Annotated in this window: 109 protein-coding genes, 1 tRNA gene and 1 other annotated feature; of the genes, 89 read left to right on the plus strand and 21 right to left on the minus strand. The window is 38.7% G+C overall.

Annotation, left to right across the window (positions count from 1 at the left end):
• Together RV13_RS07930 and RV13_RS07935 are read right to left on the minus strand one after the other, a co-directional pair.
• Positions 1 to 298: EamA family transporter (locus tag RV13_RS07930; protein WP_169794391.1), on the minus strand; the 298-nt coding region annotated here is incomplete at its 3' end.
• A 305-nt stretch (positions 299 to 603) separates the two neighbouring features.
• Entirely contained in the window at positions 604 to 1,494 is an 891-nt protein-coding gene (locus tag RV13_RS07935) for a YitT family protein (RefSeq protein ID WP_010744629.1), read from the minus strand.
• A 167-nt stretch (positions 1,495 to 1,661) separates the two neighbouring features.
• On the opposite strand from RV13_RS07935, the gene RV13_RS07940 reads away from it, so the two are divergent.
• The 24 genes from RV13_RS07940 (at position 1,662) to RV13_RS08055 (ending at position 24,547) form a co-directional block, all read left to right on the plus strand.
• Positions 1,662 to 2,012, plus strand: a complete 351-nt coding sequence (locus RV13_RS07940; RefSeq protein ID WP_010744630.1) for a nucleotide pyrophosphohydrolase — start codon at positions 1,662 to 1,664, stop codon at positions 2,010 to 2,012.
• Positions 2,009 to 3,226, plus strand: a complete 1,218-nt coding sequence (locus RV13_RS07945; RefSeq protein WP_060789587.1) for a CCA tRNA nucleotidyltransferase — start codon at positions 2,009 to 2,011, stop codon at positions 3,224 to 3,226. The genes RV13_RS07940 and RV13_RS07945 overlap by 4 nt, the downstream gene beginning before the upstream one ends.
• On the plus strand, positions 3,223 to 3,585 hold the full coding sequence (locus RV13_RS07950; RefSeq protein ID WP_010744632.1) for a thioesterase family protein: 363 nt from the start codon (positions 3,223 to 3,225) through the stop codon (positions 3,583 to 3,585). The genes RV13_RS07945 and RV13_RS07950 overlap by 4 nt, the downstream gene beginning before the upstream one ends.
• A 72-nt stretch (positions 3,586 to 3,657) precedes the next feature.
• A complete protein-coding gene (locus RV13_RS07955) occupies positions 3,658 to 4,110 on the plus strand; it encodes a hypothetical protein (protein ID WP_010744633.1) in 453 nt (150 codons plus the stop codon).
• Between the two features lie 188 nt (positions 4,111 to 4,298).
• The gene (locus RV13_RS07960; RefSeq protein WP_010744634.1) at positions 4,299 to 4,880 is read left to right on the plus strand and encodes a MarR family winged helix-turn-helix transcriptional regulator; all 582 of its coding nucleotides are present in this window, start codon (positions 4,299 to 4,301) and stop codon (positions 4,878 to 4,880) included.
• Between the two features lie 112 nt (positions 4,881 to 4,992).
• Positions 4,993 to 6,864, plus strand: coding sequence for an ABC-F family ATP-binding cassette domain-containing protein (locus RV13_RS07965; protein ID WP_010744635.1), 1,872 nt, complete (start codon positions 4,993 to 4,995; stop codon positions 6,862 to 6,864).
• Positions 6,865 to 6,898: 34 nt separating this feature from the next.
• A complete protein-coding gene (locus tag RV13_RS07970) occupies positions 6,899 to 7,393 on the plus strand; it encodes a dihydrofolate reductase (RefSeq protein WP_010744636.1) in 495 nt (164 codons plus the stop codon).
• Between the two features lie 110 nt (positions 7,394 to 7,503).
• Positions 7,504 to 8,343, plus strand: a complete 840-nt coding sequence (locus RV13_RS07975) for a DegV family protein (protein WP_010744637.1) — start codon at positions 7,504 to 7,506, stop codon at positions 8,341 to 8,343.
• Between the two features lie 50 nt (positions 8,344 to 8,393).
• Positions 8,394 to 9,245: an SGNH/GDSL hydrolase family protein gene (locus tag RV13_RS07980; RefSeq protein ID WP_010744638.1), complete on the plus strand. Its 852-nt coding sequence runs from the start codon at positions 8,394 to 8,396 to the stop codon at positions 9,243 to 9,245.
• Complete coding sequence (locus RV13_RS07985; protein ID WP_010744639.1) at positions 9,245 to 9,859, plus strand: YpmS family protein; 615 nt, start codon at positions 9,245 to 9,247, stop codon at positions 9,857 to 9,859. Before RV13_RS07980 ends, RV13_RS07985 begins: the two co-directional genes overlap by 1 nt.
• 27 nt (positions 9,860 to 9,886) lie before the next feature.
• Entirely contained in the window at positions 9,887 to 10,108 is a 222-nt protein-coding gene (locus tag RV13_RS07990; RefSeq protein ID WP_010744640.1) for a YozE family protein, read from the plus strand.
• An 82-nt stretch (positions 10,109 to 10,190) separates the two neighbouring features.
• Positions 10,191 to 11,609, plus strand: a complete 1,419-nt coding sequence (locus tag RV13_RS07995; protein WP_010744641.1) for a S41 family peptidase — start codon at positions 10,191 to 10,193, stop codon at positions 11,607 to 11,609.
• Between the two features lie 43 nt (positions 11,610 to 11,652).
• Positions 11,653 to 12,201, plus strand: a complete 549-nt coding sequence (gene lepB, locus RV13_RS08000) for a signal peptidase I (protein WP_010744642.1) — start codon at positions 11,653 to 11,655, stop codon at positions 12,199 to 12,201.
• Between the two features lie 150 nt (positions 12,202 to 12,351).
• Positions 12,352 to 13,368: a C45 family autoproteolytic acyltransferase/hydrolase gene (locus tag RV13_RS08005; protein ID WP_010744643.1), complete on the plus strand. Its 1,017-nt coding sequence runs from the start codon at positions 12,352 to 12,354 to the stop codon at positions 13,366 to 13,368.
• 246 nt (positions 13,369 to 13,614) lie between these two features.
• On the plus strand, positions 13,615 to 14,463 hold the full coding sequence (gene ylqF, locus RV13_RS08010; RefSeq protein ID WP_010744644.1) for a ribosome biogenesis GTPase YlqF: 849 nt from the start codon (positions 13,615 to 13,617) through the stop codon (positions 14,461 to 14,463).
• Positions 14,463 to 15,227 (plus strand): ribonuclease HII, encoded by a 765-nt coding sequence (locus RV13_RS08015; RefSeq protein WP_010744645.1) that lies wholly within the window; start codon positions 14,463 to 14,465, stop codon positions 15,225 to 15,227. Before ylqF ends, RV13_RS08015 begins: the two co-directional genes overlap by 1 nt.
• A 58-nt stretch (positions 15,228 to 15,285) precedes the next feature.
• Positions 15,286 to 16,140: a DNA-processing protein DprA gene (gene dprA, locus RV13_RS08020; protein ID WP_010744646.1), complete on the plus strand. Its 855-nt coding sequence runs from the start codon at positions 15,286 to 15,288 to the stop codon at positions 16,138 to 16,140.
• Positions 16,141 to 16,241: 101 nt separating this feature from the next.
• Complete coding sequence (gene topA, locus RV13_RS08025) at positions 16,242 to 18,320, plus strand: type I DNA topoisomerase (protein WP_010744647.1); 2,079 nt, start codon at positions 16,242 to 16,244, stop codon at positions 18,318 to 18,320.
• A 20-nt stretch (positions 18,321 to 18,340) separates the two neighbouring features.
• The gene (gene trmFO / locus RV13_RS08030) at positions 18,341 to 19,639 is read left to right on the plus strand and encodes an FADH(2)-oxidizing methylenetetrahydrofolate--tRNA-(uracil(54)-C(5))-methyltransferase TrmFO (protein ID WP_010744648.1); all 1,299 of its coding nucleotides are present in this window, start codon (positions 18,341 to 18,343) and stop codon (positions 19,637 to 19,639) included.
• A 217-nt stretch (positions 19,640 to 19,856) separates the two neighbouring features.
• Positions 19,857 to 20,738, plus strand: a complete 882-nt coding sequence (xerC, locus tag RV13_RS08035) for a tyrosine recombinase XerC (RefSeq protein WP_035016516.1) — start codon at positions 19,857 to 19,859, stop codon at positions 20,736 to 20,738.
• A 29-nt stretch (positions 20,739 to 20,767) separates the two neighbouring features.
• A complete protein-coding gene (gene hslV / locus RV13_RS08040) occupies positions 20,768 to 21,313 on the plus strand; it encodes an ATP-dependent protease subunit HslV (RefSeq protein WP_010744650.1) in 546 nt (181 codons plus the stop codon).
• Between the two features lie 40 nt (positions 21,314 to 21,353).
• On the plus strand, positions 21,354 to 22,745 hold the full coding sequence (gene hslU, locus RV13_RS08045; protein ID WP_010744651.1) for an ATP-dependent protease ATPase subunit HslU: 1,392 nt from the start codon (positions 21,354 to 21,356) through the stop codon (positions 22,743 to 22,745).
• Between the two features lie 17 nt (positions 22,746 to 22,762).
• Positions 22,763 to 23,551 (plus strand): GTP-sensing pleiotropic transcriptional regulator CodY, encoded by a 789-nt coding sequence (gene codY / locus RV13_RS08050; RefSeq protein ID WP_010744652.1) that lies wholly within the window; start codon positions 22,763 to 22,765, stop codon positions 23,549 to 23,551.
• Positions 23,552 to 23,677: 126 nt separating this feature from the next.
• Complete coding sequence (locus tag RV13_RS08055) at positions 23,678 to 24,547, plus strand: aldose 1-epimerase family protein (protein ID WP_010744653.1); 870 nt, start codon at positions 23,678 to 23,680, stop codon at positions 24,545 to 24,547.
• Between the two features lie 59 nt (positions 24,548 to 24,606).
• Here RV13_RS08055 and RV13_RS08060 read toward each other — a convergent pair whose 3' ends face one another.
• Together RV13_RS08060 and plsY are read right to left on the minus strand one after the other, a co-directional pair.
• On the minus strand, positions 24,607 to 25,221 hold the full coding sequence (locus tag RV13_RS08060; protein WP_010744654.1) for an NUDIX hydrolase N-terminal domain-containing protein: 615 nt from the start codon (positions 25,219 to 25,221) through the stop codon (positions 24,607 to 24,609).
• On the minus strand, positions 25,222 to 25,851 hold the full coding sequence (plsY, locus tag RV13_RS08065; protein ID WP_010744655.1) for a glycerol-3-phosphate 1-O-acyltransferase PlsY: 630 nt from the start codon (positions 25,849 to 25,851) through the stop codon (positions 25,222 to 25,224).
• 123 nt (positions 25,852 to 25,974) lie between these two features.
• On the opposite strand from plsY, the gene RV13_RS08070 reads away from it, so the two are divergent.
• The 8 genes from RV13_RS08070 (at position 25,975) to RV13_RS08105 (ending at position 37,691) form a co-directional block, all read left to right on the plus strand.
• Positions 25,975 to 26,397, plus strand: coding sequence for a CoA-binding protein (locus RV13_RS08070; protein WP_010744656.1), 423 nt, complete (start codon positions 25,975 to 25,977; stop codon positions 26,395 to 26,397).
• 266 nt (positions 26,398 to 26,663) lie between these two features.
• The gene (gene parE / locus RV13_RS08075; protein WP_035016517.1) at positions 26,664 to 28,691 is read left to right on the plus strand and encodes a DNA topoisomerase IV subunit B; all 2,028 of its coding nucleotides are present in this window, start codon (positions 26,664 to 26,666) and stop codon (positions 28,689 to 28,691) included.
• Between the two features lie 13 nt (positions 28,692 to 28,704).
• Complete coding sequence (parC, locus tag RV13_RS08080; protein WP_010744658.1) at positions 28,705 to 31,152, plus strand: DNA topoisomerase IV subunit A; 2,448 nt, start codon at positions 28,705 to 28,707, stop codon at positions 31,150 to 31,152.
• A 288-nt stretch (positions 31,153 to 31,440) separates the two neighbouring features.
• On the plus strand, positions 31,441 to 33,732 hold the full coding sequence (gene pflB, locus RV13_RS08085) for a formate C-acetyltransferase (RefSeq protein WP_010744659.1): 2,292 nt from the start codon (positions 31,441 to 31,443) through the stop codon (positions 33,730 to 33,732).
• A gap of 255 nt (positions 33,733 to 33,987) precedes the next feature.
• Positions 33,988 to 34,773, plus strand: a complete 786-nt coding sequence (gene pflA / locus RV13_RS08090; RefSeq protein WP_082718858.1) for a pyruvate formate-lyase-activating protein — start codon at positions 33,988 to 33,990, stop codon at positions 34,771 to 34,773.
• Between the two features lie 145 nt (positions 34,774 to 34,918).
• Positions 34,919 to 35,848: a manganese-dependent inorganic pyrophosphatase gene (locus RV13_RS08095; RefSeq protein WP_010744661.1), complete on the plus strand. Its 930-nt coding sequence runs from the start codon at positions 34,919 to 34,921 to the stop codon at positions 35,846 to 35,848.
• Between the two features lie 174 nt (positions 35,849 to 36,022).
• On the plus strand, positions 36,023 to 36,823 hold the full coding sequence (locus tag RV13_RS08100) for a DUF1803 domain-containing protein (RefSeq protein WP_060789290.1): 801 nt from the start codon (positions 36,023 to 36,025) through the stop codon (positions 36,821 to 36,823).
• Positions 36,824 to 36,827: 4 nt separating this feature from the next.
• Positions 36,828 to 37,691, plus strand: coding sequence for an alpha/beta hydrolase (locus RV13_RS08105; protein ID WP_010744663.1), 864 nt, complete (start codon positions 36,828 to 36,830; stop codon positions 37,689 to 37,691).
• A 2-nt stretch (positions 37,692 to 37,693) separates the two neighbouring features.
• Here RV13_RS08105 and RV13_RS08110 read toward each other — a convergent pair whose 3' ends face one another.
• Positions 37,694 to 38,248, minus strand: coding sequence for a DUF2179 domain-containing protein (locus RV13_RS08110; RefSeq protein WP_010744664.1), 555 nt, complete (start codon positions 38,246 to 38,248; stop codon positions 37,694 to 37,696).
• Between the two features lie 424 nt (positions 38,249 to 38,672).
• Between RV13_RS08110 and glgB the strand changes: the two genes are divergently transcribed.
• The 13 genes from glgB (at position 38,673) to RV13_RS08175 (ending at position 53,396) form a co-directional block, all read left to right on the plus strand.
• A complete protein-coding gene (gene glgB / locus RV13_RS08115) occupies positions 38,673 to 40,574 on the plus strand; it encodes a 1,4-alpha-glucan branching protein GlgB (RefSeq protein WP_010744665.1) in 1,902 nt (633 codons plus the stop codon).
• Between the two features lie 38 nt (positions 40,575 to 40,612).
• A complete protein-coding gene (locus tag RV13_RS08120; RefSeq protein WP_035016523.1) occupies positions 40,613 to 41,758 on the plus strand; it encodes a glucose-1-phosphate adenylyltransferase in 1,146 nt (381 codons plus the stop codon).
• On the plus strand, positions 41,745 to 42,893 hold the full coding sequence (glgD, locus tag RV13_RS08125; RefSeq protein ID WP_010744667.1) for a glucose-1-phosphate adenylyltransferase subunit GlgD: 1,149 nt from the start codon (positions 41,745 to 41,747) through the stop codon (positions 42,891 to 42,893). The genes RV13_RS08120 and glgD overlap by 14 nt, the downstream gene beginning before the upstream one ends.
• Positions 42,894 to 42,895: 2 nt before the next feature.
• Complete coding sequence (gene glgA, locus RV13_RS08130) at positions 42,896 to 44,323, plus strand: glycogen synthase GlgA (RefSeq protein WP_010744668.1); 1,428 nt, start codon at positions 42,896 to 42,898, stop codon at positions 44,321 to 44,323.
• A 132-nt stretch (positions 44,324 to 44,455) separates the two neighbouring features.
• Positions 44,456 to 46,894, plus strand: a complete 2,439-nt coding sequence (locus RV13_RS08135; protein WP_010744669.1) for a glycogen/starch/alpha-glucan phosphorylase — start codon at positions 44,456 to 44,458, stop codon at positions 46,892 to 46,894.
• Positions 46,875 to 48,707, plus strand: coding sequence for a glycoside hydrolase family 13 protein (locus tag RV13_RS08140; protein ID WP_010744670.1), 1,833 nt, complete (start codon positions 46,875 to 46,877; stop codon positions 48,705 to 48,707). The genes RV13_RS08135 and RV13_RS08140 overlap by 20 nt, the downstream gene beginning before the upstream one ends.
• 98 nt (positions 48,708 to 48,805) lie before the next feature.
• Entirely contained in the window at positions 48,806 to 49,411 is a 606-nt protein-coding gene (locus tag RV13_RS08145) for a hypothetical protein (RefSeq protein ID WP_010744671.1), read from the plus strand.
• Positions 49,412 to 49,473: 62 nt separating this feature from the next.
• The gene (locus RV13_RS08150) at positions 49,474 to 49,659 is read left to right on the plus strand and encodes a hypothetical protein (protein ID WP_010744672.1); all 186 of its coding nucleotides are present in this window, start codon (positions 49,474 to 49,476) and stop codon (positions 49,657 to 49,659) included.
• A gap of 45 nt (positions 49,660 to 49,704) precedes the next feature.
• Positions 49,705 to 49,788 (plus strand) — tRNA-Leu (locus RV13_RS08155).
• Between the two features lie 181 nt (positions 49,789 to 49,969).
• Positions 49,970 to 50,794 (plus strand): helix-turn-helix domain-containing protein, encoded by an 825-nt coding sequence (locus RV13_RS08160; protein ID WP_010744673.1) that lies wholly within the window; start codon positions 49,970 to 49,972, stop codon positions 50,792 to 50,794.
• Positions 50,795 to 50,872: 78 nt separating this feature from the next.
• Positions 50,873 to 52,018: an N-acetylglucosamine-6-phosphate deacetylase gene (nagA, locus tag RV13_RS08165; protein WP_010744674.1), complete on the plus strand. Its 1,146-nt coding sequence runs from the start codon at positions 50,873 to 50,875 to the stop codon at positions 52,016 to 52,018.
• A 129-nt stretch (positions 52,019 to 52,147) separates the two neighbouring features.
• A complete protein-coding gene (locus RV13_RS08170) occupies positions 52,148 to 52,846 on the plus strand; it encodes a gamma-glutamyl-gamma-aminobutyrate hydrolase family protein (protein WP_010744675.1) in 699 nt (232 codons plus the stop codon).
• A 31-nt stretch (positions 52,847 to 52,877) separates the two neighbouring features.
• Positions 52,878 to 53,396, plus strand: coding sequence for a nucleotidyltransferase domain-containing protein (locus RV13_RS08175; protein ID WP_010744676.1), 519 nt, complete (start codon positions 52,878 to 52,880; stop codon positions 53,394 to 53,396).
• Between the two features lie 67 nt (positions 53,397 to 53,463).
• On the opposite strand, the gene RV13_RS08180 is transcribed toward RV13_RS08175, so the two are convergent.
• The gene (locus tag RV13_RS08180) at positions 53,464 to 53,907 is read right to left on the minus strand and encodes a hypothetical protein (RefSeq protein ID WP_010744677.1); all 444 of its coding nucleotides are present in this window, start codon (positions 53,905 to 53,907) and stop codon (positions 53,464 to 53,466) included.
• Positions 53,908 to 54,068: 161 nt separating this feature from the next.
• Here RV13_RS08180 and RV13_RS08185 point away from each other — a divergent pair, with 161 nt between their 5' ends.
• Positions 54,069 to 54,770 (plus strand): ABC transporter ATP-binding protein, encoded by a 702-nt coding sequence (locus tag RV13_RS08185; protein ID WP_010744678.1) that lies wholly within the window; start codon positions 54,069 to 54,071, stop codon positions 54,768 to 54,770.
• Positions 54,771 to 54,782: 12 nt separating this feature from the next.
• On the plus strand, positions 54,783 to 57,398 hold the full coding sequence (locus RV13_RS08190; protein WP_010744679.1) for an ABC transporter permease: 2,616 nt from the start codon (positions 54,783 to 54,785) through the stop codon (positions 57,396 to 57,398).
• 18 nt (positions 57,399 to 57,416) lie between these two features.
• Here RV13_RS08190 and RV13_RS08195 read toward each other — a convergent pair whose 3' ends face one another.
• Positions 57,417 to 58,013 carry an FUSC family protein gene (locus tag RV13_RS08195; protein ID WP_010744680.1) on the minus strand — a complete coding sequence of 199 codons (597 nt, stop codon included), beginning with the start codon at positions 58,011 to 58,013 and terminating at the stop codon, positions 57,417 to 57,419.
• A gap of 100 nt (positions 58,014 to 58,113) precedes the next feature.
• On the minus strand, positions 58,114 to 59,070 hold the full coding sequence (locus RV13_RS08200) for a Gfo/Idh/MocA family protein (RefSeq protein WP_010744681.1): 957 nt from the start codon (positions 59,068 to 59,070) through the stop codon (positions 58,114 to 58,116).
• A 183-nt stretch (positions 59,071 to 59,253) separates the two neighbouring features.
• On the opposite strand from RV13_RS08200, the gene RV13_RS08205 reads away from it, so the two are divergent.
• The 5 genes from RV13_RS08205 to RV13_RS08225 all read left to right on the plus strand — a co-directional run bounded on the left by RV13_RS08205 (position 59,254) and on the right by RV13_RS08225 (position 62,799).
• Positions 59,254 to 59,787, plus strand: a complete 534-nt coding sequence (locus RV13_RS08205; protein ID WP_010744682.1) for a hypothetical protein — start codon at positions 59,254 to 59,256, stop codon at positions 59,785 to 59,787.
• 16 nt (positions 59,788 to 59,803) lie between these two features.
• Complete coding sequence (locus tag RV13_RS08210; protein WP_010744683.1) at positions 59,804 to 60,589, plus strand: M15 family metallopeptidase; 786 nt, start codon at positions 59,804 to 59,806, stop codon at positions 60,587 to 60,589.
• A gap of 9 nt (positions 60,590 to 60,598) precedes the next feature.
• Positions 60,599 to 61,213 carry a glycoside hydrolase family 73 protein gene (locus tag RV13_RS08215; protein WP_010744684.1) on the plus strand — a complete coding sequence of 205 codons (615 nt, stop codon included), beginning with the start codon at positions 60,599 to 60,601 and terminating at the stop codon, positions 61,211 to 61,213.
• A gap of 39 nt (positions 61,214 to 61,252) precedes the next feature.
• Positions 61,253 to 61,939 (plus strand): beta/alpha barrel domain-containing protein, encoded by a 687-nt coding sequence (locus RV13_RS08220; RefSeq protein WP_010744685.1) that lies wholly within the window; start codon positions 61,253 to 61,255, stop codon positions 61,937 to 61,939.
• Between the two features lie 89 nt (positions 61,940 to 62,028).
• A complete protein-coding gene (locus tag RV13_RS08225) occupies positions 62,029 to 62,799 on the plus strand; it encodes a C39 family peptidase (RefSeq protein WP_010744686.1) in 771 nt (256 codons plus the stop codon).
• 32 nt (positions 62,800 to 62,831) lie between these two features.
• Here RV13_RS08225 and RV13_RS08230 read toward each other — a convergent pair whose 3' ends face one another.
• On the minus strand, positions 62,832 to 63,563 hold the full coding sequence (locus RV13_RS08230; RefSeq protein WP_010744687.1) for an HAD family hydrolase: 732 nt from the start codon (positions 63,561 to 63,563) through the stop codon (positions 62,832 to 62,834).
• A gap of 215 nt (positions 63,564 to 63,778) precedes the next feature.
• On the opposite strand from RV13_RS08230, the gene RV13_RS08235 reads away from it, so the two are divergent.
• Positions 63,779 to 64,270 carry a pyridoxamine 5'-phosphate oxidase family protein gene (locus tag RV13_RS08235; protein ID WP_010744688.1) on the plus strand — a complete coding sequence of 164 codons (492 nt, stop codon included), beginning with the start codon at positions 63,779 to 63,781 and terminating at the stop codon, positions 64,268 to 64,270.
• A gap of 40 nt (positions 64,271 to 64,310) precedes the next feature.
• On the opposite strand, the gene RV13_RS08240 is transcribed toward RV13_RS08235, so the two are convergent.
• The 3 genes from RV13_RS08240 to RV13_RS08250 are packed head-to-tail and all read right to left on the minus strand — an operon-like array spanning position 64,311 to position 66,676.
• Positions 64,311 to 64,973 (minus strand): DUF2238 domain-containing protein, encoded by a 663-nt coding sequence (locus tag RV13_RS08240; protein WP_010744689.1) that lies wholly within the window; start codon positions 64,971 to 64,973, stop codon positions 64,311 to 64,313.
• Positions 64,963 to 65,472 carry a nucleoside 2-deoxyribosyltransferase gene (locus RV13_RS08245; protein ID WP_010744690.1) on the minus strand — a complete coding sequence of 170 codons (510 nt, stop codon included), beginning with the start codon at positions 65,470 to 65,472 and terminating at the stop codon, positions 64,963 to 64,965. The genes RV13_RS08240 and RV13_RS08245 overlap by 11 nt, the downstream gene beginning before the upstream one ends.
• Positions 65,459 to 66,676 carry a GNAT family N-acetyltransferase gene (locus RV13_RS08250; RefSeq protein WP_010744691.1) on the minus strand — a complete coding sequence of 406 codons (1,218 nt, stop codon included), beginning with the start codon at positions 66,674 to 66,676 and terminating at the stop codon, positions 65,459 to 65,461. The genes RV13_RS08245 and RV13_RS08250 overlap by 14 nt, the downstream gene beginning before the upstream one ends.
• Positions 66,677 to 67,037: 361 nt before the next feature.
• Here RV13_RS08250 and lepA point away from each other — a divergent pair, with 361 nt between their 5' ends.
• Together lepA and recQ are read left to right on the plus strand one after the other, a co-directional pair.
• Positions 67,038 to 68,876 carry a translation elongation factor 4 gene (lepA, locus tag RV13_RS08255; RefSeq protein ID WP_010744692.1) on the plus strand — a complete coding sequence of 613 codons (1,839 nt, stop codon included), beginning with the start codon at positions 67,038 to 67,040 and terminating at the stop codon, positions 68,874 to 68,876.
• A gap of 122 nt (positions 68,877 to 68,998) precedes the next feature.
• Positions 68,999 to 70,750, plus strand: coding sequence for a DNA helicase RecQ (recQ, locus tag RV13_RS08260; protein ID WP_010744693.1), 1,752 nt, complete (start codon positions 68,999 to 69,001; stop codon positions 70,748 to 70,750).
• A gap of 122 nt (positions 70,751 to 70,872) precedes the next feature.
• Here the strand turns inward: recQ and RV13_RS08265 are convergent, their stop codons facing one another.
• Entirely contained in the window at positions 70,873 to 71,145 is a 273-nt protein-coding gene (locus RV13_RS08265; protein ID WP_010744694.1) for a hypothetical protein, read from the minus strand.
• A 422-nt stretch (positions 71,146 to 71,567) separates the two neighbouring features.
• Between RV13_RS08265 and RV13_RS08270 the strand changes: the two genes are divergently transcribed.
• Positions 71,568 to 71,951: a hypothetical protein gene (locus RV13_RS08270; RefSeq protein ID WP_010744695.1), complete on the plus strand. Its 384-nt coding sequence runs from the start codon at positions 71,568 to 71,570 to the stop codon at positions 71,949 to 71,951.
• A 40-nt stretch (positions 71,952 to 71,991) separates the two neighbouring features.
• A complete protein-coding gene (locus RV13_RS08275; RefSeq protein WP_010744696.1) occupies positions 71,992 to 72,633 on the plus strand; it encodes a DUF2922 family protein in 642 nt (213 codons plus the stop codon).
• Between the two features lie 150 nt (positions 72,634 to 72,783).
• On the opposite strand, the gene RV13_RS08280 is transcribed toward RV13_RS08275, so the two are convergent.
• The gene (locus tag RV13_RS08280; RefSeq protein ID WP_010744697.1) at positions 72,784 to 74,127 is read right to left on the minus strand and encodes a DUF1576 domain-containing protein; all 1,344 of its coding nucleotides are present in this window, start codon (positions 74,125 to 74,127) and stop codon (positions 72,784 to 72,786) included.
• A gap of 14 nt (positions 74,128 to 74,141) precedes the next feature.
• A complete protein-coding gene (locus RV13_RS08285; RefSeq protein WP_010744698.1) occupies positions 74,142 to 74,906 on the minus strand; it encodes a DeoR/GlpR family DNA-binding transcription regulator in 765 nt (254 codons plus the stop codon).
• A 255-nt stretch (positions 74,907 to 75,161) separates the two neighbouring features.
• On the opposite strand from RV13_RS08285, the gene RV13_RS08290 reads away from it, so the two are divergent.
• The 3 genes from RV13_RS08290 to RV13_RS08300 are packed head-to-tail and all read left to right on the plus strand — an operon-like array spanning position 75,162 to position 76,571.
• The gene (locus tag RV13_RS08290) at positions 75,162 to 75,671 is read left to right on the plus strand and encodes a MarR family winged helix-turn-helix transcriptional regulator (RefSeq protein ID WP_010744699.1); all 510 of its coding nucleotides are present in this window, start codon (positions 75,162 to 75,164) and stop codon (positions 75,669 to 75,671) included.
• On the plus strand, positions 75,668 to 76,174 hold the full coding sequence (locus RV13_RS08295; RefSeq protein WP_010744700.1) for a flavodoxin domain-containing protein: 507 nt from the start codon (positions 75,668 to 75,670) through the stop codon (positions 76,172 to 76,174). The genes RV13_RS08290 and RV13_RS08295 overlap by 4 nt, the downstream gene beginning before the upstream one ends.
• 16 nt (positions 76,175 to 76,190) lie before the next feature.
• The gene (locus RV13_RS08300) at positions 76,191 to 76,571 is read left to right on the plus strand and encodes an FMN-binding protein (protein ID WP_010744701.1); all 381 of its coding nucleotides are present in this window, start codon (positions 76,191 to 76,193) and stop codon (positions 76,569 to 76,571) included.
• A gap of 73 nt (positions 76,572 to 76,644) precedes the next feature.
• Here the strand turns inward: RV13_RS08300 and RV13_RS08305 are convergent, their stop codons facing one another.
• Positions 76,645 to 77,352 carry a GntR family transcriptional regulator gene (locus RV13_RS08305; RefSeq protein WP_010744702.1) on the minus strand — a complete coding sequence of 236 codons (708 nt, stop codon included), beginning with the start codon at positions 77,350 to 77,352 and terminating at the stop codon, positions 76,645 to 76,647.
• Between the two features lie 166 nt (positions 77,353 to 77,518).
• Between RV13_RS08305 and RV13_RS08310 the strand changes: the two genes are divergently transcribed.
• The 10 genes from RV13_RS08310 to msrA all read left to right on the plus strand — a co-directional run bounded on the left by RV13_RS08310 (position 77,519) and on the right by msrA (position 87,634).
• The gene (locus tag RV13_RS08310) at positions 77,519 to 78,502 is read left to right on the plus strand and encodes a hypothetical protein (RefSeq protein WP_010744703.1); all 984 of its coding nucleotides are present in this window, start codon (positions 77,519 to 77,521) and stop codon (positions 78,500 to 78,502) included.
• Between the two features lie 296 nt (positions 78,503 to 78,798).
• The gene (locus tag RV13_RS08315) at positions 78,799 to 79,218 is read left to right on the plus strand and encodes a PTS sugar transporter subunit IIA (RefSeq protein WP_010744704.1); all 420 of its coding nucleotides are present in this window, start codon (positions 78,799 to 78,801) and stop codon (positions 79,216 to 79,218) included.
• Positions 79,215 to 79,685, plus strand: a complete 471-nt coding sequence (locus RV13_RS08320; protein WP_010744705.1) for a PTS sugar transporter subunit IIB — start codon at positions 79,215 to 79,217, stop codon at positions 79,683 to 79,685. Before RV13_RS08315 ends, RV13_RS08320 begins: the two co-directional genes overlap by 4 nt.
• A gap of 14 nt (positions 79,686 to 79,699) precedes the next feature.
• A complete protein-coding gene (locus RV13_RS08325; protein ID WP_010744706.1) occupies positions 79,700 to 80,488 on the plus strand; it encodes a PTS mannose/fructose/sorbose/N-acetylgalactosamine transporter subunit IIC in 789 nt (262 codons plus the stop codon).
• A 15-nt stretch (positions 80,489 to 80,503) separates the two neighbouring features.
• The gene (locus tag RV13_RS08330; RefSeq protein ID WP_010744707.1) at positions 80,504 to 81,319 is read left to right on the plus strand and encodes a PTS system mannose/fructose/sorbose family transporter subunit IID; all 816 of its coding nucleotides are present in this window, start codon (positions 80,504 to 80,506) and stop codon (positions 81,317 to 81,319) included.
• Between the two features lie 88 nt (positions 81,320 to 81,407).
• Complete coding sequence (locus tag RV13_RS08335) at positions 81,408 to 82,385, plus strand: SIS domain-containing protein (RefSeq protein WP_010744708.1); 978 nt, start codon at positions 81,408 to 81,410, stop codon at positions 82,383 to 82,385.
• Between the two features lie 138 nt (positions 82,386 to 82,523).
• The gene (locus RV13_RS08340) at positions 82,524 to 85,253 is read left to right on the plus strand and encodes a sigma 54-interacting transcriptional regulator (RefSeq protein WP_010744709.1); all 2,730 of its coding nucleotides are present in this window, start codon (positions 82,524 to 82,526) and stop codon (positions 85,251 to 85,253) included.
• A gap of 8 nt (positions 85,254 to 85,261) precedes the next feature.
• Positions 85,262 to 85,894, plus strand: coding sequence for an HAD family hydrolase (locus RV13_RS08345; protein ID WP_010744710.1), 633 nt, complete (start codon positions 85,262 to 85,264; stop codon positions 85,892 to 85,894).
• A gap of 91 nt (positions 85,895 to 85,985) precedes the next feature.
• Positions 85,986 to 86,217, plus strand: a binding site (T-box leader).
• A 72-nt stretch (positions 86,218 to 86,289) separates the two neighbouring features.
• Positions 86,290 to 87,105: a MetQ/NlpA family ABC transporter substrate-binding protein gene (locus RV13_RS08350; RefSeq protein ID WP_060789291.1), complete on the plus strand. Its 816-nt coding sequence runs from the start codon at positions 86,290 to 86,292 to the stop codon at positions 87,103 to 87,105.
• 22 nt (positions 87,106 to 87,127) lie between these two features.
• Positions 87,128 to 87,634 carry a peptide-methionine (S)-S-oxide reductase MsrA gene (msrA, locus tag RV13_RS08355; RefSeq protein WP_010744712.1) on the plus strand — a complete coding sequence of 169 codons (507 nt, stop codon included), beginning with the start codon at positions 87,128 to 87,130 and terminating at the stop codon, positions 87,632 to 87,634.
• A 131-nt stretch (positions 87,635 to 87,765) separates the two neighbouring features.
• Here the strand turns inward: msrA and RV13_RS08360 are convergent, their stop codons facing one another.
• Complete coding sequence (locus RV13_RS08360) at positions 87,766 to 88,437, minus strand: Crp/Fnr family transcriptional regulator (protein WP_010744713.1); 672 nt, start codon at positions 88,435 to 88,437, stop codon at positions 87,766 to 87,768.
• A 212-nt stretch (positions 88,438 to 88,649) separates the two neighbouring features.
• Between RV13_RS08360 and nox the strand changes: the two genes are divergently transcribed.
• Positions 88,650 to 89,981, plus strand: a complete 1,332-nt coding sequence (gene nox, locus RV13_RS08365; protein WP_028021091.1) for a H2O-forming NADH oxidase — start codon at positions 88,650 to 88,652, stop codon at positions 89,979 to 89,981.
• Positions 89,982 to 90,040: 59 nt separating this feature from the next.
• On the opposite strand, the gene RV13_RS08370 is transcribed toward nox, so the two are convergent.
• Entirely contained in the window at positions 90,041 to 90,595 is a 555-nt protein-coding gene (locus RV13_RS08370; RefSeq protein WP_010744715.1) for a GNAT family N-acetyltransferase, read from the minus strand.
• A 254-nt stretch (positions 90,596 to 90,849) separates the two neighbouring features.
• On the opposite strand from RV13_RS08370, the gene RV13_RS08375 reads away from it, so the two are divergent.
• Positions 90,850 to 91,338, plus strand: coding sequence for a TIR domain-containing protein (locus RV13_RS08375; RefSeq protein ID WP_010744716.1), 489 nt, complete (start codon positions 90,850 to 90,852; stop codon positions 91,336 to 91,338).
• A 154-nt stretch (positions 91,339 to 91,492) separates the two neighbouring features.
• Here RV13_RS08375 and RV13_RS08380 read toward each other — a convergent pair whose 3' ends face one another.
• On the minus strand, positions 91,493 to 91,873 hold the full coding sequence (locus RV13_RS08380; protein WP_010744717.1) for a PH domain-containing protein: 381 nt from the start codon (positions 91,871 to 91,873) through the stop codon (positions 91,493 to 91,495).
• A 483-nt stretch (positions 91,874 to 92,356) separates the two neighbouring features.
• Between RV13_RS08380 and RV13_RS08385 the strand changes: the two genes are divergently transcribed.
• The 16 genes from RV13_RS08385 (at position 92,357) to RV13_RS08465 (ending at position 105,816) form a co-directional block, all read left to right on the plus strand.
• On the plus strand, positions 92,357 to 93,388 hold the full coding sequence (locus RV13_RS08385) for a sulfurtransferase (protein WP_010744718.1): 1,032 nt from the start codon (positions 92,357 to 92,359) through the stop codon (positions 93,386 to 93,388).
• A gap of 375 nt (positions 93,389 to 93,763) precedes the next feature.
• Positions 93,764 to 94,123 (plus strand): 4Fe-4S dicluster domain-containing protein, encoded by a 360-nt coding sequence (locus RV13_RS08395; protein WP_010744720.1) that lies wholly within the window; start codon positions 93,764 to 93,766, stop codon positions 94,121 to 94,123.
• Complete coding sequence (locus RV13_RS08400) at positions 94,120 to 94,875, plus strand: heterodisulfide reductase-related iron-sulfur binding cluster (RefSeq protein ID WP_010744721.1); 756 nt, start codon at positions 94,120 to 94,122, stop codon at positions 94,873 to 94,875. Before RV13_RS08395 ends, RV13_RS08400 begins: the two co-directional genes overlap by 4 nt.
• Before the next feature lie 9 nt (positions 94,876 to 94,884).
• Positions 94,885 to 96,123, plus strand: coding sequence for an ABC transporter substrate-binding protein (locus tag RV13_RS08405; protein ID WP_010744722.1), 1,239 nt, complete (start codon positions 94,885 to 94,887; stop codon positions 96,121 to 96,123).
• Complete coding sequence (locus RV13_RS08410) at positions 96,116 to 96,973, plus strand: ABC transporter permease (protein ID WP_010744723.1); 858 nt, start codon at positions 96,116 to 96,118, stop codon at positions 96,971 to 96,973. Before RV13_RS08405 ends, RV13_RS08410 begins: the two co-directional genes overlap by 8 nt.
• Positions 96,967 to 97,761, plus strand: a complete 795-nt coding sequence (locus tag RV13_RS08415) for an ABC transporter permease (protein WP_010744724.1) — start codon at positions 96,967 to 96,969, stop codon at positions 97,759 to 97,761. The genes RV13_RS08410 and RV13_RS08415 overlap by 7 nt, the downstream gene beginning before the upstream one ends.
• Positions 97,745 to 98,740, plus strand: coding sequence for an ABC transporter ATP-binding protein (locus RV13_RS08420; RefSeq protein ID WP_010744725.1), 996 nt, complete (start codon positions 97,745 to 97,747; stop codon positions 98,738 to 98,740). The genes RV13_RS08415 and RV13_RS08420 overlap by 17 nt, the downstream gene beginning before the upstream one ends.
• The gene (locus RV13_RS08425) at positions 98,737 to 99,417 is read left to right on the plus strand and encodes a TIGR04283 family arsenosugar biosynthesis glycosyltransferase (RefSeq protein WP_010744726.1); all 681 of its coding nucleotides are present in this window, start codon (positions 98,737 to 98,739) and stop codon (positions 99,415 to 99,417) included. The genes RV13_RS08420 and RV13_RS08425 overlap by 4 nt, the downstream gene beginning before the upstream one ends.
• 13 nt (positions 99,418 to 99,430) lie before the next feature.
• Positions 99,431 to 100,426, plus strand: a complete 996-nt coding sequence (locus RV13_RS08430) for an aminoglycoside phosphotransferase family protein (RefSeq protein WP_028021088.1) — start codon at positions 99,431 to 99,433, stop codon at positions 100,424 to 100,426.
• Positions 100,419 to 101,084 carry a TIGR04282 family arsenosugar biosynthesis glycosyltransferase gene (locus tag RV13_RS08435; RefSeq protein WP_010744728.1) on the plus strand — a complete coding sequence of 222 codons (666 nt, stop codon included), beginning with the start codon at positions 100,419 to 100,421 and terminating at the stop codon, positions 101,082 to 101,084. Before RV13_RS08430 ends, RV13_RS08435 begins: the two co-directional genes overlap by 8 nt.
• Positions 101,081 to 101,953 (plus strand): nucleoside hydrolase, encoded by an 873-nt coding sequence (locus RV13_RS08440; RefSeq protein ID WP_010744729.1) that lies wholly within the window; start codon positions 101,081 to 101,083, stop codon positions 101,951 to 101,953. The genes RV13_RS08435 and RV13_RS08440 overlap by 4 nt, the downstream gene beginning before the upstream one ends.
• Before the next feature lie 26 nt (positions 101,954 to 101,979).
• Entirely contained in the window at positions 101,980 to 102,654 is a 675-nt protein-coding gene (locus tag RV13_RS08445; RefSeq protein WP_010744730.1) for a TVP38/TMEM64 family protein, read from the plus strand.
• Positions 102,655 to 102,790: 136 nt separating this feature from the next.
• The gene (locus RV13_RS08450; RefSeq protein ID WP_010744731.1) at positions 102,791 to 103,918 is read left to right on the plus strand and encodes a helix-turn-helix domain-containing protein; all 1,128 of its coding nucleotides are present in this window, start codon (positions 102,791 to 102,793) and stop codon (positions 103,916 to 103,918) included.
• A complete protein-coding gene (locus tag RV13_RS08455) occupies positions 103,911 to 104,123 on the plus strand; it encodes a PLD nuclease N-terminal domain-containing protein (RefSeq protein ID WP_010744732.1) in 213 nt (70 codons plus the stop codon). Before RV13_RS08450 ends, RV13_RS08455 begins: the two co-directional genes overlap by 8 nt.
• Positions 104,120 to 105,055, plus strand: a complete 936-nt coding sequence (locus RV13_RS08460) for an ABC transporter ATP-binding protein (protein ID WP_028021087.1) — start codon at positions 104,120 to 104,122, stop codon at positions 105,053 to 105,055. Before RV13_RS08455 ends, RV13_RS08460 begins: the two co-directional genes overlap by 4 nt.
• Positions 105,052 to 105,816, plus strand: coding sequence for an ABC transporter permease (locus RV13_RS08465; protein WP_010744735.1), 765 nt, complete (start codon positions 105,052 to 105,054; stop codon positions 105,814 to 105,816). Before RV13_RS08460 ends, RV13_RS08465 begins: the two co-directional genes overlap by 4 nt.
• A gap of 259 nt (positions 105,817 to 106,075) precedes the next feature.
• Here the strand turns inward: RV13_RS08465 and RV13_RS08470 are convergent, their stop codons facing one another.
• Complete coding sequence (locus RV13_RS08470; RefSeq protein WP_010744736.1) at positions 106,076 to 106,393, minus strand: hypothetical protein; 318 nt, start codon at positions 106,391 to 106,393, stop codon at positions 106,076 to 106,078.
• 100 nt (positions 106,394 to 106,493) lie between these two features.
• Positions 106,494 to 106,763: a hypothetical protein gene (locus tag RV13_RS08475; RefSeq protein ID WP_010744737.1), complete on the minus strand. Its 270-nt coding sequence runs from the start codon at positions 106,761 to 106,763 to the stop codon at positions 106,494 to 106,496.
• A 339-nt stretch (positions 106,764 to 107,102) separates the two neighbouring features.
• Between RV13_RS08475 and RV13_RS08480 the strand changes: the two genes are divergently transcribed.
• On the plus strand, positions 107,103 to 108,404 hold the full coding sequence (locus tag RV13_RS08480) for a glycoside hydrolase family 73 protein (RefSeq protein WP_010744738.1): 1,302 nt from the start codon (positions 107,103 to 107,105) through the stop codon (positions 108,402 to 108,404).
• Positions 108,405 to 108,431: the final 27 nt, after the last annotated feature.

Below are 108,431 nucleotides of genomic sequence, written 5' to 3' on the forward strand. Positions count from 1 at the left end.
TGCTTTGAATCGCGGAGTATTTTTTAAGCAATTTCTTTTGCAATAAATTATAGAATGCCAGTAATATTGCCGCTAAAAAAAGCCAATTGAGTCCATTACTGATGGTGAAGCCTTTACTAAAAACCGTAATAATCACTACTCCTATAAAGGAAACCCCGGTCGCAAACCACTGCATCATAGTTATTTTTTCTTTATAGATAAATCGAGACAATAGTGCTGTAATCATTGGAACGGTGGCAATGATTACACTGCTAGTCGCTGCATTTACCTCCTTAACCCCTTTATTAAAAGCAAGCATGTAAAGAAAAAACGGTTGCTCCAGTTAAGAAGATCAGTCCTAAATCTTTACAATCCACCTTACGTAAGTGTAAAAAGGGAATTAAACAAAGTAACACAAGCGATGCAATCAAATAGCGTAAAAATCCTAAAGACTCTGAGAATATCTATCGCATCACTAATCACGACAATACAAAAGCCAAAGACCAGCACGCAATCGTAATCATGGCATATAAATGGAAACTAAAGTTCTTTTTCATTTTTTCCCCCTTGTATATTAGAGTTAGGGTTTTAACCTTCCNCAAACCAACTGTCTGCGGTATCTTTTTAATTGCTTCGCTTCAGAGTGAATCTTCGACGTTGAGGTTTTAAATAGGTGAAGCCCTCTCCTTCGACGTCGTGAACATTGCTAATTAAAATAAAGGCCTTCTCATCGACAGAGTGCACGATTTTTTTCACTTCATTGATTTCTTGCTGTGATACGACAATGTAGACGATACGTTTCAATTCTGATGAAAAACCACCTTCACCGTGTAAGTAAGTCACCCCACGCTCTAAATGAGCCATCAGTAACTCAGCGATTACATTACTTTCGTTAGAGATAATCATCACACCTTTAGCCGCATATCCACCAGATGAAAGCATATCTACTACTTTACTAAATACAAATGAGACGATCAAAGTGTACATCATTCGTTTCAAATCTAAATAAGTCAGTGAACAAATCAAAACAATAATATCAAAAACCAATAGAGATTTTCCCATTGTAAACCCGATTTTTTGTTCTAAAATCCGTGCGATAACATCCGCACCGCCAGTGGTCCCACCATTTCGATAAACCAGTCCGCTACCGAATCCGGCAAATAGCCCAGCTAAGATGGAAACAATAAAAAGATCATGGTCCAAATTAATCTGAAGCGGTATTCTTTGCCAAATCCATAAGAAAACGGAAAGGCAAACGGTACCCAAGATGGTGTAATAGAACGACCGTTTTCCCAAAATTTTCCCACCAATTAAAATCAATGGGATATTAATAAGCAAGGTAGTATAAGCAGGATCGATGCCAAAAAGGGCTCGAATAATCAAAGTAATACCAGTGACGCCGCCTTCTGCCAAGTGATTTGCAATATTCAAATACACTAGACCAAAGGCATATATGGCTGTTCCCACCACAATAAATAGAATTTCTTTGATTCGTGTAGACATAGTCGTTTCCATACGACACCTCCTGATTTTGAATGTATAAATCGATTTTAAACAAATGCTGTGTACTCATCCGGCACACAATTTCAGTCCTCAATCAACATAGCATGAATTTCAGATAGTTACAACAACATGATAGGAAACAAATCTGTTTTTTGATAAGATAGGTTTGAGGTGGTTTGATGAATGAAAAGACAATGAGAATCATGCAACAAGAAGTTGATGATTATATACAACAATTTAAAACAGGTTATTTTTCCCCACTGGGTCAATTGGCTCGTTTAACAGAAGAAGTGGGTGAACTAGCTCGCGAAGTGAATCATCATTATGGAGAAAAAACGAAAAAGGATTCTGAGAGACCAAATACAGTTGAAGAAGAGCTAGGGGATGTATTATTTGTCACAATTATTATGGCGAATTCTCTAGGAATTGATCTAACAGAAGCTTTCGATCAGAATATGAAGAAGTTCAATCGGCGGGATCGCTTTAGATTCGAACGTAAAGATGGATTGACAGAAGGTGAGTCAAAATGAGATTAGAAGCATTTCCTTTAGAATTTCAAGGAGCAATGCCCATTTTACGTAAATTACAGAATGCTGGATACGAGGCCTATTATGTCGGGGGAAGCGTTAGAGATATCTTATTGAATAAGCCAATTCATGATGTGGATATTGCAACAAGTGCCTTTCCAGCTGAAGTGAAGGAGCTTTTTCATCGAACCATTGATGTCGGCATTGATCATGGGACCGTCATGGTGATTACTAAAGAAGCGACCTATGAGGTAACCACGTTTCGAACAGAATCCACGTATCAAGACTATCGTCGACCAGACCATGTAGAATTCGTCCGTTCATTAAAGGAAGATTTAAAACGAAGAGACTTTACGATCAATGCATTAGCAGTTGGTATTGATGGCACTGTGATTGACCTTTTTGATGGGTTGGACGATCTGCGCAATAAGATATTGCGGGCAGTAGGCAATCCTTACGAGCGTTTTCATGAGGATGCTTTACGAATGATGCGTGCATTACGTTTTGTTAGTCATTTGGGTTTTACTTTAGAACCTGAAACATTTCAAGCGATTCAAGAATACCACTCTTTGTTGGCGAAAATATCGGTGGAGCGTATCAATGTAGAATTTGTAAAATTAATGATGGGTTCGTTTCGTGAAGCCGGGTTACGTTCTTTTGTGGAGTCAGAATGCTACATTTACTGTCCAGGTCTAAGAAACTATGGAGAAGCCCTATTAAACTTCTCAGAACTAAGAGGGCCGGCAATTCCGACTGAACGGCAGGCATGGACTTTGCTAATGACAATGATGGACATGAACATTACCGATATTCGCCATTTCATGAAAGAATGGAAATGTTCCAATCAATTAATTCGTGAAGTGACACAGATGGTACCAGCACTTCAATTTCGTTTAAAATATGAGTGGGACAATTGGACCTTGTATCAATTGGGACGAGAATTGGCTCTTTCAGTGGAATATTTGCTTTATTATTTTGATCGCGAACCCAATTTGGCTAAAATACGCTTACTTTATCAATATTTGCCCCTTTATTCATTGAAGGATCTAGCGGTGAAGGGAAATGAAATAATGGACCACTTTGATTATCCTAAGGGGCCATGGATTAGTATGACGTTAAATACATTAGAGCGTGAGGTAGTCGAAGGAAATTTAAAGAATGAAAAAGAGCGATTATTGAATTTTGCAGAAGAATTTTTGAAAAAGGAGATGCCATGAAAAAATTAACAGAATACTATCAGGTCACAAAGGATCAAACGGCGCTATCAATGGGGTCAGGCGATTTGGAGGTTTTAGCAACTCCAGCTTTAGTAGCGATGATGGAGAATTGTGCGAAACGACTATTGGCACCAGAGCTTTCATCTAATTATACAAGTGTTGGTTTTACAATGAACCTTAAGCATATAGCACCAACAGCAATTGGAGCAGATGTAAAGGTAGAAGCAGAGACAGAAAGGATCGATACGAATAAAGTTTCTTTTTTGATCAAGGCCTTTGTTGATGAGCAGCTAGTTGGCGAAGCAACGCATCAACGAGTGATTGTCGAAACGGCAGCTTTCCTTAAAAAAGTGAAGTAGAAGCACAACATGTGACCGTTTACTCAAGGTATGCTAAACTTAATTTTAGATCATTAGTGAGGAGAATGCAGAATGGCAAGAGAAATGACAGCGTTAAAATTCTATTTTCGTAATGGTGAAACATGGACGATCGATCGCCGTTACATTGGCGATTTGTGGATCAAACAAATTACGACAAGTTTCGGAAGAATTCATGGCAGCGAGTTTGTAGAAATTCATCCTTGTGCAGGTTTTAAGATTGAGATTTATCAAGAAGGCGATCATGTTCAAACAACAGATATTAATTTAGGCGGTTTAGAATTAGGCATGTTTGAGCGAGCTCGTAAGTTTGAGGACATCGAACGAATGGAAATCATTTATCGAGCTGGACATCCTGATTCAGTCTATTTCCCATACAAGGACAAAGACAATGAAGGTCTGGACAATGTTTATCAATCGACAAAAGTTTCAGAGAAAACAAAAAGCTTATACATTGTCATTGATCCAACCAAAAATGTGGATGATGTCTATGGAGATAACTTCTAATCAATGAATGGACAAGTGCCCAATAACCGGGTACTTGTTTTTTTATGGATAAAATTTTCGATTCGAGAAATCTATAGTCAAAGAAATTATTAAGGTACCAGATTATTTTTAATAATAGCCTTGCTTATTTGTTCAGGTACCTGTATTATATAAATATAAGGTACCTGAACAAAAAGGAGAGAATAATTATGGAAAACCAAATGAATGAACAATTCATGAAATTGCAACATGATTTGAGACGTTACTATCATCGCCAAATGGCTAAAAATCCTGGACTTGGCGTTCATCGTGGTCAAGGAAGAGTTCTTGCATTATTAAAGATGAATCCAGAAATCAGTCAAAAAGATCTAACTTTTGTTTTAGGCATGCGGCCGCAATCCGTTGGTGAATTATTACAAAAATTAGAAGATAAAGAATTGATTACACGAGAACCCTCGGAAGAGGATCGTCGCGTTATGATTATTCGATTAACGACGCTTGGTCAAGAAGAAGCGGAAAAAATTTCAAAGGCACCTGATTTTGGCGAAGAATTATTTGCAGATTTCAGTGAAGAAGAAAAAGCTGAATGGACACGTTTAGTAGAGAAATTAAGCGAGACATTGAAAAATCAATTAGGTGAAGAGGATTCAGAAGACTATTTTGGTGGAGGAAGAGAATTTGATGGGCCTCGGCCTCCTCATGAGCATGGTCCACATGGTTTTGGCGGCCCCCACGGCAAAGGTCCTATTAGACACCATCACTTTTGTCAATTTGAAGATTTTGACTGGTAATCAGTAAAAAGTAGACGTATATATGTATAATCGTGAAAAGTCGTATGGGAAAAATTTCCTTTACGGCTTTTTTTTGATACAATAACGAAGAGAAATTTGAGGATGGTTCAAGATGAAAGAATTGAAAGTTACAGAGTTGTATAAAACATTTGGTGACAAAACATTGTTTGATCGTATTTCATTTTTGATACATGAGAAGGATCGTATAGGACTGATTGGCGTTAACGGAACCGGTAAATCTAGTTTGCTAACCATTTTGGCAGGAAAAGATAGCGGAGACGGAGACATTTCAGCGATAGAAAAAGCAAGTGATTATCGAATTGGTTATTTAGCACAGGAGCAGAATTTTTCTGCAGATACCCTTGTTTTAGATGCAGTCTTTCAAGGGGATAATCCTTTAATGCAAACAGTTCGCTCATACGAGAAAGCATTGTTGGCTTTATCAAATGAAAATAGTGAATCAGCACAGCGATCATTTACTTTGGCTGAAGAAGCAATGAACAAGCAAGACGCTTGGACTGCGGATAGCGAAGCAAAAGCGATATTAAACAAACTTGGTATAGAGACATTAGACAAAAAAATCAGTGAACTTTCAGGGGGACAAATTAAACGTGTGGCATTAGCCCAAGTGTTAATCGATGCCCCAGATCTGTTATTGCTGGATGAGCCTACGAACCATTTGGACTATGATGCGATTCAATGGTTGGAAGGTTATTTGAAGAGCTATCCTGGTTCACTCTTAATGGTTACACATGATCGCTATTTTTTAGATCGTGTGACAAACCGTATTTTTGAACTTTCTTTCGGTCAACTGTATGAGTATCAAGGAAATTACGAATCTTATTTAGTTGCAAAGGCGGAACGAGATCGAGTAGCTGTGGAACAAGAAGGTAAGAGAAAGCAGTTATACAAACAGGAACTAGCTTGGATGAGAGCTGGTGCAAAGGCGCGTACGACAAAACAGCAAGCCCGAATCAATCGTTTTGAAGATTTAAAGGAAAATTTACATCAAGTAAAAAATGATGGTCAGCTTGAGATGAATATCGCAACAACTCGGCTTGGAAAAAAAGTTCTAGAGTTGAAACAAGCTTCTTTCACAATAGAAAATAAGACGATCCTAGACCATTTCGATCTTTTGATTCAAACAAAGGAAAGACTGGGTATTACTGGAAAAAATGGCGCCGGAAAATCCACGCTCTTAAATATTTTAGCTGGAAGAATCCCACTTGATGATGGAATCGTCGAGGTTGGTGAAACTGTCCGCTTAGCCTATTATACACAGCAGAATGAGACGTTAGATCCTAATATGCGAATGATTGCTTATCTACAGGAAGCAGCAGAAGAAGTGAAGCAGAGAGATGGTTCACAAATCAGTGTTGCAGAGATTTTAGAGCGTTTTCTATTTCCACGATTTATGCACGGTACATTGATAGGCAAACTTTCAGGGGGCGAAAAAAGACGCCTCTATTTGCTAAAACTATTGATTCAGCAACCTAATGTACTGCTGTTAGATGAACCAACCAATGATTTGGACATTGCAACGTTAACTGTTTTAGAGGATTATCTTGAGGAGTTTCCTGGAGCAGTAATCACGGTTTCGCATGACCGCTATTTCTTGGATAAAGTTGCTGAACGATTGCTGATTTTTGAAGGGGAAGGTGAAATCACCTCTTACTTTGGCTCTATTATGGATTATTTAGCACAGCAAGCCCCAGTTAAGGAAGAAAGAACCGTTAAAGCCAAGCCGCAAATCAAAGAACGGAAAAAGAAACTTTCTTATAACGAGCAGAAAGAATGGGAAACGATCGAAGACGATATCGCGTTACTTGAAACTAAGATAGATCAATTGACGGAAGAAATGAATCATCAAGGAGATGATTTTACCAAATTGCAAGAGCTGCAAAAAGAAATAGAGCAGACTGAACAGGCACTAGAAGAAAAGATGACTCGCTGGGAATATTTAAGTGAGATCATTGAGGGATAATAAAGAAAAAATGGTATAAATTAGGGGGAACACTATGCTGATTGCAATTTGGGCACAGGATAAAAATGGCTTAATCGGTAAGGAAAATCATTTGCCGTGGCATCTGCCGAATGATTTGCGCTTTTTTAAGGAGACCACGATCAACCACACATTAGTGATGGGACGGAAAACCTTTGAAGGGATGGGTGGTCGGCCATTACCGAACCGACAAACAATCGTATTAACGCGGGATAAGGAGTATCGAGCTGAAAATGTCATCGTCATGCATTCGTTAGAAGAAGTGATTACCTATGATCAGAATCATGAGGGCGAAACATTTATTGCTGGAGGATCCGCTATTTATACAGAATTTTTACCTTATTGTAAGAAGATTTATCGGACCTTTATTGAGGCTAGTTTTGAAGGGGATGCTTATTTTCCAATGATGCTTTGGAATAAATGGCAATTAACAGAACGAAAACAAGGTGTGAGAGATGAAAAAAATCCTTACCTTTATTATTTTGAAACCTACGAAAGAGCCGGGTCTTAGTGACACGGTTCTTTCAAGATTTATAAAGAAATAGCCTCAACGATGATTTATTTCATAAGGTTTGATATACTAAAATTAATTTGAAACTAGGTATGGAAAGAAGGATCAGAATGCCAAATGTTAAAATTGTAACGGACTCCTCTTGTACGATTGAAAAATCAGTTCGAGATGAATTAAATATTACAGTTATCCCATTATCAGTGATGATTGATGATGTGGTTTATCCAGATGACGATAAGTTAACTGGAGAGAAATTTATGGAGATGATGGCTCAGGCTAAAAATCTTCCTAAAACGAGTCAACCCCCGATTGGTTATTTTGCAGAGCTGTATGATGAATTAGGAAAAGATGGAAGCCCCATCGTGTCTATTCATATGTCCCACACATTGAGCGGGACTGCTGAGGCAGCACGACAAGCGACCTTTTTAAGCAGCAGCAACGTAACGGTAATTGATTGTGGATTTATCGATCAATCTCAAGCATTCCAAGTGATTGAAGCGGCTAAATTGGCGGAATCAGGTGCTAGTCTAGAAGAAGTTTTAGCCGGCGTTGAGCGAGTAAAGAACCACAGTAAATTGTTTATCGGAATTTCTTCATTAGATAATTTGGTGAAGGGCGGACGTATCAGTCGAGTAGCAGGCGTCATTTCCAGTGTACTGAACATGCGTGTGGTCATGGAACTCGAAAATGGTGAGTTATTACCAATCACAAAAGGCCGAGGCAAGAAGACATTCAGTAAATGGTTCGCAGCGTTTATGGATGAATTAGCGAAAGTCAATGTCAAACAAATAGGAATTTCATACGCTGGAAAGTTAGATTTTATCGATGAAGCCAAACAGGCACTACAGGAAATGTTCCCTGATATGCATATTCCCGTTCTGCATACCAATCCGATTGTTGCTACACATACGGGTCCTGGAGCTTTTGCGATCATGTATTACACAGATTAGTTGAACCTGCCTCTAGCAATAGAGGCGTTTTTTTACAGAGGAGTAGATAAATGAAACGATTTTCAACAATATTGATCCCATTAGCGGCAGCCGTAGTTACATTGTTGGTTCTTTTTTTGACAATTCCTAAGGCTCAGCCGAGGCTCCATGTCGTCAGGGACGAAAATCAGAATTATAAAAAATCTGTTCACTTTGTAGCAGTGGGAGATTCTTTAACTGAAGGAGTCGGGGATGAGACGAAACGTGGAGGCTATGTCCCATTAGTCGCAGACGCTTTGCAGCAAAAATATGAATTGACCTCTATCGAAAAGGATAATTATGGTGTCTCTGGAGAACGGAGTGACCAAATCCTGAAGCGTGTGAAGAAGGATTCTGATTTGCGAAATAGTTTGGCCAGTGCAGATATTATCACGATGACCGTTGGAGGAAACGATCTCTTTCAAGCGTTTCAAAAAAATCTAACGGCCAAAACGGCCAAACAATTTGATCGCTCCATTAAAAAGTATGGCAAACAAGTGGACGAAATTTTAGTAGAGATGCGGGAACTAAACCCAAAAGCACCAATTTATATTGTCGGAATTTACAATCCTTATTACTTGAATTTCCCAGATATCAAGGCGATGCAGACAGTAGTAGATAACTGGAATGACGAAACACAACGATTAACAAAAGAAACTTCAAATTGCTTTTTCGTGCCAGTAAACGATCTGCTCTATAAAGGAATCGCAACAAAAGATACTGAAGAAACCAGTGCAAGCTCAAGTTCTGAAGTTAAAAATAATGCACTTTATGATGAGGATAATTTTCATCCGAACAATTTAGGCTATCAACTAATGGCAACGGCGATTAAGGATAAAATAGTAGATACGAAAGATTTGTGGTTATTAAAGGAGAGCAATTAATGGAAGAATCGAAGAAAAAAATCAATGGTTGGAAAATTGCTTTTCTTGTTTTAATCGGCATCATTTTAGGAGGCATTCTTTTCTCTACGGTGAGAGTGTTTACCGCCAGAGAAACAAATTTGCCACCGAGCAGCGAAACAACGGTACCTAAAGGGTCACCTGTTTTATCGATGAACACAAACAAGAAAAAGTTAAATACCGTTATGGAATACTTTTTGAATGATTTGCAAAAAGGTTCAGATGTGAAATATGAATTTTATTTAGAAAATCAAGCTATGTTAAAGGGCGAATTTAAAATATTGGGAGCCAGTGTCGATTTTTATCTTTACTTTGATCCATATGTTATGGATAATGGTAATGTTCAATTAAAAGCGAGAGATTTATCCATCGGCTCATTGAACCTGCCTGTCAGTCAAGTAATGGCTACAGTAAAGCGTGGGTATAAGTTCCCTAAATGGGTCGCAATCGATCCAGATGAACAAACAATCGTTTTGAAATTGAATGAATTCAAACTGAATAATGGCATGTTCATCAAAGCAAACCATATCGATCTTGTAGGTGATGATATTCAGTTTAGCTTGTATTTACCAAAAGAAAAGAAAGCCAATGATTGATCAAGAACAGTCATCGAGGTGAAACAAATGAGAAGAAGTTTTTATCATTATATCTTGACCCAGAGAGGCCATAATCCAAATGATCCTGTTGAAACATTTGCTGGCGCTGTCGCAAAAGACATCATGTTTCCAAAACAATCAGAAGATTATCATGAGGTGACAGATTATTTAGAACTTAACGTCGATTACTTAGACTCGATGGATCTTTTTGATCAGGTTTGGGACAAATATTTAGAAAACAATAAATAATTATGAAGGAAAAGTTGTGGAAGGCTTTTCCTTTTTTTTCTAGCATGCTATCATGAAAAAAAGGGTGAAAGGAAAATGCGCCTTGCAGAAAAAAACATTACCAGTATCGATTTTTTTAATATCAATCATCTGTACTATCGTAATTACTGCGGTAGTTACACATTTTATTGACCAAAAACAAGCAATGGACAATGATTCCGTTGTAAAGATTACACGAAATGATTTAGACGATGTTCAAGATTTGTATGATTTGATCAGCACGAATTATGTTGATAAGGTTGACAAAGAACAGCTTATTCAAGGGGCCTTAAAGGGAATGACAGATTCTCTGCAAGATCCAGAGTCTGAATTTTTAACAGCAAAAGAAACAAAAGAATTGAACGCGAAAGTAGCTGGCAGCTTTGAAGGAATTGGTGCAAATCTACAACTTGAAAATCGATTACCAGTGATTGATCGAGTGCCAGTGAAAAACTCCCCCGCTGAGAAAGCAAAGCTGAAAGCTCAAGATATTATTCTGGAAGTCGATGGCAAAAAAACGCAGGATAAATCATTAGACCAATTATCTAGTATGATTCGTGGAAAAAAAGGAACGCAGGTCAAATTACTGATTCAACGAGGGGAAGAGAAATTTGAGGTGGTCCTTGAACGAGATGTTATCCCGGAGGATACAGTTAAAGGGACAATCGATAAAAATGACAAATCAATTGGTTCCATTCAAATAGATAATTTTCGAGAAACGACAGCGCTGGAATTTCGTACGATTATTGAGGAACTACGAAAAGAAGGGGCTAAATCCTTCATTATTGATTTACGGCAAAATTCTGGTGGTTTAATCGCCGAGGCTGAACGTGTCGCGAGCTATTTTCTAGAAAATGGCGACACCATTGCACAGTTTTCGAATAATAAGAAGGTTATTTCTATTGATAAAGCGGGCAAGAAAATTGATCAAGGCTTCAAGGTCAAAGAACCTACAGTGTTTTTAGTCGATCAAGAGAGTTCTTATGGTGCTGAATTATTAGCGGCAGCTGTAAAAAATAAAAACTACCCCATTATTGGTGTGAATACTTTTGGCAAAGGGAGTGTTCAAAGTCTTAGTCCGATTGGAAAGGACAACTATGTTCAATTAACGATTATGAAATGGTTTGCTCCTGATGGTTCCTCTGTAGAAGGTAAAGGAGTGTCCCCAACCATCGAAGCGGATTATCCTGAATATGCTAAACTGCCACCGATTTCGAAGCAGTCCAATTGGCGAATCGGTGATTCTGGTGATGCAATCAAAAATATTAATACGATGCTTAAGGCACTAGGCTATCCAACAGAAGGTAATTTGTTTAATGAAGCTACTAAAAATGCTGTAGCTGAAATTCAAACAGAAAATAATTTATCAGCAACAGGAGCCTTAGATGATAAAACAGTGGATGTCTTACAGGAAAAAGTGTTTAAACTTGTCAAAGCAAATGATGTTGCTTATTCTAAAGCTATAGAAACGTTAAAAAAATAAATAACGAGTAGTAACTATTTTTTGTTACGAGGGAGGGGAGCAAGTGAAAAATTTATTGACAAAAAACCACCTGTGGTTAGGCGTTAAATACTTCTTGATCTCCCTTTTTATTGGCGTAATTGTCCGTGGCTTTCTATTAATTCCTGTTCCTGTTACTGGGAACTCAATGGACCAAACCTTGTCTCAAGGGGATATGGTGTTAATGGAAAAATTCAGTAAAGTAAAACGTTTCGACGTCATTGTTTTTCAACAAACAGATGGAACGATTTATATCAAGCGCGTAATTGGTCTGCCTGGAGATGAAATTCGATATGAGAAAGATCAACTTTATGTCAATGGTCATAAAATGTCGGAGTCATTCTTAACGAATAATCGAAGTCACGATCATCAAGTTTCTCCTTACACCACAGATTTTCAATTAAATGAATTAATCGGTGAAAAAAAGTTGCCGAATAATGAATATTTTGTTCTGGGGGATAACCGACGAATTTCAAAAGACAGTCGATCTTTCGGGACAGTTCAAGGCAAAGATATATTGGGGAAAGCACAAGCAGTTTATTACCCATTGACACACATTAAAATCATTTCGTAAAAAGATGGCTGAACGCCATCTTTTTTTGTCTACAAATCAATTAAAATTGAAAAAAGTTCTCATTTTATTTCATTGAAGTTAAATTTTTATTCAGTTATCCTTGAGGTAGGAAGTCGACTCCTAATTTGAATATAAAGGAGACAAAATCACATGTATCATGGGAGGTTCAAAGGTACTCACTTTGAGATAGGGAAAAAATGGGGGCAATTATTGAAGAAGAACCATAAAAGTTTAGCAGATAATATCCCCTTTGAAATAACTGATGAAATGAGGGAGTTTTCTAAACAATGCTTGCCATATTACAAAAAATATTTCCCAGAAATTGTTGCCGAGATAGATGGGATAGCTGATGGTCAAGTAATGGATCCCAACTTTTTATATACGGTACTATTTTCAATGTATGCACTTGTCCGGGTGACAAACTGTTCAAGCTTTATTGTAAAAAATGATCAAAACTTTTTACTTGGAAGGAATAGTGATTTTTTAACTGAAATCGAAAAATTATATATGAACTGCCTGTACGATTTTAACGAATCAGATTCCTACTCTTTTTCTGCAAATACAACTGCTTTTGTTGAGATGGAGGATGGAGTTAATCAATGGGGACTAGCAATTGCTCTAACTTCAGTATTTCCTGAGACTATAAAGCCAGGGATGAATGTCGGAATGATTTTACGCCTTTTATTAGAAAAATGTCGTAGCGTAAAAGAGGCATTGAAGCTGTTAGAAACTCTCCCTCGATGCACTTCTGGAACGTTGGTTTTAGCCGATCCCTCTGGAGAGGCCTGCTTAGTCGAGTACACGAATGATACCTTGTCCTATCGGTTTCTAAAGAATAATGGATACCTCTGTGCAACAAATAGTTTCCATTTACCAGAAATGCTTTCTCGGAAACTGTTAGTAGAGGATGATTGGTTTGCGGAGGAAAGGTACGAAACTTTGGAAAATTATTTGTCTGAAAACTTTCAAAGCCTAGGATTGTTAGAAGCTAAACAGTTATTAGGCGGGAAATATGGTTTCGTCTGTCAATATGATCGTAAAACAGGAAAAGATACAGTGTGGTCTTCAATTTATGACTTGAAAAATAATCAAGTGTACCGCTGCGAAGGAAATCCTGCACGAAAAAAGTTTAAAGAGGATACACGTTTTAAGCTTAACACTAAATAACTTAAGGGGCGTAAAAGTGTTTTTAGAAGCTTTTGCGTCTTTTTTTGTCCAATGAAAAAATTTTCTAAATGTCTGTTACTTAAAATAAATGCAAAAAAAAATAGTTATGATACAATAGCCTGTGGACATAAAAGCCTAGGCAATGAATGTAGATGAAATGAAAGATAGTGCCTCTTCATCCATATAAAAGATAAATATAATAGAAGTATAAAGCGAATGAACATTATTTTTAAGGAGGAATTACATATGACGATTCAATGGTTTCCTGGGCATATGGCTAAGGCTCGCCGGGAAGTATCTGAAAAACTAAAGTTTGTTGATATTGTGTTTGAATTGATCGATGCTCGGTTACCGCTATCCTCACGTAATCCGATGTTAGATCAGATTGTTCAACAAAAGCCGCGATTGATTTTATTAAATAAATCGGATTTGGCTGATCCAAACCAAACTAATTTATGGGTAAACTATTTTCGTGAGCAGGGGCATCATGTTCTGGCTTTGACGGCTAAGGACGATAAGAGTGTGAAACAAATCGTTCCTGCCAGCAAGAAAGTTTTGGCTGATAAAATTGCACGTGACAAAGAAAGAGGATTGAAGCCGCGGGCCATTCGAGCAATGGTTTTAGGGATTCCTAATGTAGGAAAATCTACTTTGTTGAATCATTTAGCTGGGAAGAAAATTGCTAGTACGGGGAATCGTCCTGGCGTTACTAAAGGGCAGCAATGGCTCCGCTTTGGTTCGCAATTAGAGCTGTTGGATACGCCTGGAATTTTGTGGCCTAAGTTTGAAGATCCAAGCGTAGGTAAAAAATTAGCATTAACTGGAGCGATCAAGGATGATCTTCTACACCTAGACGATCTAGCACTTTATCTGCTAGAAGTTTTTTGCCGTTTTTATCCAGAACAATTAAAAGAGCGTTATAAATTAACAGAAGATAATTTATTTATGGAACTGCCTGAGTTATTATTACTGATTTCAGAAAAACGAGGATTCAAAGATGATTATGAACGTGCCAGTGAAATGTTGATTCTTGAGCTTCGTCAAGGAAAATTGGGTCGATTCACGCTGGATCGTTTTGAGGAGCTAAGTGTTTAATGGAAAAATTATCAATCAGCGCCATCAAAGAAGAGCTAAAAGTTATTACATCGGCTGACGATCCTCGTTTAGCAGGGTTTCGTCTGGATACGCGTAAAGGCGTTCAATTGGCATTAACTCAATGGCAAAAGCAGCAGGATAAGCAAGCAGCCTTAGTAGAAAAATACCAAGAAATGTCGATTTTTGAACGCGAGAAGAAAGCTCAAGGGTTTCGAGCAATCTGTGGGATTGATGAAGTCGGTCGCGGTCCGTTAGCTGGCCCCGTGGTTGCTGCAGCGGTGATTCTGAATGATGAGCATGAAATCTTAGGCTTGAATGATTCAAAACAGCTTTCGGCACATAAACGAGAAGAGCTGGTAACGGAAATAAAACGAAATGCGCGAGCAATCGGCATTGGCGAAGCGACTGCTGAAGAGATCGATCAGTTGAACATCTATCAGGCAACAAAGGTCGCAATGCAACGAGCGATTGAACAACTGTCTATCGCACCAGATTGCCTATTAATTGATGCAATGGTATTGGATAATGGCTTACCACAGGAGAAAATCATCAAGGGTGATGCCCGATCTGTTTCAATCGCGGCGGCTAGTATTATTGCGAAGGTGTATCGGGATGAGTGGATGGCAAAGTATGGCGAACAGTATCCGGCATATGGCTTTGCTAAAAACGCTGGCTATGGAACAAAAGAACATCTAAAAGCTATTGATGAACAGGGAATTTTACCAATTCATCGAAAAACTTTTGCACCAATTAAAAATATATAAAATGAAATCCTTCTTTTTTAAGTATCTTTTTGATAAAGAGCTGAAAAGAGGGATTTTTTTGAAAAATGACTTTCTATTACGTTTAAGTTTAACTAAAGGCATTGGAGCTTTCGGGAAACATCGCATTTATCAATTTGCGAAGCGGCATCAGTGGTGGCAATTTGATGGATTAGAAATCCGACTATTAGCACAATCAACCAAGCCAAACAACTGGAATGAATGGTCCGGAGAACGATTGAAGCAAGTAGAAAGAACGCACCAGTTTATCACGATTGAAGATGAAGTTTATCCAGAGACTTTGAGGCATGTACCGACTCCACCACTTGTATTATTTTATAAAGGTGATTTAGCATTATTGAAACGAAAGATGCTGGCAGTTGTAGGTGCACGCGAGGCAACAAATTATGGGTATCATGTGTTACAGGAGTTGATGCCTGAGATTACGAAACGCGGATTTACGATCGTTAGTGGACTAGCAAAGGGAATTGATAGCTTCGCCCATCAATTCGCCATCAGCAATCAAGGAAAAACAATCGGAGTGGTTGGAACAGGGTTAGATATTTGTTATCCTAAAAATAGTGGAAACTTGCAAATTGAAATGAGCCAGAATCATTTAGTATTAAGTGAATATCCTAATGGTACGACGCCAGCGAAATTTCACTTTCCCATGCGTAATCGGATCATCGCTGGATTAAGTAGCGGCGTATTGGTGGTAGAGGCGAAAAAGCGCAGCGGGTCACTCATTACAGCACAACAAGCATTAGATTATGGAAAAGATGTATTTGTGGTTCCAGGGTCAATATTAGATGGACGATCTAGTGGGTGTCATCAGTTGATTCAGGACGGTGCTATCTGTGTAGAAAAAGCACAAGATATTTTTGATTCGTATGATTTGTGGAACAAAATTCGTTAGACCTGACTTGACAAACAAAATTTGAATAGCGTATTATAGGCTACGATTTGTCAGTAGTTACCGATATATAATAGAAGAAAAAATTGAGGAGGCAAAAACATTTGGCCTATAAATACCTAGTTATTGTGGAATCACCAGCAAAAGCAAAGACCATTGAAAAATATTTGGGAAGAAACTATAAGGTGGTAGCAAGCGTTGGACACGTTCGTGACTTGCCAAAAAGCAAGATGGGAATTGACGTTGAAAATAATTATGAGCCACACTATATTTCAATTCGCGGCAAGGGCGACGTAATTAAAAGCTTGAAACAAGCGGCTAAAAAAGCGCAAAAAGTTTATCTCGCAAGTGACCCGGATAGAGAAGGAGAAGCCATTGCCTGGCATCTCGCTTATTTATTGGGACTAGATTTGAAGGATAAGAACCGCGTAGTATTTAATGAAATTACAAAAGATGCTGTAAAGGCAGCATTTAAAGAGCCTCGTTCAATTGATGTTTCTTTGGTGGATGCCCAACAAGCCCGTCGAGCATTGGATCGCTTAGTTGGCTATTCCATTTCACCTATTCTTTGGAAAAAAATCAAGAAGGGCTTAAGTGCCGGGCGTGTTCAATCCATTGCTCTAAAGATGATTATTGATCGTGAACAAGAAATTCGTGAGTTTGTACCAGAAGAATACTGGAGTATTGATGGAAACTTCAAGAAGAAAACCAAAAAATTCAAAGCTAATTTCTGGGGTGTAGACGGTAAAAAGAAAAAATTACCAAACGCCGAAGCAGTCAAAGAGATCACTTCTCGAATCGATGGTAAGGATTATGAAGTTACAAAGGTTGAGAAGAAGGAACGAAAAAGAAATCCAGCGTTGCCGTTTACGACAAGTAATATGCAACAGGAATCTGCTCGTAAATTAAATTTCCGTACTAGAAAAACGATGATGGTTGCTCAGCAATTGTATGAAGGGATTGCCTTGGGGAAACAAGGAACAGTTGGGCTGATAACCTATATGCGTACGGATTCCACTCGTATCTCGGATACAGCCAAAACGGAAGCGGCTGAGTTTATCGAGAAAACTTACGGGAAAGAATATTCTCAGCATCATGCGCGTAAAGCAAAAAATCCTCAGGGTTCTCAAGATGCCCATGAAGCAATTCGCCCTACTAGTGTTCAGCGGACACCAGATGAAATGAAGCAGTATTTGGATAAGGATCAATTAAAGCTTTATACATTAATCTGGTCACGTTTTGTCGCAAGTCAAATGACTGCGGCAATCCTGGATACCATGAAAGTGACACTAAACCAAAATGGCGTCATTTTCATAGCTAACGGTTCAAAGATCAAATTCAAAGGGTTCATGCAGGTATATATTGAGGGTCGTGATGATGGCAAAGAGGATAAGGAAAATATCTTACCAGAGCTTGAGACTGGGGATGTTGTTCAATCTGTGAATATTGAGCCCAAACAACATTTCACTCAACCGCCAGCTCGTTTTAGTGAAGCAACACTAATCAAAACACTGGAAGAAAATGGTGTGGGTCGTCCATCAACCTATGCGCCGACGTTAGATACGATTCAACGTCGTTATTATGTGAAATTGACCCAACGACGTTTTGAACCTACAGAATTGGGTGAAATTGTTAATACTTTGATTGTCGATTTCTTCCCACAAATAGTGGATGTCAACTTCACAGCAGAGATGGAAAATGATCTGGATAAGGTTGAAGAAGGCAAGGAAGAATGGACAAAGGTAGTCGATCGCTTCTACAAACCGTTTGCTGTTGAGCTGGAAAAAGCGGAAGAGGGTATTGAGAAAATCCAAATCAAGGATGAACCCGCTGGCTTTGATTGCGATGTCTGCGGGCATCCAATGGTCATTAAGCTTGGGCGATACGGAAAATTCTACGCATGTAGTAATTTCCCAGACTGTCGTAATACCAAACCGATCATCAAGGAAATTGGTGTTGAATGTCCGGTTTGTCATAAGGGACAAGTTGTGGAGCGCAAATCGAAGAAGAACCGTTTATTCTATGGGTGTTCACGCTATCCAGACTGCGACTTTACTTCTTGGGATAAACCAATTGGCCGGACTTGTCCGAAAGATGGTGGTTATTTAGTTGAGAAGAAAGTCAAAGGCGGCAAACAAGTTGTCTGTGTAAATGGTGACTACGAAGAAGCAGTACAAAAATAAATTATTTAAGTGAGGAATAGATGGTAAAGACAGTAAATGTTATCGGGGCTGGATTAGCCGGCAGTGAGGCTGCTTGGCAATTAGCAGAAGCGGGAGTCCCTGTGAATTTATATGAGATGCGACCGATTAAATCAACTCCAGCACATCATACCGGGAATTTTGCGGAATTAGTTTGTAGCAATTCATTGCGGGGAAATGGTTTAACGAATGCCGTTGGCGTTCTAAAGGAAGAAATGCGGCGCCTACATTCAGTGGTGATTTCTTCTGCTGATGAGACGGCGGTACCAGCGGGAGGCGCACTTGCAGTGGACCGCAATAATTTTTCGGAGCTGATCACTCAAAAAGTGAAAAATCATCCAATGGTCACTGTTATCTCCGAGGAAATTACTAAGATTCCAGAGGGGATAACAATTATCGCTACAGGTCCATTAACCTCGGAAGCATTGGCTGAAGAAATTGCTGAATATAATGGCTCTCATGGGTTTTATTTCTATGACGCCGCGGCACCGATTCTAGATGGCGCTACCATTGATCGTGAGAAAGTCTATTTAAAATCTCGATATGACAAGGGTGAAGCAGCCTATCTGAATTGTCCGATGACCGAAGAAGAATTCATGCGCTTTTATGAAGCTTTGATTGAAGCTGAAGTAGCTCCCCAGAAGGAGTTTGAGAAAGAAAAATTCTTTGAAGGATGTATGCCAATTGAAGTCATGGCTAAACGTGGCATTAAAACGATGCTGTTTGGTCCAATGAAACCAGTTGGTCTTGAAGATCCTAAAACAGGTAAACGACCTTATGCGGTTATTCAATTGCGACAAGACAACGCGGCAGCTTCTATGTACAATATTGTTGGCTTTCAAACGCATTTAAAGTGGGGAGAACAGAAACGTGTCTTTCGCTTAATTCCTGGTTTAGAGAATGCAGAGTTTTTACGTTATGGAGTTATGCATCGCAACAGTTTTATGAATTCACCTGAGTTACTTAAGCCAACCTATCAAAGCAAGAAACGAGAAGACTTATTTTTTGCTGGTCAAATGACCGGCGTTGAAGGATATGTTGAAAGTGCTGGTAGTGGGTTAGTAGCGGGGCTGAATGCTGCTAGATTGGCAAAAGGGGAAGAATTTATTGAATTTCCTCGTGAAACAGCGATTGGCTCAATGGCCTATTACATCACCCATGCTGAAGGAAAGCATTTCCAACCGATGAATGCTAATTTTGGTTTGTTTCCTAGTTTGCCAGAACGAATTCGTGATAAGAAACTTCGCTATGAAACGTTAGCTGAGAGAGCATTAGCGGCTTTATCAGAAATGAATCTTTAAAGAAATTCCGTTGCTTCGGCAATGGTTTTTTTTATTTAGACAAAATAAATCGGATTCCTGTCTGATTCGACAGGAATTATGAAATATCTGTAAAGAATTGTTAGTATATTCGTGAAAAGTCAATAAATTCTGACAATTCAATTGTATTTAAAAAGGTCTTATGCTACATTTGTGTTATGTTTGTGAGGTGAGATGAAATTTGGAAAATGAAGCAGCAATGCGTGAGTTCATGGGCTATTTAATAACAGAACGTGGTTATTCAGAGAAAACGAAGGATGCGTATGAACGTGATTTAAACGATTTTTGTCAGTTTCTAGAAAATTCAGGAGACCCCTCATTGACTGCGGTAGATCATTTAGATGTTCGTGTTTATTTGGCGTTTTTAAATGATCAAAAATACAGTCGCAATACTATCAGTCGAAAGATTGCTAGTTTACGTTCTTTTTATCAATATCTCCTTAAACACGAAAAAATTAAAGAGAACCCTTTTTCTTATGTTCACCTCAAAAAGAAGCATGCGAGGTTGCCACGTTTCTTTTACGAAAAGGAGATAGAAGTCCTTTTTGATAGTGTTGAGGGGACGAAACCTTTGGAACAACGAAATCGAGCATTGTTAGAGGTGCTATATGGTTCAGGACTTCGTGTCAGTGAATGTGCAAACCTCACATTATCTGTCATCGATTTTGACAATAGTGTTATGCTGATCCATGGTAAGGGCAATAAGGATCGGTATGTTCCGTTAGGTTCCTATGCGTCGGATGCTATTCAAGCGTATGTTGATGACGGTCGTAAAAGTTTGATGGAACGTTTCGGTAAAGATCACGACTATCTTTTTATTAATCATCGTGGAGATCAGATTACGTCTACTGGGATTGAATACGTGCTAAATCAAATAATCAAAAAAAGCAGTTTAACTAGTGACATTCATCCTCATATGTTGCGCCATACGTTTGCCACACATTTATTGAATAATGGGGCGGACCTAAGAACGGTGCAGGAATTATTAGGACACGCGAATTTATCCACTACGCAAATTTATACACATGTTACAAAAGAAAGCTTACAGAAAAGTTATCGCTCGTTTCATCCAAGAGCTTAAAAGTTATTTTCAACGAAGGAGAGAATAAGATGTCAGAATCACAATTTCATTCAACAACGATTTGTGCGATCGAAAAAGATGGGAAATTAGCCATGGCTGGTGACGGTCAGGTAACAATGGGAGAACAAGTTATCATGAAAGGCACGGCGCGTAAAGTTCGTCGGATCTACAATGGAAAAGTCGTTGTGGGCTTTGCTGGTAGTGTAGCCGATGCTTTTACTCTAGAAGAAAAGTTCGAAGGAAAGCTAAATGAATACAACGGAAATCTTCAAAGGGCTGCTGTGGAATTGGCCCAAGAATGGCGTACACAACAGGCTATGAAGAATTTGGAAGCGTTGTTGATTGTCATGAACGAAGAGGAAATGCTGTTGGTTTCAGGAAACGGTGAAGTAATCGCTCCTGATGATGGGATATTGGCGATCGGTTCAGGAGGAAACTATGCTTTGGCAGCTGCTCGTGCTATGAAAAAACATAACTCTGAAATGAGCGCGAAGGAAATGGCAGAAAGTGCCTTAAATATTGCCGCAGATATTTGTGTCTTCACAAACCATAATATTATCGTTGAAGAGATGTAAGTAAAAAAATCAGTAGATGATATGAGTAAGGAGAATCAGGATGACTGAAATCAATAAAACACCAAAGGAAATTGTTAGTGACTTAGATGAATACATTATTGGACAAGATGAAGCGAAACGATCAGTAGCCATTGCATTGCGTAATCGTTACCGTCGAATGCAATTAGAAGAATCGATGCAGCAGGAGGTCACACCGAAAAATATTTTAATGATCGGACCTACTGGGGTCGGTAAAACGGAAATCGCTCGTCGTTTAGCACGGATCGTCAAGGCACCCTTTGTCAAAGTTGAAGCGACTAAATTCACGGAAGTTGGATATGTCGGACGGGATGTAGAATCAATGGTACGTGATCTAGTTGAGAACGCGATTACTATTGTAGAGAAAGAGCAATATTCAAGGGTATATTCTCAAGCGCTAAAAAGAGCGAATAAGCGTCTGGTAAAGGTATTGGTTCCGGGTATTAAAAAAGAGCAAAAACAAAGTAACAATCCCTATGAACAAATGATGAATATTTTTAATCAAGCGCAAACTGAACCGAAAGAAGAAGTTACCGAAGATATAAAAGTAAATCGTCAAACCGTCCTTGAGCAGCTTGAAAAAGGGTTGCTGGATCAAAGAGAAGTAACGATCGAGGTCGCTGAACCGAAAAAGGCAATGCCAATGAACAATGGTTTAGAACAAATGGGCATTGACTTGTCTGATACATTAGGCGCATTGACACCTGAGAAAAAAGTTCAACGTACAGTAACAGTTAAAGAAGCACAAGAGCTTTTGGTAAAAGAAGAACAAGCCAAATTAGTGAATGAAGGAGATATTTCTACTGCCGCGATCAAGTTGGCTGAAAGTTCCGGTATTATCTTTATCGATGAAATCGATAAAATCACTTCTAAATCACAACAAAATTCAGGTGAAGTTTCTCGTGAAGGCGTTCAAAGAGATATTTTGCCAATTGTAGAAGGATCACAGGTGAATACCAAATATGGTGCGATCCAAACCGACCATATTCTATTTATCGCTAGTGGGGCATTTAGTTTTTCAAAACCAAGCGATTTGATCCCTGAATTGCAAGGACGTTTTCCAATTCGGGTCGAATTAAGTGATTTGTCTGCTGAAGATTTTGTCAGAATACTGACTGAACCAAACAATGCGTTGATAAAACAATATGTCGCTCTTGTTGGGACTGAAAATGTCAAAATTATTTTTACGCAGGAGGCTATTGAACGAATTGCTCAAATTGCTTTTGATGTCAATCGAGAAACGGATAATATCGGGGCCCGTCGATTACACACCATCTTAGAAAAATTATTAGAAGACTTGCTATTTGAAGCACCAGATATGCAAATGGGTGAAATTAAAATTACAGAAGCATATGTGGATGAGAAGTTAGCATCCATTGCTCAAAATAAAGATTTAAGTCGTTATATTCTTTAAAAAATGGAGGGGAAAAAGTGGAAACATTATTAGAGAAAACACGCCAAATCAATAAGTTAATGCAGCAGAAGAACGCCTTTGAGCCAACTGCTGAATTACCTTATAACAACATGGCGCGAATTTTAGGGGATATTTTGGGATCATTGACGTATATCATTGGTGCAGAAGGAAAATTGTTGGGACTTAATGAAAAGATTGATATTAACACTGATCGTGTTCGGTCGTTTTTAGTGGATCGTCAATTTCCAGATAGTTATGTCTCGGAAATGAAGGAAGTTTTTAAAACGGAAGCAAATATTCCCGTGGCTAATAGCCTAACAGCCTTTCCGACTGAGCGCGCGGAGTTGTATCCAAATGGATTGACGACGGTCATTCCAATCTTTGGCTCAGGGGAACGATTAGGGACCATTATATTAGCTAGAACAGAAGGAGCATTCAATGATGATGATCTAGTCTTAGCTGAATACGGTGCGACAGTTATTGGAATGGAAATTTTGTATCAACAGTTTTTAAATGTTGAAGAAAAAATTCGTAGCCAAACAGCTGTACAAATGGCAATCAGTACACTTTCTTACAGTGAATTAAAGGCTGTAAAAGCAATTTTCGATGCTTTAGAAGGCGATGAAGGACGATTAACTGCCTCAAATATAGCCGATAAAATTGGTATCACGCGTTCAGTGATTGTTAATGCTTTGCGGAAGTTAGAATCTGCAGGTATCATTGAATCACGCTCTCTTGGTATGAAAGGTACCTATTTGAAAGTTTTAAATCCATTGTTCAAGGATGAATTAGTCCGCCATAAGTAAAATGTCAGTCTAATCATTCTGTTTGAGAATAAGGTTTTCAATACAGTAAGCGGATAATGTAATGTATCGTTGGATGATATCGAAGGAAACAATTACAATTAACGAAAAGCGAGGAGTGGGGTATTTATGTCAGTGTCAATCAGCAATGATTTTTTGCAGGCAACGATTAATGAAAAAGGGGCAGAACTTACCAGTTTACGTGCCAATGATATCGAGTATATTTGGCAAGCAGATCCAAAATACTGGAATCGCCATGCACCGTTTTTATTTCCATTTGTAGGACGCTTAAAAGATAATCAATACACATACAAAGGCCAAACATATCCGATGGGACAACACGGATTTGCTCGTGATAAAGAGTTTAAAGTCATTGAACAAAAAAAGGATAAGGCAACGTTTCTTTTAGAAAGTGATGAAGAAACAAAAAAAGTTTATCCTTTTGATTTTAGTTTGACGATTAGCTATGAGATATGGGGCGAAGGCGTTCGAATTCGTTTCAATGTTGAAAATACGGGAACGGAAGAAATGATTTTTGCTTTAGGAGGTCATCCTGCCTTTAATATTCCACTGACTGATGATTTAAGTTTTGAAGATTACTTCATTGCTTTCTCTCCACAAAAGTCGCGTGTAAAAATACCTCTAGAAGGTCCTTTTGCAAATTTGGATCAAAAAACGATTGGACAGACCAATACCAATATTCAATTGAGTCGCGATCTATTTAAAGAGGATGCTTTGATTTATGAAACTCGTGGTCTAAATGCCTACACTTTAGGAAGTGAAGAATCTCCCCACAGTGTAACTCTAGCTTATAACAACATCCCTTATGTCGGACTGTGGTCGCCATATCCGAATGAGGCACCTTTTGTTTGTATTGAACCTTGGTGGGGTTTTGCGGACACGGTAGATAGTACTGGGCGATTAGAAGACAAAGAGGGAATGAATCGCTTAGCGCCTAAGGGGAATTTTAAAACAGAGTTTTCAATTACTGTGAGTTAACGTATAAAAAATGCTTCGCCTGACAATCAAAATTGTCAGGCGAAGCATTTTTTTCTCTCTTAATCAAAAGGCACACGCCAATGTTCCTCATTGTGTGCTTTAAAGCAAAGTTCAATTTGTTCTTTAGTATTTTTCTCTTCCGCCAATTGAGGCAGAGAGTCTTTTTCAAACCAATCCGTTTTTAACGTCTCTATATTTTCAACAAAACTGCCGCCGGTTACGTGGCACTCAATAAAAATTTTACAAACACTGTAAGCATAGCGTGGTAAATTATGCTTGTTGCGGTCCTGAATGGCAATTACTTTTTGCGGTATAACTGTTAAACCAGTTTCCTCTAATGTTTCCTTTACCGCATTTTCTTTAATCGATTGGTTGAAATCGACCCAGCCGCCGGGCAGTGCCCATTGCTTATCTTTTTCTTGAACTAATAAAATCTTATTATTCTTAAAAATGGCGGCACGAGTATCTAATTTTGGTGTTGGATACCCAACTTCTTCGGCGAATAGTTTTCGTAATTTTGGCATTGGAATCGGTGTTTGAACAGCTAACATTTCAGTTGCAATGGTACGAATACGTTCAAAACGTTCTTGATCAAAAGGGTCTTTCGTATAAGTTAAACCAGCCTGTGACAAAGCCTGTAATTCAATTGCCCAATCTAAAAACTGCTCTTCCATCTACTTCTCCTTTTTATTCAGTCCAAAAGAAACTTTGTTTTCAGTTCCTGACTTGATTCGTTGGATATTTTCTCTGTGACGATAAATGATGTAGCAGGTTAAAGCAAAACAGACCAACGTCAATAACCAGTTAAAAGAAGGTAAAATGGCGGGCCAAATAAAGGGCAACGCAATGGAGGAAAGCGTGACAAAAATAGCTGAAGCAATACTCGCTGCACTGACCATGCTAGTTATATAAAGAATGATCAAAAAGAAAACCAATGAATAGAAAAAGAATAAAGGAGCAAATGCTAGAAGCATTCCTGCGCTTGTGGCAACCGCCTTTCCACCTTTGAACCCGGCAAAAATAGGTAGTGTATGTCCTATTACAGCTACTAAACCAAACCATAGAGGATTAATATCCAAATGAAAAAGGATCGGCAGATAGGTGGCTAAAGAGCCTTTTAATAAATCCATAGCAAAAACAACAAATCCAGCGGTTCTTCCCAATACACGAAAGGTATTGGTGGTTCCTGAATTGCCGCTACCAAATTCTCGAATGTCTTTCTTGAAAAAAAGTTTTCCAATCCATATACCGGATGGAATAGATCCTAAAAGGTAAGCTAGGACAAAAAGTATAGCGGTTTTCATATGAATCCTCATTTCTCTGTTAGTAAGGCTATTTTATCAGATTTCAAAAGAGTGAACAAATTCTAATCACATGCTATACTGACTATTGTGAGTAAATAAATTGAACTAAGCGAGGGAAATCAAATGAGTTTTCAAAATCCTAGTCAAGAAAAGATCTTTCAATACTTAGACGAAGCGCAAGTGATCGCCGTTGTCGGCTTTAGCGACAAACCAGAAAAGACGAGTTATCAAATTGCGGAAGTTCTAAAAACACATGGCTATAAATTATATGGAGTAAATCCGAAATTAGCTGGTCAGACAATCAACGATATTCCAGTCGTCGAAAGCTTAACTGCTGTACCGGAAACGATTGATATCGTGGATATTTTTAGACGAAGCGAATTTTTGCCTGCTGTTGCGGAAGAATTTTTGAAGACCGACGCGAAAGTTTTTTGGGCGCAATTGGGTCTAAGCAATGAAGAAGCAGCTAAAATGCTGCAGGATCAAGGACGCATGGATATCGTTATGGATCAGTGTGTGAAGATCGAATTAAACAAAAAAGCGTAATGCTTGAGTTGATTTTATTAAAAAAAAAGCTTAAAATGCCTTTTCAGAAACAGGATAGGCTTTTTTTTTGAGCTTTTTTAGCGTATCATACAAATGATGTACTTTTAGAAACGGATCCATTGAACTTAGTAGGGCTCATCTATAGGTAAAAAATAATTTTTAGAGGAGCTTTGTTTTTGTGGTATCCGGTACGAACAAGCAATCTATTTTTCTTCTTGAAAAATAATTATGTTAAATAGGAATGAGGAGTTGTAGGCTTGGCTAAGATGAACAATGAATACAATGACGCTTCGATTCAAGTACTAGAGGGATTAGAAGCGGTTAGAAAACGACCGGGAATGTATATCGGCTCGACAGATAGTCGCGGTCTGCATCACTTGGTTTATGAAATCGTCGACAATGCAGTTGATGAGGCATTGTCCGGCTATGGTAATGAAATCGAAGTGACCCTGCATCCAGACAACAGTGTGGAAGTAAGTGATAAAGGTCGAGGAATGCCAGTTGGTATGCATGCATCAGGCATCCCAACAGTCGAAGTCATCTTCACCATTCTTCATGCTGGCGGAAAGTTTGGTCAAGGTGGCTATAAAACTTCTGGCGGATTGCATGGCGTTGGTGCGAGCGTGGTAAATGCCTTGTCAGAATGGTTGACTGTAACGATCGTCCGTGAAGGGGTGGAATACCGTGAAGTGTTCAAAGATGGTGGAAAACCTCAAGGGACTTTAGAGAAAATCGGCAAGACTCGTAAACCAAACGGAACGACCGTACACTTCTTGCCTGATGCGCAAATCTTCTCAACACTTAATTTTTCTTATGAAACGTTATCAGAACGTTTACGGGAATCAGCCTTCTTGTTAAGAGGCGTTAAAATTACTTTAACGGATCTGCGTGGAGAAGAAAAAGAAACAGAAGTCTTTCATTTTGAAGAAGGAATCAAAGAATTTGTTGAGTATTTAAATGAAGATAAAGACACGTTAACGCCGGTTGTTTATTTTTCTGGTGAGCGTGAAGGGATCGAAGTTGAATTTTCCTATCAATACAATGATGGTTATTCAGAGAACCTTCTCTCATTCGTTAATAATGTACGAACTAAAGATGGCGGTACTCATGAATCTGGAATGAAGACTTCCATGACGAAAGCATTCAATGAATATGCGCGCAAATCAGGTTTGTTAAAAGAAAAAGATAAAAACTTGGAAGGTTCAGATTTCCGTGAAGGGTTATCTGCGGTTTTATCTGTTCGAATTCCAGAAAATCTTCTGCAATTTGAAGGGCAGACGAAAGAGAAGTTAGGAACGCCTGCTGCTCGTGGAGCAGTCGATAGTGTCATTGGTGAACAGATGGGCTTCTATTTACAAGAAAATAGTGAAAATAGCCAAATGCTGGTTCGTAAAGCCATTAAAGCTCGCGAAGCTCGTGAAGCTGCACGCAAAGCCCGTGAAGAAAGCCGTAACGGTAAGAAACGGAAAAAAGGGGAGTCTCTCCTTTCTGGAAAACTGACTCCAGCACAATCGCGAAATGCGGCGAAAAATGAATTGTTTTTAGTCGAAGGAGATTCTGCCGGTGGCTCAGCGAAGCAAGGCCGTGATCGGAAGTTCCAAGCAATTCTGCCATTACGAGGAAAAGTCATCAATACCGAAAAGGCTAAAATGCAGGATATTTTGAAAAATGAAGAGATTAATACCATGATTTATACAATTGGCGCAGGTGTTGGACCTGAATTCTCAATTGAGGACTGCAATTACGACAAGGTAATTATTATGACCGATGCGGATACCGACGGTGCACACATTCAGGTGTTGCTATTAACCTTCTTCTATCGCTATATGAAACCCCTGATCGAAGCAGGGAAAGTTTATATTGCTCTGCCACCACTATATAAAGTTTCCAAAGGTGCAGGACGCAAGCAGGTGATCGAGTATGCATGGACCGACGACGAGCTGCAGGATGTGACTAAAAAAGTTGGGAAAGGCTATATGCTGCAACGTTACAAAGGGCTCGGCGAAATGAATGCTGAGCAATTATGGGAAACCACGATGGATCCTGAGTATCGTACGTTAGTTCGAGTTCGAATTGACGATGCTGCACAAGCTGAACGTCGAGTGACGACTCTAATGGGTGATAAAGTGGAACCACGTCGTAAATGGATCGAAAACCATGTACAATTCACTTTGGAAGAAGATGGCAGCTTATTGGACAATAAGGAAGAAACGTCTACTGTGCCAGTATCTGAACAACACGAGAAAGAAGAGACAGCTGATCAAGTGAAAATAATCAGTTTGTTCGACGAGTAGGAGGTGGTCAAAGATGGATGCAAAACATTCGATTCAAGAATTAACATTAGAAGAAGTAATGGGTGACCGTTTTGGCCGCTATTCGAAGTATATTATTCAAGAACGGGCGCTGCCTGACATCAGAGATGGATTAAAACCCGTTCAACGGCGTATTCTATTCTCTATGAATAAAGATGGGAATACCTATGATAAGGGATTTCGTAAATCTGCGAAATCTGTAGGGAATATCATGGGGAACTATCATCCCCATGGAGATAGTTCAATCTATGAAGCAATGGTTCGCCTAAGTCAGGATTGGAAATTACGGCAGGTTCTGATTGAGATGCACGGAAATAATGGGTCAATGGATGGAGACCCTCCTGCGGCGATGCGTTATACAGAAGCCCGTTTGTCACAACTGAGCGGCGAGATGCTACAAGACATTGAGAAAGAAACGGTTGATTTCGTCTGGAACTTTGATGATACAGAAAAAGAACCGACTGTTCTTCCAGCTGCTTATCCTAATTTACTGGTTAACGGGTCAACTGGGATCTCTGCAGGTTATGCGACTGAAATTCCTACCCATAATTTATCGGAAGTAATTGATGGAACGATATATTTAATTGACCATCCAAACGCTTCATTAGAAAAGATTATGGAGTATATTCCCGGGCCAGATTTTCCGACTGGAGGAATTCTGCAAGGGAAGGCTGAAATCAAGAAGGCTTACGAAACGGGAAAAGGCAAAGTAATTCTTCGTTCTAAAACGTCAATCGAACCATTAAAAGGCGGAAAACAGCAGATTGTTATTCATGAGATCCCTTATGAAGTGAACAAAGCGGTTTTAGTTAAAAAAATGGATGAAATCCGATTAAATAAAAAAATCGACGGCATCGCCGAAGTTCGTGATGAATCTGACCGGACAGGTTTGCAGGTGGTTGTTGAGTTGAAAAAAGACGCAAATGCAGAAGGAATTTTGAATTACTTATTCAAAAATACTGATTTGCAGATCAATTATAATTTCAACATGGTTGCTATTGATAACATGACGCCGCAGCAAGTTGGATTGAAGCATATTTTAGTAAGCTACATCGGCCACCGTAAAGAAGTGATCACCAAACGTAGCCAATATGAACTCGCTAAGGCACAGAAACGGCAACACATTGTTGAAGGATTGATGAAGGCTTTATCAATCCTTGATGAAGTAATCTCTACGATTCGCGGTAGTAAAGACAAAAAGGATGCTAAAAATAATTTAGTCGAACGTTTTGAATTCAGTGAAGAACAGGCAGAGGCAATTGTGACTTTACAATTGTATCGCTTAACGAATACAGATATCACTCAGCTAGAAAAAGAAGCTTCTGAATTAGCCAAGGAAATCAAAGAATTGCATTTGATTTTAAACAGCGAAAAAGAATTGCATAAAGTGATGAAACAAGAACTACGTCAAATCAAAAAGAGTTACGGAAATGATCGTTTGACGAAAATTGAAGACGAAATCACCGAAATCAAGATTGAGACGGAAGTTCTAATCGCTCAAGAAGAAGTTATTGTTACCCTAACAAAAGAAGGGTATTTAAAGCGCAGCAGTTTGCGTTCATACAATGCGTCTCGACCAGATGAACATGGTATGAAAGATGGCGACTCTATTATCTTCATTGATAAACTGAATACCCTTGATCATCTATTGATTTTAACCAATCATGGAAATATGATTTATCGTCCGGTTCACGAAATTACTGAGCTGAAATGGAAAGATGTTGGTGAACACATTTCACAGACTATCACTAATTTATCTATGACCGAAGAGATTATTGCTGCTTTCCCATATAAAGAGATTGATGCAAACAAACTCTTTATCTTCATGAGTAAAGAGGGAATGATCAAGCAAACTCGAATGACCGAATTTTCTCCTTGGCGGACCTATCGCAGCCGACCAACGACAGCCATGAAAATGAAAAACGATACAGATCAAATCGTCTCCGTCTTTTTGACCGACGAAGTTCGCAATGTGGATGTATTTATTGCTTCTCATCGTGCCTTTGGATTACGTTATCCATTAGATGAAGTGCCAGTAGTCGGATCGAAAGCTGCTGGTGTAAAAGCAATTAACCTGAAAGACGGTGACTATGTAGTTTCTGGTGCTCTGGTACCATCTGAGGGCGATTCACCTATACTATTATTGAGCCAACGAGGTGCGGCTAAACGGATGCTTGCACAAGAGTTGCCGCAATTAGGACGTGCGAAGCGCGGTCTGATGATTTTCCGTGAGTTAAAGAAAAATCCGCATCGCTTGAGTTATATGACGACGGATACTGAAGGAAAGCTTCTTCTTACGACGAGCAAAGGAATCGAAAAAGAATTAGAGATTTCAAATGTAGCTATCAGTGATCGCATTTCCAATGGTACCTTCACGATTGATGAGAAAAAGGAAGGCGAACTTTATTCTGTTGTTCACCCTCAAGAATTGATAGAAGATTAGTTCTTCTGTGCTACAAAAAAATAAAACAGTTGGGTATCTGTATTAAAACAGATGCCCGTTTTTTTTATCACAAAATACGTCTTATTCACAATGAATAATGAATTTTATTTAAAGCTTAGTAATGCAAAATTGCTTTTAAATCAAGGGTTTGCGAACGATTACAAAAATATCTTATTTTCTAATTAATCTTTCACAAGGAAAGGCTTGCATAAAAGATTTTATGTGTTATACTTTGTTCGTAAACCTGTAGTAATTACGTTTTTAATATTCTAAGGAGGTCCTTTTGAAATGGGAACTGCAACAAATGAACTAGAAAAAATGAAAAACACAGAAAAAACTGCATGGCAAGGTTTTAAGGGTCATCTGTGGAAAAATGAAATCAATACTCGGGATTTCATTCAAGCAAACTACACACCTTATGAAGGTACTGCTGATTTCTTGGCTGAACCTACTGAGGCAACAAATGAATTATGGACTAAACTACAGCAGCTTCAAAAACAAGAACGTGAAAATGGCGGTGTATTAGACATGGAAGCAGATGTCGTATCTGCAGCTAATGCTTATGGTGCTGGATATATCGACGAAAACTTGAAGGACAAAGAAGCAATCGTTGGTATCCAAACAGACAAGCCTTTAAAACGTGCGTTTATGCCTTATGGTGGGATCCGCATGGCCGAAGAATCACTTGAACGTTACGGTTATACTCCAAATCCTAAATTTACTGAAATTTTTAATGATTACCATAAAACACACAACCAAGCTGTTTTCGATGTATACACACCAGAGATTCGTGCCGCTCGTCGTGCGAAGATCATTACTGGTCTTCCTGACACTTACGGTCGTGGACGTATCGTGGGCGACTACCGTCGTATTGCTTTATATGGTATTGACTACTTGATGCAAGAAAAATTAAAAGATCATGCAAACTGCGGTCACGGTCAATTTACAGAAGAGGATATCCGTCTTCGTGAAGAGATCAGCGATCAATATAAAGCTTTAAAACGTATCAAAGAAATGGCTGAAGCCTATGGGTTTGATATTTCACGTCCAGCAGAAAATGCGAAAGAAGCAGTACAATGGACGTACTTTGGTTATCTTGCAGCGATTAAAGAACAAAATGGTGCGGCAATGTCTATCGGACGTGTCTCTACTTTCTTAGATATCTATATTCAACGCGATATTGAAAATGGCACATTGACAGAAGAAGAAGCACAAGAATTGATTGACCACTTAGTAATGAAATTACGTATGGTTAAATTTGCACGTATCCCTTCATACAACGAATTGTTCTCAGGAGACCCAGTTTGGGCTACTTTGTCTATTGCAGGTATGGGTATGGATGGACGTACTTTAGTAACAAAAAATGATTTCCGCTTCTTACACACATTAGAAAATATGGGACCATCTCCAGAACCAAACTTGACGGTGTTGTATTCTTCTCGTTTGCCAGAAGGATTCAAAGATTATGCTGCAAAAATTTCAATTGATACATCTTCTATCCAATACGAAAACGATGATGTGATGCGTCCAGTATGGTTAGATGACTATGCGATTTGCTGCTGTGTATCTGCTACACAAACTGGTAAAGAAATGCAATTCTTCGGTGCTCGTGCCAACCTAGCGAAAGCATTGTTATATGCGATCAACGGTGGGGTTGATGAAAAATCAAAAGCACAAGTTGGACCTGATTTCCGCCCAATTGATTCAGATGATGCTTTAGACTTTGATGTCGTTATGGCGAAATATGATGATATGCTGGAATGGTTAGCAGGAATGTATGTAAATACTTTGAACGCGATTCACTTCATGCATGATAAGTATTATTACGAAGCAGCTGAACTAGCGTTGATGGATACAGACTTGAAACGTACATTTGCAACAGGAATCGCAGGATTCTCACACGTGGTCGATTCATTGGCGGCTATTAAATACGCAAAAGTTTATCCAATTCGCGATGAAGACGGAATCGTTACAGACTTCAAGATTGATGGCGAATTCCCTAAATACGGAAACGACGATGAACGCGCAGATGATATCGCTGTATGGTTGTTGAAGACATTTATGGAAAAACTTGAGCATTATCATACTTACCGTAATTCAGAACCAACAACGTCTATCTTAACAATTACTTCTAACGTTGTTTATGGTAAAGCAACAGGTACATTACCTGATGGACGTAAAGCAGGTGAGCCGCTAGCTCCAGGGGCTAACCCATCTTATGGTGCTGAACAAAATGGTCTGTTGGCTTCACTTAACTCATTGACTAAATTGCCTTACGAATATGCATTAGATGGTATTTCAAATACTCAAAGTATTAACCCAGATGCATTAGGTCATGATGAAGATGAACGGATTGAAAACTTAACAAACGTTTTAGATGGCTACTTTGATCAAGGAGCACATCACTTGAACGTAAATGTTTTTGGTAAAGAAAAATTACTCGATGCTATGGAACATCCAGAAAAAGAAGAATACGCAAACTTTACGATTCGTGTTTCTGGTTATGCGGTTAAATTTATCGACTTGACTCGTGAACAACAAGAGGATGTTATCAGCCGTACATTCCACGCAAAAATGTAGGTTGCTGACTTTAGTAATTGAATGTATAGTAAGGGCGGATGGACGGAAGTCTATTCGCCTTACTTTTCATCATTTTAATTAAGAATGACGTGAGTTTTAAAAATTTGAATGGTACAATGCATCAGATTCAAAATAGATAAAAGGTGTAACTAGTATAAGTTATTTTCTCTTACACATTTAATGAGCTACAAGGTATAGAAACATAGTGAAAAACAACACTTAAAAAAATTACATATATTGAGGGAGGGACTGTTTATGTCTACTATGACTGAACAACCTATTGTCGGAAATGTCCATTCAATCGAAAGTTTTGGATCGGTGGATGGTCCTGGTGTACGTTTTATCGTCTTTATGCAGGGCTGTCGAATGCGTTGTCAATTTTGCCACAATCCAGACACCTGGAAAATCAATGATCCGAAAGCAAAAAAAAGAACAGCTGATGATATTTTAAAAGAAGCTTTGAATTATCGGAGCTATTGGGGGAAAAAAGGGGGAATCACTGTAAGTGGTGGAGAACCTTTATTGCAAATTGATTTTTTGATTGACTTGTTCAAAAAAGCCAAAGAAATGGGAATCAATACAACGCTAGATAGTTGCGGCAAACCCTTTACATTTGAAGAACCATTTTTCTCAAAATTTGAAGAATTGATGCAATATACGGACCTAGTACTATTTGATATCAAACAAATCGATAATCAAAAGCACAAAGAATTGACTGGTCAAAGCAACGATAATATTTTAGAGATGGCGAAATATCTATCATATATCAACAAGCCTGTCTGGATTCGCCATGTATTAGTACCTTTTAGAAGCGACTATGACGAATTTTTAATTCGATTAGATAAATTTATTAAAACGTTGAACAACGTAGATAAAGTTGAGATTTTACCTTATCACACAATGGGTAAGTACAAATGGGAAGAAATGGGCCTGAAGTATCCATTAGAAGGAATTGAACCACCGACAGATGATCGAGTGGAGAATGCGAAAAAATTGTTGCATACGGAAGATTATAAAGGCTATTTAAAAACTAAAGTCTAAAAATGAAAATCGGGCAGATGGTGTCCGATTTTTTTGAAAATGATAGAAGTTTAAATATTTATAAAAGGAAAAGGCGGTATGTTGTTGCTCTTTTCCTTTTTTTTGATATGATAAAGAAGAACTTATTTAAAGGAGCGAATCAACTATGGGAAAAGTTTTAATTTTTGGACATCAAAATCCTGATACAGATGCGATTGGAGCAGCGATTGCATACGCAAACCTACAAAAGGAGTTAGGTGTGGATGCTGAAGCAGTTGCATTGGGGACACCAAATGAAGAAACACAGTTTGCTCTAGATCATTTTGGTTTGACAGCTCCGCGTGTAGTAGAAAAGGTCGCGGCTGAGACGAATGACGTAATGCTAGTTGATCACAATGAATTCCAACAAAGCGTGGCAGATATTGAAGAATTAAACATTCTTTCAGTGGTTGACCATCACCGAGTAGCAAACTTCCAAACAGCGAACCCACTTTATTATCGTGCAGAACCTGTTGGATGTACTTCAACAATCGTATTGAAGTTATACAAGGAAAATAATATTGCCGTTCCTGCAAAAATTGCTGGTATGATGTTATCAGCGATCGTTTCGGATACGTTACTATTTAAATCACCTACTTGTACACAAGAGGATATTGATGCAGCTAAAGAATTAGCGAAAATTGCAGGAGTTGACTTAGATAGCTATGGGTTAGATTTATTGAAAGCTGGAACCAATTTGGGTAATAAGTCTGAAGCAGAATTGTTAGACTTAGATGCCAAATCATTCCCTATGGCTGACAAAACGGTTCGAATCGCTCAAGTTAATACCGTTGATTTGAACGAAGTTTTTGCTCGTCAAGATGCGTTGCGTGATGCTATGCTATCTGAGAATGTAAAAAATGGCTATGACTTGTTCTTGTTGCTTGTTACGAATGTGCTAGATTCTGATTCTGAATTATTAGTTGCTGGCGAACCAAGAGAAAAGGTTACAGAAGCATTTAACGTAAAACTTGAAAACGATCGAGCATTTCTACCAGGAGTTGTTTCCCGCAAGAAACAAATTGTTCCTCAATTGACAGAAGCATTTGATAAATAATATGAATGATTAAAAAGTGGACTTTTGAAGGTCCACTTTTTTGTGGGATTTTTTAAGAAGGATTATAATACGAAGGGACATGAACTGTTTTCCTTTAATTCGGTCTAAAACAATCGCAATAGGCAGTCCATTTGTTGAAATCTTAAAAATTCTCTAACTAGAAAGGACAGTGCGATGAACATCTATACACGGGATAAAAAAATTCAACAAGAATTAAAACGTCAGGATATTCAAAACCTCTTAAACTATTTCCAACAATTGCAAGAGCCTGTAATCTTACGTGACATTCGAAAAGAATTCTCTGGCGCAAAGCGTTTAGATAAGGACTTAGATTTTTTGATTGCTAATAGTATTATCTCTCGCGAAGATCGACGGTATCAATTGTCATTAGCTCCACTAAAAGAATATCCAACCACTGAAAAGGTCGAAAGGGTCATAGAAAAGATGGCTGGTAGATACTCTATTGAAGAATTACTGGTTTGGCTAGAGGAGGTGCTTTGGCTTGACGACATCAATGAGATAATCGCCATTGACTATGATTTGCCGACACTGAATCGATTAGAAACCGATAGCTTTCAGCTGGTGACAATCAATCATCGAGAAAAGTTATCGGAAACGTTACCGAACTATTTTAGCAACGTGGATCAACCGGATAAGTTTCCCAAACTAGCGCCGTTACTTGGTGATGTGAATACTGAATTTTTTAGTAATCAAATTGAGTTGGTTCTTGAACGAGTGCTGTTAAGGAAAAAGCCTAAGAGAACATCGATTTTTTTAGATAGCTTGGTTGAGACGAAAGTAGTTGTCGCTGAGCCAGAATGGCAAGTAGCAATTCCATGCGTTGATCGAACACAGCTGGCAGATATTGAAATAGAGATGAATAAGAAAGAACAATTCTTTTTCGGGCGACAACTGGCGGAACAACTATTAAAAGGAAAAGAAAGTTTTACGTATATGATAAAAAAGAAGGCATAATAGCATGCAGCGAATAATCAAAGGGATCATATTGGTGGTTAGTTTTTTATTAGTTTTTGGAGGGGTTTATTATGCAAAAGTGCGCTACTTCAGTCCTGGGACACTAGTGAAACAAAAGGCTATTCATTATTCTAATGTTCCTACTGTTTTTATCCACGGGTATGAAGGAAATTCATTTTCCTTTGGCCCGCTACTGCGACGGATTGAACGTGAGAATGTTGCAAAACGTGAAATGACGATCGTAGTTCAAGCAGATGGTAAATTGTCTGTTGAAGGTGAACTAAAAAGCCGAAATGACAATCCAACTATTATGGTGCTTTTTGCCAAAGATGTTACGGATGAAATCACTCAAAGTGAATGGATCAGCAAAGTAATGCATTATTTGTATGAACAAGGCGTCACGCGGGTTAATTTAGTCAGCCATTCTATGGGCGGTGTTTCTTCGTTACGTTATTTGCTGGAATACACAGGGAATAAAACACCAACAACTGAAAAGTTTGTCGCAGTTGCTGCGCCCTTTAATGATTTAGAAATTGCTGAGGACACGGAAGAGATTTTTGCTTATGAGTTAACAGAAGAGGGGCCAAGCGGTGAAACACCGATCTATCAGTATTTTGATAGAGCAATGAATCAATTGCCCTCGAATATTCGTGTTTTGGCTGTTGCCGGGGATTTAAACGACGGGACAGAAAGTGATGGGTCCGTATCGACTCATAGCGCTTTTGCCTTACGCACATTGTTTCAAAAGCACGCTAAGGGCTATCAGGAGCTTACCGTTAAAGGAAAAAGCGGTGGACACTCTTCAATCACTAAAAGTGCAAAATTAGAAGAAAAATTAATCCAATTTCTTTGGAAAGAAACAGCTTGACGCTAAGGCTTCAAGCTGTTTTTTTGACGTTTTCGTACTTTTTTAGTCCAAAACCCTCCAGAGATATATTTGGGTTCATAAGAAATAATGAAGGCTCGACTTTCGATTTCCTTGATAAGGGTGTAAAGTGTGCGCTCAGTTTTACGTGGAGATAAAATTTCTAACACCATTCGTCCACCCTCTAAACCTTCGCCATATGATTGGGTGACTCCATAGCCATTTTGTCTCAGAATGCGAGGAAGACTGGCTTCTTGATCTGTATTTGTTGGTAATATCACGGTTACCATCATATATCCAAGAGCCAATTTGTCTTCAATTTTTATCCCAACACTAATCCCAATCGCGTAACCTAAAGCATAAGTCAGGAGATTGATCGGATTATCTAAACGATCCAATACCATTGAAAGTCCAAGTATATAGATTGTAATCTCAACCATGCTCATTAAGGGCGCTAAAATGCGATAGCCTTTCATTGTAAGCATAAAACGGAGAGTATTCAGTGTAACGTAACAAAAATTGATAAGAAAGATCATCGCAAGCATTTTTATATCAATCATTATGTAATCGCCTTCTTTCTGTGATTTTTACCCATATAGGTGTTTTTAGTGTGCGTTTTGTCCTATTCTCATCAGCCTAACGATTATTTTGTCAAAAGGCAAATAAAAGGAAAAAAGGATAAAAAGATTTCATGTTTATTTGTCAAAAAAACAGATTAAACAAATAATAATTGTTATTTATTGACGAAAAACTGATTTATTTTAAAGAAATGAAATTTTTACCTTCTATTTTAATTCTTATTATAATATAATGTTAGGTAGGGGCATTTAATAATGTAAAGGAAAATATGTAAAACGCTTGATACGTTATTTTAAAAAGGTTTGTGTTATTATAATAGAACAAGCTGTGTTTTTATTATTAAACTTTGCACATTAAAATGTAATATAGGGACGCGTTGTCGTTCATTCGAAAAAGGTGGTTCTCATGGAAAATACTAAACAAGTGGCAAAGCAACAAGTTGAAGATGCGAAGAGAACATTTTTGTCTGGAGAAAATTTTTATGCACAACATTTATTGGGTGCACATCAAGTAAAGGAAGGATTCGTTTTCCGAGTTTGGGCTCCCAATGCGCTTGCTGTGTCTCTCGTTGGCGATTTCAATGATTGGCAGGATTCGCCAATGGAGAAGGATGAAGTTAGCGGGATTTGGCAAGTACAATCGGATACTGCAAAAGAAGGAGACCTTTATAAATTTAAGGTTAAGCAAGCCAATGGTCGGGAAATCTTGAAAATAGATCCTTTCGCTGTCCGATTTGAAAAAAGACCTGGCGATGCCGCAGAATTATATAGCTTTCCTGAAAAAAAATGGAAAGATGGCTTATGGCGCGGACGCAATAAACGAACTAATGCGTTTAAGCGACCATTAAATATCTATGAAATGCATGCTAGCTCATGGAAACATCATGAAGATGGAACGCCCTACAGTTTTGCTGAGTTAAAAGAAGAATTAGTCCCTTATCTGGTAGAAATGAATTATACCCATGTTGAATTTATGCCGTTGATGGAGCATCCATTAGGTCGTTCGTGGGGCTATCAATTAATCGGTTATTTTGCACTGAGCTCTTATTATGGGACGCCGGCGGAGTTTCAGGATTTTGTTGAAGCTTGTCATTTGAATAATATCGGAGTTTTTGTGGATTGGGTTCCGGGTCATTATTGTATTAATGATGATACATTGCCTTATTATGATGGGACACCGCAGTTTGAGTACGAAGATCCTGATCGGGCGAAGAACAATCGTTGGGGATCTATTAATTTTGATTTGGGAAAACCACAAGTTCAAAGCTTTTTGATTTCTAGTGCGATGTTTTGGATTGAAATGTTCCATATTGATGGTATCCGAGTCGATGCCGTTTCTAGTATGATTTATCGCGACTATGATGATGGACCGTGGACGCCAAATCATGAGGGAGGCAATCGAAACTTTGAAGGGTATTATTTCTTACAAAAACTGAATGCTGTCATCAAATTGGCTCACCCGAATGTCTTAATGATCGCAGAGGAGAGCTCATCCGAAACACCTGTGACCGGTATGATCGAAAGTGGCTCATTAGGTTTTGATTTTAAATGGAACATGGGATGGATGAACGATGTCTTACGTTTTTATGAGATGGATCCTGTTTTTCGGAAAGACAATTTCAATTTGGTCACTTTTTCGTTTATGTATATGATGCAGGAGAATTTTATTTTGCCACTGTCACATGATGAAGTTGTTCACGGGAAAAAGAGTCTTATGCATAAAATGTGGGGAGATCGGTACAAACAGTTCGCGCAGTTGAGAAACCTGTACACTTATTTTATGACTCATCCAGGAAAAAAATTATTGTTTATGGGTAGTGAATGGGGTCAGTTTCTAGAGTGGAAGTTTGATGAGGGACTTGAATGGAGGGATTTGAATGATTCAATGAACCATTCGATGCAGCATTTTACTGCAGAATTGAATGATTTCTATAAAAATCAAACAGCCTTGTGGGAGCTAGAGGATTCCTATGACACGATCGAAATTATTGATGCGGATAATACGGGAGAATCAATTTTGTCCTTTATGCGAAAAGGAAAACGTAAAAAAGATTTCTTAATTGTCATTTTAAATATGACTCCAGTAGAACGCCGAGATTTTCATATAGGTGTGCCTTATCCGGGAACTTATAAAGAGGTTTGGAACACGGAGATGAAAGAATTTGGCGGAACATGGACAAAGCATAATGAGGATTGTCAAAGCGAACCAATTGAATTTAAGGAGTACGGCCAGTTGATCAGAACAACTGTCCCTGCTTTAGGTGCCATCATATTGAAACCAGAAAAAATCAACACACGCAAGAAATAGAGGGGAGGTCGATGGAGGAAAGTCCTTCATCAAATAAAATGAAAACAGAAATTTTAGCAATGATTTTAGCCGGCGGGAAAGGTTCTCGTCTAGGTAAACTAACACAAAAAATTGCAAAACCTGCTGTCCCTTTTGGCGGTCGCTATCGAATTATTGATTTTACGTTGAGTAATTGCATTAATTCAGGTATCAACAATGTAGGAGTAGTAACGCAGTATCAGCCTTTAGCGTTAAATAATCATATTGGGAATGGTTCTAGCTGGGGCTTTGATGGTCTAAACTCAGGAGTAACAATTCTACAGCCATATTCTAGCAATGATGGGAGTAAATGGTTTGAAGGAACGGCTCATGCAATCTACCAAAATATGGACTACATCGATCAAATGGATCCTCAGTATGTTTTAGTCCTATCTGGTGATCATATCTATAAGATGGACTATGAAGCGATGCTTGAAGACCATAAAGCGAACAATGCTTCACTAACAGTTGCCGTAATTGAGGTCCCTATTGAAGAAGCTTCTCGTTTCGGAATCATGAATACTGATGAAAATGATCGAATTATTGAGTTTGAAGAAAAACCAGAAGAACCAAAGAGCAACTTAGCTTCAATGGGTATTTACATCTTTAACTGGAGTCGCTTGCGCAGTGTATTGCTAAACAGTTATAAAAAGGATGATCAAATGCTAGACTTCGGTAAGCATGTAATTCCTGCCTACTTAGAAAGTGGAGAGAATGTCTTTGCGTATCGCTTTGACGGTTACTGGAAAGATGTTGGTACAATCGATTCTCTTTGGGAAGCTAGTATGGAGTTTATTGATCCTGAGCATAGCTTGAATATCCGTGATAAAAACTGGCGGATTTTAGCGAAAAATACCATTTCACCGCCACATTTTTTAACTGAAAATGCTGATGTAAAAAATTCATTAGTGGTGGATGGCTGTTATGTCGCTGGTCACGTAGAACATAGTATTTTATCTGATGATGTTCAGGTAAAAGAAGGTGCAAAGGTAGTCGATAGTGTCGTCATGCCAGGTGCAACGATTGGTAAAAATGTGCAAATCACTAAAGCGATTATTGGAGAGAACGCCATCATTGGTGACGATGCGGTCGTTGATGGATCAGAAGAGATTGCTGTAGTAGGCTATTCAGAAGTGATTGGAGTGTTGACAAGTGAGAGCGAATAAAATGTGCGCCATTTTGGGGAACGTATATGAGTGCCCAGAATTATTACCTTTAACTGAAAAGAGACCGTTGGCAACATTGCCTTTTGATTGCAAGTACCGTCTGATTGACTTTAATCTGTCAAATGCAATCAATGCGAATATCAAATCTGTATACATGGTCTTTAACCAAGGGACGACCAAATCTGTTTTTGACCATATTGGCGGAGGACGCGAGTGGCATCTTGATAGTGTAGACAGCCGTTACTTTATCCATTTTTATCAAGATTTCTTGAAAAAGAAAGCAGAAGGCCGGCCCTATTTTGAGTCAGTCATTGACTATTTGAATAAATCAAAATCTGAATATACAGTCTTTATGGGAAATCGTATGCTATGTAATATTGATTTAGAGGCTGTTTTAAAAATTCATCAACAAAGTGACAGTGTAATGACTGTTGTTTATAAAAAAATGCCGAAGGAACAAATTTATCGGCAGGATGAAATTTTAGAAGTGGATGAACACGGCATAATTGCAGGCCATCATAACTTTTTAGAAGAAAAAACCAACGAGGAAGTGCTGAACCTGGGCATGAAAATATTTATTTGTCGTACAGATTGGTTAATCAATGCCTTGCAGGAAGGGCAAAATCTAGGCGGTCCAGTAGCATTGGTGGATTTCTTAACTTTAGCGATGAATCAAGTGAAGACAAATGCGTATGAATATACTGGCTTCTTAAGTAACATTTTTGATATTAAGTCATATTATGATGCGAATATGGCTATGTTAGATCCTAAAAAGTTTACTTCTCTATTGTATTCTAAACAAAAGATCTATACGAAATTGAAGAATGAAGTGGCCACCTATTATTCTCCAACTTCTGAAGTAAAGAATAGTCAATTCGCTACAGGCTGTCTGGTTGATGGGAAAGCTCATGGTTCCCTTTTCTCAAGAAGTGTCATAATTGAAAAAGGTGCTGAAGTTGAGGATTCGATTATCATGGCAAGCTGTAGTATACGTGAAAACGCATATATTAAGCATGCGATTCTAGATAAAAATGTTGTAGTGGAACCAGGAATTAAAATTATCGGCTCTGCTGAACAACCAGTTGTCATCAAGAAAAATACACATGTGATCAGTGATGTTTATGGAGGCGAATAAAGGTGAAGACATTATTTGTAGCAGCAGAATGTGCACCCTTTTTTAAAACTGGAGGATTGGGTGACGTTGCGGGCGCTTTACCTAAAGCCTTAAAGGAAAAGGGAACAGATATAAGAGTGGTCCTACCATTTTTCACAAAGATGCCAGAACGTTTTAAGGAGCAATTAGAGGATCTATTTTCTTTCGATGTCTATGTTGGTTGGCGCAAACAGTATTGCGGAGTAAAGCATCTCCGAATGAATGAGATTGATTACTACTTTTTAGACAATCTCTATTACTTCAATCGGCCAGAATTGTATGGTTATTATGATGATGGGGAACGTTTCGCTTTTTATCAGCAAGCGGTCATTGAACTAATGGAAAAAATCGATTTTATTCCTGATGTCATGCACTTGAATGATTATCATACCTCCTTCATCCCCTTTTTGTTAAAGGAAAAATATCGTTGGATTAAAAATTTTGATCAAATTCGTACTGTTTTGACTATTCATAATATTGAATTTCAGGGACAATATGACCGTGAAGTTTTATATGATTTATTTGGCATGGGGTGTGAACGTTACGACGATGGAACGATACGTTTCAATGACTGCGTAAACTTTATGAAGGCCGGGATTCTATACGCAGATCGCGTGACTACAGTCAGCCCTTCTTATGCTGAAGAAATAAAAACGGCTGAGTTTGGTGCTGGTTTGGATATCATTTTGCGAATGGAAAGCGGCAAGTTGCATGGAATATTGAATGGGATCGATTATGATGCCTTTAATCCAAAAACTGATCCTGCAATTTTCGCAAATTACGATGCAGCACATCTTGATAGAAAAATAGAAAACAAAGTACAGTTACAAAAAGCCTTGGATTTACCTGTTCGACCGGATGTTCCTGTCATTGGGATTGTCAGTCGTTTAACTTACCAAAAGGGGTTTCATTTACTTCTAGAAGAGATGGAAAACTTAATGCAATTTGATGTACAGTTGGTTTTGATTGGAACAGGGGATCCGAATTTTGAAAATCAGTTCCATTATTATGGCGGAAAATATCCGAATAAAGCAAGCATCCATATTGACTTTGATGTAACATTGGCTCAGAAAGTGTATGCCGGTGTCGATATGTTCTTGATGCCATCAGCCTTTGAACCTTGCGGGCTTTCACAAATGATTTCCATGCGTTATGGTACATTGCCGATTGTCCACGAGATTGGCGGCCTGAAAGACACCGTTCAACCGTACAATCCGATTACAGGTGAAGGGACAGGCTTTGGTTTTAACATTTTTGAACCGTTCTATTTAATGAATGCGTTGAAACAGGCCATTGAACTTTATCAGGATTATCCAGCGGTTTGGCAAGGAATGATGACTGAGGCAATGTCTCGGGACTTCAGTTGGGATGAATCTAGTCAGCAATATTTAGAGTTGTATGAAGGAATATAAGATTCGAAAAGCCAGAATCTAAGCCTTGTGGCGATTGATTTTGGCTTTTTTATCATTAAATTTTCATTTATGATGTATTATATGTAGTATATATAATACATAGCTTAAAAAGTGTAGGTTGGAGATGAGAATATGAACAAAACAGAATTTAAAGAATCATTCAGTCGCCGTCTAGCTGAAAAATTTGCGATGGGTGTTGCGGACGCTTCCCCAGACGAACTTTACCAAACATTGGGTTCATTAATGACTTCGGCATATTCACAAAATTGGCAGCAAACATGGAAAGATTATCGAGAAGCAGATCAAAAACAAGCGTATTATTTTTCTATTGAATTTTTACCAGGAAAAATGTTAAAAAGTAATCTTTTAAACATGGGTTGGTTAGACATGGTCACGGAGGGGCTCGCTGAGTTAAATATTGATTTAGAGGATCTGGCGGAAGTTGAACCAGACATGGCGTTAGGAAATGGCGGGTTAGGTCGTTTGGCTTCTTGCTTTATGGATTCGATTGCTTCCATGGGGCTTCCTGGCAATGGGAATGGAATCCGTTATGAGTATGGTCTTTTTAAACAACGCTTTGTTGACAATTATCAAGTGGAGTTGCCAGATGAATGGCTGCACAAAGGTAATTTGTGGGAAGTTCGAAAAGAGAGTAAAGCGGTAGATGTGCGTATCGGTGGCGATGTATACATGAGTCACGATGAATACGGCAATCTAGTTCCGAATTATCAGGGTGGTATGATGCTTCGAGCGGTCCCTTATGATACCGGGATGCTTGGGTATCAGAATGGTATTGTCAATACCATGCGTTTATGGTCTGTAGAAATATCGCCGGAAGAGGAGGATCGATACCGTAGTATAAAGGATCGTCGTGCTGTGGAGGATCTGACTTCAGTATTGTATCCAGATGATTCTAGTGAAGCCGGAAGAAGACTGCGATTGTCACAGGAGTACTTCTTTGTCTCAGCTGGTGTTCAAAGTATTTTGCGTTACTACAAACAATTGAAGAAACCGATGGACGAAATTAATCAATACATTGCGATTCATATCAATGATACACATCCTGCTATGTGTGTGGCGGAATTTATGCGCCTGCTAGTTGATGAAGAAAAAATGGGCTGGGAACGTGCTTGGAACTTAACTCAAGAGGTGATGAGCTACACGAATCATACGATCATGGCTGAAGCTTTAGAAAAATGGTCGATTGATATGATGAAAAGCGTGTGCCCAAGAATCTATCAGATCATTGAAGAGATCGACCGTCGTTTCGTTGAGGAAATGACCGGCGTGCATGATTTTGATTTGATACAACGAACAAGAATCATTCAATGCGGCCAGGTTCATATGGCCCATCTTGCAATCATAGGCTCGCATTCAACAAATGGTGTGGCGAAATTACACTCCGATCTTCTAAAATCCGTCGTTTTACATGATTTTTATCGATTATATCCAGCTCGATTTAATAACAAGACAAATGGTATCGCTATGCGAAGATGGACGCAATTAGCAAATCCTTCGTTAAGTAAAGTATTGGACGAAACGATTGGTAATACTTGGAGAAAGCAGCCAAGTGACCTGCGTTTACTATTAAATTATGAGGAAGATGACCAGGTGCTTGATAAACTTGCGGCAGCGAAATTGGAAAACAAGCAACGTCTAGCAGACTATATTCAAAAACATTGTGGCGTTGAAGTCAATCCTCATGCGATTTTTGATGTTCAAATCAAACGACTGCATGCTTATAAACGTCAATTACTAAACTTACTTCATATCATTAAGTTGTACTTAGAGTTGAAAGAAAATCCTGAATTACCGATTGAACCTCGCGTGTTTATTTTTGGTGCAAAGGCAGCTCCAAGTTACCATTATGCAAAATCTATTATTAAGGTAATCAATGAAACAGCGAGCTTAATCAACCAAGATACAACAATCAAGGATAAATTAAAGGTCATCTTTTTGGAAAACTATAACGTAAGCTTGGCGGAAAGAATTATTCCAGCAGCAGATGTCAGTGAGCAAATTTCTTTGGCGTCTAAAGAAGCTTCCGGAACTTCAAATATGAAGCTTATGCTGAATGGCGCTGTGACAATCGCGACATTGGATGGCGCAAATGTTGAAATTCGAGATGCTGTTGGAGATGAGAATATTGCTATTTTTGGTTTGACTGAGTCTGAGGTTTATCAATATTACGAGAATAAAAATTATTCATCCGCAGACATTTACCGAGAAAACGCACAGGTACACAAAGTGGTAAAAACTCTAATAGATGGTACGATTCCGAATATTTTTGCAGAGGGACAAGAAATCTTTGATTCCTTGATCAAGTACAATGATGAGTTCTTTGTTTTACGTGACTTTGAAGATTATTGTTTGGCACAAGAAACTGTAAATCAGGCTTATCAAGACAAACGGCGTTGGCGACAAATAAGCTTACGAAATATAGCCAATGCAGGACGCTTTTCTTCAGATAATACCGTTCAGCGTTATGCAGATGACATTTGGCAAATAGAACCCGTTTTTGCTTATGAAGATGATCGAGGTGTGACACAACATGACTCATATTTACTTTAATCCATGGCTGGAACGATACAAACAACCTTTTGGTGCTGTTCAGGAAGGGACGACGGTCAAAATTTGGCTGTCGGTTCCGGAGCAGCAAAATACGAAGGTCTTTTTGATTGTGCGTAAAGAAGGAAGCTCAGTGGGACAAAAAATTTTTCCAATGGAGCCGGCTTCTGAGGATCGATTTCATTTTCAAACGACAATGGATCAGGGCTGGGGTCTGTATTTCTACTATTTTAAAGTCATTCATGAATCAGAAGGTTACGAAACGATTCAATATTATGGATTTAAAGGACATGGCGGCGAAGGAAGAATCTATGGCTCTGAACGAGAAGTCGTGCCTTATCAATTGACGTGCTATCAGAAGCCAGAGGTTGCTCCAAAATGGTATCGAAATGCCGTTTTTTATCAAATTTTTCCTGATCGATTTGCCAATGGAAATCCTGATCGTAAAATCAATCAGCCAAAAAAAAATTCATTTATCTATGCAACTGAAGAAGATGAACCTTTTTATATTAAGAATCAGAAAAATGAGATTGCTCGATGGGATTTTTTTGGTGGGAACTTTAAAGGAATTCAAGAAAAAATTCCTTACTTACAAGAACTTGGGATCACCGCTTTATATTTAAATCCAATCTTTGAGGCGACCTCTAATCACCGCTATGATACGAACGACTATTTCAAGGTGGATAGTGTTTTAGGAACTGAGGAAGATTTTCGTAGTCTGATAGCTGCTTTACACACGGCGGGTATCGCGGTTGTTTTAGATGGAGTATTTTCTCACGTAGGAAAAGACAGTCGGTACTTCAATATTTCTGGTTTATATGGCGATGACACTGGGGCAGCTCGCGATCCTAAGAGTCGCTACTTTGATTGGTTCACATTTAACCACTATCCGGATGATTATAAATCTTGGTGGGGAGTATCCGATCTGCCAGAGGTACGTAAGGATAATCCAAGTTATCAGGAATTCATTTATGGCGATTTAGACAGTGTTCTATCTAAATGGACCTCGATGGGCGTTGACGGCTGGCGGTTGGATGTTGCAGATGAGTTGACTGATGATTTTATTGCTGGTATCCGTAAAAATCTTTTGGCGTATCAAGAAAAGATTCTAATCGGTGAGGTTTGGGAGGATGCATCGAACAAAATTGCCTATGACACTCGACGAAAGTATGTGTTTGGTGATCATTTACAAGGCGTAATGAATTATCCACTCAGACAACAAATTTTAGATTTACTAAATCAATCACGATCATTGCAGGATATTTGCGAAGAGATGATTCGTTACCAAGAGAATTATCCGGCTGATTTTTACTACAATCAGTTGAATAATATTGGCACACACGATACGGAACGAATCTTGACCATGTTAGATGGTTCGGTCGAAGCGATGGATCAGGCTTGGGGATTAATGTTCATGATGCCAGGCATTCCTTGTGTTTATTACGGCGACGAAGCCGGGCTGACCGGCGGGAAGGATCCGGATAATCGTAAGTTTTTCCCGTGGAACAGCATTGATCCTAGATTGTTTAAAAATTGTCAAAAATGGATTGAGCGTAGAAAGAAATATGATGTGCTGAAGCAGGGGCAATTTTTCCCATTCTATTCGCAAACACAGCAAATATTCGGGATCATTCGATACACGGAACAGGCCTATGTCATTTACGCACTCAATTTATCTGATGAGGAACAAAGCCTAAATGTTGGAGAGTTATCAAGTCCACGTGCCTATCAAGGGGATTATGAGGTGTTGGATCGTATCTTAGAGGGCGAGGTACTGGCTCCAAATGGCAGTCTATTTGTGTATGAGGGAAATTAATTTTGGAATGGGAGATTTTCTTATAGGTTAGGAATTTAAAAGCATTTTTTCAGCATTTATGCTAAACTATGCTATATCAGAACGATGAGGATGATTGTATGCAAACGTATAGCAGAAAAAAGAGCCGCTTTCCTGCCTTTGACGATGAAGCAGGTGTGAAATTAGTACAGACGAATCAACGTGTCTTGTTTGATGGACAAGATGACTTAATTACAAGTTATCGCTTAGAGGCAAAGGATATCTTTGACCGACAATTACCAAAGAACAAACGGACGCGACGTGTAAATTTAGATGAAGAGCCACGCAGAGAGCTGGATCATCACAAAGCTCACTTACCGATGTATCAAGGGGATCGAAAAGAATCCAAAAAAGTTAATTTGTTTGAAGAGCGAAAGCCAAAAGAGACGACCAAGCCTAAGTCAACGTTTAATACAAGAAATGGCCGTAGCGCAACACCGTTTTCGCCTAAATTTGTTCCTTCTTCCTTGATTCCTGATGAGCCTGCTGATGCAATCTCACCGAGAGAATTGATGCAGCGGATGGAAAAATCGCGTCAGTCGTATATTCTGTTTGCGCCAGATAATGAAGAAAAGCAACCGGCAATAGACAGAAAGAATTCACGGCAACGTTTGGATCGCTCGTTACGAGGGATTATGCAAGAGGACAATTTTAATATCGAAAATAGCAAGTATTTTCACGATTAGTGCAGAAGGTGCCAATGGGCGTCCTTCTGTTGTTTTTATGAAGATAGGAGAGAACAAGAAACATGAACCCATTCGAGGAAAAAATTCGCCAATTAAGAGCTGGAGAGATTGACAAAATCGAGGTAACACGTGATGAATTTTTCTTATTTCGTGAAGCGTGGATTAAGCAAGAGGATAAAAAATTTTTTAGAGGGATTGCGGGATTGAAGGGAAATATTACTTACGTTTACGACACAACGATTGTATAGGTATTGACTTTTTCATTTTGTATCGCTATCATAAAAAAGAATTCTGCGGTGGTGTTGGAATTGGCAGACAAGCATGACTAAGGATCATGTGAGAGCAATCTCGTGTGGGTTCGAGTCCCATTCGCCGCACTTGGGTGTACCAATGATGGTACATCCTTTTTTTAATGTTAATTTTAAAAAATCCGTTTACATCTGTTCGTTTTAGAGGAAACCTTTGGCGTTTTTCGATCGCAAGAGTTGCTTGTCAATTCGTCATCAGATAAAATAAACTTATTAAAATGTGAATATGCATATTTTGGAGGAAACAGTAATGGAAGCGATTGGTCAAGTCTTAAAAGAGTTCAGAAAAGAACATGGCATGACACAAAAAGATCTTTCTGAAGGAATTTGTTCGCAAAGTGTTTTGAGTCGAATTGAAAACAATGAAGAGATTCCGAATATTTTTGTGATTCAACAATTATGTCATCGACTAGGAATCACGATTGATCAATTGATGCTAGATTTCTTACCGGAAGAATTATTTCTGCGCAAGTATTTTAATAAAATGTTTATGTATTTGCGAACCGGAAAATATTTAGAAATTCGAACGACACTAGAGTATTTGGATGAACGTCAAATCACTCATTTAGATAAAGATAGACAGCTAGCATGCTTTTTTAAAGGCGTTTGTGCGTATTTTATTGATAAAGAACCGGAAGCGGCTTTAGAACAGATTATACAAGGACTTTCGATTTGCGTCTCAAAAAAATATGACGGTTATTTTGATAGTCGAATCTTACTCTTGAGTTTTGCTGGTAAAATGAATTCTGTTTTAGGCAGAGTAAACGAAGCGCAAAATTATTACAATCAAAGCTTTGAGTTATTCCAGACGATGATGGCTGATTATTCTGAACGTAGCGAGCTCAGTAATCTTTTTGTGAACTATGGCACTTTCTTAGTGAAACACGAACGCTTGGACCTTGCTGAAAAAGTCGTTGATATGGGGTTGAAGTGGAATCGGCAGCAATGTAGCTATTACAAGTTGAGAGAACTCTTAGAATTAAAAATTTTGATGCTAGAGGCCCGAGATGAGTTTCACACAGTGATTAATTATAGAAAGATGCTGAGAGCTATCGAAAAGCTAAAAGATTTATAGAATGGTCTACACCATTCTTGACTTATTGGCCATTCAGGAGTAACTTTAAGGTACTAAGACAAAAAGGGAGAGCTCACAATGAAAATATTTATTTATGCTGACAAATTCTTTTTAAACTCTGGTGTTAAAGGCGCAGGTTATTTAGATGTCACTGATGGCATTTTTGGAACATATACGAAAGAAAAACCTGAAGGAGCAGAAATTATTGACCAATCAGGAAAATGGATTGCTCCTGGATTAGTGGATACCCACATTCACGGATATAAAAATCATGATGTAATGGATAATGATGCCGAAGGAATTAAGGTAATGTCTGAAGGTTTACTATCATGTGGTGTAACCAGCTTCTTACCAACTACCTTAACTTCTTCAAAAGAACGACTGAAAGATGTCGCAGAAACCATTGGTAAAGTATACCAAGAGGTTGATGGTGCGAAGATTCAAGGGATTTACTTTGAAGGTCCATTCTTTACTGAAGAACATAAGGGAGCACAAAACCCTAGCTACTTCGGTGATCCAGATTTGGACACATTCCATGAATGGCAAGAAGCGTCAGGCGGGTTGATCAAGAAAATCGCATTAGCACCTGAACGCAAAGGTGTTAGAGAATTCGTTAAAACAGTGACTGATGAAGGCGTTGTCGTATCTCTAGGCCATTCAAACGCTACTTTAGAAGAAGCGCAAGAAGCCGTAGAAGCAGGAGCCAGTGTCTTTGTCCATGCCTACAACGGGATGCGTGGTCTAAACCATCGCGAACCTGGTATGGTTGGGGCTTTACTAACCTTGCAACATGTCTTTTCAGAGTTGATTTGTGATGGTCATCATGTGCATCCTCAAGCGGCTGAAGTATTAATGGAAAAAGCTGGTCATGATCATGTTGCCTTGATTACTGATTGTATGATGGCAGGCGGAATGCCTGATGGCAACTACAATCTAGGGGAATTTCCAGTAGTCGTAAAAGAAGGTACCGCTCGTCTTGAATCTGGTAATTTAGCCGGAAGTATTTTAAAACTTAAAGAAGCGATTAAAAACGTGGTTGATTGGGACATCGCAACACCAGAACAAGCGATTATGATGGCAAGTTATGTTCCAGCAGTTAGCTGTAAGATTGACGATAAATGCGGGATGATCGCTGAAGGACGCGCAGCTGACTTCATCGTATTAGAACCTACTATGGACTTAGTCGCTACGTACCTTGATGGTGTTGAACGCTATCACGCTTAATTCATTCATTTAAACTTGGTCACTTTACTCGGTCATTTTGGCCGAGTTTTTTTGTTCTTTCATTGTTAATCTGGTAAAATTTTCATCAAAAGCTATTGGTTAGAGTGAAGAACTTAGTAGGAGGAGCCTATGAGACCAACGATTGGTGTAATGCCTTTATATGATAATGAAAGAAAAAGTATTTGGATGCTGCCAGGTTATTTGGAACTAGTCGAAAAAAATGGTGGCATTCCGTTGATTTTACCGCTGACAACAGATAAAGAAATTTTAGCTTCTTTTTTTACTATCTGCGACGGCTTTCTTTTTACAGGTGGGCAGGATATAGACCCAAGTCTTTATAGAGAGAAAAAACAAGCTGTCTGTGGGGAACAATCTTTTTGTCGTGATGAAATGGAGTGTTTCCTTATGAAAGAAGCAATAGCTAAAAAGAAGCCAATTCTAGCAATTTGTCGAGGCGCTCAGTTGTTAAATGTTTTATTCGGAGGGACGCTTTATCAGGACTTGAGGAATGACCATCCGACAGCTGTTAATCATCAGATGGTTGCTCCTTATGCCAGGAAGCAACACGAAGTATCTCTAATTGAGGGCGGGATGCTTCACCGCATCTGGCAACGGTCAAAGTTGGGCGTAAACAGCTATCATCATCAAGCAATCAAAGATTTAGGCGAAGGCCTTGAAGTCACAGCCGTTTCGACAGATGGGGTGATTGAAGGAATTTCGTTAAAAGAGTCAGCATTTGTTAACGGGGTGCAATGGCATCCAGAATTTTTCAATGCGTCTACACCGGAAAATCAAGCTTTAATGGCAGCATTCTATTCAGCATGTTAAAATTGCTTGAGAAAAAAGTAGGAGGGAAAAAATGGCATCGGATAAAGAAGAGCTTTCTATCGCAGACAAAGACAGTTTTCTTATGATTGTTGATTTGTTAAACGAGATGGGTATTCGTTATTGGATTGAAGGGGGATGGGGCATTGATGTACTTATTGGTAAACAAACAAGGCCCCATAGAGACATAGATGTTGATTTTGATGCTGACCAAGAAGAGCTGCTAATGCAAAAGTTGATTGATTTAGGATATGAACGAATAATGGATCAACGACCAGTGCGTGCAGAGCTTTATCATCCAAACTATGGCTATATTGATATTCACCCATTTATTATCAGCAAATCGGGAACAATGAAGCAAGCAAATCCAGAGGGTGGTTTCTTTGAATTAGCCTCAGAGTGGTTCTCACAAGGGACTTTCGAAGATCGTTTGATTCCATGTGTCTCAGTTGAAGGGCAGAGACTTTTTCACACCGGCTATGAGCTTAGAGACGTGGATCATGCGGATTTAAAACAGCTAAACGCTGCTTTTCCTCCAGCCGAAGAAGAATGATAAATAAATCTAGCTTCTTAGTCAATCAAGATATTAGGATTTTTCAAGGAAAGCTTACAAAAAAAAATTATTCTTCCGCTAAATACCTATCGATTTCTTGTTGGGTCAGTCTTCTTATTTCAGTACCGGCAAATGCTTTAAAGTGAGTTTGGCGATAGAGCGCCTGCTTATTCTCGGTATATTTTTTCTTATGGTTGGCTAGATAGGTGGTGTAGCTCTCATCATCCAAAAAGATTTTATAGGATTTTCGCTTGGATTCACTAATCACTTCGTAAATTCCACAAGGAGCTTGCTGCAAATAATCAGCCGCTCGTAAATACAATTTTGCAATCTCTAGACTTTTAAATGGAAAATCTATTCTGCGTAATTGACGCTTCGGATCTTTTTGCAGACAAATACACCTGCCGCAAGTACCACAAATATACTGTTCATGTTTTTCTAAGCATTCTCTTTTTCCGAGTATCGGTGTTGCACGATTATTCGCTGAATAGCATTCGATACATTCCTTCATATTGACGCCTCCTTTTCTCTATTATCTATTCAAAAACTGTCATTTTCAATCACTAAAAAATTTAAGAGGCTGACGATATCTATCGTTGGCTTTTTTTCTCGCTATGTTAAACTAAAAAGAAAAAAGTTTTTCAATCAGCTTTGTAAGTAAGGGGAGATAGAATGGCTTATATAGATGTAATTGATGAGAGCAAGCATTATAAAATGGGCGAAACAGTTATTAAAGCAAATGAGAAAATCAATTTTTCTATTGAAAAAGGCGAAGTAGCGGTGATTCTCGGACCAAGTGGTGCAGGGAAGTCTACGGTGTTAAATATTTTAGGCGGCATGGATAGCTGTGATGAGGGAAAAGTGGTGGTAGATGGCACAAATATTGCGGCTTTCAGTGATAAGGAATTAACCACTTACCGCCGAAATGATGTTGGTTTTGTTTTTCAATTTTATAATTTGGTTCCCAATTTAACAGCAAAAGAAAACGTTGAACTAGCTTCTCAAATCGTAGCCGACGCGATGGAGCCTGAAGCTGTGCTACGATCTGTGGGCTTGGGAGAACGGATGGATAACTTTCCTGCCCAATTATCTGGCGGGGAACAACAACGGGTTACAATTGCTCGAGCGCTAGCCAAAAGGCCAAAACTACTTTTATGTGATGAACCAACCGGCGCATTGGATTTTGAAACTGGAAAGCAAATTTTGAAAATATTGCAGGATACTGCACGTGAAAACGGTACAACGGTCGTAATCATCACACATAATTCGGCAATCGCACCAATGGCTGATCGAGTGATTCGAATCAATGACGCTAGGGTTCGAAGCGAAGAACTGAATGAACAGCCTCAGTCGATTGAAGATATTCAGTGGTAAGAGGTGATGATCATGGGGAAAGCGATACGACGTTCCAATTGGCGTGAGATCGGACAATCTAAAACGCGTTTTTTTTCAATTTTAGGGATTATTTTCTTAGGTGTCGCTTTTTATGTCGGACTGCGTGCTACAGGACCAGACATGCTGAAGACAGCCGCTAACTATTATAAAAAGCAGAACTTGGCCGATACACGTATCGTCTCTTCAATGGGATTGACAGATAAGGATATTGATTTATTACAAGGAATAAAAGGCACGACCATAGAGGGGCGTTATTTTCAAGATATTAATCTCAGCCAAGAAAACCAGGTTTTTCGAATTTTTAGCTATGACTCTAAGCAAACGTTGAATCGTTTAGTTGTAACAGAAGGCCGTTTACCTAGAAAAGCAAATGAAATTGTACTAGATGATTTTGCGAAAGAAAAAGGTTACGAGCTTAATAAGACATTCAATTTTGCTGCAGATGATCCATCTAACGCCTTTAAGCGACAGGAATATACTGTCGTGGGTTTTGTTAAAAGTCCAGAGTTTATTGAGAATATCTCACGTGGAAACACAACAGTCGGAAAAGGGTCGATCGATTGTTTTGCCTTTATTTTGCCAGAAAACTTTACTCAACCAGTATTCTCAGAAGCGCTAGTCGCCTTTACGGATCTAAAAAATCAATCGGCTTACTCAAAGCAGTATGAGAAGCGATTCAAATCAGATCAAAAGAGATTAAAAGAGCAGCTGAAACCAATTGCCACATCTAGTTTGAAGGAGAGAAAGAACCAGCAGCAAAAGCTATTAGATCAAGAAAAGGAAAACTTTCAAACACAAACAGGCATAAACATAGAGGAGCTATCACCGGAACAAGTCTTGGGATTGACCAGAATAAATCCTGAGCTGCCAAAGCAGTTGGACACACTGGAGAAACAACAGCAAAGAATCGACTCCTTACCTGCACCTGAGTACCATCTATTTGCTCGTTCTGATAATCCGGGATATAGCGAATATGAAGACAATGCCCAGCGCATTTCATCGTTAGCTTCGGTATTTCCTTGGATCTTCTTTTTAATTGCTGCTTTGGTCACACTGACGACAATGACTAGAATGGTAGAGGAAAAGCGAAATGAATTGGGGACATTTAAGGCGTTAGGGTACCGAAACGGAGAAATCGCAGAAAAATATCTGCTTTATGCTTTGTTGGCTGGGGGATTGGGCACACTGTTAGGACTGGGGATCGGTTTTTATGTATTGCCGAAAATTATCTTTAATGCCTATGGGCAGCTGTACAATTTGGAAAATGTAGTAACCCCCTGGTACTTAGAGTATACATTGATTGCTTTTGCCGTCGCTTTAGCTTGTTCAGTAGGATCGGCATGGATCGTTTTACGATATGATTTGAAGGCCACTCCTGCAATTTTAATGCAGCCCAAAGCGCCTAAAAAGGGGAAAAGAATCTTTTTAGAGCGTGTAAAATTCATTTGGCGTCGACTCTCCTTTAGTCAAAAGGTTACTTTACGTAATTTATTTCGTTATAAGCAGCGAATGCTCATGACCGTAATAGGAATTGCTGGCTGTATGTCGATGATTATTACGGGATTTGGTTTACGGGATTCAATCGGCGATATTGTTACACTGCAATTTGACAAGCTGTGGCATTATCAAGGGACCACGGTCTTTAAAGAGGAACCATCAGCATCAGAAGAACAGAGTTATGTCAAACAGCTAGAAACTTTTTCTGATTTTCAGCATCATCTATTTGTTTCATTAGAGACGTTTACTGCGCAAAAAGAGGGTGTCTCAAAACAAGAAATCAGTTTATCCGTCCCTAAAGAAAAGCAGCAGCTTTCAAATTTTGTGTCTTTTAGGGAACGAAAAACAGGAAAGAACGAGACTCTTACAGATAAAGGAGTCATTATTAATGAGAAGCTTGCCAAACTGTTTGAGATAAAAAAGGGGAATACTTTAACGATTCAATCTATCGAGGGAAAAGAATACACAGTGAAAGTAGCTGCGATAGCCGAAAACTATGTGGGACACTTTATTTATATGACACCAACGTATTATGAAAAAGTTTTTGACAAGCAGCCGACGTATAATACAGATCTTTTACTATTTAGCAAAGCTCCAAGCCAGCATAGAGAAGACCAGATGGCGAAGAAGTTAATGGAGCGTTCAGAGATCGCTAATGTAAGCTTTATGTCTAAATCTCGAGATGCGTTGAAGGATACAGTGAAAAGTCTAAATATCATCATGTGGGTATTGATTGTATCGGCCGGGTTATTGGCATTTATTGTTCTCTATAATTTAACGAATATCAATGTTTCAGAGCGTATTCGTGAATTATCGACGATCAAGGTCTTGGGATTTTACGATAATGAAGTTGTTCGGTATGTTTATCGTGAAAATATTTTGCTGACGTTCATGGGGATTGTTTTTGGCTTACTGCTGGGAAAAATCGAACATGGCTATATTTTGCAGACAGTTGAATTGGACATGACGATGTTTTCGCCGAACATTCAACCGTTGAGTTACATTTACGCGAGTTTGATTACACTGTTTTTCACATTAGTGGTAGGCGTAATCATGTACTTTCGCTTAAAGAAAATCGATATGATCGAAGCATTGAAGGCAAATGACTAGTATAATAAAAGATCAGTCTCATTTTTGGTGAGACTGATCTTTTATTTGTTTGCGAACGTCATAGAGCATCTTATTTAAATCGGCTTCTTTCTTTCGCAGCTCCACGAGGTCTTCTTTGATTTGTTTTTCCTTTTCATCTGTTTGGGGTGTGATCGCTCCGTTTAGAGAGATCCCAATGATCGTCCCGATAAAAGTATCTAATACACGATTCAACGCATAGATAAACGATTCTCCTTGAGGAATGCTCAAAGCAATCAAAAGCATCGTAGCGATCGCAGAAATAATTCCTGAATTATTATTGAGCCCATCCGAGATTACGATGACTAAAATTACCAGCAGGGGGAGTAAAAATAATTCAACATAAAAATCATTTTTAAAAAAAGCTTGGACATAATAAAAAATCAATGCTAATAAACCGCCGAGCGAATTTCCTAGTACTCGCGAACGACCGAAGGAAATGCTTGTAGTCAAATCCTGTCGCAAGGAGAAAACCGCGGCCAAAGCAGCGATCAATGGTGATCCGCGGTCGGTCACATGGAACAAAAGAATACACAGCATAACCGCTAAAGCAGTTTTTATCGTTCGCATACCTAAACGAAAGCGACCAATTTGCACGTTTTATCCCTCTTTCTTCTCTTTATATAGAATAGTTTAGCGGAACTTTGACAAAAAAACAAAAGGCATCGTCTAAGCAATGCCTTTTGTTGGAAGAAAATTATTTTTGCAGCCACTTTTGCTGCATCTGATCTAAAATATCGATAACATCCTTCGTAAAGAAGAGGGATTTATTCGGAAGATCACCGTTGATCATGTTTACCATGTTTTCAATTTCGTAGTTCATGGCATTTCCTGTAAAGCCAGATTCAATCAATTCTTTTGTTCCGTCATTAAAAACAAGCTCTGCCTTATCCGCTCGTGGATATTCATCCACGGTTAAATAGGCATTTTCAAAAGCAACAATCCCTTTTTTAGGCATTTTCGCTTGGAAGGTCAGGCTAATCGTCGCTAACTCATTTTTTTGGTTTTGCAGGATCGTCACGGATTGTTCGTCCACTCCTGTTGAAAAGGGAATCATCGTTGAAGCGATAACCTCTGGTTGTTCTGATAAGAACCAGCGAGCAAAGGACACAGCGTAGGTGCCGATGTCCAGCAACGCGCCACCAGCCAAATCGGGATTGAAGAAACGATTGGTGGGGTCTGGTTCTTTGTAGCTGCCAAAGGGAGCTTGGATCATTTTTAGTTTCCCTAGTCGTCCACTATCCATCAATGTGTGAAGCTCATGATATAAGGGCATGTTAAAGATGGTCATCGCTTCCGCTAAGATCACGTGCTGTTGTTCAGCCAATTCGATGGCTTCTTGTAATTCCTTTGCATTCATGGTGATCGCTTTCTCACAAAGGACATGCTTCTTTGCTTTCAGAGCTTGTATAATGTGTTGATAATGTTGGCGATTTGGTACCGCGATATATATAATAGAAATATCATCATCTGCTAACAATTCTTCGTAGCTGCCATAAGCCTTAGGCAAATCGTATTGTTTCGCAAATTCTTCGGCTTTTTCTAAAGTACGTGAGGCACAAGCAGTTAATTTACTGGTCGTTTGGTTAAAGTTTTCAGCGAAATCATGAGCGATGCCGCCAAGTCCAATGATTCCCCATTGTAAGTCAGTCATAATGCTCCTCCTAGTGTTCGTTTGAGCTTTTAATTTCGGTTTTACTGAAAGTTAAAAAAAAATCGAAATAAGCGTCAAGCTTTGTTCAAAGTATAGCAGTAAATATTAAAATATTTCAATCCATTTGCCAAAGGACTGTATTTTTTCTAAAAATTCAGTAGAATAAGAGAGGAGGGATTTTTCGTGAATCAAATTTATTTGGATTTAGTGATGAGTGCAATTTTTGAACAATTTCATACCGAACAAGATTTTTATCAGGATTATTTAGGCGTCAATGAGGTTCAATGGCAGCAATGGAAAGCGGGACAGAATAATCTATCTCCCGAGGCGAATCAAAAGATTAAAAATCTTTTTAGTGATTACGAATGGATGTTAAGTCAAAAGGTCATTCGACAAACCTTTTTGTTCCCCGAAAAACGTCCAACTGCAGTTGCAGAATATCGTGAAATGAAAACGATCGTTGCACAGAAATGGATCGCCAGCGGATTAGCTCAAGTGGAGATGATTCCGTTTAAAAATAAAAATGAAGAAGAGAACCATGATTTTATCGACTTGCGCGTAACGATTGATTATGATAATTGGGGTTATAGTGATATACTAAGCTTTCGTTTACCCGCTCATATTCAAAATCAAATTGCCAGTGCGCATAAGAAAACCGCACTGCTGGATTGGGTCAATGAGAACTTAACGGAAACCTATACGTCATTGGACGATTAACGAGAGGATTTTTACATTGAAAAAAACAGTAGGACTACTTTCAGTCATTATTATGTTTGGAATGACCGCCTATTCGCTTTTTTATAGTGCACCTGCAGAAACGGATGCGAAAAAAGCGACAGCCACGACTTACTCATTCGAAAAAAAGACGACATCGTCAAAAAAGAAAAATGCTGTGCAAAAAGCATTGCCTGATTCGAATGCAAAGGACTGGAATCTTGTCTTGGTAGGTCCTAAAAACAAAATTGAAAATGAAGTCGCTGAAAGTCAGTTAGCTACACTGTCAGATAATAGTCATCAAGTAGACAGTCGGATCGCCGCAGATTACGAAGACTTTTCCGAAGCTGCAACGAAAGCTGGTTTTCCCTTGGTCATTATTTCTGCTTTCCGATCGGTAGAATCTCAAAAAGAAGTATTTGATACGAACGTGAATGGCTTAGTGAGTGGAAATGGAATGACCGAAGAAGAGGCAATTGCTAAAACTAAGGAAACCATCACAGAACCTGGCTATAGTGAGCATCATACAGGACTGGCTGTCGATATCGTTGATCAAGATTGGTACAATACCTATCAAACACAGGTACTGGATGCTTCCTATGGGGATCAGCCAGGAGCTAAATGGATCGCTGAAAATGCACCAAAATATGGTTTTATCATTCGTTATCCAAAGGATCGGCAAGATATTACCGGCATTACTTATGAACCTTGGCATATTCGCTATGTTGGTAAGGAAAATGCAGAGTATATCACTAAGCACGACCTAACTTTGGAAGAGTTTTTGAAACAGTTGTCAGCCAAGTAAGGAGCTACTATGCCTAAAAAAATCTACAAAAAACGAAAGACCAAAACTTCGATCCCGCTAATTTTTGCGGGAGTCTTAGTTATTGGGTTAGCTTTCGTTTTTTCTTTACATACATTATCTGATTTTGGGGTTGAGAAAGAGCAACAGGAAGAAACTTTGTCCCGTCAGGATTTCATTGATCAGTTGGTCCCACATGCGAAAGAGCTGCAGCAGGGATATGGTGTTTTACCTAGTATTATTTTAGGTCAAGCCATTCTAGAGTCCAATTGGGGGCAATCTCAGCTTGCCAGTCAATATAAAAATCTTTTTGGGATCAAAGCATCAGGGAATCAACCAAAAGTCAGTTTAGAAACAAAAGAATATGTGAATGAGCAATGGATCACCATTCAAGGAGAATTCAAGGTGTATAATTCTTGGAATGAATCCTTAGATGATCATACGATGCTTTTTGTTAACGGAACGAATTGGGATCCCAAACTTTATGCCGGTGTACTGACGGCTACGGATTATCGCCAGGCCGCTCAGGCGCTTCAATCTGCTGGCTATGCGACCGATCCAGATTACGCGAGTAAGATTATCAGTGTCATCGAAACATATAACTTGGAGCAGTACGATCATTCATAGTAAAATTAACTTATGAAGTTGATTGGGAGATGAGTTTGAATGGCAGATAAATATGTACCTGAAATTATGACTGAATTACGTCAAGATATCGTTCGTGTACCGAAAGTAATTAAAAATGCGTCAGGGATCAGCATCTTTGGCAAATTGATTCGTTCGATCATTTTTACGACAGATATCGCGATTATTCGAAACACGGATGCGGATGCAGTAATTGCTGTTTATCCTTTTACGCCGCATCCAGCAATCACGAAAAGTATTATTGAAGCAGCGGATATCCCAGTGTTTTCTGGTGTTGCGGGTGGACTGACTCACGGAGCACGCTCCGCCTACATGGGAATGTTTGCGGAATCACAAGGAAGCTTAGGTGTGGTAGTCAATGGACCGACGCCTGTAGAGACGATTCAAGCAATTTATGACGTTGTGGATGTTCCGGTAATCGCTACGGTCACTTCAAAGTATTCTAAAATTGAAGAAAAGCTTGCTGCTGGGGTGGAGATTATTAATATCAGCGCTGGTAAAGATACTGTAGAAGCTGTTAAGCATTTCAGAAAAACTTATCCAGAACTGCCAATTATTGCGACTGGTGGTCCAGATGAGGAAACGATCGAAGCAACGATTGAAGCGGGGGCCAATGCTATCACTTACACGCCACCTTCAAACGGTGTGTTGTTCAGTAAAAAGATGGAAAAATACCGTAAGATGGAATACGATGAAGATCATCAATAGAACAGTTGTCAAAAACTAGTAATGGTTTTTGACAGCTGTTTTTAGTTTCATTTAAGTTAGCTTTGAGATACTCATTCTAAGAGAAATGAATGATTGGGGTGAGGAAGATCAAACGCTTATTTAACTGGATATGCCTTCTTTGTATTCTTCTGTCTGGATGCTTGTTCTTCTATCAGGACAAGCAATCACAAGCAGACAGTAGCGACGTACAAAAGACAGCGCCGTCAGAAATTTTACTTGCTGATAATCAAAGTACGAGCACATCATTGATCGACGTTCCTTTAGAAAACCAAAATACAGGCAGTATTCCTTTGGAAAATGGCTGTGAAGTCACAGCATTATCCATGTTGTTGAATTTTTACGATTACGGTACGGATAAGAACGAACTGGCAGACTTGTTGAACTATGTCCCTGTCTATGAAAATGAAGCAGAAGACATTCGAGGCAATCCTCACGAAGGGTTTGTGGGAAATATCTATGAAGGCTACGACGCAATGGGTGTAGCGGTGGAACCAATTGCTCAAGTAGCAGAGGAAATCGTTGGAACGAATCAGGAAGTTGTTGCTAGCAGTGACACGTCTTTTTCTGAATTAGTAAACCTTATTCAAGCGGGCACTCCTGTTTGGGTAGTCACAACAGTTGACTTTGAGGTACCAACAGCCAGTGATTTTATGACATGGCAGACGACTAGCGGTGAGGTGCGTGTTTCCCCTTTATGTCATGCGGTTGTTGTTACCGGAGTAGATGAAGATCATGTGTACGTGAATGATCCCTATGGTTATAAAAATCGAATTGTTGACCGACAGGACTTTGAAAAAATTTATCAAAGAATGGGTAGTCAATCGCTTTACTTAAGCTAAAATGAAGGCACGGAAATCATCCGTGCCTTTTTCTATGCAAAAATGTGTTGGAATGTTGGTAACAATTGATCGAAAGAAGTTAATTCAATATCGTGAATTTGCGATGTTCCCTTTGGTAATTGGCGGTTGCGATGGTTTAGCCAAAGAGATTGCCAACCCGCACGCTTTGATCCAATGACATCGTTATTAAAATTATCCCCCACATATAAAGAGCATTCAGGGTTTAAGTCAAATTGTTTTTTCCCTAGATCAAATATTTCCACGTCAGGTTTTTCGTAACCCGTCGCTTGAGAAATAATGATATTGTCTTCGTTTACCCAATTTAATAGTCCTAGCTGTAAAATCTTTTTGTATTGATGATCCGTTGGGCCATTCGTGATGATGCTGATGGGGACTTTTCTCTTTTTCAAAAAATCGAGAGTTTTTTCCACTTCTTGATGCATGGTAATCGCGTCAAGTTCAACTTCATAGACTTCTTGGAACGCTAGTGCTTCTTCATCAGTAATGTGAGGATAATCCAAATCTTTCAGAGACTGGCTAATACGATGAGACCGCATATATTCCAGTGACCATTCTTGTGTGATAACCTTGTTAAAGTTTGCGTCACTGTGTACACGGAAACGAGTGTAAAGGGGGAGCATATCCTCATCACTTACTAAAGGAAATAATTTTTGGACCGCCTTGCGAAATGGTTCTTGTTGATCGTAAATAGTATCATCGATATCAAATACGACAGTTTCAATCAAAATCGACACGCCTTTCATTTTCAGCAAATTTTCAAATAATTACAGTAGCTATTTTAGTACAAAAAATCACACAAAAAAAGAGGAAAATCGTTGATTAGAAAAGGTTTTTCCTACTAAAAAAGACAAACCCCAGTCTATCAATTTTCAGTTTTTTTAACTAAAAAAAAGATTTCTTTTTAATTTCTAATCTATTATGATTAGACTAAAGAAATGGAAAAGGTGGAGGGCTGATTATGCGCAGAAAAAAAAGACAAGTAACCGATAGGAAATCAATCCAAAATTTAGTTGAAGAAGCACAAGTCGTACGAATTGCGTTGAACGGAGAGGACTATCCATATGTTGTACCGGTTAACTATGGTTATGAGTGGGAGAACGATCAGCTAACACTTTTTGTTCATGGTGCTACTGAAGGAAAAAAGGTGTCGATGATTAAGAATGACCCTAGAGTAGCTGTTGAGCTTGAGGGGAATCATAAGCTTGTGGAAGGAACCATGAATGCAGCGACCTATTCCTATGCTTATCAAAGCTTGATAGGTTTTGGTAAAGCAGAAATAGTGGAGGATTTGGAAGAGAAAAGAAAAGCATTGCATGTTTTAATGGATCATGCCGCAAAGGGAGCAGCTTTCGACGAGATTCCAGAGAGCATGCTCAAACGAACTGGAATTATCAAAATAGTGCTAGATTCCTATACGATGAAAGAGAACGTTCATCCAGATGAAAAGTAGAAAAAGGTTCAAAACCGATAGTGCTCGGTTTTGAACCTTTTTATTTACTAATTTTCTTTAAGCGATATTCTTCAAAATATGCCGCCTTGCCGCGACTTTGAATCCTCGCATAGATACCCATGAGAACCGCACCAATCGTATTGGTTAAAAGATCTCCCATCGTATCCATCAAAGCAGCTCGGCCAACCAATAGTTCGCCTGCAGAAGTTGCATATCGCTGAAGATTCATATCCGCAACAGTATCGCAGAGAAATTCCCAAAACTCCCAGAAGACGCCACAAACACCGGCAAAGGCAAAACCAAACAGCAAGAACAACCAAGGAGAAGTTTTACTGATGTCCGCATCCTTCATAAAGAAACCAAGCAGTCCATAGCCCATCGCCGTTAAGACCATTGGGCTAACCGTATGCAAAATTTTATCCCAGAAAGAAATGATGGAAATCATGTGCAGCGATGTTCCTAGAAAGACCGAGATCACTAAAAAGAACCAATAGAAATAAATGATTTTCTCAGGTAAAACAATTTTAAAAAGCTTTTCTATTATTTCTGGTAAGAAGATCAGTGCAATCCCTGCTAAACATTCAATGACAAAAATGACTCCTTGTTTCGTGGAGTATTTACCAATAACAAATTCAAAAATATTATAAATAAGACAAAGAGCACCGAATATCAATAAAGCTAGCCGATATTTTTTATAAGTCACGGAAATCACTACCTTCTAAATAAGATTTGATTGCTTCTAATAGAGCTTCTTCGTTGCTAACGATTGTACCGTTTAATTTAATCAGGCCCACTGTGTAGAGATTTAAATAATGAAATTGATTCTCTGCTGGCGTTTGTAGCGCGTCAATCTTTTGCTGATTGTCCGCGCCTTGCTGCCGAGAATCCGTATATAAAGCAATCACAGGAATTCCTTTTGCATAAGCGACACCAATTTCTGAAGCGACACCCGCATCAATTGTTAAGCCATCTAATAACGCCACCATCAGATCACTTTTTAATACTTCATCAGTATCAGCTAGAGCGATCATTTTGCTGTCCGCATAAGCCGATTTATCATTGATTCCTTCGTTTTCTTGTGGCAAATAAATGGTCAGGTTGTCATCAAGTTCTCTAATTTTTTTTACTAAATATTGATTATAAAATAGGTCACTTTGCGCAAATAAAGGTGCAGCAAAATAAATATGTTTAGAAGTAGTCACTAAAATAAGCCTCCATATCTGGTATTGTTGATTCTAATAATTCAATCGCCTTTTTGTCGGCATCCAGCCGTTCGATCCGTGCAAGGTAAGCAGCACGACGGTAATTCATCAGCATGCAGGTTAATGTTTGAATGTTCAAACGAATTCGCTTGCCTTTCGGTTCATCTGAAAGATGCAATTTGCCATCCTCATCCCAGCTAAGTGCGAATATCCCATTGTTCCATTCCGCAATCGGATCATCGACGACAAAATAGAAGGGCTCTACTGGTTTTTCAAAAGGATATTCCAACAAGAATTCCTTCACATCAACAATTCGCGCCATGAAGAAAGGTGCGATCGTTTCTGTTATTTCGCTATCATCGAGCAGGAAGGAGAGAGGTTCATTTTTAAAAATATCTCCCTTTACCCAGTAGACCATTGAGAAGTGAGCGCTGATAAAATTCCACAGACCGTTTCGTGCTTCTTGATTCAAATAAAACATTTCTTTAATATGGAAAACTTCATCTGAGATCCAGTAAAAAAGTACACCTGTCGGTTTTTTATCCGCATCATAATAAATCGCAGCGATCCGTTCTTCCTCATTTTCGAAACGCCAATATTCTTCCCAGTTAAGCTCTTTGCGAATCATTGCCCCGTGGTTGTTTAAAGCAAACTCGTGGTACACCTGATAAACATCTGGATCATCGACTTCCTTGCGTTCAACGATGCCTGGCAGATCAACTTGTTTCGGTAACTGAGTATCCTTGATTTTGAAGCTGAGTTTGTCCGACATAATTTCCCAGCCCTTGCGACGGTAATAGGGAATATTGTATGGATATAAATAGGAGATCCATTGGCGGTCTTTCCGCATTTGGATCAAGGCTTTTTCGATCAAATCCTTCATCAATCCATGATTGGCATATTCAGGATACGTCCCGACCCCAGTCACGCCGCCCATTTGAAACAATTTTCCGTGAATATTAACTTCACAGGGATAAATAGCGATCTGAGAAATCAAGTTTTCATCGTGGAACCAGCCAAAAACTTTGGATTGTTCCAATACAGGCTTCTTTGCCCGAACCATTTCCCGCTTATTCTCATATCCGCTGTTTTCAATATCACTTTCTGTAACTTGAAAAACATAGCTGAGTAATTCATCGTACTGCGCTAAATGTTCTTCTCCAACTGGCTTCAAGACTAAGTTTTTCTTAAAGTCACTATCCATTCTTTCATCTCCTAGTTCCTATTAATGTAATTATTTTTCTGAGGAAAAATAAATCTGATATTCACCACGTATGTCATTCTACTAGCATGCTAAAGCATGAAGTAGAACTGAAATCCTAGTTCCTATTAATGTGATTATTTTTCTCAGGAAAAATAATTCTGATGTTCATCACGTATGTCATTCTACTAACATGCTAAAGCATGAAGTAGAATTGAATGCTGATTTTGGATTACATTCTAAGTATAGCAAAAGCATGATTATTTTTCTCTTACCGACTTTGAGAAATAGGGGAAAAGACTTTTTTTCTACTAGAAACGTTGGTATAATTGACAGTGCTGATTAAAAGAAATGAGGAACTTTGATGAATATAGAAGAAATGAAGAAACGCCAAGAAATGATTCGAAACTTTTCGATCATTGCCCATATCGATCACGGCAAATCTACGCTGGCTGACCGAATCTTAGAACAAACCAATACTGTAAGTTCCCGTGAAATGCAAGAGCAGTTGTTAGACTCAATGGATCTTGAACGTGAGCGGGGAATTACGATTAAGTTAAATGCTGTTGAGTTGCATTATACAGCTAATGATGGACAAACCTATATTTTCCATTTGATCGACACACCAGGACATGTCGATTTTACTTATGAAGTATCGCGAAGCTTAGCTGCCTGTGAAGGAGCCGTTTTAGTTGTTGATGCTGCGCAAGGAATCGAAGCACAAACACTAGCAAATGTTTATTTAGCTTTAGATAATGATCTGGAGATTTTGCCTGTTATCAACAAAATCGACCTGCCAGCTGCAGACCCAGAACGCGTGCGCAAAGAAATCGAGGACGTAATTGGGATTGATGCCGAAGACGCTGTTTTAGCCAGCGCGAAAACGGGAATTGGTATCAGCGAAATTTTAGAACAAATTGTAACAAATGTTCCTGCACCAAGCGGTGATTTAGAAGCACCACTTAAAGCCTTGATCTTTGACTCGGTCTACGACAGCTACCGTGGTGTCGTTTTGAATGTTCGGATCACTGACGGTATTGTTCGACCGGGTGACAAAATTCAATTGATGAGTAACGGAAAAACCTTCGATGTAACCGAAGTAGGTGTTTTCTCACCAAAAGCAGTCCAGCGTGATTACTTAATGGTGGGGGATGTTGGCTATATTACTGCCAGCATCAAATCTGTTCAAGATACTCGTGTCGGGGATACAGTGACTCTTGCCAATAATCCAGCGGAAAAAGCCCTTGATGGTTATCGCAAAATGAACCCGATGGTATTCTGCGGATTGTACCCAATCGATACGTCTCGCTACAATGATTTACGGGAGGCGCTGGAAAAATTACAATTAAATGATGCGGCGCTGCAGTTTGAACCAGAGACTTCTCAAGCTTTAGGCTTCGGCTTCCGTTGTGGCTTCTTAGGATTGCTGCATATGGACGTTGTACAGGAGCGTTTGGAACGTGAATTCAATTTGGAATTGATCACAACTGCTCCATCAGTTATTTATCATGTAAACCTAACAGATGGCACACAATTAGTGGTAGATAACCCGTCTGACTTTCCAGATCCATCTAAAATTCAAAATGTTGAGGAACCCTTTGTAAAGGCAAATATCATGGTTCCAAATGACTACGTGGGTGCGGTAATGGAGCTTTCACAGCGTAAACGCGGAGAGTTTATCACGATGGATTACTTGGATGATTACCGGGTAAACGTAGTCTACAATATTCCGCTGTCAGAAATTGTTTTTGATTTCTTTGATAAATTAAAATCAAGCACTAAAGGATATGCTTCATTGGATTACGAAATGGCGGACTACCGCGAGAGCCGCTTAGTGAAAATGGATATCCTGTTAAATGCTGAAAAAGTCGATGCATTGAGCTTTATCGTTCACCGAGAATTTGCTCAAGAACGCGGACGTGCAATCGTTGATAAGTTAAAAACTTTAATTCCGCGTCAACAATTCGAAGTGCCGATCCAAGCAACAATCGGAACCAAAATTGTTGCTCGTACCGATATCAAGGCACTGCGTAAAAACGTATTGGCGAAATGCTACGGTGGGGATGTTTCCCGTAAGCGTAAATTGCTAGAGAAACAAAAAGAAGGTAAAAAACGAATGAAACAAATCGGCTCAGTCGAAGTTCCTCAGGAAGCCTTCATGGCCGTTCTGAAAATGGACGAGGATGAACCGAAGAAGAAATAAAAAGATTTTTCACATTCGATAGTGCATATTTTTTGAGGCGGCGGAAGAGACTCTCCGTCGCCTCATTTTTCAGTACATATTATTTTTTAAGTAGAACCAACAGTTAGAGAGAGGATATCAGCATGGATCGAATGAAGGAACTATTAGCAGAAAAATTTGGCTATACGCAATTTAGGAGCGGTCAGGAAGAAATTATTCAAAAAGTTTTGCAAAAGGAAAATGTCTTAGGCATCATGCCGACTGGTGGTGGGAAGTCCATTTGCTATCAGCTGCCGGCATTGGTTTTGGAAGGGTTGACCTTAGTCATTTCTCCCTTGATTTCTTTGATGAAGGACCAAGTAGACAGTTTGAATGAGATAGGAATTCCAGCGGCTTTTATCAATAGTACGTTATCCACTTTGGAGATGAATGATCGCTTGCGGCAAGCGGCTCGTGGTGAGATCAAGTTGCTATATGTCGCACCTGAACGTTTAGAATCAGCAGATTTTCGTGAATTGTTACGTTACGTTCCCATCGAGCTGTTAGCGGTGGATGAAGCTCATTGTATTTCACAGTGGGGACACGACTTTCGGCCGAGCTATTTAAAGTTGGCAGAGACGATCGAAAATTTTGACCAGCAGCCAACTATCATTGCTTTGACTGCCACGGCAACACCACAGGTAGCAGAGGACATTTCTAGTTTGCTGCACATTGCAAAAGAAAATGAAGTGAAAACAGGATTTGCTCGTGAAAATCTGGCCTTTCAAGTCGTAAAGGAACAAAAGGATCTCTATTTGCTAGAGTATTTGAAATTAAACAAAGGACAATCTGGGATCATTTATGCCTCAACTCGTAAGGAAGTTGATCGCTTATATCATTTATTGAAGCATCAAGAATTCGCTGTAGGAAAATATCATGGCGGATTGACTCCAGATGAGCGGTTGAAGAATCAGGAGGATTTTCTATTTGATCGGATCGAAGTAATGATCGCGACAAATGCTTTTGGCATGGGAATAAATAAAAGCAATGTACGATTCGTTATTCATGCACAAATCCCTGGTAATTTGGAGTCTTATTATCAAGAGGCTGGTCGTGCCGGAAGGGATGGCTTACCCAGTGAGGCTGTCTTACTGTATGCGCCTCAAGATATTCAGATTCAGCACTATTTTATTGAGCAATCTCAATCAGAAATTACGTATCAGCAAAATGAATATACTAAGCTACGCGAGATGAATCAGTATGCCCACACGCAGATGTGTTTGCAGCGTTATATTTTAAAGTATTTTGGAGAAGATCAGCCGGATTGCGGCAGATGCAGTAATTGTCTGGATGAGCGGGAGCAGGTCGATATTACCATCGAAGCACAGAAGGTGTTGTCCTGTGTGAAGCGAATGGGTGAGAAATTCGGCAAAGCGCTAGTTGCCAAAGTTTTGACTGGGTCAAATGATCAAAAAATAAATCAGTGGAAGTTTCATGAGTTGCCCACATATGGATTGATGAAGGAGCATTCTCAAAAGGAAGTAGCCAATCTGATTGATTACCTCACTGCAGAACAGTATCTGATCCCATCAAAAGGACAATACCCATTGCTCTCTGTGTCTGAACAAGGAATCTCAGTGCTGCTAGGAAAAAAAGAAGTCTATCGTAAGCAGGCACCAGTGAAGCAATTAGTGGCGGATGATGAGCTTTTTGAAAAATTACGAAGCCTGCGTTCACAACTGGCACAAGAAAAAAATCTACCGCCATACGTTATTTTCTCAGACAAAACGCTAACAGAATTGGCTGAGAAACAGCCCCAAACGTCATTAGAATTTTTGCAGATCAAAGGGGTCGGCAAGAGTAAGCTTGACAACTATGGCGAACAGTTTTTGATGCTATTGAAAAAGGAAAATTAATTGGCAGCGCCTGATCCTCTTCAAGATGAGGTATCGGGCTTTTTTGTTGATCAAAAAAGCACACGCATGAGGATACACTTCACGCATATGCTTTTTAAGAGTCTATTATTTTAAAGTCAATATTAATGTGTTTCAAAGATTTGAGGCACGATGGTATCGATTTTTAGCAACTCTTCTTCAGAAAGAGTTTTGCCATCCTTCCGCCAAATGCTGATTCGACGATGATCCTTTTCAAGGGCATAGTTCTCAGTGACGTATTTTGCTCGCGGATTATTTAATAGATTTTTGATGAAGAGCGCTCGCAGCTGACTAATCGTTAAGCCATTTTCTCCCTGCAGAAAGAAGGGGGACTCGAAGTGATAAACACGCCGATCAGAGGAAATAGTTCCACGCATAATTTTCTCCTTTCCAATAGTCCTTTCATTTATTCTATCAATAAATAGTTAATATAAAAATAGAAATTTAGAAATTATAATTAATCTACAAATTTTGGATATTTCATACAGAAAATGGTTAGGATACAAGCGGAGATTATAGTAAAAATTACAAGGATAAGGCAATAGCTTATTAAGAGAAATCTTGTGCTTATTTTTTTATCTGATGATAAAAAGAATAAATAACACACTTGAACGCTTTATGCTTTTTTCGTTTATTTCAAATTAAAAAAAGAGTTTTTTTGGTATCGAATGTTTAGTATCCCAAGTTTCTCCGCTTGTGAAAAACCATATTTTAGAAAAATGGCATTTGACAAGGCTGTTTTCTTAGGATTATAGTCATTGCGTGATCACTGAAAAAGAGAAAAAAGGAGCTATCGATAATGAAAAAACCGCTATTTACCCCGGAACAACTCTTTAGTCTTAAACCAAAGACGATTGAAAAACGTATGAATCATTATTATCAAGATACTCGTGACGCCAAGTCGACGATCCAATTTTTGGTAGCGCTTCAAGTTCGAGATGAGATTGGTGGAGAGGACTTCTCCTTCTTTATGAAAGAACTTGTACGCAGAATATTTCTAAAGAGCAAAACTTCTCGTACTTTGCGTCGCTATTATGTTTATTTCAAAGAATATTTTTCTTCAAAAGAATGGAAACTGGTCTACTTGCACTTATTCGCAGCAAAATCATTTATCAAAGAAAAGGTTGAAAAAGTAATGAACCAAGTGATTATGACACCGTTAAGAGGACTAGTAGGTTCTTGAGCGAATATCACAAAAATCTAACGAGAAGGGAAGGAAAGATTTGGTAGAATTGGCCGCAACATTTGAAAATAGTTTTGGTAAAGAACATATCGTACGAGTGAATGATGCAAATACTGAGCTTCCGCCAGAGCAAATCAAAGCCTCTTTAGAGAAATTGACGACCATTAAACTTTTCAGAAAAAAAGGTGCTCGTCTTTTTGATAAATTAGTCACAGCAAGCTTTTTCGAAGAGATAGAAACCATTATTTTTGATACTACGAGTGAAGAAGCCCCGTATGAAAGTATGGAACAACTTTCCAGTGACGAAGAAGAGGATGAAATCGAAGCACAAGTGTACAATCAAGGATTAGAAGATACTGGCGTTAGCTCTTTGACTGAGCCTAAATTGACTATGGTTGAAGAAAAAATGATTGAACCAAGTGTAATAAAACGAGTAGTGAGTCTGCCAACAGGCACGACGATTCGTGATTTTTCACAAGAACAGCTGCATTCTTTTGTTTTAACAGTTATACCTGAGAAGGGACATCTCTTAGATGCCCAACTCAATCAGGAAACAGATCCAAAGTGTATTGAACTATTCATAAAGTTTGAGGAAAAGGCAAATCAGAAGAATAAAGCCTCACCCTTTGGCGCTATTAGGAAGTGTTGGCAACGATTGGGCCGATTCAAAAAGCGCTGGTGAAGACGAATATTTAGTGTGAATCAAGGATGATAAGAGTCGATTTCATTTCCGCGGGTGATTTTTGATTCTTCCATTTCCCTGATACTTCACTCTATTAAAAGCAGCTAACTAAGCTACTTTTAATAGAGTTTTATAGAATGGGTTCAATCGTTAAGATTGATCGTCTCTTGTAATCTTGGACTTGAAAAAGAGCATTCCTACCTTTTCCATCCATTTGGTTGCCAACTGTTTTTCGACATGGATGATTCTCAAATGCAGAGACTGAAAATACACTTTTAATTTACTGTTTTTATAAAATTGAACACGAACAAAATCCATTAATAAAACAGTAATCCCACCGGCAAATCCACAATTGTATAGGTTGATGCCTGCAGTCAAGTACTGAGTGTTTCTAGTAATCAAGGAAAATATTCCGCCGGAAAGTGTACCTGTCAGCAGCCCGTATTTCCGTGTCATTGGTGAAAGTGTGCTGGCGAAAAGAATAATCACGATGTTGTTGGTCGTGGCCGCGTCTTGGTATAGAAATAAAGCGGTAAGAAAAACACCTAGCGCAGGAAAAAAGAAATAACGAAATTTGAAGTTGTACATGCTGAAGCCCGCAAAGGTCAAAATAGCCCCCACCAAGATTCCGCTTAATGGCACTCTTAGCATAAGAGTAAAAATAATGGCCAAATAGCCATAGAGTGAAAAGCGCGCGATTTTTTTTAGATCCAGAAGCAGATGCTTCGAATGTGCGGCATTTTTTCTGTAGAAGGAAAGAAAAATGAGCAGTGGAAACGTGAATAAGGCGATCAAAAACCAAAGAAGGGGCTGATGATGTTCGAAAGATAACGTATGCGGGACAATTTTAATCGCTAAAACATTTCTTGTCATCAAGTTTCCAAGGACACCGATAAAACCAGCAGAGAACCCCATATTATAAAGGTTTAGCTCTTTAGTGTGGACTTTCAAAAATTCAAAAATCGGAAGAATTGTGTAACCAATCAGCAGGCCAGTAATCAATGCGATGACTATATTTAAAAGCAATGAATGATTTGGTGCGCTATAAATCGTACTGACAATAGGTGAAAGACATGTACTTAACAGGCCCATTACTAGTAAATCCTGTCTTCCTGAATGATGAATCTTCAAATAAATCAGGCAGCCTAGAATGATTGGGGCTGAATTGACAATGTTTTTTCCAAAAAAGGAAAAGCCGGATAGCATCATGATGACAGAAACAGTTAATGAACAAAAATGGTGCTTATGCTTCCGTAAAAGAAAAAGGCTACTTAATGTCAATAAGCCGCTATTTAAAAATGCGGAACCCACACCAGCGATGTGGACATAATCTGTAATCAAATTACTAGGTGAGCGAACAATATGCTGCATGCCCACTAACAAATCCTGCGGACTAGCTAGAAAAAAAGCGGCAAGAGTAATTGAACAGCCATAAGTGAATAAGAAAATGAAAATAAGATCAGTGGAAAGCAAAACTTGTTTTGTTTTTCCCAAAGAATGACACTCCTTTAAGTGACTTGAACGACAGTGACCCCCATATGTTGAATCTTAGTTAAAACCTCTTCTGAACTGAATTGATCTGTAATCAAATAGTCAAAGGCAGAAATATCTGCCATTTTAAATTTTGATGTTTGTCCTACTTTGCGATGATCCGCAACCAAAATCTTGCATCTAGTTGTTCTTTGAACCATCATTTCATTGATGGTTGCCTCATTCATGAATTTCGTCGTTACCCCATTTTCAATATCGATTCCACTACAGCCCACCACACAGACATCGGCATTGATGGAAGATAAAAGATTGATAACCACATCCCCAACTAAAGCCTCTTTAGGAAACCGCATTTCCCCTCCAGTTAAGACAAAATTGTACTCGGGATTTTGAGTAGCATAATTGATTTTTAAGTTATTCGTAATGATTGTTAAGTGCTCAGAATGTAAATAGTCCACGGTTTTAATCGCGGTGGAGCTAGAATTGATGAAGACTGTGTCATAATCATGTATGTATTTGCTGGCTTCTTGAGCGAGGGCTTGTTTGATGCGAACCGGACCGGATTGCTCTGTGTCCGGTTTATTTTCGTAATTAAAGATACAATAGCCAAACTTGCGAATGATATCATTTTTTTCTTCCAATAAATGCAGATCTCGACGAATGGTACTAAGGGAGACATCCAGAGCTTCAGATAGTTCTAATGTAGTCATATGCTCCTTTTTTTCTAGTATGTCTAAAATATCTTTATGACGTTTATCGATATTGATGATTGAATTTTTCAATTAACTTCCCCCTAAAGGAAAAAATTTCAGGCGCTCCTAAGAAGTAAAACGCTTTATATGAGTTTATTATACATTTTTATTAAGCGAAATTACATATAAAATCTTAAAAAAGTCAAAAAATCATATAAAAGGGCTTTCTTATGATTGTTTTCTTTTATTCTTAAAATAAGACCTAAGGACTATAGATTCTCATTTCAACTCAAGGTAGAATATAGGTAACAAGTTACTTAATTATGAGAAGTGGGAGGAAGGGTAATGTCTATTGAACGTTTAACCGAAGCCTTTAATGAGGGACGTGATAACCAGCAACGAGCAATTTTTGCAAGTATGTTTATTCTTGGCAATCGCCTGCAAACCTCTTTTGATAAGGTAGATCCATTTGTGACAATTAAACAATTTATGGTCCTGATCATGATCAAGCAGGCACCCGGTCGAACCTTGGATCTGACAAGTTGCGGTGAGCTTTTAGGCTGTTCAAGGCAAAATGTAAAAAAATTAGCAGTTGCTCTAGAAAAAAAAGAGCTGCTAATACTATCCCGCAGTGAACGTGATAAACGACGAATGGATTTATTTTTGACGGATAAAGGTGAGGATTATTTTCAATCAGTTAGTCGTCTGCATGAAAGCGCATTAACCGCTATTTTTGCCGAATATTCAGATGAAGAGTTGGAACTTTTCTTCTCTATCTTTATGAAAATGTACGCAGGAGTAGAGAAACTAGAAGCGTTAGAGTCGATAGAAGGCAAAAAGGAGGAATTACGATGAAAAATATAGTCGTTTATGGAACAAAAAAGGGGAGTTCAGAAATCTATGCAAAAGCTTTTGCCAAAGAAAATGACTACCCAATCCTAGAATATACTGATCTCACATCGATGGAACTTGCATCTGTAGATAGGGTTTATTATTTTGGCAGCGTTTATGCTGGAAATGTTTTAGGTTTGGAGGAAGTGAAAAAGAAAGTAACAGAAAACCAATCCCTCGTAATTATCTCAGTTGGGCTTACTTCAATTTATGATCAAGAAAAGCTGGAGGAAATTCAACAAGGAATAATCGAACTTTTTCCAGACGCGGAGCATGTTCATTTAAGAGGAAGACTAGTAAAAGAACAATTGAAACTACCGGAAAAGCTAATCATAAAAATGATTAGTAAAAGCAGCGCAAAGAAGGAAGAGGAGGAAAAATTGGATATTGAAAAAGCGATCGAAGCAGTAGTTAGTGAAGGAAAAGCAGATTATATTGATTTAGCAGAGTTGGTACGGATACCTTAAAGGAGTGAGTCAGAAAATGGGAAAGAAATTAATTATTGTATTACTTATTCTTGTGATCGTTGTTTTATGTGTGAAACTAGGCGCTTCGTATTTAACAAAACAAACATTAAAGAAAGTAACCATTCAGAACGTAGATATTGCGCGACTAGCAAATGGAGAATATGAAGGAACAGCTAAGATCAGCCCAGTTTCAGCGAAAGTGAATGTGCTTGTCAATGAAGGGAAGATAGCATCGATAAAAATTGAAGATCATATGACCGGATTAGGCAAAGATGGTGAACAAATCGTTAACAAAATTATTGACGAACAGAGTTTGAAAGTGGCCGCTATTAGCGGCGCTACCCAAAGTAGTGTGACGATCATTAAAGCGGTCGAAGATGCTTTATCCAAAGAATAGTATCGATTCAGAAGGAACAAAAGTTGATTTAAAAAAGTGGTGCGCTTCTGATAAAAAGAAGTGCACCACTTTTTTATAGATAATATTTAAATAAATCAGGAAGATCTACGCGAACGAGCTCTTCTGAAGCGAGAACTAACTGGTTCTTTGAATCGTAAACGGTCCCTTTGTGGTGAATAACAGAAAGCCCACTTTGTACATTAAATAATTTGGCTTCTTGATCGGTCAGTTGACTGATTGCTACTTGATTTAGCCCTTTGTATTGCGGATCAATACTGAAAGAAGCAAGTACTTGGTATAGTGATCCGGACAAATCAGTGTCCAATAAAAAAGTAAAAGCTAACGGGAGGTAATTTTTTTCCAACATAATCGGCACCCCATCAATTTTTCGAAGACGCTCAACTAAAATAGCTTCTTTTGAGTTGAATAAATCAGCGAAATCTGTGGGTACAGGACATTCGATAACTGAAATCACTTCAGAAGTCAGCTTTTTCCTTTGTTCTAGACAAACTTGCGTTAGTGATAAGGATTTTTGTTGAGTTTCAGCCTGTTCTTTAACAAATGTGCCCTTACCTTGAAGGCGCATCAAATAGTTTTCTTCTACTAACTCGTCAATCGCCTTTCGTACAGTAATTCTGCTGACAGAGAAGCTTTTCTGAAATTGTGCTTCTGAAAGTAATTTATCTCCGGGCTTCAATTCGCCATCATTGATTTGTCTGAGGATGGTCTCTTTTATCTGTAAATAAAGAGGCTTATTTTCATTAATAATCTTTTGAGCCATTTCTACACCCCCTTTTCTTCTATTATACGCAAATGCGATCTATATATCAACTTCAATACAAGTTTGAATAAACATTATAAACATGTATTGACAAATTTCGAAACACGTATTAAACTTGTCTTATCGATAAGACGCATAGGATTAATAATGAAAGCGAGGAGATAGTATGGAACTAAGAAAAATGATTGAGGAAATCCAAGAAAATAAACAAGCAACGGGTGGCATCAAAAATGTTATTTGGTTGGCAGCAGGTGGAAGCTATGGAGGGTTCTATCCAGGACACTATTTTTTGGATCAAGAGGCCACGACGCTTCGCTCGAAAAATATTACTAGTAATGAATTTGTTAAAGCCCCTCCAGCTTTTGTTGGAGAAAATACTTTAGCTGTTGTTTGTTCAATGCGGGGCACGCCGGAGACGATCGAAGCGGCAAAACTTGCGAAAGAACTTGGAGCTGCTACCTTGGCATTATATGTCGATGAGTCAGAATTAACAGAGGTTTGTGATTACAAAGTTGCTTATGATTCTGTCGCGGTAGACAGCAGCGATTTTTCGAAGACGAATGCTGCGTATGGGTTAAAAATAGCGATGCTGGCGATGGATGTCGTTGAAGGATATGAGCATGTGAGTTTGGCATTGGAGAGTTTTGAAGCGGTGGATAAAATCTATAAACAAGCGGCAGCAGACATTCGCACGAAAGCCATCAAGTGGGCGATGAAAAATCGCAACTCAAAATCTATCCATGTCATGGGTAGCGGCGCAACCTTTGGCGCCGCGTATATTTTCTCTATTTGCAACATTATGGAGATGCTGCAAATCGACTCGCCGACAGTCAATTCCTGTGATTTCTTCCATGGACCGTTTGAAGTGATTGATGAAGAAACATCTGTTTTCTTGCTTATCGGTGAAGGAGGCAGTCGATCAAATGATGAAAGAGCCGCACGTTTCTTAAAAGAATTTGGCGGAAGCAAAGTATTCCAATTGGATGCTCGCGACATTGGTCTGAATCAATTTGACCCGAAGGTAAGTGAGCATTTTAATCATTTGCTTTTCTCTCCAATCTTAAACAATGTATTTATGAGGGAATTGGCTTACCAGATCAAAAAGGACTATATGACACGTACTTATATGTGGAAAGCACAATACAACTAATCAAAAAGGCGCTCAGCAGATCAAATTCGATTTGCTGAGCGCCTTTTTTTATCCTATATATTATAGAAGAAATAAAACACATTCCTTTATATTTGCAATGAAGAGTATTGTAGAAGTTTTCTGATCCTACCGATAAATGTCCTTCCAACACTCTTGCCCACATTATTTGTCGTGTCAAACAATGTGTTGAAAGCGTTTGATTAAGTGTTGATAATAAAGGGTTTGTGGCTTCTATCAAAAATTGGCACGCTACTTGCTATATATAAAAGTGAGAACAGTTATAAGGAGGATAGGGAATGAACAAGATTATTTTAGCAAGCCACGGAGAGTTTTCACAAGGATTGAAGCAGACTGCATCAATGATTATCGGTGATGAAGGCAATATTTTTGCTCTTTCAGCGTTTCGAGATGAGGATGAGCCGATCAAAAATCAAGTAGAGCGTCTACTCCAAACAATTGGTTATGAAGATGTGTATATTTTAACGGATATTTTCGGTGGAAGTGTCAATAATGATTTATTAACGATTCAACAGGAGCATCCGGAGCTTCATTTATTTGCAGGGATGAATTTACCCTTGGTAATTTCCATTGCGACGCAAGCTGGTAAGATTGAGTCAAATCAGCTAGCAGCGATTCTTGAGGAAAGCCGACAAGGAATGATTGATTGCAAACAGCTATTAACAACAAAAATTAATATTGGAGGGGACGATTTATGATTAAGCTTGTACGAATTGATTATCGTTTATTACATGGTCAAGTAGTATTTTCTTGGACCAAGTCACAGGGAATCAACCGCATTATCGTAATCAATAAAGAAGCTGCGACGGATGAATTCAAGAAAATGTCACTAAATCTGGCAAAACCAACTGGTGTAAAATTAAACATTTTTACTGTTGAAGAGGCTTTGTCAAAAATGCCTAAAGTAGAAACATTGAACGAAAATATTATGCTGATTTTCGGAAATACGAAGGAGACACTAGCCTTTTGCGAGGCCTATCCTAAGATCAAGGAAATCAATTATGGCGGGATACCAAAAACCAATGATGGAAAGCAATTTGGCAGTGCGATTTTCTTGAATGAAGAGGAGCAGCAGGAAGCTAGAAAATTGAAGGAGATGGGTGTGAAGCAATATATGCAGCAGATACCAACCTCTAAATCAGAGGATTTAAATAAATTAATTTAAAAGGAGGGCTTTAAATGTTGGTTCAATCAATAGTTTTAGGATTGATTGGTGTGTTTGTCATGTTAGACTCCCGCTTGTTGGGGCGACTGAACTTCGAACGGCCGTTAATTGTTGGGACCTTAGTTGGTCTAGCGTTAGGGGATTTGGAGAAAGGGTTGCTAGTAGGGGCATCCATTGAATTGATTTCATTAGGTGTCGTTCAGGTCGGAGCTGCCGTCCCTGCAGATATGACATTGGGTGCAGTTATCGCAACGGCTTTTGCAATTTTATCTGGTTCAAATGCAGAGACAGCTTTGACCATTGCGATTCCGATCGCAATTTTAGGGCAATTATTGGGAATTTTGATGCGAACGGTTTTGGCTAGTTTGACCCACCGAGCCGATTCGTTAATTGAGGAAGGAAAGTTCAAAAGGGTGCAGCATATCCATATTGTATGGGGAACCATCCTATATTCCTTAATGTATTTTGTCCCGATATTCCTAGCCATTTATTTTGGAACGGACTTAGTTAAGTCGATTGTGGATGCGATTCCTCAGTGGATCACTGATGGCTTAAGCTTAGCAAGTAAACTATTGCCAGCCTACGGGTTTGCTCTACTGTTGCAAACGATGCTGTCTAAAAAAATGATGCCGTTTTTGGTTTTAGGATTCCTGATTACTGCTTATTCGGGCTTAGGAATTACCGGCGTGGCACTATTTGCTGGAATTGTCGCATTTGTGATGTACCAAATTGAAGCGAATAAATCTGGTGGCAGTGGCGGCGGTGGTGCCGCTGAGGAACCTGACGCACTGGATGATCTATAAAAGGAGGTTAAGAAAATGGCAAAAGAAAAGGATCAAAATGGTCGTAAATATTGGCAATTTTTCTGGCGCTCATGGGCCATTCAAGACTCTTGGAACTATGAACGTGCGATGAATATGGGTTTCTTATACGGGATTGCACCAACATTGGACCGTATCTACAAGGATCCAAAGGATGAAAACTTGAAGAAGGAAGCTTACCAACGTCATATGCTGTATTACAACTGTACACCGCAGACAAGTGCCTTTGTCTTAGGATTAGCAGCTTCAATGGAAGAGCAATACTATGAGGATCAAGAAGGATTTAATCCGGATACGATCAACTCGGTTAAAACGTCATTAATGGGTCCATTATCTGGTATCGGGGATTCCTTCTTCCAAGGAACCGTTCGTGTCTTGGCCTTTGGCTTGGGAATTAATTTGGCGCAGCAAGGCAGTATTTTAGGACCAATCTTAGCGATGATCATTTCATTTGTTCCTTCTTTTCTCGTGACTTATTATGGTGGGAAATTTGGGTACAATATGGGGAATAAATATTTAACAAGATTATATGAAGGTGGTTTGATGGACCGCGTGATGTATGTGTGTTCCATTATCGGTTTGATGGTTATTGGTGCAATGATCGCCAGCATGATCGGAATCACTACGCCAATTAAATTTGGGAAGACATTTGTATTGCAAGATGTCCTAGACAATATTATGCCGCAGATGCTGCCATTTGCTTTGACGATGTTCATGTATTGGCTGCTGCAAAAGAAGGTCAACACAAGTGTGATGTTGCTGATTTGTATTGTCGGCGGATTAATTTTAAGCGCTTTAGGGATTTTCGTTTAAATCAGATAGTTGGAGCGAAGCTATGGAAAGGAAAAACATAGTGATGCTTCTCTAAATAAAAAAAGAAAACTGAGGAGGAATTCAGAAAATGAATTCAACGATGGAAGCAAAAGAAATTATCAAAGAAATAGTAGGGAAAACAGAAGTGAAACACGTTGTTTTCGTTGGCTGCGGGGCGTCAAAAGCAGATTTGTATCCAGCAAAATACTTTTTAGACCAAAATGCGAAACAATTACGCATTAGCCACTACACAGCCAACGAATTCAACTTTGCGACACCAACTTCGGTCGATGAGAACACAGTGGTGATCTCAGCTTCACTTGGAGGTGCAACTCCAGAAACAGTAGAAGCTAATGCAATTGCCAAAGATAAAGGTGCTACAGTAATTAGTTTAACACGAATCGTTGACGCACCGTTAACAAAAGATGCAGATTATGTTATTTATCATGGGTTTGCTGAAAACTATGCAGCGAAACTTGAAAAAACAGGTTATTGCTTACTACTAGCGGTTGAATTATTAAATCAGGTGGAAGGCTATGAACACTACGATAAAATGATGGACGGTTTTGCCAAGATTTATGATCTAGCTCAGGAAAGTGCAGAATCAGCGCGTAAAGCAGCAAAACAATTTGCGCAACGCTTTAAAGATGAAAAAGTTATTTATATCATGAGTAGCGGAGCCACTCATGAGGTAGCGTATTCTTCTTCCGTTTGCTTGATGATGGAAATGCAATGGATCAATTCGGGTACTTTCCATGCAGGAGAATTCTTCCATGGCCCGTTTGAGATCGTTGATAAGGATGTTCCATTTATCCTATTGATGAACGATGGAAAGACACGGGCGATTGATTCACGCGCCTTAGCCTTCTTAGATCGTTTTGATGCAAAAACAGAGGTTGTCGATGCATTAGATTACGGCTTATCCGCTTTCGTTGAAAAAGAAGTTTTAGATTACTTTAACCCATTTGTAATCACGGCAGTATTCAGAGTCTATGCTGAAGAACTGTCCTATGCGAGAGAACATCCTCTTACAAAACGTCGTTATATGTGGAAACTTTCTTACTAGTCGCAAAAAAACTTTGCGAAAAAACTGAGATACTTTATCTCGGTTTTTTCGTTTTATAAAAAATGAATCCCTTAGATAAAGAAAATGCTATAAAATAAGGTTGAGGGTACAAAAATCGATGAAAAGCAGGTGATGAGAATGAAAAAGGAACTGGATGACTATTTATATGAGTTAACGATGAATCTCAAAGAAGGATCAGATGAGGCGTTTTCAGCTTATAAGATTGCTGAATCACTGCAACTTAATCGAAGTACCATCAGCAGTTATTTGAATCAAGCATTTCGTGAGGGAGAACTGATAAAGATAAAAAGCTATCCTGTTTTGTTTTTACATAGAAGAGCATTAGAAAACGCTTCTATTCAGATAGACAAAGCGGAGTATGAATCGATCAAGGAATTATTTGCACAAGACCGTGGGAATGCCATTGAAGAAATCATCGGTGCGAATGGCAGTTTAAAGGAAGCAATCGATCAAATCAAGACGGCTGTCTTGTATCCTCATAACGGATTACCGATTCTATTGATGGGTGTAAGCGGTTCAGGGAAAACCTTTTTGGCAGAAAAAATTTATGAATACGCCAAGGAACAGCAGGTAATTGAATCAAATGCTCCATTTATTGCCTATAATTGTGCTCAATACTTTAATAATCCAGAGCTATTATCCTCCGCGTTGTTTGGACATACAAAAGGAGCCTTCACCGGAGCGGATCATGAGCATAATGGGCTGATCGAAAAAGCAGATGGCGGTATCTTATTTTTAGATGAAGTTCATCGCTTATCTGAAGAAGGGCAGGAAAAACTGTTTACCTTCATGGATACAGGTGAATTTTCGCCCATGGGAGACACCAGTATTCGAAGAAAAGCGAATGTCCGCTTGATTTTTGCAACGACGGAGAACGTTTATTCAGCTTTTTTACCCACTTTTTTGAGGCGTTTACCAGTTATTGTTACCTTACCCAAATTTCAAAATCGGCCGCAATCTGAGCGGCTGCGCTTGATTGATTCCTTCTTTATTACAGAAAGCAGCATTTTGGATAAGGAGCTGCAGGTTTCTTATCAAATGATTGATTTCTTATTGAACAGTGATCTAGAAGGAAATGTCGGGAAAATCAAGAATATCATCAAATACGCCTGTGGAAATGCCTATGTACATCAGAAGAATAGCCAGACGATCTTTGTTCGGTTAAAGGATTTGCCACTAGAGTACAATCTAAAATTCAAAGAACAGTTTAGTAAACCAAAGAAGAAAATGTCAGATCGCACATACTTACCTAACACGACTCAGCAAATTCACTTGGAAAGCAAAGAGACACAGCTGCTTCGTAATTTTTTTGATGAAGTCGTATCAGAATTTAAAAAGGTCCAGAAGAAAGAGAGTCAGCCGCAAGAATTCATTGAGGATACTGTTAGTCGTGTGACACAAATGATGGACGAATTTATTTTTCAAGGAACGTATGAAAAAGAGGAATCATTGTATTCCGTGCTGACTTATCATATTCGACAAACACTGGATATGATGTATGAGAACTACGGATTTGAACAGGATGGGAATCGGGTCGTTTCTTTAGCAAGCTATCTTTATCTAAAGGATAATACAGATATTTTAGATAGTGATTATGGCTGGCAGGAACAAAAAAATGAGCTGATGGAATTCTTGGATTCATTTTTAGAAACGCCATTTTGGTATGCTAAAAAGCTATTGAGCTATTTATCCCAGCAGTTGGATCAGCGATTATTGGATGAAGATATTGTTTTTGTGACCTTTTATTTTTATAGTTTACAGATCAGCGACCTTCCGAATGACGTAAAATGTATCGTACTAGCCCATGGCTATTCGACGGCCAGCAGTTTGGCGAATGTCGTGAATCGGATGCTAGGGAAAAATGTGTTTCAGGCCTATGATATGCCCATCAATATCACCTTAGACAAGGTTGAAACACAGATTATTCGTTATATCAATGATTATCGTACAGATTCAGGATTGATCCTACTAGTAGATATGGGTTCCTTCAATCAATTGGGGGAACGTCTTTCAAATCATATTAAGAGTCCTTTGGTTATTATTGATAATGTCAGTACACCGCTTGTATTGGAAGTCGGAGAACATATTGTCAACGGCAACAGTGTCACCGAAGTTTATGAGGCCATCACTGTCGAAAACCGTATACAAAAGCAACTGATCATCCCAGAGGTAAATAAGAAAAAAGCAATCATTACCTGCTGTTATACAGGAATAGGAAGCGCCACTCAAATCCAAGAAATTCTACAGAAGTGCTTAGGTGATTCTGCAAAGGAATTGACCATCCTACCCTATGACTATAAAAAATTAGCTGAGAACAAAATGTATGAGACTCCATTTCAGCTGTATGATGTCTTGATGATCGTTGGGACAGAAAACCCGAAAATCAATCAAGTTCCATACATTGGGTTGGATCAATTAATCAACGGAGAAGCCGTTTCAGAATTTGCGGAGCTATTGCATGAACAAGTCGATATTGATAGTGAAGCCTTCAAGAGTCAATTGATTTTCAATTTCTCGATTAACAAGATCGTAGAGAATTTAACGATCCTTGATGCAACGAAGGTTTTGAGATTGGTACAAAAGGCCGTCAAAGAACTCGAAAAACTAATGGGGATCGAATTTTCAAACAATCAATTGTTCTTGCTTTACATGCACTGCTGCTCAATGATCGAACGTATTTTACGCAAAGAAAGTGTAGATGAACAAGCAGATATCAAAGAATATGTTCAAAAAGAGGGACATAATATGGAGTTGATCCATCAAGCATTTCAAGAGGTTGAGAAGGAATATACGATTGAGCTTCCTTTGTTAGAGCTTCGCTTACTAAATGATATTGTGAAGGACTAGGTGAGAGAATGAGAAAAGCAGTAATATTTGATATGGACGGTGTGCTAATTGATAGTGAACCTTTCTATTTTAAACGTCGAATGGATTTTTTTAAGTCTAAAGGCATTCAACCAGGCTCTGATAAATTTGAAGATTATGTAGGAAACTCAGAAAAACAAACATGGGAAATGCTGATTCCTAATGATGAGATCACACGTGATCGCCTTCATCGAGAGTACCTTCATTACAAGCAGCAACACGGAATTGATTTTTCAAAGGCTATTCGAGAAAGCGTGCCCTCAGTATTAGAACAATTGAGAGTAGAAAATATCGCAATTGGATTAGCATCGTCATCCCCACGCAAAGAAATTGATCAAATGTTATCCGACTGCAAATTGGAACGCTATTTTTCATATACTATTAGTGGGGAAGAGTTAAAGGAAAGCAAGCCTAATCCGGAAATCTATTTGATCAGCCGCGATGCCTTAGCCTGTGATGATTGCCTAGCTGTGGAAGATTCAACATTAGGGATTGCTGCGGCTAAAGCGGCGGGCATTTATACGGTTGCTTTGAAACAAGGGTTCTTTATGGATCAGAGTAAAGCGGATATTATTATCAATGAACTGACAGAGCTTGTGACTTTGCCACAGGTAACACGATAGAGGTGAAACTCCTCAATTTAAAAGTTGAGGAGTTTTCGCTCTTTTTTTGTTGCAAAGCAAGATTGTTTATATTAGAATAACGTAAATCAATAATGAAGCATTGAAGAGAAGAGTAATTGACTAATAGACGATTAAAGAGACCCTCGGCAGGTGAAAAGAGGGATCGTGGAAAATCAATGAAGATGAGCTCTGAGCCTTTAGTTTGTTCACGCAAGCTGGACGGGAAGCGACCGTTACATCGCCGGGTATGTTTGTACCGTTGAGGTATTATTTGTGAGAATAATACGAATAAGGGTGGTAACGCGAAAATATTCGTCCCTTTATTTATCAGGATGCTGATAGGTAAAGGGATGAATATTTTTTTTATTTGTCAAAAAAATTGGGAGAGTGTTTGTATGAAAAAAATTGGTTTGGTTTTATTGGTGTTAGGTTGTGTGACTTTATTAGCTGCCTGCGGCTCGGGTTCAGCAGAGAAGACGGATAAGGTAAAGATCGGTGCTTCGCCGACTCCCCACGAAGAAATCTTGGAGCACATTAAGCCGGAATTGAAGAAGAAAGGGATCGATCTAGAGATCGTCAAGTTCGACGATTATGTTTTACCGAATAAGGCGTTGGAAAACAGGGATATTGACGCCAATTATTTTTCAACGGTTCCGTACTTCAATTTGCAAAAGAAAGAAAATGGGTATCAATTTTCAAATGTGGGGGCGATCCATCTTGAACCAATGGGCATTTATTCACACAAAATAAAGAAAATTGCTGCTATTCCCGATGGAGCAAAAGTGATTGTTTCAAATGTGCCCTCTGAATGGGGCCGAGTCTTAAATATCTTTGTAAAAAATAAGTTGATCAAAATTAAACCTGGGATACAAATTGATCAGGCGACCTTTGAGGATATTACTGAAAACCCTAAAAATCTGGTGTTTGATCATAGTGTGGATCCGACATTACTGACTTCAGCCTATGAAAATAATGAAGGGGATTTAGTCGCGATTAATTCTAATTTTGCTTACGAAAAAGGACTGAATCCAGTGAAGGATTCCTTGATGATCGAACAAAACGATTCGCCATATGTGAATATTGTCGCGACGAAAACGACGAATAAGGACAATAAAGACATTAAAACAATTGTTGAAACATTGCATGAAGCTAAGGTTCAACAATGGATTGAAAAGAAATGGGGCGGTTCCATCGTCCCTGTGGATGAATAAATGTAAAGGATAGGTGAGAAAGATGGAGCGAGCAATTTTTGCAGGAGGTTGTTTTTGGTGTATGGTCAAACCCTTTGATTCATTGCCGGGAATTGAATCAGTGATTTCTGGGTATACTGGCGGTGAGAAAGAAAATCCAACGTATTTAGAAGTAAAGAGCGGCGATACAGGCCATACTGAGGCGGTAGAAATTATTTACGACCCAGAATTCATTTCATATCAAGAATTAGTAGAAATTTATTGGCAGCAAACAGATCCGACAGATGCTTTTGGTCAGTTTGAAGATCGTGGCAGCAGTTATCGTCCGGTCATATTTTATTTTAATGAAGAGCAAAAAAGGATTGCTGAGAAAAGTCGAGACAGCTTGCAGGCAAGCGGAAGGTTTGATCAGCCGATCGTAACAACCATCGAGGCTGCAAAAACTTTTTATCCTGCTGAAGCAGAACACCAAGAATATTATCAAAGAAATCCAGAGAACTATCAAAGAAACGCCGAGCGAAGAAAGCAGTTTATTCAAGAGTTTTGGTAAGGTGAGGTTTAAGTCTATAAAAAGCGCAAATGTACTAGGAAACCAACAGAACAGGAAAAACTTGCACTTTACTTATCAAATTAGTACTAGCCATCCACGCCGTTATACAAATAGGTAGTGGATGGCGGTTGTTAGTAATTCGTTTTAAAATACTCTGCTTCAGACGATCGGTATTTAAGTTGTTCCATGTCAGTAATCTGAAATTTCCGTTTTTCCCGTTTCAAAATACCATCATCACATAACTTATTCAATAAGCGCAGCAAATGCCGATAGCTAATCCCAATCGTAGCGGCCATATCTGTCAGATTATCGAAAAAGTAATTCTTATAGGAACCTTGCAGGATATAGGTACATAATCGCTGTTCACCGGAATATAAGGCGTTCGACGTATAATTATGCGAGCTGTTAATCAAGTTTTCTGACAGCCCTTTGGCTAACGTGGTCATAAATGTCAAATTTTTAAAAATCGAATCCTGATCATCTTGAAATGGAACGATAATGACTTCGAAAGGGGAAAGGGTAATGACCGAAGCAGTGGCATAAGTCGTGTTGGACATTAATTCAACATCACCAATCAACCCGCTAGATAGGTAATAGGCCAACACTAAATCTTTTCCGCTGGGGGCACTTGTACAAACTTTGGCTTTACCAGATACAACGATCATAATATATTTATATTCGACGCCTTGAGAAAAAATCGTCTCACCAGATTTGAATTGTTGGACTTCGCAGACCGATTGGTGATCCAACAAGCCATACTTATTGAGTAAGTCAAGATGATGCTGTTTTAATTGTGGGGTCATTTGTTCTCCTTCGCTTTCTTTGGAAGTGTTTTCCTCTTTATTCTACTATATATGAGTATTAGTTGTGTTAAGTAACGATCAAAATAGCAAAACCTTTCAATAAATGTCCGAGAGATAAATAAAAAGGATTTTTCTTTTGATGAAATCTCCATGTGAAGTATGCTACAATTATTATGTATTGAAAACGATTGCAAACTCAAGGGGGAAAATGTATGACAAAAACGGTAATAGTAGGTACAAACCATGCTGGGATCGCTGCGGCAAACACACTTTTGGACAATTTTAAGGACCAAGAAGTGGTAATGATTGATCGCAATAATAATCTCAGCTATTTAGGCTGCGGAACTGCCTTGTGGGTAGGGAGACAAATCGATTCTTATGAAAATTTATTTTATACAAAACGAGAAGATTTTGAAGCTAAAGGCGCTAAAATCTTTATGGAAACAACCGTTGATCGAATTGATTATGATAAAAAAGAAGTTCATTGTTCAACAAAAGCAGGAGAAAACTTTGTCGAAGCTTATGATAAATTGATTTTGGCAACGGGCTCTGTGCCAATTTCTCCAAAGGTTCCTGGTCGAGATTTGGAGAACATTCATTTTTTAAAACGATTCCAGGATGGACAAGCGGTTGATCAGCTGTTAAGCACCGACGGGATTAATAATGTTGCGGTTATTGGCGCTGGCTATATTGGTGTAGAAATCGCCGAAGCGGCGAAACGTCGTGGCAAAAATGTTTTGCTTTTTGATGCGATGACACGCTCGTTACCAAGCTACTATGATAAATGGTTCACCGATGACATGGATGCCGTTTTGAAAGAGCACGAAATCGAGCTTCATTTCGGTGAATTAGCAGCGGAATATAAGGGTGATGGAAAAGTTGAAGCAATTGTGACAGACAAGGGCGAATACAAGGTAGACTTAGTCATCAATGCCATTGGGTTCCTGCCAAACAACGAATTGGGTAAAGAGCATCTAGAGCTGTTCAAGAACGGTGCGTATCTGGTGGATCGTCATCAACAAACAAGTGATCCAGATGTTTACGCAGTAGGAGATTGTGCGACGATTTATTCAAATGCGCTGCAAGCTACGACGTATATCGCGCTAGCAACCAACGCTGTTCGTTCGGGGATTGTTGCCGGTTATAATGTCGGCGGTGTTGGGCTGGAATCAACAGGCGTACAAGGTTCAAATGGTATTTCAATTTTTGGTCTGCACATGGTTTCGACCGGCTTATCTGTGGAAGCGGCGGAGAAAAATGGTATTGACGTGAAATATACGGACTTTGAAGATCTGCAACGCCCTGGTTTTATGAAACACAATGCCAATGTTAAAATTAGAATTGTTTATGAAACAGATTCTCGCCGCGTGGTTGGGGCACAATTATCCTCCACTGAAGACATCTCCGGTGTGATCCATATGTTCTCACTGGCAATTGAAGAACAGGTCACGATTGATAAATTAAAATTATTAGATATTTTCTTCTTGCCACACTTCAACCAGCCATATAATTACATTACGATGGCTGCATTAAGTGCAGAATAACAAATGAACGAAGCCATAAAACAGCTAAAAGCCGAGCTGTTTTATGGCTTTTTTGTCGATTATTCTTTTTGGGGTTGGTTTGCTTCCTTTAGAACGTCTAAAATTTTTTGATAATTTTGATTTTGAAAAATCTGATAGTTCAATTTTTCATAGAGCTTCACCGCATGGTGACTCCAAGTCTGTGTATTCAAGTAAAGATCCTGGTGAGGATAATACTCGTGCAGTAATTGGGTGACACGAATAGCTAAGGCTTTGGCTAAACCTTTTCTCTGTTCCTCTGGAAGAACCCCTAACCAATGAAGACGCGGAGAATGATCTTCTGTCCACCAAGCAGTAAAGGTCCCCACCTTTTTCCCTTCGGCATTTTCAACAAAGAGCATCCTTTTTTTTAATTCGTCCTGATAAGGAGCAAATGAGCGCTGAAAATAATCCATGGCGTCTTTTTCTGTCTCAAACTCTAAAACAGCGGTTTCTATCTTGCACCACTCTTTTTCATCACCCGGTTGATAAAAAACGATACGGTAATCTTTCGGTAATTGAATTTCTGGTAATGGCGGTGCATCTGAAGGGCGAAACATTGTAAATGGAATAAAAGGAACGGACTTATCCAACATAATAAAACCTCCATTTTCTTTTTCATTAAAATCGTATCATGTAGGAAAAGCAAAAGCTAGCGAAGTTTTTAACTCTTTTCAGACAAGAGCGAAACGCTTGTTCTCCATAAAAACATCTATTATAAAAAAATTGGAGCCATTGCTTGATGCGGGTATTATATAATGAATAGAGAAATTTGAATTCAGATTTTTTGGGACATGTCAATATGATGTTAAAAGAATCCGAGGAATGAAAAAGTTAGGGAGGTAGTTTTATGGCAAGAAGGGTTTTCTTTAGTTTTTACTATGAAAATGATTTGTCGAGGGCGCTAGTTGTAAAAAATAATTGGGCTTTAAAGGAAAATGAAGAATCTGGTTTTATAAACAAAGGTGAATTTGAGCGAATCAAGCGCGATGGAGAGGAGAGTATCAGGCGCTGGATAGATAAGCAATTAGCAGGAACATCTGTAACAGTCGTATTAATTGGTAGTGAAACGCTAGACTCAGAGTATGTTCAATACGAAATTGAAAAAAGCTATGAACGTGGGAACGCCATCATTGCTCTAAAAATTGGAAAAGTAAAAAACTTGAGCCAGAAGACATCAATTAGTCAATCCGTCGTAAAAATCGTAGGAAAAAAAGCCAATGGTGAATTGCTTTGGTTTGATGAGATCATAGATGGGGAATATGACTATATCAAAAATGATGGCTATAATAACCTTGAGCAATGGATTGAAAACGTCGATAAAGTGAAGGAAAGATAAGTGATCTGTCACAATCGAAAAATAAGTATTTAAGCAATACTTTAAAGGAGATTACAGGCAAAATGAAGAGAATAAAGGGGAAAAACATTAGAGCTTCACTCGGGGAGAAAAACAGGACAAGAGTTTGAACAAAATGTTCAAATCTTGTCCTGTTTTATTTTGACAACGCCAAAGCCAATGCTTTTTGAACCGCAACAATATTTTTATCCTTACGAAATTGAATCGTCTCCGCGGGAAGTTCCGCGCTAGAGATCCAAATTTTTAATTCCGCATCCAAATCGAAATGTCCGCTCGTTTCCACAGAAAATCGTGAGATTGAACGATAAGGAATGGATTTGTATTCAACTTTCTTACCGGTCATTCCTTGCTTGTCCACTAAAATCAGACGGAAATCGGTAAAAACGATTAAATCTCGAACGAGTTTAAACGCTAAAGAAACTGTCTCACCGGTAATTAGTACATCTTTCAATTTCTCCTCAACAGCTTTGTTATTGTGTTGACTGGCATTTCCCATTAGTCCATCAAAAATACTCATAAAACAACCTTCCTTCTTTTAATTGTTAAACTAATTTTAGCGGATAATGAATGGAAAAACCACTTTATATTAATTTCGAACAATAAGAATAAATTCTAAATAAAAACCATTCCTTCACAAAAAAAGTTTTTGTTTTTTTTAGTTAAAATGCCCTTGCTAATCTAATAGGGTTTCGATATACTCGGAAGGGAAAAGAGCCCGGTTTCAAAATTGGGAGGTAGGAGGTGTTCTCATGCTTAAGAACTATCAGCTTTGACTGTGAAATCAATCATTACTTAGAGTTTCTAAGCTAGCAGAACAATTTATTTTCCTCCGCTCAACTTTTTTTGCGACCTGCTGAAAGGGCTATTAGGCGCGTAAAAAAATAATATCAGCGAGGAAACATACTTATTTCAGTATGTTTTTTTTGTTGTGTTCAAAAGAAATAATTGTTATTGCTGAAAACGTTTCAAGTGAAAAAATAAACTTTGAAGGAGTATCACAATGAAAAAAATTTTTGCAGTAGTCAGCTGTCTACTTTTAACAGCGTTAGTTGTCTATTCAAAAACAGAAGAGGTTCACGCAGCCGAAAAAACGACTAAAGTCCAACGTTTAGTCAAAAGCAAAGAGATCAAGGACGATGATTTCTTTGTCGATGCAAAATGGCTAAAGAAGCAAATGAAAGATGACGATAAAACGGTCGTGATTGAAGCTTCTTATGGCGAAGGAAAAGATTATAAAAAAGCGCACATTTCAGGGGCGCTTCACATTGATACGATGGAAATTGAGACAGAAGAAAACAACTGGAATATCTTGGACGCTGAAATATGTAAAGAAGTGTTCTTAAAGCGTGGCGTTACGAAAACAACACCAGTAGTGGTGTATTCAAGTGATATTAACGCAGCAGCTCGTGTGGCTTTTGTGGCCTACTGGCTAGGTGTCGATAATGTGAAGATTCTGGATGGCGGATTGAAGGCTTGGGAAAAAGCGGATTACAAAGTAGAAAAAGGCAATGAAGAAGCTACAGCAGCCAAAGATTTTGGCGCTGAGGTTCCAGGACGTCCTGAGAGCTTAATTTCAACGTCAGCAGATGTATTAGCAGCCAAAGAAAAAAATCCTGACTTAGTTCTTGCAAGTATTCGTTCATGGAAAGAGTTCACAGGAAAAACCAGCGGCTATGATTACATTGAAAATGCTGGGGAACCAGAAGGGGCAGTTTACGCCAAATCAAGTAAAACTAGTGCGGATGTAGCCCAACTAATGAACAATGACGGCACAGTAAAGGAGCCGACGAAAATCTTTGTGGCGTGGGAAAAATGGGGAATCACTCCTGATAAGGAAGTCGCTTTTTATTGTGGAACAGGCTGGCGCGCGGCTACTGCGTTCTTTATCACGAAACAAGAAGGCTGGAAAGATGTTAAATTGTTCGATGGCGGCTGGTATGACTGGGATAAAGCACACCAAAAAGATCCAAGTAAATACCCTGTTCAGGTTGGCGATCCTCGAGACAAAGATAAAGTGAAAATCTTGAACTAATGAAACTTCTTCGATATTTATTGCATTTAATCCAACTGGGACTGCTCTATGCCGTTTATTTGGTTGACGATCTCTACAAAAATCATCTAGGCTTTATGCGAAATGTTTCATTTTATTCCCATAAGGTTGAGGCCAGCACATTCGGCAGCATGTTATTTTTGCTGCCGGCCTTGCTGGTAGTGATCGCTGCCTTAGTGACTTTAAAAAGGAGAAATCTCGAAAGTATTCTTTTAATTGCTATAGGATTACTTTTTCTAGTTTGGCAGCTCGTATTCACTTTGAATACGACGCCCATCTATTATTTGGTGAGCGGTCTTCTATTTTTTGGATTTATGGTACAGCTCATCATTGTATTCTTGAAAAGGAGCTAGTCAGATGGATTACTCAGAAAGAACCATTGAGATGGCTCAATTGATAGCAGAAAATTGTATAAGCTGTAAACGCTGCATGAAGGACTGTCTCTTTTTACAAAGATATTGTGAAGATCCGCAAAAATTATTTCAACAATTTTTGGAAGAAGGGCTGGATCCGATCGTTCCCTATTCATGTATGTTGTGTGGACGCTGCACAGTCGTGTGTCCACTACAATTGAAATTAGATGAGGCTTTTTTAACTATGCGTCAAGATTTGATCAGAGAAGACTTGCCGCTAAAACAGCTAAAAAGTGTGGAGATGCATCAAAAACTTTCCACCAGTAAATTATTTACAGCAGTGAATCGAGGGGACCAAAAATGAAATACGGCTTTATGGCAGGATGTTCATTGAGCTCAAGCAATCCAAAGCAAATAAAATTGATTATTGATTACTTAAAAGGATTTTACCCTGACCTTGCGGTCATACAAGGATGCTGCGGAAAACCAACACGTATGATCGGTCAGGAGCAATTGTTTCAAGAGCGCTTCGGTCAATTGACAGAACAAGTTTGTCAGGCTGAAATCGACGATCTGATCGTAGCTTGTCAAGGATGTATCAAAACAATGACCATCCAAAACCAGTTTCCCACTAGTTCCTTGTGGGTTAAAATGGCTGAATTGGGCTTGCCACAAGAAGTGATCGGAAAGGCCAATGAAAGTGATGTCGTTTTCTCTGTTCAAGATTCCTGTCCTACAAAAGAAGTGACTGAGATTCATCAAGCAGTACGATTTTTATTAGAACAATTAGGCTATCAGGTGGCAAGCAATCATCTGTCTGGAAAGAACACTTTATGTTGCGGAATGGGAGGCATGTGCGGAGTTTCAAATCCAGATTTAGCGAAAGATTTCGCTGAAAAGCGTGTGCAGGATTTCAAGACAGATCATATAGTCACTTATTGTGCTAGCTGTACTTCGGCAATGATTCTAGGCGGTGGTCAAGCTTGGCATTTATTAGATTTGATATTTGGTGATGTGATCCATCAGAGCGATAAAAGTGAGAGGCATCCATTAGCCAACCCATTACTAGCTTGGAAAAATCGGTATCAATCAAAAAAAATAGTAACAAAAGCATAGGAGAGAACAATGAAGAAATGGTTAACGGGTTTGTTAACGCTAGGGGTGCTTTTTTCCTTAGCAGCCTGTAAAACAAGTGAAACAAAAGAAGCGAAAACAGAAGAAAAAATCACCAGCTTCTCAGATGCCGAAAAACAAGGAAAAGGTGAAACAGTGACCTTTTACGGGTTTGGCGGTGACGAAAAAGCCAATGCATGGGTAGATGAGGTAGTTACGCCGGCAATGAAGGAAAAATATGATATCACAGTCAAACGTGTGCCGATGGACATTGATCAGATTTTGAATAAGCTGACGACTGAAAAGGAAGCCGGTACCAAAACTGGAGACATTGATGTTATTTGGATCAATGGGGAAAATTTCTATACTGCAAAACAAGCGAAACTGCTTTATGGACCCATTGCCAAAAACGTTGAGAGCTTTAAAAAGCTAATGGACGTTGATGGCCATAATTCGAAATATGATTTCGGAGTTAAAATCGATGGCTATGAAGTTCCTTACGGCAGCGCCCAATTAGTCTTCGCTGGCGACAAAGAGACATTTAAGAATGGATTTCCTACAGATACTCAAGCCCTATTAGCCTATGCCAAGGAAAATCCAGGTAAGATTACGTATACCGCGCCGCCTGAATTTACCGGCAGTGCTTTTGTTCGCAACATTATCTGCGATATTGTGGGCTATGATAAAGTTGAAGCTGCAGGGGCGACGAAAGAAGAGTTGTATAAGGTCATCAAACCAGGCTTAGACTATTTAAATGAAATCAAACCCTATTTATGGCAAGAAGGGAAAACCTACCCGACCACCACTGCGGAGCTGGACCAAATGTTTGCGGCTGGTCAAATCGACATGAGCTATAGCTATTCTCAAATGCATGTAGCTCAAAAACGTAGTGACAATGAGTTCAAGCAATCAACAGAATCCTTCTTATTCGATAAAGGAACGATTGCCAATCAAAGTTATTTGGCCATTGCTAATACTTCGAAAGTCAAAGCAGGAGCATTACTTTTGATTAATGAAATGACAAGTGAATCTGCTCAGCTGAAAAAGGCAGAGGCGAAATATGGATACAGCATCCCACCATTTGATCCGGACAAACTTTCAGAAGAAACAAATCAAAAGCTGACGGATTTGTACAAAAACCAAGGCGTTCTATCACTTGAAGAAATGCAGGAAAAGCAAATACCTGAGGTGCAAGCAGAAAAAATTCCAATCATTGAATCGCTGTGGAAAGAGCATGTTTTAAATGAATAAAAATAGATTATTAGTCATCCCTTTTTTCTTATTAAACAGTGTTGTGATTTTTGCGGCACTGTTTAAAGGGATACAAATTAGTTTAGGCTATTATCCGCTAATTGGACTTGAAAAAATTAGTTTAACCAATTATCAGCAAGTTTTAAGTGATCCTTTTTTCCAAAAGTCGCTAGGTTACAGCTGCTACTTAGCGCTGACTGCGACTTTTTTGTCATTGCTATTTGGACTAGCGATAGCCTTTCTACTATTGAAAGTGAAAAGCCCTTGGTTGCATAAAATCATCAGTCTGCCGATCTCGCTGCCTCATATCATTGTTGCGTTAATGGTGATGCAGCTGATCAGTCAATCGGGGATCATTTCTCGAGGATTATTTCAAATCGGTGTAATTGATGAAATCAACCAATTTCCCTTATTGATCCATGATGCTGGCGGGATCGGGATCATTTTAGTGTTTCTATATAAAGAGATTCCCTATGTTGCGGTAACCACATTAGCAATTTTACAACAGTTACAATTGGGCTACATTGAAGTGGCAAGAAATTTAGGGGCTTCTAAGACCCGAATCTTTTTCACAGTCATCCTGCCAATGCTTCAAAAAACGTTGATAACCTTGTTTATTATCTTGTTTTGCTTCACTTTTGCTTCTTTTGAAGTGCCTTATTTATTAGGAAATCCGATAAATCAACCAGTGGCTTTGACCGCTTATGATTTATTTACTCAAGCCGACTTAACCACTCGCCCACAAGCCTTTGCTTTAAATTTAGTCATGTCGGGAATCTGCCTAGCAGTATCAGGAAGCGGACTACTCATTAGTCGTCTCTTGCCGGGAGGGAGAAAAAAATCGTGCTAACTTCAACGAGAAAATCCTATCTGCTTCTATTATTTTCGGCTGTTCTGGTGCTGTTGCCTATTGTCCTTTTAGTAATCTGGTCTGTTAGTGATCATTGGATGTATCCGGCAATTTTACCACAAGGTTTGACTTTGAAAGCTTTTAGCCAAATGCTTCGTGAACCGAATTTTTGGCCGGCAGTTATCAATAGTTTTGTTATTGCTATCATTACCACTTTGATAAGTATCTGTATTGCCCTGCCTGCGGCTCGATATTTTGCTTTTCAGAAAAAGCTTTCTCATGGATTCATTGAAATTATTATTTATTTACCCTTGATTTTACCCGCCATAGCCATTATCACCTCTAGTCAAGTTTTATTCTTACAGCTGCATTTGACAGGTACCTTTATAGGAATTGTTTTGATTCATACCTATTTATGTTTGCCTTATGCCATGCAAATCTTATTAGAAAGTTATCGTCAGTTAGGAGAAGGTTATCACTTAACGGGACAAACGTTAGGTGCGAAGCCTTGGGTGATTTTTTGGCAAGTCACTTGGCCTTTACTACGTCCAGGGGTGATTGCTTCGGGAAGCCTAGTTTTTATCGTATCCTTTAGTCAATATTTGCCAACATTTTTTATAGGCGGCGGCAAAATTGTCACCTTGCCTTTGCTATTGCTTCCTTATGCGAATAATGGACGTTTTAGTCTTGCTTCATCCTATAGCCTAGTCTTTTTAGTCTGTACTATGTTGGGTGTCTACTTATTGAAATTAGTTATTGGAGGAATTCATCGTGGGACTAAACGTTAGCGAAGTTCAGCTCTCTTATGGGAAAAAAAGAATACTAGATGAGCTTTCTTTTGAGCTCAATGATGGCGAGATTGTCGCTCTTTTTGGTCCATCTGGAGTAGGAAAGACTAGCCTGCTTAAAATGATTGCTGGCATTCAGCCAGTTAATAAAGGAAAAATTATTTTTTCCGAAGGATATTCGCAGGAAAGTACTGTTTTGGTCTTTCAGGATTTTTGGCTCTTTCCTCATATGAATGTGGTAGACAATATCGCTTTTGGGCTGAAGGCGAGAAAGTTTTCAAAAGAAAGAATCAGAGAAAAAATTAATAAAATACTAGCAGCGTTTGATTTAAAAGGATTAGAGAAGCAGTTTCCTGATGAACTGTCTGGCGGTCAAAAGCAGCGAGTAGCCTTAGCTAGAGCCATTGTTTTAGAACCCAAACTGTTACTGCTAGACGAGCCTTTCGCTAATCTAGATAGTCATTTAAAGGAAGCGATGCGTGAGTATTTACGTCGGCTGCAAAAGACCTATTGCTTTAGCGTGATCTTGGTTACTCATGATCGGGATGAAGCCTTTCAATTAGCTGATCGCATGATACTACTGCTTGATGGAAAGATTCAACAAATCGGGACGCCTCAAGAAATATATTTTTATCCGAGAAATAAAAAAGTAGCTAAATCAATTGGGGAGAATAATTTCATTCCTGGAGTTGTCAGCGATCATATTTTTACCTTAGAAAATACGCATTTAACCGTTCGAAACCCGACGAATATTCAAGGAGCGGCATCGCTTTTTATACCGTATGGTGCAGAAATAGAAGTTTGTGAAGCAGGGGTGCCAGCTTTAGTAGAACATCACGAGTGGACACCGAATGGGCAGCGTACGCAGGTGAAAATCGGAAACACAAGCTGCATTTTTACAAACTTATCAAAAAAAATAATCGACCAACGACAAATATTCTTAAAATTCAATGATGATCTGCAGGTGATGCCTCGATGATTTCAATTATTATCCCTGTGTTAAATGAAGAGAAGAACCTCTCACGTTTATTGCATCAATTGACCCAATTAGAGGGGACGGTTCCTTATGAAGTGATCGTCGTAGATGGAGGAAGTCAAGATCAAACCGTTGCAATCGCAAAAAAGACGGCGATCGTTTATCAGTTGGAGAATGCCAATCGCGGCGCTCAATTGAACTATGGCGCGGAAAGAAGTACAGGTGATATTTTGTGGTTTTTACATAGTGATAGTCGATTCGAGGCATCTCCCAAATTGTTAGAGCAGATTCAAACAGCATTGAATGACGAAAGATTTAGTGCTGGCTTTTTCAAATTGGCCTTTGATTCGTCAGAGCTGTTTTATCGATATTTAGCTGTTACGTCAAATCTACGAGCACGCTATCTGGGATTGATCTTTGGTGACCAAGGATTGTTTACGACAAGGAAATTCTACGAACAGGCAGGAAAGTTTGAAGCCATTCCATTGATGGAGGATTGGAAACTAAGTCGACAATTGAAGCGGTTGGGAGAGTTTTATCCATTACCTCTTTCACTTACGACCTCCAGCCGCCGCTTTAGCAAAGGAAAACTTCGCACACATCTAAAGATGCATAAAATCAAAATTCTGTATGTAATGGGAATGCCTCCAGAAAAACTGGTGAAGCTTTACTACAAATGAAAAGGAGTCGTTCATGCTTAATAAAATTCGCCGTTATCTAAACGATCAGGCATTAATTAAAAAGTTGAACTTAGAAGAGTCGTATAAAATTGAATTTTTAGCTCAGGGAGAATACAATCAAAATTTTCTGATCTCCGATGGGAAAACAAGCTATGTCTTTCGACTCAATTATGGCAGTCAATTACAGTTGGAAAATCAAATCCAATATGAATATCAAGCTTTGAAATGGCTAGAACGTACAGGGAGAACACCGAAAGCATATTATTTAGACGACAGCCGTCAAACCTTTGATCAAGGATTACTGATTATGGAATATTTAGTCGGTCAGCCTTTAAATTATCGGAAAGATTTAAAAGAAGCTGCGTATATTTTTGGTGAGATCCATCAGCAACCAATCGATGAAACTGCAGAAAAAGTCTTTGTAAACGAAAAAGAAACGATTTTATCCGCTCGCATCAATGAGTGCCACTACTTATTAGAGTCCGTTTTCACTAGTGAATTTGTCCCATTACAGGCACAAAAGTTATTCGCTGAGGCACTAAATCGCTGTGAAAAAAATGTCGGACAACAGCGCTATTTTATTGATTTGGATCACTGGTGTATCAATAATACGGAAGTAAACTCACACAATTTTATTATTGGAGAAAAAGGGTATTTGATTGATTGGGAAAAACCCGTGATCAGTCATCCAGTGCAGGATATTTCGCAATTTTTAGCTTCGACCACCACTCTTTGGCGGAGTAATTTGGTTTTGACTCCAATGGAGAAGGATTTGTTTCTATCTAGTTATCTTGAGGTGACAGGAGTTGATCCAGTTAGTTTTATGGAAGCTCTAAAGATCTATCACCCCTATCTGATGTTACGAGCTCTTGCTTGGTCAGCGATGGCGTTTCATAGCTACCAAGCGGATACAAAGGAGCTGAAAAATCAAGAGATTTTCGACAAGGTATCCAGTTATTTAGAAGAGGACTTTTTACGTCAAGCATTAAAGGAGCAGGTTTTTGAATAAGTATGCTTATATTTTATTTACGAGAGTTCCGGTACCTTATAAGGTAAAAACACGTTTGCAAACATTGCTAACCGGTGAAGAAGCCTGTCAGGTTCAACTACAGATGTTGCAAGACAGCTTTTTGAAATTCGCTGAACTGAATAATAGAGGGATAGACCTTTATCTGGCTTATTCAGATGAAGGAGATCCGTCAAATTTACTCGCAGAACTGCCCAAAAGTTTTTCCGCCTTTTCGCAAGTCGGCCACACGATCGGCGAGCGGATGAATCATGCCATACAATTTGTTAGAGCAAAAGGATATGAGAAAGTGATCCTCACAGGCAGTGATATCCCGAATTTGACTACAGAAATAATAATTTCGGCGTTTGATCAGATGAAGGAGGTGGTGCTGGGACCTTCCCAAGATGGCGGGTATTATTTGGTGGGCTGTACTAGAGCAATAGACTTAACGCCAATTTTTGAAACAACAATGGCTTGGGGCAAAAGCAAAGTGTTGACGGAGACATTAAAACGATTAACAGATTTTAATGTAGCATTGCTAGACCAGTTGCAGGACGTTGATTTTCCTAGCGACCTGAAGGAGATGCGCCATGACTTAAAAGAGGAGAATTACTATTTCAAACGTTGGCTAACAGAAAATAGAGGGTTGTTAGAATGAGAAAAATTATTTTTGATTGCGACAATACTTTTGGACTAATAGATCGTGATGTAGATGACGGGTTAACGCTCCTGTATCTGTTAGGAGCACCCCATGTCGAACTGCTGGGGGTTACTTTGACTTACGGTAATGGGAGTATCGAAGAAGTCAATAAGATGACAAAGGAAATGAAAGAACAGTTAGGCTTGTCTTTTGACTTTTTCTCAGGAAGTAAAGAAAACAATCTCGCTGCGGCTTTTCTAGTAGAACAAGTTAATCGTTTTCCAAATGAGGTGACAATCGTCGCGACCGGAGCATTGACCAATTTGGCCGAAGCACAAAAAATAGATTCAGATTTTTTTACCAAGATTCAAGAAGTCGTGCTGATGGGCGGGACAACTGAACCTTTAGTAGTGAACCAACAAGCGGTATCCGAATTGAATTTTTCATGTGATCCTGATGCTACTCGAAAAGTTTTGCTAAGCCAAGCAGCGATAACCATCATGAATGGTCATATGACTGCGACAGCATTTTTCTCAAAAAATGATCTGAAACACTTTTTCGAACGTGCAGCAGGTATGCTAAAAAAGGAAAGTATGACTTGGCTAAAGGACACCCTAAAGAACTGGATAATCTGGAATGAGAGAGTGTTTCATTTCAGTGGTTTTTGTAACTGGGATATGACGACAGCTGTTTATTTAGAGGCTCCTGAACTCTTTAGCGATGAGCACTATTTTTTGTCAGAGAATCAACCAAACCTTTCAAAAGGGCAAATGACACTGGCAAAGGATTCGAAATATGTAGTGAAGATGCCTAAGACGCTTCTGGATGTTCAGTTATTTAATGAGTTAGCAATTGAAGGGATGATTGCCGGACTCAGAAACCAATAGAACGACTTCAAGGAAGAGGTGATTCGTTGAAAAAAATTAGTCTATTTATTGTTATTGTGTTGTTAGTAATTTTTCTAGCGTATCAATTTGGTTTGATTGATCTTCTAACGAATATTTCTGCCCTGCGCGCTTATTTAGAGAATCTCGGCTGGCGGGGCTACGTAATTTTTATTCTTCTGTCAGTGATTGTGGCCGTATTTTTATTACCAGGACAAGTTTTAGCAATTGTAGGAGGTCTTGCCTACGGCGGTTTGATTGGCGGTGCCCTAACCGTTATCGGTGCCTCACTGGGAGCAACCCTCTCTTTTATCATAGGAAAATACGTGGCGAGAGGCTATATTATCCAACGTTTTGGCAATGACCCAACCTTTCAAAAGATAGAAAAGGGGGTAAGAGAAAATGGGCTTTCTTTTCTAATTTTTACTCGTTTAGTCCCGATTTTCCCTTTTGCTATTCAAAGTTACGCCTATGCAATGACACCTATGAGTGTAAAAAAATTTAGTTTGATTTCTTTTTTAACGATGATGCCTGCTAGCTTTATCTATGCATTCATGGCTTCAGAGATCGTTGCAAAGGGAGTTTCCATGAGCTTGCTGCTGGAGCTGACCGTTGCAGGAGTTCTATTAGCCTTGTTGGCATATTTGCCAAAAAAAGTAAGCAAAAAAATAAATCAGCTGACTTCAGAATATAGAAATGAATAATTTTTATGAGACTAGTGTAGAGCACTAGTCTTTTTTTTGTTTCTTATGGGTTGATTATTTTCCATAAAAGTTAATAAAGACTCGATTGTTTTCTATTACGACTCATTCTAAAATAAATAGTAAGGGGGGAAGCATCATGGAAATGAATATCGGTCCAATCATCATGGAAAAACGAAAAGAGAAACGTGTTACTCAACAGGAGCTGGCAAACTTTGTAGGGGTATCAAAGGCCTCAGTGTCAAAATGGGAAACAGGTCAAACCTATCCTGATATTACCCTGCTGCCATTGTTAGCCGCCTATTTTGACATAACGATCGACTCACTCTTGACCTATGAGCCGCAGTTAGACAACCATGAGATTCAGCGGATTTACTCGATGCTGAAAAAATCATTGGAGACAAAATCACCAGAGGATGTATTAGCAACAATTCGCAGCTTTGTTCGGCGCTATTATTCATGCTATCCATTTATATTGCAGATGGGGCTGTTTCTTTTGAATCATGCTGATTTATTACCAGGAGAAGAAAATGTCCAAACCTATACAAAGGAAGCACAAGAATTATTTATTCATGTAAGAACACAGACAAAGGATCCTGAATTAATTACGCAGGCATTAAAATATGAAGCGTATACTTCACTGACCTTAAATGAATTTGATCAAGTTTTAGATATTTTGGGAGAACAGGTTCCGATTTTATTTCCCATCGAAAGCTTAATCGCTGCTGCTCAGCAGCAAAAGGGAGAGGAAGATCAGGCGATCGTAACTTTGCAAAGCGCGATTTACCAATATATGACTGTCTTTCTGAGTTTTCTAGGCAATTATTTACAATTGTTGATTAAGGATCATAAGAAGTTCTCGCAAACCGTTAAGCGTGGTCTTCAATTTGCGGATGTTTTTGAATTTAGTAACTTGCATCCCATTGCAATGATGAATTTTCAGCTGTCTGCAGTTTTTGGCTATGCACAGATGAAGGATGAAGCCGCTGTTTTTCCATTGCTAAATGATTTTCTAACTGTAATGAAACAAACACAATTTCCAGTGGAGCTCCATGGAGATGCTTATTTTGATCAGGTGGACGACTGGCTGGAACAATTAGAACTTGGTCATCAATTACCACGAGATTCTATGAAGGTCAAGGACAGCTTGATCGATTTTGTAATAGAAAATCCAGCTTTTGTGAGCTTCAATGATCAAGAACAATTAAAGCAAATCTACTCGGAGTTGCGGAATCTCAAAGAACAGGGGTTGAGTGGAAATGAATAATTTTGATTTTTTAAAAGAAAATTTACCGATTTTTCTACCGTTAATTATTTTAGAATTGCTTTTAATGATCACGGCTGTATGGCATATATTGAAGCATCCCAATTATCGTTTTGGAAACAAAGTTTTATGGCTTTTCGTAGTTGTAGTTATCCAAATTATCGGTCCAGTAGTCTATTTTGTATTTGGAAGAGGAGAAAATGAATGAACATTTTAGAATTGAAAAATGTTTCAAAGAAATTTGGTTCAAAAAATGTTCTCAACAATTTGAATTTGAGTGTGCCTACAGGGTCAATATATGGATTTGTAGGCGAGAATGGTGCCGGGAAAACCACAACGATGAAGATGATTTTAGGTCTGGAGGAAAAGAATAGCGGCGAGATTTTTATAAAAGGGCAACCGGTTCATTTTGGTGACAATCAGACCAATCATTTAACGGGGTATTTACCTGATGTACCAGAATTTTATAATTATATGTCTGGTAGAGAATATTTAAAATTCTGTGGGGAAATCACTGGTCTGACGAAGAAGCAATCACTGCAAAAAATTCCTGAAATCCTAGCACTCGTTGGTTTGGAAAACAATAAAAAAAAGATTAAGGGCTATTCACGGGGAATGAAGCAGCGTCTAGGCATTGCTCAAGCATTATTAAATGATCCAGAACTGTTGATTTGTGATGAACCAACCTCTGCTTTAGATCCTAGTGGCCGCAACGAGTTTTTGGAAATGCTAGCGAAGCTAAGGGGAAAAACAACGATCCTCTTTTCTACCCATATTTTAAGTGATGTGGAACGAATCTGTGATTATGTCGGTATTTTAGATCAGGGAGAATTAGTGGTCAATGGGCCATTGAATACACTGAAAGAGAGGTACGCGAGGAATCAAATAAAAGTCGAATTTTCAAATGAAGAAGATGCTGAGATTTTCACTAGAGCGTTAGAAATATTGAAACAACGAGAAGTTATCAAAGATTATTCTGTGGATTCTTCAAAGCAGCGTTTTGTTTTAACCTATTCTTGTGATTATAAGGCTGTTGCAGCAACAATTTTTCAATTATTTGAAGACTCTCACATTTACCCGAAATCCATTCAAAAAATTGATCCTTCATTAGAATCGATCTTTTTGGAGGTTATTCAATGAAAAATTTATATTATTTTACAAAAAAAGAATTAGTAGAAAGCTGGCGGACGTCACGTCTGTTAATTTTGATCATTATCTTTCTTATTTTTGGCTTGATGAATCCGCTATTAGCAAAATTAACCCCCGAGATTGTAAAAATGACTATCGGAGCAGCGATGGCCAAAACGATTCCCGATCCGACTTCTCTTGATTCTTGGACACAATTTTATAAGAACCTTACTCAAATTGGTTTAATTGTGATAGCCCTAATTTTCAGCGGAACGGTTAGTAATGAAATAAGTAAAGGGACATTGATTAATTTGGTTACGAAGGGACTTCGGCGTTGGTCAGTGATCGTTGGAAAAATGATTAGCTTGATTTTACAATGGACCCTGTGTCTTTCACTAACATTTCTTGTCACGTGGGGCTACACTGCCTATTATTTTCCAGATAACAAAAGCCCTTATCTTCTTCAAGCAGTATTTCCTTTGTGGTTATTTGGATTGTTATTATTAGGCATAATTGTATGTTCCTCAACGATCGCACGGAATAATTATGAAGGATTACTAATGACTGGTGCAGCAGTCGTCATTATGATATTGCTGAATATGTTTGATAAAGTGAAATACTATAATCCAATCTCGCTGATTACTCAAAATATCAATTTTTTGCAGAAGGCTTCTGCTTTAGAAAAATATAACCCAGCAATAGGTATCAGTATTCTCCTAATTCTTCTCTCTCTATTATTCAGCGTGCTTATTTTCAATCGAAAAAAAATATAGCTAAAAGGCGGTGTGACAAGATTTTTGTCACACCGCCTTTTTAATGGTGGCGTATTTCTGTATAAATCAAGTTAATTAAGCAACACATTCATTTGGGCAGTCGTTTCCTAAGCCTTTTCTGTCTATAGAAGGGCCTAATTTTGTGCCATAACACTTCATTTGTCTTGCTTAATTAATTTAGAGAGAAAAGAATTTTAAAGGATAGAACTACTCCAACTAGTAAAAAAATGACATCGACAGTTGTCGATGCCATTAGTCGTTAAATAAAAATGTATACAACAGAGTAGACATAGTATGCGAGTAAAACTAATGAAACAAGGCAGGATAACTTAGCTAAAAAACCACCACGTGAAGGTTTGGATGATTTACGTGATTGTCTGCGCGTCATTTCCATTTGCTCATTGGTTGGTATGTCCGATTTGGATGTACGTAAAAGTACGACAGCTAATAAATCAATAAATAGTAATCCTTGTAATGCAATACTAACAATATAGGTGATTTGATCGCCTCTGACGATTCTGAATAAAAATAGAACAATCATTAGGAGATCAAAAAACAGTGTTAATAAAAGCGCCATAATAAAGCTCCTTTGAATAGGTTAGAATAGACAAATTTTATTATAGCATATAACTAATTAAAAAATTACGAAATATTTGTGAAGGATGAAACTAATTATCTCACTCTTTACGATTCAGTATTGAATAGATAATCCAGTAAAGCATGAAAGTAATGAGTGAAACAAACATAAGAATTGCCAATGTCCAAGCGCCTTCGACCGGTTGATAATGATGGTAATTTATAAGCAAGTAAATACATATAAAAGTAGGGATTAAGGAGAAATATAGATGAAGCAATATGCGGTCATTTTTAAAAAGATAGAAATAGACAATGGTCATCAAAAAAAAGATAAAGTAAATCACACTTGAAACTACAACGCCGATATCCATATATTTCCCTCCCTTGAAGGTCATTATAGCAGATTGACCAGAGTCAATAAATAACAATAATATGAGAAATTGTGGCTTTTCCATAATTTGAAAACATCATTTCAACGCGTAACAACAACGTTTTATATATAAATATACTGTTAATTTTAATTAAAACTTTCTTTAATTTAAAAAAATCGGAAACTTTTGAAGAACGCCCGTTATTGTAATGTTTTCAAAGTTCAAAGTAAAATAAAAAAATTTTACTTTATGATTAATTTTTGTTACTTTATATACAGAGAGGTAAGACAATAAGTATTAAATATAACCATCGATTAATGGTGGTTAGAGGGGGATGACATGAATTATAAAAAACTGTTATGTAGTGTGATGTTGTTAGGCAGTTTGGGAAGTTCAGCATTTGTTGCATACGGAGAGGAAACATCGAATTTAGCGGAAACTCAAGAAAGCACAACGGTACAAGAATCTTCAAGTTCAATCGCGCCAACAAAAAAACAAGCAGTTGGAACTTCAGAGACGCAAGAATCTGTGTCGAAAAAGGACGAAGAATCTACTTTATCTTCTGAAAAAGAAACAGAAGAGAGCAGCACTGATGAAGAAAGTATGATTGTAGACGAAGAAGAGTATGATGCGCAAGGCAATCTGCAATTCCATCATCCGATCCCGTTTGATGAATTTACGATAGAGCCGCCTACCTTTAGGGCTGCACGAGCCGCTGCTGCTGTAAGTACCCAACAAGCGTTTATCAATCAAATCGCTCCTTCGGCAAAAACATTAGCCAGTGCAAACAACTTGTATGCTTCGGTAATGATTGCTCAAGCAATTGTTGAAAGCGGTTGGGGAGGTAGTACGCTTTCCAAAGCGCCAAATTATAACTTGTTTGGGATTAAAGGGGAGTATAATGGACAGTCCGTTACGATGCCGACTCAAGAATTTGTCAATGGAGAATACATTACGATCAATGCGAAATTTCGTAAGTATCCATCCTACAAAGAATCCTTAGGAGATAACGTGACGGTATTAAAAACTACCTCTTTTTCACCAGGGAATTATTACTATTCTGGTGCGTGGAAGAGTAATACGAAATCCTACAAGGATGCAACTGCCTATTTAACCGGCAGATATGCGACTGCTCCGAATTATGGGTCAACGTTGAATAGTATCATTGAGACATATAATTTGACCCAGTATGATTCAAACAGCAGCGGAGGAAATAATGGCGGCTCGACTCCTGCGCCAGTTCAGACAAGTGCAATGTATCGTTTGTATAATCCAAATAGCGGAGAGCATTTCTATACAGCAAGCACTGCTGAACGAGACAAGGTTAGGAAAGCTGGTTGGCGATACGAAGGAATAGGATGGCAGGCACCAAAGAGTGGTACACCTGTATACCGTTTGTATAATCCAAATGCTGGAGATCATCACTATACACCTCATGTATCTGAAAAAAATAATTTAGTAAAAGTAGGCTGGCGATACGAAGGAATCAGTTGGTATTCTGGAGGAAGCAAGCCATTGTACCGTCTGTATAATCCAAATGCTAAAGCAGGCGCTCATCACTATACATTATTGCAGAGTGAGCGTAATAACTTGATCAAACAAGGCTGGCGAAACGAAGGCATCGGCTGGTACGGACAATAATGGCTCTTTGTCAAATAGGACTGATAG

This window comes from Enterococcus raffinosus (assembly GCF_001886185.1).
Classification (GTDB): Bacteria; Bacillota; Bacilli; order Lactobacillales; family Enterococcaceae; genus Enterococcus_A; species Enterococcus_A raffinosus.

Excerpts from the sequence above, each read along its gene's own strand:
- ylqF (WP_010744644.1), top strand. The coding sequence starts at position 13,615 with ATGACGATTCAATGGTTTCCTGGGCATATGGCTAAGGCTCGCCGGGAA.
- glgB (WP_010744665.1), top strand. The coding sequence starts at position 38,673 with ATGGAAAATACTAAACAAGTGGCAAAGCAACAAGTTGAAGATGCGAAG.
- RV13_RS08095 (WP_010744661.1), top strand. The coding sequence starts at position 34,919 with ATGGGAAAAGTTTTAATTTTTGGACATCAAAATCCTGATACAGATGCG.
- RV13_RS08225 (WP_010744686.1), top strand. The coding sequence starts at position 62,029 with ATGATTGGGGTGAGGAAGATCAAACGCTTATTTAACTGGATATGCCTT.
- RV13_RS08470 (WP_010744736.1), bottom strand. The coding sequence starts at position 106,393 with ATGGCGCTTTTATTAACACTGTTTTTTGATCTCCTAATGATTGTTCTA.
- RV13_RS08150 (WP_010744672.1), top strand. The coding sequence starts at position 49,474 with ATGAACCCATTCGAGGAAAAAATTCGCCAATTAAGAGCTGGAGAGATT.
- RV13_RS08105 (WP_010744663.1), top strand. The coding sequence starts at position 36,828 with ATGCAGCGAATAATCAAAGGGATCATATTGGTGGTTAGTTTTTTATTA.
- RV13_RS08395 (WP_010744720.1), top strand. The coding sequence starts at position 93,764 with ATGGATTACTCAGAAAGAACCATTGAGATGGCTCAATTGATAGCAGAA.
- RV13_RS08070 (WP_010744656.1), top strand. The coding sequence starts at position 25,975 with ATGAGTTTTCAAAATCCTAGTCAAGAAAAGATCTTTCAATACTTAGAC.
- hslU (WP_010744651.1), top strand. The coding sequence starts at position 21,354 with ATGACTGAAATCAATAAAACACCAAAGGAAATTGTTAGTGACTTAGAT.
- RV13_RS08055 (WP_010744653.1), top strand. The coding sequence starts at position 23,678 with ATGTCAGTGTCAATCAGCAATGATTTTTTGCAGGCAACGATTAATGAA.
- RV13_RS08305 (WP_010744702.1), bottom strand. The coding sequence starts at position 77,352 with ATGGCTCAAAAGATTATTAATGAAAATAAGCCTCTTTATTTACAGATA.
- nagA (WP_010744674.1), top strand. The coding sequence starts at position 50,873 with ATGAAAATATTTATTTATGCTGACAAATTCTTTTTAAACTCTGGTGTT.
- RV13_RS08410 (WP_010744723.1), top strand. The coding sequence starts at position 96,116 with ATGAATAAAAATAGATTATTAGTCATCCCTTTTTTCTTATTAAACAGT.
- RV13_RS07970 (WP_010744636.1), top strand. The coding sequence starts at position 6,899 with ATGCTGATTGCAATTTGGGCACAGGATAAAAATGGCTTAATCGGTAAG.
- RV13_RS08265 (WP_010744694.1), bottom strand. The coding sequence starts at position 71,145 with ATGCGTGGAACTATTTCCTCTGATCGGCGTGTTTATCACTTCGAGTCC.
- RV13_RS08340 (WP_010744709.1), top strand. The coding sequence starts at position 82,524 with ATGAAAAAGGAACTGGATGACTATTTATATGAGTTAACGATGAATCTC.
- RV13_RS08375 (WP_010744716.1), top strand. The coding sequence starts at position 90,850 with ATGGCAAGAAGGGTTTTCTTTAGTTTTTACTATGAAAATGATTTGTCG.
- RV13_RS08330 (WP_010744707.1), top strand. The coding sequence starts at position 80,504 with ATGGCAAAAGAAAAGGATCAAAATGGTCGTAAATATTGGCAATTTTTC.
- RV13_RS07955 (WP_010744633.1), top strand. The coding sequence starts at position 3,658 with ATGGCAAGAGAAATGACAGCGTTAAAATTCTATTTTCGTAATGGTGAA.
- hslV (WP_010744650.1), top strand. The coding sequence starts at position 20,768 with ATGTCAGAATCACAATTTCATTCAACAACGATTTGTGCGATCGAAAAA.
- RV13_RS08400 (WP_010744721.1), top strand. The coding sequence starts at position 94,120 with ATGAAATACGGCTTTATGGCAGGATGTTCATTGAGCTCAAGCAATCCA.
- RV13_RS08370 (WP_010744715.1), bottom strand. The coding sequence starts at position 90,595 with ATGTTGGATAAGTCCGTTCCTTTTATTCCATTTACAATGTTTCGCCCT.
- RV13_RS08145 (WP_010744671.1), top strand. The coding sequence starts at position 48,806 with ATGCAAACGTATAGCAGAAAAAAGAGCCGCTTTCCTGCCTTTGACGAT.
- RV13_RS07965 (WP_010744635.1), top strand. The coding sequence starts at position 4,993 with ATGAAAGAATTGAAAGTTACAGAGTTGTATAAAACATTTGGTGACAAA.
- RV13_RS08110 (WP_010744664.1), bottom strand. The coding sequence starts at position 38,248 with ATGATTGATATAAAAATGCTTGCGATGATCTTTCTTATCAATTTTTGT.
- RV13_RS08270 (WP_010744695.1), top strand. The coding sequence starts at position 71,568 with ATGAAAAAACCGCTATTTACCCCGGAACAACTCTTTAGTCTTAAACCA.
- RV13_RS08475 (WP_010744737.1), bottom strand. The coding sequence starts at position 106,763 with ATGGATATCGGCGTTGTAGTTTCAAGTGTGATTTACTTTATCTTTTTT.
- RV13_RS07985 (WP_010744639.1), top strand. The coding sequence starts at position 9,245 with ATGGAAGAATCGAAGAAAAAAATCAATGGTTGGAAAATTGCTTTTCTT.
- RV13_RS08190 (WP_010744679.1), top strand. The coding sequence starts at position 54,783 with ATGGGGAAAGCGATACGACGTTCCAATTGGCGTGAGATCGGACAATCT.
- parC (WP_010744658.1), top strand. The coding sequence starts at position 28,705 with ATGGATGCAAAACATTCGATTCAAGAATTAACATTAGAAGAAGTAATG.
- RV13_RS08180 (WP_010744677.1), bottom strand. The coding sequence starts at position 53,907 with ATGAAGGAATGTATCGAATGCTATTCAGCGAATAATCGTGCAACACCG.
- lepA (WP_010744692.1), top strand. The coding sequence starts at position 67,038 with ATGAATATAGAAGAAATGAAGAAACGCCAAGAAATGATTCGAAACTTT.
- RV13_RS07950 (WP_010744632.1), top strand. The coding sequence starts at position 3,223 with ATGAAAAAATTAACAGAATACTATCAGGTCACAAAGGATCAAACGGCG.
- RV13_RS08480 (WP_010744738.1), top strand. The coding sequence starts at position 107,103 with ATGAATTATAAAAAACTGTTATGTAGTGTGATGTTGTTAGGCAGTTTG.
- RV13_RS07960 (WP_010744634.1), top strand. The coding sequence starts at position 4,299 with ATGGAAAACCAAATGAATGAACAATTCATGAAATTGCAACATGATTTG.
- RV13_RS08465 (WP_010744735.1), top strand. The coding sequence starts at position 105,052 with ATGAAAAATTTATATTATTTTACAAAAAAAGAATTAGTAGAAAGCTGG.
- RV13_RS07935 (WP_010744629.1), bottom strand. The coding sequence starts at position 1,494 with ATGGAAACGACTATGTCTACACGAATCAAAGAAATTCTATTTATTGTG.
- xerC (WP_035016516.1), top strand. The coding sequence starts at position 19,857 with ATGCGTGAGTTCATGGGCTATTTAATAACAGAACGTGGTTATTCAGAG.
- RV13_RS08335 (WP_010744708.1), top strand. The coding sequence starts at position 81,408 with ATGAATTCAACGATGGAAGCAAAAGAAATTATCAAAGAAATAGTAGGG.
- RV13_RS08170 (WP_010744675.1), top strand. The coding sequence starts at position 52,148 with ATGAGACCAACGATTGGTGTAATGCCTTTATATGATAATGAAAGAAAA.
- RV13_RS08315 (WP_010744704.1), top strand. The coding sequence starts at position 78,799 with ATGAACAAGATTATTTTAGCAAGCCACGGAGAGTTTTCACAAGGATTG.
- RV13_RS08360 (WP_010744713.1), bottom strand. The coding sequence starts at position 88,437 with ATGACCCCACAATTAAAACAGCATCATCTTGACTTACTCAATAAGTAT.
- RV13_RS08455 (WP_010744732.1), top strand. The coding sequence starts at position 103,911 with ATGAATAATTTTGATTTTTTAAAAGAAAATTTACCGATTTTTCTACCG.
- RV13_RS08325 (WP_010744706.1), top strand. The coding sequence starts at position 79,700 with ATGTTGGTTCAATCAATAGTTTTAGGATTGATTGGTGTGTTTGTCATG.
- RV13_RS08005 (WP_010744643.1), top strand. The coding sequence starts at position 12,352 with ATGTATCATGGGAGGTTCAAAGGTACTCACTTTGAGATAGGGAAAAAA.
- RV13_RS08230 (WP_010744687.1), bottom strand. The coding sequence starts at position 63,563 with ATGAAAGGCGTGTCGATTTTGATTGAAACTGTCGTATTTGATATCGAT.
- RV13_RS07975 (WP_010744637.1), top strand. The coding sequence starts at position 7,504 with ATGCCAAATGTTAAAATTGTAACGGACTCCTCTTGTACGATTGAAAAA.
- RV13_RS08120 (WP_035016523.1), top strand. The coding sequence starts at position 40,613 with ATGAAAACAGAAATTTTAGCAATGATTTTAGCCGGCGGGAAAGGTTCT.
- RV13_RS08385 (WP_010744718.1), top strand. The coding sequence starts at position 92,357 with ATGAAAAAAATTTTTGCAGTAGTCAGCTGTCTACTTTTAACAGCGTTA.
- RV13_RS08450 (WP_010744731.1), top strand. The coding sequence starts at position 102,791 with ATGGAAATGAATATCGGTCCAATCATCATGGAAAAACGAAAAGAGAAA.
- RV13_RS08310 (WP_010744703.1), top strand. The coding sequence starts at position 77,519 with ATGGAACTAAGAAAAATGATTGAGGAAATCCAAGAAAATAAACAAGCA.
- msrA (WP_010744712.1), top strand. The coding sequence starts at position 87,128 with ATGGAGCGAGCAATTTTTGCAGGAGGTTGTTTTTGGTGTATGGTCAAA.
- trmFO (WP_010744648.1), top strand. The coding sequence starts at position 18,341 with ATGGTAAAGACAGTAAATGTTATCGGGGCTGGATTAGCCGGCAGTGAG.
- RV13_RS07990 (WP_010744640.1), top strand. The coding sequence starts at position 9,887 with ATGAGAAGAAGTTTTTATCATTATATCTTGACCCAGAGAGGCCATAAT.
- RV13_RS08215 (WP_010744684.1), top strand. The coding sequence starts at position 60,599 with ATGCCTAAAAAAATCTACAAAAAACGAAAGACCAAAACTTCGATCCCG.
- RV13_RS08175 (WP_010744676.1), top strand. The coding sequence starts at position 52,878 with ATGGCATCGGATAAAGAAGAGCTTTCTATCGCAGACAAAGACAGTTTT.
- RV13_RS08060 (WP_010744654.1), bottom strand. The coding sequence starts at position 25,221 with ATGGAAGAGCAGTTTTTAGATTGGGCAATTGAATTACAGGCTTTGTCA.
- RV13_RS08295 (WP_010744700.1), top strand. The coding sequence starts at position 75,668 with ATGAAAAATATAGTCGTTTATGGAACAAAAAAGGGGAGTTCAGAAATC.
- RV13_RS08430 (WP_028021088.1), top strand. The coding sequence starts at position 99,431 with ATGCTTAATAAAATTCGCCGTTATCTAAACGATCAGGCATTAATTAAA.
- RV13_RS08250 (WP_010744691.1), bottom strand. The coding sequence starts at position 66,676 with ATGGATAGTGACTTTAAGAAAAACTTAGTCTTGAAGCCAGTTGGAGAA.
- RV13_RS08140 (WP_010744670.1), top strand. The coding sequence starts at position 46,875 with ATGACTCATATTTACTTTAATCCATGGCTGGAACGATACAAACAACCT.
- RV13_RS08345 (WP_010744710.1), top strand. The coding sequence starts at position 85,262 with ATGAGAAAAGCAGTAATATTTGATATGGACGGTGTGCTAATTGATAGT.
- plsY (WP_010744655.1), bottom strand. The coding sequence starts at position 25,851 with ATGAAAACCGCTATACTTTTTGTCCTAGCTTACCTTTTAGGATCTATT.
- RV13_RS08425 (WP_010744726.1), top strand. The coding sequence starts at position 98,737 with ATGATTTCAATTATTATCCCTGTGTTAAATGAAGAGAAGAACCTCTCA.
- RV13_RS08100 (WP_060789290.1), top strand. The coding sequence starts at position 36,023 with ATGAACATCTATACACGGGATAAAAAAATTCAACAAGAATTAAAACGT.
- nox (WP_028021091.1), top strand. The coding sequence starts at position 88,650 with ATGACAAAAACGGTAATAGTAGGTACAAACCATGCTGGGATCGCTGCG.
- RV13_RS08380 (WP_010744717.1), bottom strand. The coding sequence starts at position 91,873 with ATGAGTATTTTTGATGGACTAATGGGAAATGCCAGTCAACACAATAAC.
- RV13_RS08220 (WP_010744685.1), top strand. The coding sequence starts at position 61,253 with ATGGCAGATAAATATGTACCTGAAATTATGACTGAATTACGTCAAGAT.
- RV13_RS07980 (WP_010744638.1), top strand. The coding sequence starts at position 8,394 with ATGAAACGATTTTCAACAATATTGATCCCATTAGCGGCAGCCGTAGTT.
- recQ (WP_010744693.1), top strand. The coding sequence starts at position 68,999 with ATGGATCGAATGAAGGAACTATTAGCAGAAAAATTTGGCTATACGCAA.
- RV13_RS07940 (WP_010744630.1), top strand. The coding sequence starts at position 1,662 with ATGAATGAAAAGACAATGAGAATCATGCAACAAGAAGTTGATGATTAT.
- pflA (WP_082718858.1), top strand. The coding sequence starts at position 33,988 with ATGTCTACTATGACTGAACAACCTATTGTCGGAAATGTCCATTCAATC.
- RV13_RS07945 (WP_060789587.1), top strand. The coding sequence starts at position 2,009 with ATGAGATTAGAAGCATTTCCTTTAGAATTTCAAGGAGCAATGCCCATT.
- RV13_RS08350 (WP_060789291.1), top strand. The coding sequence starts at position 86,290 with ATGAAAAAAATTGGTTTGGTTTTATTGGTGTTAGGTTGTGTGACTTTA.
- parE (WP_035016517.1), top strand. The coding sequence starts at position 26,664 with ATGAACAATGAATACAATGACGCTTCGATTCAAGTACTAGAGGGATTA.
- RV13_RS08200 (WP_010744681.1), bottom strand. The coding sequence starts at position 59,070 with ATGACTGACTTACAATGGGGAATCATTGGACTTGGCGGCATCGCTCAT.
- RV13_RS08460 (WP_028021087.1), top strand. The coding sequence starts at position 104,120 with ATGAACATTTTAGAATTGAAAAATGTTTCAAAGAAATTTGGTTCAAAA.
- RV13_RS08405 (WP_010744722.1), top strand. The coding sequence starts at position 94,885 with ATGAAGAAATGGTTAACGGGTTTGTTAACGCTAGGGGTGCTTTTTTCC.
- RV13_RS08160 (WP_010744673.1), top strand. The coding sequence starts at position 49,970 with ATGGAAGCGATTGGTCAAGTCTTAAAAGAGTTCAGAAAAGAACATGGC.
- RV13_RS08320 (WP_010744705.1), top strand. The coding sequence starts at position 79,215 with ATGATTAAGCTTGTACGAATTGATTATCGTTTATTACATGGTCAAGTA.
- RV13_RS08290 (WP_010744699.1), top strand. The coding sequence starts at position 75,162 with ATGTCTATTGAACGTTTAACCGAAGCCTTTAATGAGGGACGTGATAAC.
- RV13_RS08300 (WP_010744701.1), top strand. The coding sequence starts at position 76,191 with ATGGGAAAGAAATTAATTATTGTATTACTTATTCTTGTGATCGTTGTT.
- RV13_RS08185 (WP_010744678.1), top strand. The coding sequence starts at position 54,069 with ATGGCTTATATAGATGTAATTGATGAGAGCAAGCATTATAAAATGGGC.
- RV13_RS08235 (WP_010744688.1), top strand. The coding sequence starts at position 63,779 with ATGCGCAGAAAAAAAAGACAAGTAACCGATAGGAAATCAATCCAAAAT.
- RV13_RS08015 (WP_010744645.1), top strand. The coding sequence starts at position 14,463 with ATGGAAAAATTATCAATCAGCGCCATCAAAGAAGAGCTAAAAGTTATT.
- RV13_RS08135 (WP_010744669.1), top strand. The coding sequence starts at position 44,456 with ATGAACAAAACAGAATTTAAAGAATCATTCAGTCGCCGTCTAGCTGAA.
- pflB (WP_010744659.1), top strand. The coding sequence starts at position 31,441 with ATGGGAACTGCAACAAATGAACTAGAAAAAATGAAAAACACAGAAAAA.
- RV13_RS08440 (WP_010744729.1), top strand. The coding sequence starts at position 101,081 with ATGAGAAAAATTATTTTTGATTGCGACAATACTTTTGGACTAATAGAT.